The organism is Xanthomonas sp. NCPPB 2864 (genome assembly GCF_056675615.1).
Map to the genome: position 1 here is coordinate 288358 of NZ_JBWWVS010000003.1, position 112976 is coordinate 401333.

At 66.6% G+C, this 112976-nt stretch carries 103 protein-coding genes and 2 other RNA genes (2 of these 105 only partly in view); 35 read left to right on the forward strand and 70 right to left on the reverse strand.

The genetic code is table 11. The features are described 5' to 3' along the window. Positions 1 to 653, reverse strand: the 5' portion of a protein-coding gene (locus tag AC1KVE_RS09540; RefSeq protein ID WP_481092346.1) for a 2OG-Fe(II) oxygenase. 598 nt of this gene lie to the left of the window's left edge; the window shows 653 of its 1251 coding nt (coding positions 1-653); its start codon is at positions 651 to 653; its stop codon lies beyond the left edge, outside the window. Positions 654 to 835: 182 nt separating this feature from the next. Further along, the gene (locus tag AC1KVE_RS09545; protein WP_039520180.1) at positions 836 to 1363 is read right to left on the reverse strand and encodes a M48 family metallopeptidase; all 528 of its coding nucleotides are present in this window, start codon (positions 1361 to 1363) and stop codon (positions 836 to 838) included. A gap of 175 nt (positions 1364 to 1538) precedes the next feature. On the opposite strand from AC1KVE_RS09545, the gene AC1KVE_RS09550 reads away from it, so the two are divergent. Beyond that, a complete protein-coding gene (locus AC1KVE_RS09550) occupies positions 1539 to 1712 on the forward strand; it encodes a DUF1328 domain-containing protein (protein WP_003489471.1) in 174 nt (57 codons plus the stop codon). Between the two features lie 173 nt (positions 1713 to 1885). Here the strand turns inward: AC1KVE_RS09550 and AC1KVE_RS09555 are convergent, their stop codons facing one another. Beyond that, positions 1886 to 2140, reverse strand: coding sequence for a DUF2789 domain-containing protein (locus AC1KVE_RS09555; RefSeq protein WP_016904102.1), 255 nt, complete (start codon positions 2138 to 2140; stop codon positions 1886 to 1888). 131 nt (positions 2141 to 2271) lie between these two features. Here AC1KVE_RS09555 and AC1KVE_RS09560 point away from each other — a divergent pair, with 131 nt between their 5' ends. Continuing rightward, positions 2272 to 2538: a DksA/TraR family C4-type zinc finger protein gene (locus tag AC1KVE_RS09560; RefSeq protein WP_024938007.1), complete on the forward strand. Its 267-nt coding sequence runs from the start codon at positions 2272 to 2274 to the stop codon at positions 2536 to 2538. A gap of 157 nt (positions 2539 to 2695) precedes the next feature. Here AC1KVE_RS09560 and AC1KVE_RS09565 read toward each other — a convergent pair whose 3' ends face one another. From AC1KVE_RS09565 to AC1KVE_RS09575, 3 genes are all read right to left on the reverse strand, one after another. Beyond that, complete coding sequence (locus tag AC1KVE_RS09565; protein ID WP_054591675.1) at positions 2696 to 3289, reverse strand: mechanosensitive ion channel family protein; 594 nt, start codon at positions 3287 to 3289, stop codon at positions 2696 to 2698. A 233-nt stretch (positions 3290 to 3522) separates the two neighbouring features. Then, positions 3523 to 3771 carry a hypothetical protein gene (locus AC1KVE_RS09570; RefSeq protein ID WP_102581103.1) on the reverse strand — a complete coding sequence of 83 codons (249 nt, stop codon included), beginning with the start codon at positions 3769 to 3771 and terminating at the stop codon, positions 3523 to 3525. A 122-nt stretch (positions 3772 to 3893) separates the two neighbouring features. Then, positions 3894 to 3969, reverse strand: a non-coding RNA gene (locus tag AC1KVE_RS09575) — sX9 sRNA. 130 nt (positions 3970 to 4099) lie between these two features. On the opposite strand from AC1KVE_RS09575, the gene AC1KVE_RS09580 reads away from it, so the two are divergent. From AC1KVE_RS09580 to AC1KVE_RS09590, 3 genes are read left to right on the forward strand one after another with little or no spacing between them, the layout of a single operon-like run. Further along, positions 4100 to 4687: an RNA polymerase sigma factor gene (locus tag AC1KVE_RS09580; RefSeq protein ID WP_024938004.1), complete on the forward strand. Its 588-nt coding sequence runs from the start codon at positions 4100 to 4102 to the stop codon at positions 4685 to 4687. Then, on the forward strand, positions 4684 to 5217 hold the full coding sequence (locus tag AC1KVE_RS09585) for a hypothetical protein (protein WP_481092347.1): 534 nt from the start codon (positions 4684 to 4686) through the stop codon (positions 5215 to 5217). Before AC1KVE_RS09580 ends, AC1KVE_RS09585 begins: the two co-directional genes overlap by 4 nt. 11 nt (positions 5218 to 5228) lie before the next feature. Beyond that, a complete protein-coding gene (locus tag AC1KVE_RS09590; RefSeq protein WP_481092348.1) occupies positions 5229 to 6113 on the forward strand; it encodes a DUF4097 family beta strand repeat-containing protein in 885 nt (294 codons plus the stop codon). Positions 6114 to 6199: 86 nt separating this feature from the next. Here the strand turns inward: AC1KVE_RS09590 and AC1KVE_RS09595 are convergent, their stop codons facing one another. The 4 genes from AC1KVE_RS09595 to AC1KVE_RS09610 all read right to left on the reverse strand — a co-directional run bounded on the left by AC1KVE_RS09595 (position 6200) and on the right by AC1KVE_RS09610 (position 9857). Continuing rightward, positions 6200 to 6385 (reverse strand): hypothetical protein, encoded by a 186-nt coding sequence (locus AC1KVE_RS09595; protein WP_010366034.1) that lies wholly within the window; start codon positions 6383 to 6385, stop codon positions 6200 to 6202. Between the two features lie 189 nt (positions 6386 to 6574). Further along, complete coding sequence (locus AC1KVE_RS09600) at positions 6575 to 7951, reverse strand: Hsp70 family protein (RefSeq protein ID WP_481092349.1); 1377 nt, start codon at positions 7949 to 7951, stop codon at positions 6575 to 6577. Between the two features lie 124 nt (positions 7952 to 8075). After that, a complete protein-coding gene (locus AC1KVE_RS09605; RefSeq protein WP_024938000.1) occupies positions 8076 to 8549 on the reverse strand; it encodes an FKBP-type peptidyl-prolyl cis-trans isomerase in 474 nt (157 codons plus the stop codon). A gap of 273 nt (positions 8550 to 8822) precedes the next feature. Beyond that, on the reverse strand, positions 8823 to 9857 hold the full coding sequence (locus AC1KVE_RS09610; protein ID WP_374057847.1) for a cation diffusion facilitator family transporter: 1035 nt from the start codon (positions 9855 to 9857) through the stop codon (positions 8823 to 8825). A gap of 115 nt (positions 9858 to 9972) precedes the next feature. Here AC1KVE_RS09610 and AC1KVE_RS09615 point away from each other — a divergent pair, with 115 nt between their 5' ends. After that, a complete protein-coding gene (locus tag AC1KVE_RS09615) occupies positions 9973 to 10308 on the forward strand; it encodes a zinc ribbon domain-containing protein YjdM (RefSeq protein WP_039520205.1) in 336 nt (111 codons plus the stop codon). 117 nt (positions 10309 to 10425) lie between these two features. On the opposite strand, the gene AC1KVE_RS09620 is transcribed toward AC1KVE_RS09615, so the two are convergent. The 4 genes from AC1KVE_RS09620 to AC1KVE_RS09635 form a co-directional block, all read right to left on the reverse strand. Further along, the gene (locus AC1KVE_RS09620; protein ID WP_225874152.1) at positions 10426 to 11214 is read right to left on the reverse strand and encodes a hypothetical protein; all 789 of its coding nucleotides are present in this window, start codon (positions 11212 to 11214) and stop codon (positions 10426 to 10428) included. Positions 11215 to 11445: 231 nt separating this feature from the next. Then, on the reverse strand, positions 11446 to 12501 hold the full coding sequence (locus tag AC1KVE_RS09625) for a L,D-transpeptidase (RefSeq protein ID WP_104600832.1): 1056 nt from the start codon (positions 12499 to 12501) through the stop codon (positions 11446 to 11448). Positions 12502 to 12879: 378 nt separating this feature from the next. Next, positions 12880 to 12955: non-coding RNA, sX9 sRNA (locus tag AC1KVE_RS09630), on the reverse strand. Between the two features lie 61 nt (positions 12956 to 13016). Next, positions 13017 to 14111 (reverse strand): alkene reductase, encoded by a 1095-nt coding sequence (locus AC1KVE_RS09635; protein ID WP_481092350.1) that lies wholly within the window; start codon positions 14109 to 14111, stop codon positions 13017 to 13019. Between the two features lie 246 nt (positions 14112 to 14357). Here AC1KVE_RS09635 and AC1KVE_RS09640 point away from each other — a divergent pair, with 246 nt between their 5' ends. From AC1KVE_RS09640 to AC1KVE_RS09670, 7 genes are all read left to right on the forward strand, one after another. Next, positions 14358 to 15566 (forward strand): MFS transporter, encoded by a 1209-nt coding sequence (locus AC1KVE_RS09640; RefSeq protein WP_481092351.1) that lies wholly within the window; start codon positions 14358 to 14360, stop codon positions 15564 to 15566. A gap of 42 nt (positions 15567 to 15608) precedes the next feature. Beyond that, positions 15609 to 15908 (forward strand): hypothetical protein, encoded by a 300-nt coding sequence (locus tag AC1KVE_RS09645; RefSeq protein ID WP_226427157.1) that lies wholly within the window; start codon positions 15609 to 15611, stop codon positions 15906 to 15908. Between the two features lie 225 nt (positions 15909 to 16133). Beyond that, positions 16134 to 16589, forward strand: a complete 456-nt coding sequence (locus AC1KVE_RS09650; RefSeq protein ID WP_024937995.1) for a PA2169 family four-helix-bundle protein — start codon at positions 16134 to 16136, stop codon at positions 16587 to 16589. A 255-nt stretch (positions 16590 to 16844) separates the two neighbouring features. After that, complete coding sequence (locus tag AC1KVE_RS09655; RefSeq protein ID WP_184551576.1) at positions 16845 to 17447, forward strand: 2'-5' RNA ligase family protein; 603 nt, start codon at positions 16845 to 16847, stop codon at positions 17445 to 17447. A gap of 35 nt (positions 17448 to 17482) precedes the next feature. After that, positions 17483 to 18091, forward strand: coding sequence for an HD domain-containing protein (locus AC1KVE_RS09660; protein WP_024937993.1), 609 nt, complete (start codon positions 17483 to 17485; stop codon positions 18089 to 18091). A gap of 62 nt (positions 18092 to 18153) precedes the next feature. Continuing rightward, on the forward strand, positions 18154 to 18336 hold the full coding sequence (locus tag AC1KVE_RS09665; RefSeq protein WP_024937992.1) for an oxidoreductase-like domain-containing protein: 183 nt from the start codon (positions 18154 to 18156) through the stop codon (positions 18334 to 18336). Between the two features lie 69 nt (positions 18337 to 18405). Then, complete coding sequence (locus AC1KVE_RS09670; RefSeq protein WP_039511551.1) at positions 18406 to 19779, forward strand: virulence factor; 1374 nt, start codon at positions 18406 to 18408, stop codon at positions 19777 to 19779. Positions 19780 to 20314: 535 nt separating this feature from the next. On the opposite strand, the gene mprF is transcribed toward AC1KVE_RS09670, so the two are convergent. Continuing rightward, entirely contained in the window at positions 20315 to 22879 is a 2565-nt protein-coding gene (mprF, locus tag AC1KVE_RS09675; RefSeq protein ID WP_481092352.1) for a bifunctional lysylphosphatidylglycerol flippase/synthetase MprF, read from the reverse strand. 261 nt (positions 22880 to 23140) lie between these two features. Between mprF and AC1KVE_RS09680 the strand changes: the two genes are divergently transcribed. Together AC1KVE_RS09680 and AC1KVE_RS09685 are read left to right on the forward strand one after the other, a co-directional pair. Further along, positions 23141 to 23848 (forward strand): DUF998 domain-containing protein, encoded by a 708-nt coding sequence (locus AC1KVE_RS09680; RefSeq protein WP_481092353.1) that lies wholly within the window; start codon positions 23141 to 23143, stop codon positions 23846 to 23848. An 11-nt stretch (positions 23849 to 23859) separates the two neighbouring features. Continuing rightward, entirely contained in the window at positions 23860 to 24207 is a 348-nt protein-coding gene (locus AC1KVE_RS09685) for a RidA family protein (protein WP_024940520.1), read from the forward strand. Positions 24208 to 24442: 235 nt separating this feature from the next. Here the strand turns inward: AC1KVE_RS09685 and AC1KVE_RS09690 are convergent, their stop codons facing one another. From AC1KVE_RS09690 to gloA2, 18 genes are all read right to left on the reverse strand, one after another. After that, a complete protein-coding gene (locus tag AC1KVE_RS09690; protein ID WP_039511565.1) occupies positions 24443 to 25513 on the reverse strand; it encodes an SAM-dependent methyltransferase in 1071 nt (356 codons plus the stop codon). A 17-nt stretch (positions 25514 to 25530) separates the two neighbouring features. Then, positions 25531 to 26313 (reverse strand): DUF1295 domain-containing protein, encoded by a 783-nt coding sequence (locus AC1KVE_RS09695; RefSeq protein ID WP_024940522.1) that lies wholly within the window; start codon positions 26311 to 26313, stop codon positions 25531 to 25533. Continuing rightward, positions 26310 to 26855, reverse strand: a complete 546-nt coding sequence (locus tag AC1KVE_RS09700) for a DUF2878 domain-containing protein (protein ID WP_481092354.1) — start codon at positions 26853 to 26855, stop codon at positions 26310 to 26312. The genes AC1KVE_RS09695 and AC1KVE_RS09700 overlap by 4 nt, the downstream gene beginning before the upstream one ends. Then, positions 26852 to 28147 carry an SAM-dependent methyltransferase gene (locus AC1KVE_RS09705; RefSeq protein ID WP_039514269.1) on the reverse strand — a complete coding sequence of 432 codons (1296 nt, stop codon included), beginning with the start codon at positions 28145 to 28147 and terminating at the stop codon, positions 26852 to 26854. The genes AC1KVE_RS09700 and AC1KVE_RS09705 overlap by 4 nt, the downstream gene beginning before the upstream one ends. After that, the gene (locus AC1KVE_RS09710; protein ID WP_481092381.1) at positions 28144 to 29049 is read right to left on the reverse strand and encodes a DUF1365 domain-containing protein; all 906 of its coding nucleotides are present in this window, start codon (positions 29047 to 29049) and stop codon (positions 28144 to 28146) included. Before AC1KVE_RS09710 ends, AC1KVE_RS09705 begins: the two co-directional genes overlap by 4 nt. Further along, positions 29049 to 30299 carry an NAD(P)/FAD-dependent oxidoreductase gene (locus AC1KVE_RS09715; RefSeq protein ID WP_481092355.1) on the reverse strand — a complete coding sequence of 417 codons (1251 nt, stop codon included), beginning with the start codon at positions 30297 to 30299 and terminating at the stop codon, positions 29049 to 29051. Before AC1KVE_RS09715 ends, AC1KVE_RS09710 begins: the two co-directional genes overlap by 1 nt. Then, positions 30296 to 31294, reverse strand: coding sequence for an acyl-CoA desaturase (locus tag AC1KVE_RS09720; RefSeq protein WP_481092356.1), 999 nt, complete (start codon positions 31292 to 31294; stop codon positions 30296 to 30298). The genes AC1KVE_RS09715 and AC1KVE_RS09720 overlap by 4 nt, the downstream gene beginning before the upstream one ends. A gap of 226 nt (positions 31295 to 31520) precedes the next feature. Further along, entirely contained in the window at positions 31521 to 32363 is an 843-nt protein-coding gene (locus tag AC1KVE_RS09725; protein WP_181143123.1) for an anti-sigma factor, read from the reverse strand. Beyond that, positions 32360 to 32923, reverse strand: a complete 564-nt coding sequence (locus AC1KVE_RS09730; RefSeq protein ID WP_024940529.1) for a sigma-70 family RNA polymerase sigma factor — start codon at positions 32921 to 32923, stop codon at positions 32360 to 32362. Before AC1KVE_RS09730 ends, AC1KVE_RS09725 begins: the two co-directional genes overlap by 4 nt. Before the next feature lie 58 nt (positions 32924 to 32981). After that, positions 32982 to 33350, reverse strand: coding sequence for a DUF4345 family protein (locus AC1KVE_RS09735; protein ID WP_024940530.1), 369 nt, complete (start codon positions 33348 to 33350; stop codon positions 32982 to 32984). A gap of 85 nt (positions 33351 to 33435) precedes the next feature. Then, positions 33436 to 34224 carry a hypothetical protein gene (locus AC1KVE_RS09740; protein ID WP_481092357.1) on the reverse strand — a complete coding sequence of 263 codons (789 nt, stop codon included), beginning with the start codon at positions 34222 to 34224 and terminating at the stop codon, positions 33436 to 33438. Between the two features lie 195 nt (positions 34225 to 34419). Beyond that, a complete protein-coding gene (rnfB, locus tag AC1KVE_RS09745; RefSeq protein ID WP_049818222.1) occupies positions 34420 to 34851 on the reverse strand; it encodes an Rnf electron transport complex subunit RnfB in 432 nt (143 codons plus the stop codon). Position 34852: 1 nt separating this feature from the next. Continuing rightward, positions 34853 to 35443 (reverse strand): HAD family hydrolase, encoded by a 591-nt coding sequence (locus AC1KVE_RS09750; RefSeq protein WP_104552952.1) that lies wholly within the window; start codon positions 35441 to 35443, stop codon positions 34853 to 34855. Between the two features lie 199 nt (positions 35444 to 35642). Then, positions 35643 to 37730 carry a methionine--tRNA ligase gene (gene metG, locus AC1KVE_RS09755; RefSeq protein ID WP_481092358.1) on the reverse strand — a complete coding sequence of 696 codons (2088 nt, stop codon included), beginning with the start codon at positions 37728 to 37730 and terminating at the stop codon, positions 35643 to 35645. Positions 37731 to 37956: 226 nt separating this feature from the next. Next, positions 37957 to 38406, reverse strand: a complete 450-nt coding sequence (locus tag AC1KVE_RS09760) for a DUF2147 domain-containing protein (RefSeq protein WP_016904108.1) — start codon at positions 38404 to 38406, stop codon at positions 37957 to 37959. 105 nt (positions 38407 to 38511) lie between these two features. After that, entirely contained in the window at positions 38512 to 42102 is a 3591-nt protein-coding gene (locus AC1KVE_RS09765; protein ID WP_481092359.1) for an ABC transporter permease/M1 family aminopeptidase, read from the reverse strand. A 12-nt stretch (positions 42103 to 42114) separates the two neighbouring features. Next, complete coding sequence (locus AC1KVE_RS09770; RefSeq protein ID WP_481092360.1) at positions 42115 to 43008, reverse strand: ABC transporter ATP-binding protein; 894 nt, start codon at positions 43006 to 43008, stop codon at positions 42115 to 42117. 143 nt (positions 43009 to 43151) lie between these two features. Then, positions 43152 to 43541 (reverse strand): SMU1112c/YaeR family gloxylase I-like metalloprotein, encoded by a 390-nt coding sequence (gene gloA2 / locus AC1KVE_RS09775; RefSeq protein ID WP_481092361.1) that lies wholly within the window; start codon positions 43539 to 43541, stop codon positions 43152 to 43154. 305 nt (positions 43542 to 43846) lie between these two features. Here gloA2 and mmuP point away from each other — a divergent pair, with 305 nt between their 5' ends. Both mmuP and mmuM read left to right on the forward strand, forming a co-directional pair. After that, a complete protein-coding gene (gene mmuP, locus AC1KVE_RS09780; protein ID WP_481092362.1) occupies positions 43847 to 45244 on the forward strand; it encodes an S-methylmethionine permease in 1398 nt (465 codons plus the stop codon). Then, the gene (mmuM, locus tag AC1KVE_RS09785; protein WP_481092363.1) at positions 45241 to 46203 is read left to right on the forward strand and encodes a homocysteine S-methyltransferase; all 963 of its coding nucleotides are present in this window, start codon (positions 45241 to 45243) and stop codon (positions 46201 to 46203) included. Before mmuP ends, mmuM begins: the two co-directional genes overlap by 4 nt. A 6-nt stretch (positions 46204 to 46209) precedes the next feature. On the opposite strand, the gene AC1KVE_RS09790 is transcribed toward mmuM, so the two are convergent. Continuing rightward, entirely contained in the window at positions 46210 to 48150 is a 1941-nt protein-coding gene (locus AC1KVE_RS09790; RefSeq protein WP_481092364.1) for a DUF885 domain-containing protein, read from the reverse strand. Positions 48151 to 48340: 190 nt separating this feature from the next. Between AC1KVE_RS09790 and AC1KVE_RS09795 the strand changes: the two genes are divergently transcribed. Further along, on the forward strand, positions 48341 to 49174 hold the full coding sequence (locus AC1KVE_RS09795) for an AraC family transcriptional regulator (RefSeq protein ID WP_024940640.1): 834 nt from the start codon (positions 48341 to 48343) through the stop codon (positions 49172 to 49174). Here the strand turns inward: AC1KVE_RS09795 and AC1KVE_RS09800 are convergent. From AC1KVE_RS09800 to AC1KVE_RS09810, 3 genes are all read right to left on the reverse strand, one after another. Next, positions 49138 to 49740 carry a LysE family translocator gene (locus AC1KVE_RS09800; RefSeq protein WP_046342154.1) on the reverse strand — a complete coding sequence of 201 codons (603 nt, stop codon included), beginning with the start codon at positions 49738 to 49740 and terminating at the stop codon, positions 49138 to 49140. The two genes, AC1KVE_RS09795 and AC1KVE_RS09800, sit on opposite strands and share 37 nt — an antisense overlap. 213 nt (positions 49741 to 49953) lie before the next feature. Then, positions 49954 to 50730, reverse strand: coding sequence for a queuosine precursor transporter (locus tag AC1KVE_RS09805; protein ID WP_024940642.1), 777 nt, complete (start codon positions 50728 to 50730; stop codon positions 49954 to 49956). A gap of 4 nt (positions 50731 to 50734) precedes the next feature. Continuing rightward, complete coding sequence (locus AC1KVE_RS09810; protein ID WP_024940643.1) at positions 50735 to 51409, reverse strand: DUF502 domain-containing protein; 675 nt, start codon at positions 51407 to 51409, stop codon at positions 50735 to 50737. Positions 51410 to 51564: 155 nt separating this feature from the next. Between AC1KVE_RS09810 and AC1KVE_RS09815 the strand changes: the two genes are divergently transcribed. Continuing rightward, positions 51565 to 52923, forward strand: coding sequence for a hypothetical protein (locus tag AC1KVE_RS09815; RefSeq protein ID WP_481092365.1), 1359 nt, complete (start codon positions 51565 to 51567; stop codon positions 52921 to 52923). A gap of 128 nt (positions 52924 to 53051) precedes the next feature. Here AC1KVE_RS09815 and AC1KVE_RS09820 read toward each other — a convergent pair whose 3' ends face one another. After that, positions 53052 to 54611, reverse strand: coding sequence for an alginate export family protein (locus AC1KVE_RS09820; protein WP_481092366.1), 1560 nt, complete (start codon positions 54609 to 54611; stop codon positions 53052 to 53054). Between the two features lie 357 nt (positions 54612 to 54968). Here AC1KVE_RS09820 and AC1KVE_RS09825 point away from each other — a divergent pair, with 357 nt between their 5' ends. Continuing rightward, positions 54969 to 55331: a PadR family transcriptional regulator gene (locus tag AC1KVE_RS09825; RefSeq protein ID WP_016904272.1), complete on the forward strand. Its 363-nt coding sequence runs from the start codon at positions 54969 to 54971 to the stop codon at positions 55329 to 55331. After that, on the forward strand, positions 55328 to 56239 hold the full coding sequence (locus AC1KVE_RS09830) for a sensor domain-containing protein (protein ID WP_167762839.1): 912 nt from the start codon (positions 55328 to 55330) through the stop codon (positions 56237 to 56239). Before AC1KVE_RS09825 ends, AC1KVE_RS09830 begins: the two co-directional genes overlap by 4 nt. Positions 56240 to 57062: 823 nt before the next feature. Here AC1KVE_RS09830 and AC1KVE_RS09835 read toward each other — a convergent pair. Continuing rightward, positions 57063 to 58370 (reverse strand): polyhydroxyalkanoate depolymerase, encoded by a 1308-nt coding sequence (locus AC1KVE_RS09835; RefSeq protein ID WP_184631754.1) that lies wholly within the window; start codon positions 58368 to 58370, stop codon positions 57063 to 57065. A gap of 478 nt (positions 58371 to 58848) precedes the next feature. Beyond that, positions 58849 to 59451 carry a methyltransferase gene (locus AC1KVE_RS09840; RefSeq protein ID WP_167337499.1) on the reverse strand — a complete coding sequence of 201 codons (603 nt, stop codon included), beginning with the start codon at positions 59449 to 59451 and terminating at the stop codon, positions 58849 to 58851. 74 nt (positions 59452 to 59525) lie between these two features. Here AC1KVE_RS09840 and AC1KVE_RS09845 point away from each other — a divergent pair, with 74 nt between their 5' ends. Then, positions 59526 to 59972 (forward strand): CopD family protein, encoded by a 447-nt coding sequence (locus AC1KVE_RS09845; protein ID WP_016902407.1) that lies wholly within the window; start codon positions 59526 to 59528, stop codon positions 59970 to 59972. 285 nt (positions 59973 to 60257) lie between these two features. Here the strand turns inward: AC1KVE_RS09845 and AC1KVE_RS09850 are convergent, their stop codons facing one another. The 8 genes from AC1KVE_RS09850 to lpxD all read right to left on the reverse strand — a co-directional run bounded on the left by AC1KVE_RS09850 (position 60258) and on the right by lpxD (position 70416). Further along, on the reverse strand, positions 60258 to 61013 hold the full coding sequence (locus tag AC1KVE_RS09850; RefSeq protein WP_046342159.1) for a tetratricopeptide repeat protein: 756 nt from the start codon (positions 61011 to 61013) through the stop codon (positions 60258 to 60260). An 85-nt stretch (positions 61014 to 61098) separates the two neighbouring features. Beyond that, positions 61099 to 62058 carry an acetyl-CoA carboxylase carboxyltransferase subunit alpha gene (locus AC1KVE_RS09855; protein WP_016902405.1) on the reverse strand — a complete coding sequence of 320 codons (960 nt, stop codon included), beginning with the start codon at positions 62056 to 62058 and terminating at the stop codon, positions 61099 to 61101. 180 nt (positions 62059 to 62238) lie between these two features. Next, the gene (gene dnaE, locus AC1KVE_RS09860) at positions 62239 to 65823 is read right to left on the reverse strand and encodes a DNA polymerase III subunit alpha (protein WP_102256154.1); all 3585 of its coding nucleotides are present in this window, start codon (positions 65821 to 65823) and stop codon (positions 62239 to 62241) included. A 288-nt stretch (positions 65824 to 66111) separates the two neighbouring features. Next, entirely contained in the window at positions 66112 to 66834 is a 723-nt protein-coding gene (locus AC1KVE_RS09865; RefSeq protein ID WP_481092367.1) for a ribonuclease HII, read from the reverse strand. Continuing rightward, the gene (gene lpxB, locus AC1KVE_RS09870) at positions 66831 to 68102 is read right to left on the reverse strand and encodes a lipid-A-disaccharide synthase (protein WP_481092368.1); all 1272 of its coding nucleotides are present in this window, start codon (positions 68100 to 68102) and stop codon (positions 66831 to 66833) included. Before lpxB ends, AC1KVE_RS09865 begins: the two co-directional genes overlap by 4 nt. A 29-nt stretch (positions 68103 to 68131) precedes the next feature. Further along, positions 68132 to 68923, reverse strand: coding sequence for an acyl-ACP--UDP-N-acetylglucosamine O-acyltransferase (gene lpxA / locus AC1KVE_RS09875; RefSeq protein WP_024940381.1), 792 nt, complete (start codon positions 68921 to 68923; stop codon positions 68132 to 68134). Between the two features lie 21 nt (positions 68924 to 68944). Next, complete coding sequence (fabZ, locus tag AC1KVE_RS09880) at positions 68945 to 69406, reverse strand: 3-hydroxyacyl-ACP dehydratase FabZ (RefSeq protein WP_016902400.1); 462 nt, start codon at positions 69404 to 69406, stop codon at positions 68945 to 68947. Further along, positions 69403 to 70416, reverse strand: a complete 1014-nt coding sequence (gene lpxD, locus AC1KVE_RS09885; protein ID WP_481092369.1) for a UDP-3-O-(3-hydroxymyristoyl)glucosamine N-acyltransferase — start codon at positions 70414 to 70416, stop codon at positions 69403 to 69405. The genes fabZ and lpxD overlap by 4 nt, the downstream gene beginning before the upstream one ends. A gap of 128 nt (positions 70417 to 70544) precedes the next feature. Here lpxD and AC1KVE_RS09890 point away from each other — a divergent pair, with 128 nt between their 5' ends. Next, positions 70545 to 70739 (forward strand): hypothetical protein, encoded by a 195-nt coding sequence (locus AC1KVE_RS09890; protein ID WP_046342163.1) that lies wholly within the window; start codon positions 70545 to 70547, stop codon positions 70737 to 70739. 71 nt (positions 70740 to 70810) lie between these two features. Here the strand turns inward: AC1KVE_RS09890 and bamA are convergent, their stop codons facing one another. From bamA to AC1KVE_RS09970, 16 genes are all read right to left on the reverse strand, one after another. Further along, a complete protein-coding gene (bamA, locus tag AC1KVE_RS09895) occupies positions 70811 to 73216 on the reverse strand; it encodes an outer membrane protein assembly factor BamA (RefSeq protein WP_184455453.1) in 2406 nt (801 codons plus the stop codon). A gap of 83 nt (positions 73217 to 73299) precedes the next feature. Next, positions 73300 to 74646 carry an RIP metalloprotease RseP gene (gene rseP / locus AC1KVE_RS09900; RefSeq protein ID WP_481092370.1) on the reverse strand — a complete coding sequence of 449 codons (1347 nt, stop codon included), beginning with the start codon at positions 74644 to 74646 and terminating at the stop codon, positions 73300 to 73302. A 26-nt stretch (positions 74647 to 74672) separates the two neighbouring features. Beyond that, complete coding sequence (locus AC1KVE_RS09905) at positions 74673 to 75863, reverse strand: 1-deoxy-D-xylulose-5-phosphate reductoisomerase (protein WP_024940377.1); 1191 nt, start codon at positions 75861 to 75863, stop codon at positions 74673 to 74675. A 2-nt stretch (positions 75864 to 75865) separates the two neighbouring features. Beyond that, positions 75866 to 76693 (reverse strand): phosphatidate cytidylyltransferase, encoded by an 828-nt coding sequence (locus tag AC1KVE_RS09910; protein ID WP_054591612.1) that lies wholly within the window; start codon positions 76691 to 76693, stop codon positions 75866 to 75868. Further along, entirely contained in the window at positions 76690 to 77451 is a 762-nt protein-coding gene (uppS, locus tag AC1KVE_RS09915) for a polyprenyl diphosphate synthase (RefSeq protein ID WP_065050119.1), read from the reverse strand. The genes AC1KVE_RS09910 and uppS overlap by 4 nt, the downstream gene beginning before the upstream one ends. A 17-nt stretch (positions 77452 to 77468) precedes the next feature. Continuing rightward, positions 77469 to 78026, reverse strand: coding sequence for a ribosome recycling factor (gene frr / locus AC1KVE_RS09920; RefSeq protein ID WP_016902392.1), 558 nt, complete (start codon positions 78024 to 78026; stop codon positions 77469 to 77471). Positions 78027 to 78223: 197 nt separating this feature from the next. Continuing rightward, a complete protein-coding gene (gene pyrH, locus AC1KVE_RS09925) occupies positions 78224 to 78946 on the reverse strand; it encodes a UMP kinase (RefSeq protein WP_024940374.1) in 723 nt (240 codons plus the stop codon). A gap of 106 nt (positions 78947 to 79052) precedes the next feature. Continuing rightward, a complete protein-coding gene (locus AC1KVE_RS09930; RefSeq protein WP_024940373.1) occupies positions 79053 to 80576 on the reverse strand; it encodes a sensor domain-containing diguanylate cyclase in 1524 nt (507 codons plus the stop codon). A 283-nt stretch (positions 80577 to 80859) separates the two neighbouring features. After that, entirely contained in the window at positions 80860 to 81738 is an 879-nt protein-coding gene (gene tsf, locus AC1KVE_RS09935) for a translation elongation factor Ts (RefSeq protein WP_016902389.1), read from the reverse strand. A 170-nt stretch (positions 81739 to 81908) separates the two neighbouring features. After that, positions 81909 to 82730, reverse strand: coding sequence for a 30S ribosomal protein S2 (rpsB, locus tag AC1KVE_RS09940; protein ID WP_026064294.1), 822 nt, complete (start codon positions 82728 to 82730; stop codon positions 81909 to 81911). A gap of 443 nt (positions 82731 to 83173) precedes the next feature. Next, a complete protein-coding gene (locus AC1KVE_RS09945) occupies positions 83174 to 83881 on the reverse strand; it encodes a fimbrial biogenesis chaperone (protein WP_046342168.1) in 708 nt (235 codons plus the stop codon). Between the two features lie 2 nt (positions 83882 to 83883). Continuing rightward, positions 83884 to 84216 carry a hypothetical protein gene (locus tag AC1KVE_RS09950; protein ID WP_046342169.1) on the reverse strand — a complete coding sequence of 111 codons (333 nt, stop codon included), beginning with the start codon at positions 84214 to 84216 and terminating at the stop codon, positions 83884 to 83886. Positions 84217 to 84264: 48 nt separating this feature from the next. Next, the gene (locus AC1KVE_RS09955; protein ID WP_481092371.1) at positions 84265 to 85299 is read right to left on the reverse strand and encodes a Csu type fimbrial protein; all 1035 of its coding nucleotides are present in this window, start codon (positions 85297 to 85299) and stop codon (positions 84265 to 84267) included. After that, positions 85296 to 87647 carry a fimbria/pilus outer membrane usher protein gene (locus AC1KVE_RS09960; protein ID WP_481092372.1) on the reverse strand — a complete coding sequence of 784 codons (2352 nt, stop codon included), beginning with the start codon at positions 87645 to 87647 and terminating at the stop codon, positions 85296 to 85298. Before AC1KVE_RS09960 ends, AC1KVE_RS09955 begins: the two co-directional genes overlap by 4 nt. A 16-nt stretch (positions 87648 to 87663) precedes the next feature. Next, positions 87664 to 88434, reverse strand: a complete 771-nt coding sequence (locus AC1KVE_RS09965; RefSeq protein WP_126965532.1) for a fimbrial biogenesis chaperone — start codon at positions 88432 to 88434, stop codon at positions 87664 to 87666. A gap of 8 nt (positions 88435 to 88442) precedes the next feature. Continuing rightward, the gene (locus AC1KVE_RS09970) at positions 88443 to 88967 is read right to left on the reverse strand and encodes a Csu type fimbrial protein (RefSeq protein WP_039530071.1); all 525 of its coding nucleotides are present in this window, start codon (positions 88965 to 88967) and stop codon (positions 88443 to 88445) included. Between the two features lie 318 nt (positions 88968 to 89285). Here AC1KVE_RS09970 and map point away from each other — a divergent pair, with 318 nt between their 5' ends. The 7 genes from map to asnB all read left to right on the forward strand — a co-directional run bounded on the left by map (position 89286) and on the right by asnB (position 97913). After that, entirely contained in the window at positions 89286 to 90062 is a 777-nt protein-coding gene (map, locus tag AC1KVE_RS09975; protein ID WP_039520326.1) for a type I methionyl aminopeptidase, read from the forward strand. Further along, the gene (locus AC1KVE_RS09980; protein WP_102252322.1) at positions 90059 to 92668 is read left to right on the forward strand and encodes a [protein-PII] uridylyltransferase; all 2610 of its coding nucleotides are present in this window, start codon (positions 90059 to 90061) and stop codon (positions 92666 to 92668) included. Before map ends, AC1KVE_RS09980 begins: the two co-directional genes overlap by 4 nt. A 22-nt stretch (positions 92669 to 92690) precedes the next feature. Further along, a complete protein-coding gene (gene dapD, locus AC1KVE_RS09985; protein ID WP_104568722.1) occupies positions 92691 to 93857 on the forward strand; it encodes a 2,3,4,5-tetrahydropyridine-2,6-dicarboxylate N-succinyltransferase in 1167 nt (388 codons plus the stop codon). Continuing rightward, positions 93854 to 94327, forward strand: coding sequence for a hypothetical protein (locus AC1KVE_RS09990; protein ID WP_481092373.1), 474 nt, complete (start codon positions 93854 to 93856; stop codon positions 94325 to 94327). Before dapD ends, AC1KVE_RS09990 begins: the two co-directional genes overlap by 4 nt. Further along, entirely contained in the window at positions 94324 to 94680 is a 357-nt protein-coding gene (locus tag AC1KVE_RS09995) for an arsenate reductase (RefSeq protein ID WP_184455470.1), read from the forward strand. Before AC1KVE_RS09990 ends, AC1KVE_RS09995 begins: the two co-directional genes overlap by 4 nt. Before the next feature lie 111 nt (positions 94681 to 94791). After that, complete coding sequence (gene dapE, locus AC1KVE_RS10000) at positions 94792 to 95925, forward strand: succinyl-diaminopimelate desuccinylase (RefSeq protein WP_481092374.1); 1134 nt, start codon at positions 94792 to 94794, stop codon at positions 95923 to 95925. A gap of 293 nt (positions 95926 to 96218) precedes the next feature. Beyond that, positions 96219 to 97913 carry an asparagine synthase B gene (gene asnB / locus AC1KVE_RS10005; protein ID WP_184614162.1) on the forward strand — a complete coding sequence of 565 codons (1695 nt, stop codon included), beginning with the start codon at positions 96219 to 96221 and terminating at the stop codon, positions 97911 to 97913. Positions 97914 to 97981: 68 nt separating this feature from the next. Here the strand turns inward: asnB and hpaM are convergent, their stop codons facing one another. From hpaM to AC1KVE_RS10020, 3 genes are all read right to left on the reverse strand, one after another. Further along, on the reverse strand, positions 97982 to 99031 hold the full coding sequence (hpaM, locus tag AC1KVE_RS10010) for a type III secretion-associated outer membrane-bound protein HpaM (protein WP_481092375.1): 1050 nt from the start codon (positions 99029 to 99031) through the stop codon (positions 97982 to 97984). Positions 99032 to 99272: 241 nt separating this feature from the next. Next, a complete protein-coding gene (locus tag AC1KVE_RS10015; RefSeq protein WP_184231085.1) occupies positions 99273 to 101417 on the reverse strand; it encodes a TonB-dependent siderophore receptor in 2145 nt (714 codons plus the stop codon). 216 nt (positions 101418 to 101633) lie between these two features. Further along, positions 101634 to 104036, reverse strand: coding sequence for a penicillin acylase family protein (locus tag AC1KVE_RS10020; protein ID WP_481092376.1), 2403 nt, complete (start codon positions 104034 to 104036; stop codon positions 101634 to 101636). A 146-nt stretch (positions 104037 to 104182) separates the two neighbouring features. Between AC1KVE_RS10020 and bfr the strand changes: the two genes are divergently transcribed. After that, a complete protein-coding gene (bfr, locus tag AC1KVE_RS10025) occupies positions 104183 to 104668 on the forward strand; it encodes a bacterioferritin (RefSeq protein ID WP_039511630.1) in 486 nt (161 codons plus the stop codon). A gap of 281 nt (positions 104669 to 104949) precedes the next feature. Here bfr and AC1KVE_RS10030 read toward each other — a convergent pair whose 3' ends face one another. The 3 genes from AC1KVE_RS10030 to AC1KVE_RS10040 form a co-directional block, all read right to left on the reverse strand. After that, entirely contained in the window at positions 104950 to 105606 is a 657-nt protein-coding gene (locus AC1KVE_RS10030; protein ID WP_154831722.1) for a thiopurine S-methyltransferase, read from the reverse strand. A 596-nt stretch (positions 105607 to 106202) separates the two neighbouring features. After that, the gene (gene parC / locus AC1KVE_RS10035) at positions 106203 to 108446 is read right to left on the reverse strand and encodes a DNA topoisomerase IV subunit A (protein WP_481092377.1); all 2244 of its coding nucleotides are present in this window, start codon (positions 108444 to 108446) and stop codon (positions 106203 to 106205) included. Between the two features lie 60 nt (positions 108447 to 108506). After that, positions 108507 to 109358 (reverse strand): AraC family transcriptional regulator, encoded by an 852-nt coding sequence (locus AC1KVE_RS10040; RefSeq protein WP_167708698.1) that lies wholly within the window; start codon positions 109356 to 109358, stop codon positions 108507 to 108509. A 123-nt stretch (positions 109359 to 109481) separates the two neighbouring features. Between AC1KVE_RS10040 and AC1KVE_RS10045 the strand changes: the two genes are divergently transcribed. The 4 genes in view from AC1KVE_RS10045 to AC1KVE_RS10060 are tightly spaced (at most 23 nt apart) and all read left to right on the forward strand, a layout consistent with a single transcriptional unit that may run on beyond the window. Next, positions 109482 to 109922 (forward strand): MarR family winged helix-turn-helix transcriptional regulator, encoded by a 441-nt coding sequence (locus AC1KVE_RS10045; protein WP_016904051.1) that lies wholly within the window; start codon positions 109482 to 109484, stop codon positions 109920 to 109922. Between the two features lie 23 nt (positions 109923 to 109945). Beyond that, positions 109946 to 111433 carry an AdeC/AdeK/OprM family multidrug efflux complex outer membrane factor gene (locus AC1KVE_RS10050; protein ID WP_481092382.1) on the forward strand — a complete coding sequence of 496 codons (1488 nt, stop codon included), beginning with the start codon at positions 109946 to 109948 and terminating at the stop codon, positions 111431 to 111433. Positions 111434 to 111443: 10 nt separating this feature from the next. Continuing rightward, entirely contained in the window at positions 111444 to 112637 is a 1194-nt protein-coding gene (locus AC1KVE_RS10055) for an HlyD/EmrA/EmrK family protein (RefSeq protein WP_024938906.1), read from the forward strand. Positions 112638 to 112643: 6 nt separating this feature from the next. Next, a protein-coding gene (locus tag AC1KVE_RS10060; protein WP_024938907.1) for a DHA2 family efflux MFS transporter permease subunit crosses the window boundary here: on the forward strand, positions 112644 to 112976 show its 5' end (the start). The gene runs 1248 nt beyond the window's last position; 333 of the gene's 1581 nt are visible here — the first part of the coding sequence; its start codon is at positions 112644 to 112646; its stop codon lies off the right edge, out of view.

Sequence of the window (112976 nt, forward strand, 5' to 3'; positions counted from 1 at the left end):
ACATGTCGGGCAGCGAAACGGATGCGGAGGTCGTCGCCGAGCGGATCCGGCGGCGTGATCTGCACGGACGGCGCCGCGGCAATACCCAGCGGCTGCAATTGCCGCAGCAGCTGCGCCGCGGCGTCGGGTTGCGGCCGGACGCCTTCGCCACGCAGCAGGCGCTCGGCCAGTAGCGCGGCAGCCAGTGCGTCACCGGCTGCGGCGGCGCGCTCCAGCAAGGCAACGCAGCTGCGTTGCTGCGCGGGGTGATCGATCCGGCCGTGCTGGATGGCCAGCGCGCGCAGCGCAGGCGGGTAGTTGGCTGCGGCCGCTGCATGCAAGCGGGATTGCGCCTGCGTGTCGAGCATCAACGGGGCGTCGGTAATGGCCACGGTCGCCAACAGATAGCGCGCTGCCGCAACATCCTGGCGCTCGGCGTGTTGCCAGTGCTCCTGCGCACGGGCCAGGTCCACCTCGCTACCCACACCATAGGCCAGCATGCGGCCGGCTTCGATCTGCGCGCCGGCATCGCCTGCGGCCGCACTGCGCGTGTACCAGGCCAGCGCCTGCTCGGGCTGCCCGGTACGCACCAATGCATGTGCCAGCGCCGTCATTGCCGCGGGTTGGGCGGTCTGTGCGGCCTGGGTGAGCTGCTGGAGGGACGGTGCCTGCATGGAGGCATTCTAGGAGAGGCCGGCAACCCTGTCGTGCCTGATCCAGGCGGGCGCCGCTGTGGCCCGCGTAGGTCGATGGCGGTCTCGCCGGTATCAATGCAGGTCGTGCGTCCCCGGCGGGCGACCGGTGGCCATGGACCGGTGGTCGCAGCGATGGGCTGCCTCCTCTAGCCGGTGCGCGATCAGGCGTCCGTGGACAGCGCCAGGTGGGTCAGATACAGGCGCAGGTCGAACTCCAGTTGGTGGTAGTCCGGGCTCATGTGGTTGCACAGCTGGTAGAAGGCCTTGTTGTGATCGGCCTCCTTCAGATGCGCCAATTCGTGGGCGACGATCATCTGCAGGAACGGTTCGGGTGCATCGCGGAAGATCGAGGCGATGCGGATCTCGCGGCTGGCCTTGAGCCGGCTGCCGTGGACGCGCGAGATCGCCGTATGCGTGCCCAGCGCATGCTTCACCACCTGCAGATGGTTGTCGTAGAGCGCCTTGTGCAGCGTGGGCGAGGAGCGCATGTAGCGCTCCTTCATGGCCTTGACGTAGTCGTACAACTGCCGGTCGGTGCGGATGCTGTGGCGATCCGGGTAGCGGCGTGCCAGCACCAGGGCGAGCTTGTCCTGCGCGATCAGCTCGCGCACCTGATCCAGGACGGCGGGCGGGTAACCGGCGAGATAGCGAAGAGTGTCCATGCCAATCGATTGCTGCGAGCTGCGCATGATCGCCGATGCAGGCGCTGCTGGCGAATCTGCACCCGCGAATGTGGCGTCATGTGTCAGGCGTATTCACGAATGCGGCACATCCGGATGCGTAGCGTGCAGCGCATGTTTTGCGGCACGACTGCGCAAGCACACGACTGAACACGGCACCGTGCCGGATGAGGAGACAACAAACATGATCAAGTGGGCCATTATTTTCGCCATCATCGGACTGATTGCCGGTGCACTCGGGTTTGGCGGCATGGCGGGCGCTGCAATGGGGATTGCCAAGTTCCTGTTCTGGGCCGGCATCATCATCGCCATCGTGCTGTTCGTGCTCGGCATGACGATCGCCAAAAAGGTGACCTGACGCCCGAGGCGTGCATCGGTATGCGGTTCGCATGCCGGCTACATCGCCCGGAGTGCAAAGGAGCGGCCAGTGGCCGCTCCTTTTTTTATTCCTGCAAGCTAATCAACCAACAAAACGACAAGCCGGCCGCGAGCGAGGTCTAGCGCAGGACACTCGCCGCGCTCTTGCGCGGATCAGACGCCGGTGTCGTCGGCAGTGGTGTGCAGGGCGATGTTGAGTTGGTCGATGGTCACGATCCAGTCGGCATCGTCGAGGCGCTCTTCACGCAGCAGCTGCGCCTGCGCCGGTGTCCAGAAGGGCGCTTCCTCCAGGCGCATGTCGCCTGGCAGCGGAGAGTGTTCGTCGATGAAGCTGCGGATGCTGACCTCATCCGACGGCAGGCCCAACTGGGCGAATAATTCGGAGAACGGGTGGACGTGTTGTTCCATTGCGACTTCCTCGAAGAGTGCGAATGGGCGGATGCTAAAGCACCTGATTTGAGCGCGCTGTGCACGTCCGGCTTGGATTTGCCCGGGCTCATGCCCATATTTGAGTTCTGAGCAGACAAGCCGAGGCGAACATGGCGACCGGATGGGCAGGTGATGGGGCGGTGCAGGACCAGATCGATGCGACCGTCGAGGATGCGATCAAGCGCGCGCGGAGCCAGCTGCATCAGGGTCCGAGCCTGACTCACTGCGAGGAGTGCGATGCACCCATCCCCGAGGCGCGCCGCAAGGCAGTGCCGGGCGTGCACCTGTGCGTGAACTGTCAGCAGGCGCACGACCAGGAGCAGGCGGCGCAAGGCGGCTACAACCGTCGGGGCAGCAAGGACAGCCAGCTGCGTTGATTGCCACGTGTCTTCAGGGCAACCGGCAAACGACTCCGCTTGCCGTAAAGCGGCTGCGGCCATCGCTTTGATTTACATGCGACATTCGCACGTCGTGTCCTTGCGACGCGCCGACCGAGTCACCCGATAACGGCTGATGACGTCTTGTCCACCGCCCTCAGTTGGCGTTGAAGTGGCTGGTCTCGCGCCAACGGCGCGTGGTGCGCTGGAAGAACAGGCTGTTGGGAACCTGCAGTACGCTGCCGGCGTGGTCGCCGGTTTCTTCCAGGGTCGTGTAAATGACGTTGATGTCGATCACCCGGCCCTTCAGGCCGGGCTTGTCGCCGCCTTCCAGCAGCTCGATGTGGTCGTGCAGGCGGAACGGGCGCGTGGTGATGATCAGGAAGGTGCAGAAGATATTGGACAGCACGCTCCATGCCGCGAAGAACGCCACGGCACCGACCGCCGCGAATCCGGTGAACGCGGTCCACAAGGTGCCGCTGGATACGCCCAGCACGTTCAGTACCGTCAGCACCGCAGTGACGGAGATGACGAAGCTGCCCACGCGACGGATACCGATCATCATTTCCGCCGGCAGGCTGTAGCGCGTACACAGGCGGCGTAGCACTTGCCGCAGCAGTAACCGAACCAGCGCGGCAACGGCGAGGATCAGCACGATCTGGACCGTCAGCACTGCCACGGTCAGCCACTGCGGATTCCAGTGCGGCAGCAGGCTACGGATCATGGTGGGCAAAGCGTCGGACGCGGACATCGGATCGTGCAGGTTCACAGAGAACGCCCATTGTAACGGGGGCGTCATTGCGCAGCCGGTGCGCGGGGTGAACGCGCGCTCAGCGGTGGCGGCAGCGAGCTTGAGTCAAGGATGCTGCGATGGAGTGCCGCATCTCAGCTGTACGTGGCCGGGGCGTTCGCTGCCATGCGCATCGATGGAGGCCAACACGGCGATGCAGCAGCGACCGAACGCCACGATGACGCTGCAACCGGTCAACGCGTTGAACTGCCGCCATGCGCGGACAACGCGACAACGCGCCGCCACAGCTGCTCGGCGCCGCGCACCGGCAACCAGTGCGCCGGTGAACTCAGCTCGATGCATGACAGCCGCGTCGACGGCAGGTGCAGCAGGCAGGCCTGCAGGCGCGCAGGCGTCAACGTGAGCTGCACTGCATCCATCGGCAGCGGGGCTGGGCACTGGGTGGAGCACAGGCTCAGCAGGATTCCGAGAACATGCGGCATGGCAACGTCCGATCAGGGGGCTGCGCCTGGAGCGGCCAATGGCCGTGCTCCCGGCAAACGATGCGGCGCAGGATTGCGCCATCGCAGGCTTGGATGCGGCGAACGGCGAAAGGGTTTAGAACGGCAAAAAAGGAAGCGAGCAGTCGTCAGGTGGGTAAGGACGGCACGCTCTGAACCGAAGTGGCACGACGGGGCCATGCCGATTCCGACCACCGGCCGCGCCCGCCGGGCGGCGGCGCAGTAGGCTGGTCGGTCGCGACTGGAACCGTGCTCGAAAAAACCTGGGCGCGGTTTAAACCTTTGTGCTGCCCGGCGCATCGAAGTGGATATGCTCGACACCTCCATGCCCATCGATGCCTCAGCTTGTGACGGTCCGGCCGGACGCGATGACGCGGCGCTGGCGCGTGCCGCTGCAGGCGGCGATCGCACCGCCTACGAGGCCATCTACCGCCGTCATGCGCCGCGCCTGTATGCGGTGGTGTGGCGGCTTTGCGGGGGTAATGCGGCACGTGCCGACGATGTGCTGCAGGAGACCTTCATTGCCGCGTGGAAGGCCTTGCCGCAATTCCGCTTCCAGAGCGCGCTGGGCACCTGGCTGCACCGGCTGGCCGTCAATACGGCCCTGATGGAGCTGCGTGCGCGTTCGGCTGCGGGCGATCAGATGGTGGACGATGCCGATGGCGAGATCCTCGCTGCCATTCCAGGTGTCGCAGCCTGCCAGGCCACCCAGATGGATCTGGAGCGCGCGCTGGAGACGCTACCGCCGCGTGCACGCGCGGTACTGGTGTTGCACGACATCGAAGGCTGGAAACATCAGGAAATTGCCGACGAACTGCAGATGGCGGTCGGCAGTTCCAAGGCGCAACTGCATCGCGCGCGCGGCCTGCTGCGCGTGCGGCTGGGAGACATTGCATGAATCACGATCCGCTTGATCCGCACGCAACCGATGACGCCGCGTTGTCCGCGCGTCTGCGTGCGTTGCCGCAACAACGTCAGCCACCGGCACAGCTCTGGGAGCGCATCGCGCCCGCACTGACGCCGCACGCCAACGTGGTTGCGCTGCAGCCGCGCCGCCAGCGTGCCTGGGCCTGGCCCGCGTTCGGTGTGGCGCTTGCTGCTGCGCTGGCCGTGGTGGCAATCGTGCCAGGACTCGATCGCTCGACGCAGGCGCCAGCGCCAGCGTCGGCGCGCCCTGGCCTGGTGGCGCAGGCACAGGCAATGGCCGGGCAGTACCAGCAGGCCATCGATGCAGTGTCGGTGCAGCAGGTGCCGGCCGATCTGCGCCCGGCGCTGGCCGAGCTGGACCAGAGTGCACAGGCCATCCACCACGCCATCGCGCAGAGTCCACGCTCTGCATTCCTGTTATCGCAGCTGCAACGCACCTATGCCAAGCGCCTGCAACTGACCCGTCTTGCCGCGCAGGGCGAGACGTCCTTTCCAAGCTGAGGAGCATGCCCATGCGTTACGCCCATCTATCCGTGTTGCTGCTGCTTGCGTTTTGCGCACTGCCGGCGGCAGCGCAGACCACCGTGAAGCAGAGCCATCCGCTGACGCGCGGCGGGCGCGTGGAGCTGGACAACATCGCCGGGCAGATCCGCGTGCGCGGCTGGGACCGCGACGACGTGGCGCTGACCGGCACCCTGGGCGAAGGGCAGCGCCTGGAGGTGGATGAAAGCCCGGACCGGCTGCAGTTCGAGGTGATCTACCCGCGTAACAACCGCAACAGCAGGGGGGCCCAACTGGAGCTGCAGGTTCCGCGCGCGGCGCTGCTGGAGGTGGAGGCGGTGAGTGCCTCGGTGGATGTCGATCAGGTCGATCTGGCGAGGTTGCAGCTCAAGTCGGTCAGCGGCAACGTGGTCGCAGCCGGACGCGCCAGGGAAGCGCAACTGGAAACCGTCAGCGGCGCACTGCGCAGCACGGTGGCCAGCGCACGGCTGAGCCTGGGCACGGTCAGCGGGCAGATCGATGCGCCGGCCGGCGCCAGCGGCGTAGTGTCGGTCGAGTCCGTTTCCGGCCAGATCCGGGTCGGCGCGGGGCAGGTGTCGCAGCTGCGCGCCGAGAGCGTGTCCGGCGCGACGGCGCTGACGGTGACCGGTCTGGCGCCGGGCGGCAGCATCGCTGCGGAGAGCGTCAGTGGCACGATCAGCCTGGGTGTGCCGCGCAACGTGTCGGCAGCGCTGCAGGTGGAGGTGTTCAGCGGCGACATCCGTTCGGTGGCCGGGCAGGTGGAGCGGCCGGAGTACGGCCCGGGCAAGAGCCTGAGAACCCGGCTGGGGGCCGGCAATGGCGACATCAAACTCGAGTCGCATTCCGGCTCGGTGCGCATCGATTACGGCAACTGAGCGGCTGCGCCAACTGTGGCCGGAAACGAACGTGCCACCTTGCGGTGGCACGTCGGTACAACGCTTCGGCTTGCGGGGGGTGACGCTTAGGCGATCTTGTCGCCATCGTTACGCGCAGGGCCGAAGTTGGTGGTGAGCACTTCGATCCGGCCGCCGGTCTTGCGGAACGCGGCGATGTCGGCAGCGATACGCTCACGACTGAGCGGCTGCGACTTGCCTTCGCTGCGAGCGATGCTGGGCTGGGATTTCTGCTTGGTCGCGGGACGTGCCATGTGGCCTCCTGTAGCGGGGAAGTGCGATGACACCGCGTGCGGCTAGGGTGGCGCGCGCGGAAGCGGTGTCGAGAGGTGCGGTCGCGTTCGGTGCGCAATCGCGGCGGCACGGCAAGCGTGCCTTGCTGACAAGCCGGCTAAGCGGTATGCAGCAACCGTGCATTGTAACGGATGGGCGCCCGCGTTGCCTTAACCGTCCGACGGACGGGCCTGGCGGGCCGCCGCCCAGGCCAGGCCCTGCACCACGCCGAAGGATGGATCTCCCTGCACCAGGCGCGATTGCGGGAACGCGGCAGCCACCGTGTCGCGGATATAGCCGGCACGCGACATGCCGCCGGTGAGGAACAGCGTGGCCGGCGGCGCGTCCAGGTCGGTACGGACCTGTGCAAGCAAGCCTTCCAGTTCGCCCAGGTAGCTGGAAGCGGACGCAACCAGCGCGCTGGCCTGCACCTCTACTTCCAGCCCGCGTTCGATGAAGTCCAGCCCGGCCTGGTGCCGGTCGCGCTCGCTGAGCGCGATCTTGCAGGCTTCCACGCCGCGGTACAGGCGCGCGGTGTTGCCGGTGTCCTGCAGCGCCTGCAGGCGCTTGTCGAACGGGGCGGGGACGTCCTGGTACCTGTGCAGGCGGAATTCGCGCTGGCGGGTCATGTCCTGCACCATCGCCGCTTCCACGTAATGGTGGGTGGGCACGCGGGTGATGCCGCGGCCGAACAGCGGCATGTAGGCGGCCAGACTCAGCGCCAGATCGATATCGGTACCGCCGCGCGCGATGCCCCAGGCGCGGTGCACCTGCGGCGCGGCGCTGCCGCCGACGCTGGCATGGGCGATGTCGGTGGTGCCGCCGCCGATGTCCACCACCACGGTGTCGTGACGGCTGTCGTGGCTGACGTGGTAATGCATCGCGGCCGCTGCGGGTTCTTCGAGGAAATCCACGCTGTCGAAGCCGGCCGCGATGGCGGCGGTCTGCAGAATCTCCAGCGCCTGCGCGTTGCCGGCCTCGCCGATGGAACTGCGGAACTGCACTGGGCGGCCCAGCGTGGCGCTGCGGATATTGATGTCGAACTGGCGCGAGGCGGTGAGCCGGATGTGTTCCAGCACGTGCGTGGCGATGCCGGTGATGGTCTGGCGCGCACGCGGATGCAGGTTGTAGCCCAGCATCGATTTGGGGCTCTGCACCAGGCTGCCTTCGCCTTCCAGGAAATACGCATCCAGCGCGTCGTCGCCGTAGACCGCGTTCTGCAGCAGGGCGGCGGAACTGCGCGGCTCGCGCACCTGCTCCTCCATCCACTGGCGGCGCACGATGCGGATCGCATCGCGGCGCAGGCTGTCGGTGCTGGACGTGCGGCCGGCCGCGGCGGCGTCGCGACGGCCGGAGTCGATCAGCCGCTCGACCTCGTATTCCAGCGCCGGGGTCAGGCTGAAATCGTCCGGGTCGCGCATGGTCTCGGGGAAATACACCGTGGTGCGGAACTGCAGGGCCTCGCCGAAGCGCACCGGTACCACCTGGCCATCGACGATCGCCGCAGCGGCGGAGTTGCTGGTACCGAAGTCGATGCCGAGTTTCATGCAAGCGGGCCTGTGAGCGGGCCGCGCACTTTACTACTTCTGCTGCCGGCGACGCCCATCGCACTGCGTTCGGACGTCGCAGCAGCCGAACTGCCGCATGCCCGCGGGCACGCGGCGCACCCAATCAGGCCGCGACGCTGGCGACCTGGCCTTCGTTCAGTTCTTCGGTGGTGGCTTCGCGCACCTCGATGACTTCGACCGCGAAATGCAGGGTCTGCCCGGCCAGCGGATGGTTGCCGTCGACGGTGACCTGCTCCGGGCCCACCTCGGTGACGGTGACCAGCACCGGGCCCTGCTGGGTGCGCGCCTCGAACTGCACACCCGGCACGACCTCGACATCGGTCGGGAATGCCTCACGCGGCACCTGCTGGATCAACTGCTCGTGGCGCGGGCCATAGCCCTGTTCGGGCACGACATCGGCGGTTAGTGTCTCGCCGACGCGCTTGCCGTCCAGCGCGTGTTCCAGGCCGGGCACGATGTTGCCGGCGCCGTGCAGATAGCTCAATGGCGCGTCCGGCGTCGAACGGTCCAGGACTTGGCCGCTGTCGTCGGAGAGGGTGTAATGAATGGTCGCAACGCGACCCTGGCTGATTTCCATCGGAAACCTCCATGACTTGTGATCGAGTGGGATGCGTCGGCTGACTCACGACGCCAAGAGGTGGTGCCCGCCTACCGTAGGCAATCGACCCGGATGATGCAACCGCAGCCGGGGCTGCGGTTAGGGCGAGGATCAGCTTGGTGGTGACGATGTCACCGCTGAGATGCAACTGCTTCCTGCGCGATGCGTCGGTGCGAAGATGAGCCGATCGATGCGCGTCACGTGCGGCGTTTGGCCGCGTGGCGATGCACGCATTCCACGGCCTGCCGTGCGCTAATCCTTCTCGGCCCCACGTTCGATCTGGGCGCGGCGCGCGTGCCAGGTTTCCGGCGTCTGCGGCTTGATGAACAGCGCGGTGAGCTCGGGGTGCTGCCGCTTGGCGGCCGCTTCGATGCGCCCGACGCAGGCTTCGATCTGTGGCGTGGTGCGGCTGTCTTCGAACTCGGCGCTCAACGCGGCGACCACCTGGTTCGGGCCCATCTGCATGGTCAATACGCCGTTGGCGGCGCGCACATCCGCATCGCTGGCGGCAATGCGCAGCAGCGATTCGGTGACGTGCGCATGCGCGGGTTCGCCGATCAGCAGGCCCTTGGTTTCGCGCGCCAACAGGAATGCGGTGAAGGCCAGCACACAGGCGATACCGATCGAGGCGATGCCATCGAGTTCGGGCATGTCCAGCAGCTGCGCGCCGGCCAGGCCCAGTACCGCCATGAACAGGCCGATCAAGGCGGCGCTATCTTCGAGCAGCACGGTGAACGTGCTGGGATCCTTGCTCTGCCGGAATGCCTGGAAATAGCCCATGCGGCCCTTCTTGGCGCGGAATTCGCGCAGCGCCACCACCCAGGAAATGCCTTCGAACACGATCGACACACCGAGCACGATGTAAGCGAGCAGATGGCTCTTGGCCGGCTCGGGATTGCGCAGATGCACGATGCCCTCGTACAGCGACACGCCTGCGCCCATCGCGAAGACCAGCAGCGCGACGATGAAACTCCAGAAGTACAGCTCACGCCCGTAGCCGAACGGATGGGTCGGCGAGGGGGCCTGCGCGGCGCGGCGCAGGCCGTACAGCAGCAGCACTTCGTTGACGGTGTCCACCAGCGAGTGCACGCCTTCGCTGAGCATCGCCGAGCTGCCCGAAATGCCTGCGGCGATGAATTTTGCGATCGCGATGGCAAGGTTGCCGGCCAGCGCGACATAGACGACCAGATGCGAGCCGGTTTTCTTTGCCGCGCCCGGTTCGCCAGCCGTAGGCGCGGTGGATCCTGGCGCAGCGCCGGGGGCTTGGGGAAGCGATGGGTTGGACACGTGCGACCTGCAGGGCATTCGACAAGCGCCGCACTATCGCGCCGGCGCCGTGCCGGAGACGTGATCGCGCGGCCGGGGCGCTACAATCCACGCCCGTTTTGAACCTAGGAATCGCATGTCTTCCGTTCCCGCCTGCCCGCAATGTGGCCTGGACAATACCTATGCCGATGGCGCGTTGCTGATTTGCGCAGACTGCGGCTTCGAATGGAGCGCGGGCGAGTCCGCCGCGACTGCGACGGTGGTGCGCGACAGCAACGGCAACCTGCTGCAGGCCGGCGACACGGTGACGGTGATCAAGGACCTGAAGGTCAAGGGCTCGTCGATTCCGCTCAAGCAGGGCACGCTGATCCGCAACATCCGCTTGGTCGAAGACGATGCCGAGCACATCGAAGGCAATTCGGAAAAGATCAAGGGCCTGGTGCTGAAGACCTGTTTCCTGCGCAAGGCCTGAGGCTGTTGCGGAGCCAGCAGCACAGCCTGCAGCGCGTGTAGGAGCGCGTTTGCGCGCGATGAGGCATGCTCGCTAACGCCTCATCGCGTGCAAGCGCGCTCCTGCGTTGCGGGTCGCTCAATCGCGCGGATACACCGCCGCCACCGTGCAACTCTGGCGCATCCGCGCGGCCAGGCCGCCACGCGTGGTGCTGAGGTCGCCCTGCTGGCCGGATCCGGCAGCCACGCCGGCAAGCGCCATTTCGTCGAGCACATCGACCTTGTCGCCGGGATTGCCGCAGATCGCATTCAGGCCCATGCCGGAGACGAAGCGGATCGGCGGCGCGCCGCTGAGTTCTCGGCAGCTGTCCATCAGTTCGACACGGTAGTGGCGATGCGTGCCGGGGTGACGTGGCGAGACTTCCACCACCAGGCCCTGGCCGTCTTCCGACCACGAACGCAGCATGCTGGGATTGAAGCAGTAGCTGGACGAACCGGCGAAATTGCGCCGGCGCGCTTCGCGCACGCTGACCCCATCCAGGGTCGGGATGCCGCTGTCGCGTTGCCGTGCCGCACTGGCGTATTCGCGCGCATTCAACGTGGCGATCTGGCTGACCGCGCAGTGCTGCTGGCCCGAGCGCACGTATGCCGGCGCACCGTTGCAGACCCAGCCGTGCGCCGCCAGCAGGCTCGCATCGGCTTGTGCGGCCAGTTGCGGGCAGTCCTGCGCCAGGCTGATGCGGAACAGCCGCCCGCCCTGTTCGGCCACTGCCAGCGTGCGCGGATCGGCTTGATGCAGCTCCGTTACCTTGCGCGCATCCAGGCACTCGGCGTTCGGTGCGGCAGGGCGCAGCGGCTCGGCCGCTGCGGTGGAGGACGCGTAACCGAATAGCGTGCTGCCGAGCAGAACTGCAGTGAGTAAACGCATCACGCACATCCTTGGCAATGAGGGATGTCCGCATCATCTGCCAAGCAGGTCGCGCTGACAATCGCAGCAACGCGTGTCGGGTCGCGCGCTCAACAACGCCGGGCGGGCGGCCAGCGCTCGGCACCGCCAGCGCATACGAGTGCATGCCGATGCCGGGCTGCAAGCATGTGCGCGCACGACCTCACGCGCAGCTTGCAACTCGCCACTGCGTTGACGCGGCGCTGTTCGTGCTCAGGGTGCTTCGGGCGGGTCCGAATCCAGCACCTGCAGCTTGCCGCCGGTGGTTTCGGGAAGGATGCGTTGGTCGGTGGCCACCAGCACCACACCAGGTGTCAGCAGCGGCAGCAGGCCGGCCAGGAATGCCGGCGGCACCTGCAGCCGCGCGATGGTGTCGGCATCCAGGGCCTGTCCTGCCGCGGCGCTGCTGCCCGGGATGCCGATGCGCATCCAGTTGGGCATGCGTTGACCGGGCAAGCCGGGCACTTCGCCAGGCAGGAAGCCCTGGCCGACGATGAACGCCTGCGTGCCCAGCGGCGCGGCGCCGGTCTGCGCGCGCAATGCCACTTGCGCGCGTCCGATTTCCACGCCGTTGCGATACACCACCAGTTGCTGATCGCTGCTGCTGACCAGCATCGAGATCGGGCCGGTGGGTGCCAGCGCCGGCTGCCATGCAAAACTCTGGCCGTTGGGCAGCGGCAGCAATGCCCGCTGCGCACCGGTGGCCGGGTCGATCGGGCTGAGCGCACGGGGATGCACCACCGCGTCCGCATCCACGCCGGCCTGCGCGACCACCACCACCATGCCCATGTTGGAATTGTCGAACAGCAGTCGCGCGAATTCCGACGGCAGATGCACGCAGCCATGCGATTCCGGATAACCGGGCAGGCCGCCTGCGTGCAGGGCCACGCCGTCCCAGGTCAGGCGTTGCTGATACGGCATGGGCGCGGCGTTGTAGAGGTTGGAGCGGTGGTCCTTGTCCTTCTGCAGGATGGTGAACACACCGGTCGGTGTCTCATGCCCGGGCTTGCCGGAGCTGATAGTGGAAACGCCGATCAGGATGCCGTTGCGATACGCATACGCGCGTTGCTCGGTGAGGCTGACGATTACCGCCATCGGCCCCCAGCCCTTGCTGACGCCGCCCCAGATCCATTCGCCCGGCTTGAGGTCGGCCGGCGCCGTTTCGGCAGGGCTGGACTGGCGCGCGCCCCAGAACGGCACCGCAAGCGCTGGCCCGCAGACCAGCAGCGTGCAAAAAACAATGGCAGTGAGCAGGGGCCGCATCGGCATTCCAGAGAGCAGTGTCGGCACGATCCTAGCGGGGCAGGGTGTACGCGTCATGTGGTTGCTACCGGGATGGCTACGTTGCGAAGCTCCCGGCATTGCGAGGGACGTGCTGTGTATGCATTTGCGTATTTGCCGAGCCCAAGGCGCAACACACGCACAAGCGCCTGGCCTTGCGCGCCGGTTCAACGATTGTCTTGGTAGATGCAGGAGGGCCGCCGCATTGCGACGGCGATCGGGCAAGGGATGCGTATCGCGCTTGCACGAGACGCCAGGCCGGCGACGTGCTTAGGTCCAACGTGCGCGTGCGGGCCGGCCGATCCGATACGGCAGCTGCGCTCGCTTGATGCCGAGCGCAGCCGCTGTGTCGGCCCGACCTGGTGCGGCTGACAAAACGGAGCTGGCAGGCGTCAGGTGGGTGCGGACGGCGCGCAGGAACCGGAATGTACGCGTGGTACATCCCGATTCCGGACATCGGTCGCGCCCGCCTGGCGGTGAGCGCAGGCGTTTTGCAGCCGCGCTCAGTTCGGCAGGGCGGGGTAGTCGGTGTAGCCCTTGGCACCGCCGCCGTACAGGGTGGCCTGGTCGAGCTCGGCCAGCGGGGCGTTCTCGTGCAGGCGACGCACCAGATCCGGGTTGGCGATGAACGGCCGGCCGAAGGCGATCGCATCGGCGTAACCGCTGTTGATGGCGTGGTCGGACAGCGCCTTGTCGTAGCTGTTGTTGGCGATCCAGGCGCCGTCGAACTTTGCGCGCAGCGCGGCATAGTCGAAGGCGACGTTGTCACGCGCACCGCCGGTTGCGCCTTCGATCACGTGCACGAAGGCCAGCCCGCCGATCAGGTTGAGACGCTCCACCGCACGTTCGAACAGCGGCTGCGGATCGGAGTCGTGCATGCCGTACACCGGCGTGACCGGCGACAGCCGCACACCGGTGCGTTCGGCGCCGATCTCGTCGGCGATCGCCTGCACCACCTCGGTCAGCAGGCGGGTGCGATTTTCGATGTCGCCGCCGTACGCGTCGGTGCGCTGGTTGGAGCCGTCACGCAGGAACTGATCGAGCAGGTAGCCGTTGGCCGCATGCACTTCCACGCCGTCGAAGCCGGCATCGATGGCGTTGCGCGCGGCGATGCGGTAGTCCTCGATCAGGGCGGGGATTTCGTCCAGCGCCAGCGCGCGCGGCTCGGAGACATCTTGGAAGCCGTCCTTGGTGTAGGTCTTGCCTTCGGCGCGGATGGCGCTGGGCGCCACCGGCGATTCGCCCGGCGGCAGCACGCTGGTGTGCGAGACGCGGCCCACATGCCACAGCTGCAGCACGATCTTGCCGCCACGGCGATGCACTTCATCGGTGACCGCACGCCAGCCCTGGACCTGCTCGGCGGTATGGATGCCGGGCGTATCCAGGTAGCCCTGACCCAGCGGGCTGATCTGCGTGCCCTCGGCCACGATCAGGCCGGCACTGGCGCGTTGGCCGTAGTACTCGGCGGCGAGCGGCGAGGGCACTTGCCCGGCGGCGGCGCGATTGCGCGTCAGCGGCGCCATGATCACGCGGTTGGCAAGATCCAGTGCGCCCAGGCGCACGGCGGAAAACAACGGGGACTCGGTGGATTTGGACATCAGCAACCAATTGGGTGTGGATCACGCGCCAGGCGCGACACCGCGCCGATCGCGAGTGCCTCCTAGCGATGGTGGCGGAGCAGCGCCGATTCGAGCGATAGCGATAGGACACTGCGTCTCCTGGCGCGTCGAGAGCGGCCAGACTGTGACGTGCCGGGGCCTGGCGCTGAATCGCAGCAGGCGCCGCGCTTTCGTTGATTGCTGCGTTGCACAATAATACGCTGCCCCGTCATCCTGGAGTCGGGCATGTCCGATACCGATCTTTCAACGCCGCGCGTATCACGGCGCGACTACGTGCTGATCCTGTTTGCGTTGGCGATGGGCGGCTTTGCGATCGGCATCAGCGAATTCTCCACCATGGGCCTGATGACCCAGATCGCGCAGGGCCTGCAGATCAGCGAACCGCAGGTCGGCCACGTGATCAGCGCCTATGCGCTGGGTGTGGTGGTCGGTGCGCCGTTGCTGGCGATCATTGGCGCGCGCTGGCCGCGGCGCACCTTGTTGCTGCTGTTGATGGTGTTCTACGCGCTGGGCAATCTGGCCAGCGCCTTGGCGCCGAGCTATCACACGATGTTGCTGTGCCGTTTCATCGCCGGCTTGCCGCATGGCGCGTACTTCGGCGTCGCTTCACTGGTGGCCGCGTCGATCAGCCCGCCCAACCAACGTGCCACTGCGGTGGGCCGGGTGTTGCTGGGCCTGAGCATTGCCTTGCTGGTCGGCAATCCGTTGGCGACCTGGCTGGGCCAGATCGTGAGTTGGCGGTGGGCCTACGCGGCGGTGTCGGTGCTTGCGCTGTGCACGGTTGCGGCAGTGGCGGCGCGCCTGCCGCCCGCGCCGGACGAGCCGCGGCAACAGCCGCTGCGTGAGCTGCGCGCGTTCAATCAGCCGCAGGTATGGCTGGCCCTGGCGATCGGCGCGGTGGGCTTTTCCGGCATGTTCTGCGTCTTCAGTTATCTGGCGCCCACCCTGACCGCGGTGACCGGCGTGGAGCCGGCGCGGATCCCGCTGGCGATGGTGGCATTCGGGGTCGGCGGCGTGCTCGGCAGCATCCTGGGCGGCTGGCTGTTCGACCGCATGCAGTTCCGCGCGGTGCCGGTATTGCTGGTGTGGTCGGTGGTGGTGATGCTGACCTTTCCGTTGGCTGCGCAGTCGGGCCTGTGGGTCTTCGTGTCCATCGTGGCGGTCGGCACCATGGGCGCACTGGCACCTGCACTGCAGACGCGTCTGATGGATGTGGCCGCGGAGGCGCAGACCCTGGCAGCGGCATCCAACCATGCCGCATTCAATACCGCCAATGCGCTGGGCCCGTGGCTGGGCGGCATGGCGATCACCGCCGGGTGGGGCTGGACCTCGACCGGCTACGTGGGCGCGGCCACTGCGCTGGGCGGCTTGCTGGTGTATGCGCTAGCGGTCTGGCAGGAGCGCCGCCAGCGCGCGCCGCTGGCGAGCTGCTGAGGCGCTGCCGGCCTGCACTGCCTGCTGCAGTTGGAGTGATGAGTGGCAGAGCTGGCAGATGGCGTGCTGGCCGCGACGTTGGTCCGTGCAGGACGCAAGGCCATATCCACGGCCAACTCACGAGCGCACGTCGAGACTGCACGCTTCACTGCAAGCGGACCGTACAGCGCCATGACCGAACACATGCCACCGCCCTGGAAGCGCGGCAAGCCCAAGGGTAAATCCGCCTCCACGCCGCTGACCGCAAGCCAAAAAGCCGCTGCCAAGCAGCGCGCCGAGGAGGCCGGTCGCCCCTATCCCAACCTGGTTGACAATATGTGGGCGAGCCGGCAGCCAAGGTAGATTTGACCTGCTCTTGGCATCGATGAATCGCCATTCATTGCCTGCATGATCGCGTGAGGACAATCACCACATCACTCACATGTCGATTATGTGTGTCCCGCCAATCTAAGGCCGTACACAACGCCAAGGCATGCAATCAGCACATCGATTGCCTCATCCACGAAAGCCAGCGCAAACGCATCCACAACTTGCGCAGCGCTGGCCCATCGCAACCAGGAGCGACACATGAGCATTCAGAGCAAGACCGAGCATAGCCTCAACGACCTCATCGCCATTTCCCGTGACGGCAAGGACTTCTACGAAGAAGCGGCTGCCAAGGTGGGCGATGCGGAACTTGCAACGCTGTTCCGCCGCATCGCCGGTGTGAAGTCCGACATCGTCAGCAATCTGAGCAGTGTGGTTGCATCGGTCGGCGGCAAGCCGGAAACCAGCGGCACCATGGTCGGCAGCATGCAGCAGTTCTACGGCAAGGTGCGAGCCACGCTGGGCGATACCAAGTACGGCTACGTTGCCGAGCTGGAAGAGTCCGAAGATCGCCTGCTGAAGGCGTTCGACGAGACCATCGCCGACCAGGATACTCCGGCCGCCGCACGCGACGCCGCGCTGCGTCTGCTGCCGGAAGTGCGTGCATGTCACGACGTGATGCGTAACCGCAAGCATGCGATGAAGAACGCCGCATAAGCTGCGTGCGCGACCCAGGCGCATCCATGTGATGCAGCTTGCGGAGTGAACCGATAAAGGCGGAAACGGGCAGCGCAAGCTGCCCGTTTCTTTTTGTGTCGCGCATGGTCAGTGCTGCGCGGTTGTTGTTCCACGCATTGCACGCGTTCCACGTTTTTGCATTGGCGTTGAATGCGTGTCACGCATGCATCTGGTCTGCTAGTATCCGCCGCCCTTCTTCCGGCAGGTCCGCGTACGCGGTCGTGGAATCAGCCCATGCAACAGCAGTTCCTGTACCTGTCCTCGGCCGAGGCGCAGTTGTCGCTTGGCCTTGGTGAGGAGAAGACCACCGAGCGCCTGTTCTTTGCGGTGATGGCCGATGCGGCCACCGCCCAACGCGCTGCGGCGATCGCCGATGGGCTGCTGCACAATGGTCATGTCGATGGCAAGCCGCTGGCGCGCGAGCGCTTGCATGTGACCCTGCATCATCTGGGCGATTACGCGGGCGGCTTGCCGCCTTCGCTGGTGAGCCGCGCCAGTCATGCAGCCGAGCGTGTGGTGCTGGATGCGTTCGAGGTGGAGTTCGATCGGGTCGGCACCTTCGGCGGCCGGCGCTCGCAGCTGCCATGCGTGCTACGTGGCGAAGACAAGGTGCGCGGGCTGTACGAACTGCAGGGCGCGCTGGGCCGGCAGCTGGCGCATGCGGGCATTGCCGGCGACGCGCAGTACACGCCGCATATGACGCTGCTGTATTGCAACCAGTCATTGCCGCAACGGCGCTGCGATGCGCTGGCGTGGACGGTGCGCGAGTTCGCGCTGGTGCGCAGCTTTCTGGGCCAGTCGCGTTACCAGATCGAAGGGCAGTGGGCGCTGCGCTGATGTGCAGGCAGATGCGTACGCGGTAGCCTGCGTGCATGGATGCCACCACCACACCACTGCCACTGCAGCCCGAGCACCTGGCCGCGCTCGAACAGGCCTATGCCACGCCACCGCGCGCCTATCACCACTTCGGCCATGTGCGTGCGCTGCTGCAGCACTACGCCGAGGTCGCCGCCGGGCCGGGTTGGCAGCAGCCGGTCGAGGTCTGGCTGGCGGTACTGTTTCACGATGCGGTGTATCAGCCCGGGCGCAGCGACAACGAGGCGGAATCCGCCAACTGGGCGGTGGACTGCATCCCGCGCTGGTGGCCGCAGGCATCGGTGGATCTGCAGCGCGTGCAGCGCCTGATTCTGCTCACCGCACGCCACGGACAACTGCAGCCAGCGGATGTGGACGCCGAGGCGGCGTTGTTCCTGGACTGCGACATGGCGATCCTGGCCGCACCGGCAGCGGTGTTCGATGCGTATGACGAGGGCATTGCCGCCGAGTACCGCGGGCATGTCCCCAGCCTGCTGTTCCGGCTCAACCGCAGGCGCTTTCTGGCCGGCCTGCTCGAGCGTCCGCGCATCTTCCTGAGCGACTACTTCCATGCGCGCTGCGACGCCGCGGCGCGGGCCAATCTGCGCCGGCGACTGGGGCGCTGACCTGACACGCTGCGCGCCGTGGTTCATCCAGGCGCAGCCACGGCGCACGCTACAATGCGCGCATGCACGACCGCGCAGCTTCCGATCACGATCCACGCCCGCAGCCACCCGAGCCGCCTGCGCCCAACGAGTGCTGCGAAAGCGGTTGCCCGCTGTGCGTGCACGATCTGTACGCGGACGACCTGGCGCGCTACCGGCAGGCCTTGGCCGCCTGGGAAGATCGCCAGCGAGCACATGCGCGATAAGCGAAGCGCCGCGCTTCGCGTGGCCGCCTGGAGCGATTATCTTTGAACCACTTTTCCCGATGGTGCGACATGCGACGACTTGAGATGTGGAGCGCGCTCTGCGGCGCGGCGGTGTTGACGCTATCGGGCATGGCGGCTGCGCAGACCACGCAGCCAGTGAGCCACGGCCGCTTCGAGCAGGTGCCGGTGCTGATGCCCAAGGGCGAGCCGCAGCGCGTGGTGATCTGGCTGACCGGCACCGGCAACAACGTCAAGCGCCAGACCCAGGCAGAAAGCCTGCGCGCCGATGGCGCGATGGTGGCGATGGTCGATACCGCGCATCTTTATGCGGTGCTGCGCAAGGCCGGCGGTACCTGCGCGTTCTCGGTCGGCGATGTGGAAAATTTCTCGCGCTACGTGCAGGCCTTCTACCACATCCCCACCTACCGCCTGCCGCTGCTGGTCGGCGACGGCGAGGGGGCTGCGCTGGCCTATGCGATCGCGGCGCAAGCCAAGCCGCACGTGCTGGCCGGCGTGCTGACCGACGGGCTCTGCCCGGCGACGGTGTCCGATCAGGCGATCTGCCAGCCGGGGGTGCGCCCGGGCAGCAACACCCTGCTGCCGGTGCCGTTGCAGATTCCCTGGGTGCTTGCCGGCAGCCAGGACAAGCGTTGCCCGGCCGCGGCCGAAGACGGCTTCCTCAAGCAGGTGCCGCAGGCGCGCACGTTCACGCGTTCGGCGCAGGGCGACATCCTGCCGGGCCTGCGCGCGGCGGCACGTTCGCTGGGCGAGCAGAAGGGCGTGGCGCTGCCTCCACCGCCGGGCGGGCTGGAAGACCTGCCGGTGGTGGAGCTGCCGGCCAAGCCCGATGGCGACAGCGACGACGACACCTTCGTGATCTTCGTCTCTGGCGACGGTGGCTGGGCAGGTCTGGACGAAGAGGTTGCCGATGCCCTGGCCGCGCAGGGCATTCCGGTGGTCGGCCTGGATTCGCTGCGTTACTTCTGGACCGAGCGCACACCGCAGGGCTTTGCCACCGATCTGGATCGCATCGCGCGTTTCTATGCGCAGCGTTGGCAACGTCAGCGGGTGGTGCTGATCGGCTTCTCGCAGGGCGCGGACGTGTTGCCGGCCGCGATCAACAAGCTGCCGGCGCAGACCAAGCAGAACCTGCGCATGACCGCGCTGTTGTCGGTGGGCAAGCTGGCCGATTACGAATTCCACGTCAGCAACTGGCTGGGCTCGGACGACGAAGGCCTGCCGATCGCGCCGGAAGTGCAGCGTCTGCCCGCCGGCACCACCGTGTGCATCTACGGCCAGGACGACCAGGACGCGCTCTGCCCGAGCCTGCCGGCACAGGCCGCCAAGCGGGTCGCGCTGCCGGGTGATCACCACTTCAAGGGCGATTACGCGACCCTGGCCAAGGTGATCATGGAGCAGCTGCACGCGCTGTCGAAGCCGTAAGCGAGCGCGGCATGTCTGACCTGGTTCGGTCCAACTCCAGGCCGAACCAGGTCAACAACCCGGTCGTCACCGTTCGGTTTGGCCCCCCTGCAGCCCAGCAGGCCCCTGCATTTCTTTCCGTAACCGACAGCAACCGGTGGTGCTTGCGCGGGTGGCGGTGTGGGACCTTGAGCGGCATGGATGCCGCGCCAGAGCCTACATGGACATACTTGCGGCGTGTCCCACGCCGGTACGCGTGCAAGCGCCCGCAGCAGGCCGAAGCATTCGCGTGGAAACGCCAGATGTCGTGCGCAAGAGTGATCGGTGTGCGGAGTCGGTCGGCGGCGCGGCGCCGCATCCGGTGTCGGGACACGCCGTAAATCCATCCCTGGAGGCTCGGTGGCGACATCCATGTCGCCACACGGTCCCGCCTCCGGACGCGGCACCACGCTCCCAGCGTTGCCACTGCTGATCGGCGAGCAATGCCTTCAGGCACACGTGCAAGCGCCCGCAGCAGAGCGGGGCATTCGCGTAAAACCGCAGGTATCGAGCGGCCTTACTCCTGCCGGCCCGGATCCGCCGAGATCAATCGGGTGACATCCAGCAGCGCCGCCGGCAGATGCATGCCACCGGGCGCGACCAGATAACGCGGGCGCCAGGTCGGGGCGAACTTTGACTTGAAGCGGCGCAGGCCGCTGAAGCCATAGAAGCGCTCGCCGTGACGTGCGACCAGGCTGGCGAAGCGATTCCAGCGGCCGGCCAGGCGATGCTCGGCCAGGCCCGACAACGGCGCCATGCCCAGCGAGAAGCGCGTATAGCCGTTGGCTTGCCCCCACAGGAACAGCTCGATGAACAGGAAATCCATCGTGCCCTTGGGTGCCTGCGCGCTGTGCCGCATCAGGTCCACCGACAGCTCGCCGCCGGCCGGCGCCCACCACACGTTGGCGAACGCCACGATTTCGCCCTCCGCCTCGGCCACTGCCACCGGGAAGCGGCGCAGGTAGTCCGCTTCGAAGCTGCCCAGCGAGAAGCCCTTCTCTTCGCCTGATTTTTCTTCCAGCCATTGCTCGGACACTTCGGACAGACGCGGCAGTACTGCGTCCACCTGCTCGGGCTGCAGCATGCGGAATGTCAGGCCGCCGCGCTTGCCGCGGTTCCAGGCCTGGCGCAGATCGGCGCGGTCGCGGCCTTCCAGGGTGAAGCCTTCCAGCGGCACGATCGCCTCTTCGCCGAGTTTGACCAGGGTCAGGCCCATGTCGAGATATGTCTGCCAGTATTTTTCGCCGACCTGGTAGAACACCGGGCGCAGGCCCATATGGTCGGCCTCCTCGCGGAAGCGCCAGATCAGGGCGCGCGCGACCTCCGGCGGGCCGACCGGGTCGCCCATCGAGATCAGCGAGCCGCCGTAACGCTGCATCATCACGAACCCGCGGCGCTGCTCGTCGAGCAGGAACGCCTTGTCGCCGGTCAGCGCCAGGCAGGCCTGGGTGTCGGTACTGATGGCCAGGATCGGCGCCAGCGTCTGTAGGGTCTGCGCATCGGCGGACGGCATCGGGCGGCGGCCGCCACGCAGCAGGCGCGCCATGCCGAACACGATCACGCCCACGCACAGGATCAGTGCCGCGCGCAGCGCGCGTGGCGCGTTGGCCGAGGTGGCGAATTCCCACCACAGGTCGTTGCTGTATTCGACGTGGCTGTAGACGAAGAACAGCAGCCAGAACGTGGCCACCAGCACCAGGCCGAGGTTGCTCAGCCATCGCCACGACCAGGCTTCGTCCAGCAGCGCGCCCTGGCGGTAGAACTCGCGGCGTGCCGCCCACAGCGCCACCGCGGCCAGCGCCGCCGACAACGACACCGAGATATGGCTGCCGCGCAACAGCGACAGCGGTGGCAGCAGGATGCACACGCCCAGCGCCAGCACCCAGGCCGCATGGCTGCGGCGTTGCAGGCCCTGGCCGATCAGCAGCAGCACCATGCCGCCCAGGCTGACCAGCAGGTGCGAGGTTTCGATCAGCGGCAGCGGCGCCACTTCCTGGCGCGCGCGCGGAGTGGGCAAGGTGCCGTCGATGACCAGCGCGGCACCCACTGCAAACACCGCCAACGCCAGGATCTGCGGCAACCACGGGCGCAAGGCCTTCCATACCGTGCGTGCGGTGCTGGCGCTGGCACGCACCGGTGCGCCCAGGCCGGAGGCTGCCGCCATCGCCACCGAGATCAGCAGCGGCACGATGTAGTAGGTGACCCGGTAGGCCAGCGCGGCGGCCAGCACCGCGGCGGGGGTGACATGCGGCAGCAGCTTGAGCAGGCTCCACTCGAACACGCCCAGGCCGGCCGGCACCGTGGAGATCAGCCCGGCGACCACCGCCACCAGCCAGATGCCGATAAACCCGAAGTAGCCGGTGCCCGGGTCCGGCGGCAGCAGCACGTAGAACGCGGCGGCGGCCAGGCCCAGCTCGACCACGCTCAGCGCGGTCACGCCCAGGACCGTGGTGCGGTCGGGCAGCCAGAAGCGATGACTGCGGATCCCGAATTCGCGGCCCTGTCTGCCGACCAGCCCCAGCATCGCGACGTAGCCGACCAGCAAGGCGATGCCGGCAATGCGGATGCCTTCTGCGGTGATCGGCAAGGCACGTGCAGCCGCTTCCGGTTCCAGCAGCAGCGCCAGGCCAAGCAACACCCAGGCGCCGAAGACGAAGCCCAGCGTGCTCATCAGCACCACCTGGCCGATCTCGGCCAGGGTCAGCCCGACGCTGCCATAGCCGCGCAGGCGGACCGCGCCGCCGGTCAGTGCGGCAAAGCCCAGCGTCTGCCCCACCGCATGCGCCATGAAGGCGGTGATGCCCACGCGCGCCGGATGCAGCCGCTTGCCGGTGCGCTTGAGCCCGACCCAGTCAAAGCCCACCAGGCAGGCGTAGCTGCTCAAGCCCAGCAACAGGGTGAGCGCGATCTGGCCGGCACCCAGGGCGCGGAAGGCCTGGCGGATCTGCCGATAGCCATGGTCGGTGAATTGCCCCGACAGCGCGTGCAGCGCCATTGCCAGGATTGCCAGGCTGATGATCACCGGCAAGGCGCGGCGCCACCCGCTGGCCGGCGCTTGGGAAGACACGGAGGTATCCGTCATGAGGGAAACGGGATCTGCTGAAGGGGAAGAAGGGCACATGCACGGTGCGTGCCGCGCGGGCGGTTACTCTGCATGGGACGGTCGGTGTCAAGGTACATGCAGGGTGATCGTACGGATGCCGAATGAGGTGAACGCAGGGTTCGGTCGCGCCGACAGGTGTCGGCTCAGGACGGCCGCGCGCATCATAGGGCATCGCCGCGCCCGCGTGCCGCAGGAGACCGACATGGACACGATGACCGTTGCAACACAGACAGGCTGCTGATGGAAGATCAACACACCAGCGGCACTGTGATGCCACCCGGGTCGGCCTGCCCGCCACGCTGGGCCGGGCAGGCCGGCGCAGTCGCCGCCTACATGGGCCTGGCCTTCATCGCCTTGATCCTGCTGCTGCAATCGCTGCGCGGCGATCTGGACTGGATCGACGCACAGCTGAGCGCGTATCTGCACGGTGCCTACGGCCTGCTGCTGCGCACGGCCTATTGCGTGCTGGCTGCGGCGATGGCGTGGATGGCGCTGGGCCTGCATGCGGCACTTGCACCGCCCGCGCGCAGCCGCGCCGTGGTGGGGCTGTTCTGGGCGGCGGCGGTGGGCCTGTGCATGGTGTCGATCGGCGATAGCTGGATGCCGGAGCTGGCGCCCGACGCGGCCATGCCGGTGCACCTGCTCTCGGCCGACATGACGTTTCTGTGCGTGATCGCGGCGGTATTGCTGCAGTCCTGGTACTTCCGCCGCGACCGGATGTGGCAACGCCACTTCGCCGCCGCGTTCGGCCTGGGGCTGTGCGCATTTGCGGTGTTGCTGTTCCACGTCACGGTCACCGGCGCGCCGTTGGGCATCAGCCAGAAGAGCGCCATCGTGTTGATCGTGGCCTGGATGGTGCGGGTCGGGGCGTGGTTGGCGCAGCACGTGCGCGCCGGGGCTGCACGTTTGCCGCATTCGCGGGACAATGCCCGGGTCAATCAACCGTAGGAAGTCTGAAAATGCTGCAGCGATTCGATGCGGGTCCGCGGATGTCGGAAATGACCGTCCATGGCGGCGTGTGCTACCTGGCAGGCCAGATTGCCGAAGACACCAGCCAAGACATCACCGGGCAGACCCGCCAGGTGCTGGGCGAAATCGACCGGCTGCTCGCGCAGGCGGCCAGCGACAAGACCAAGATCCTGCGTGCGGAAATCTTCCTGGCCGACATCGCCGATTTCGACGGCATGAACAAGGCCTGGGACGAATGGGTGCCGCACGGCTTCACCCCGGCGCGGGCCACGGTCGAAGCCAGACTGGCGCGGCCGGAATGGAAGGTGGAAATCGTGATCACCGCTGCGGCGAGCTGATCGCAGCGCGGCGCGCGGAGCGCGGCTCGATCGCGCGCCGACGCCGCGTCATCTGCGCGCATGCGCTCGGACATGCAGCGCAGCGTTGGTGGACGACAGCGGCGAAGAACCGCTCACACGTTTGCTTGGCAGGACCGCCAGCGCGCTTGTCGGCGCACCCCATGAGTGGAACGCCGACATGTCGCGCTTCACTCACGCGGGCCGCCTCGTCGTTTCGATGCGCGCGCGTGCGTAATCAGCGTTTGACGAAGCGGTAATGCGCCACGCCCCATTCGCGGCCCTGGTCGTAACCGAACAGCTCGGCGCAGGCCAGCCAGAACATCCGCCAGCGCTGCCACCAGCGCTGCGCATCGTCGCCATAGGTCTGCCGCAGTAGCGGCATGATCTGCTCGCGGTGGCGGTCCTGGTTTTCCAGCCAGGCGTTGGCGGTTTTTTCGTAATGCTCGCCCGATAGCACCCAGCGCTGTTCGATGACCACGTCCTGCTGGAAATGCAGCAGGGTATCGGCCGCCGGCATCAGCCCGCCGGTGAAGAAATGCCGTCCCATCCAGTTGTCTTCGCCGGCCACTTCGAACGGGTAGGCCAGGTCGCGGTGGCAGAAGATATGCACGAACAGCTTGCCACCTGGCGCCAGCCAGCTGCCGACGCGCGCCAGCAGCTCGCGGTAGTTGCGCATGTGCTCGAACATCTCCACCGACACCACGCGGTCGAAGTTGCCCGGCGGCAGCGCCAGCGCGTTGACGTCGGCGGTGATGACCTGCACGTTGCTCAATCCGCGCACCCGGCACTGCTCCAGGATGTGCGCGCGCTGCGGACGCGAGTTGGACACCGCGGTGATGGTGGCGCCGGGATAGCGCTCGGCCATCCACAAGGTCAGCGAGCCCCAACCGCAGCCCAGCTCCAGGATGCGTTGGCCATCGGCCAGTTCGGCGCGCTCGCCGTACAGCGCCAGCATGCGTTCTTCGGCCGCATCCAGATCCGGCGTGGTGGCGTCCCAGTAGCAGCTGCTGTACTTGAGCCGGCGGCCCAGGCACAGGGTGAAGAACTGCGGCGGCAATTCGTAGTGCTGGCGATTGGCGGCATCGGTTTCGATCGCGATGGCGCTGGCACGCAGGCTGTCGATGAAGGCGCGTTGGCGCTCGCCGCTGGCGTCGGCACCGCCGGTACGCTCATCGCGCAGACGTTGCGCACACAGCCGGCGGATGCCGTAACGCAGTGCGGCGTCGGGGAGCACGCCGGATTCGGCCAGCCGGGTGGCAAAGGATTCTTCGGGCAGCGAGGAGGGCGGGATGGTGACAGTGGACATACGACTCTCCAGGCGACTCAGGACGAAGGGGGAAGTGGGAAAAATGCGCTGGTGCTGCGCTGGTATTGCGCGTAGTCCTCACCACGCGAGCGCAGCGCCTGCTGCTCGGTGTAGGGAATGCCGGTAAAGCGATACAGGAATACGAACATCACCACCGGCCCGAGCGCAGCCAGGGCAAGCGGCCACGGCCCGGCACCGACGGCCAGCGCCAGATAGGCGAACCAGTGCACGAACTCGAAGAAGTAATTGGGATGGCGCGAATACCGCCACAATCCGCTACGGCAGGTGACGCCGCGATTGGCCGGGTTGGCCTTGTGCGCAGACAGCTGGCGGTCGGCCAGGGCTTCGCCACCGACCGCGATCAACCACACCGCAATCGCCAGCGTGCTCCATACGCTCCAGGCCGGAGTCGGGTTGCTGGCAGCGGCCAGAAACGGCACACAAAACAGCACCACGACCACTGCCTGCGCCAGGAAGAAGCCCAGGAATTTGCGTTGGTCGCCATTCCAGTGTTCGCGCAGGGCACGATAACGGCCATCTTCGTGCGGGTCGCCGAACACGCGCACGCCCAGATGCAACGCCAGGCGCGCGCCCCAGACACCGCCGAGCACCCCGACCAGCACGCGCGGCAGCAGCGCGCCATCGGACATCCACGCGCAATACGGCGCCGCCACCGCCAGGCACGCGGCCCACAGCACGTCGACCGGGCCGGCATTGCCGCTGCGGCGTTGCCACAGCCAGCCGATCACCATCACCACGCTCGCAAACACGCCCACATGCAGCAGCGGCCAGGCATTCATTGCAGTTCTCCCCTCAGGTGTTCAGGCGATGGTCGCGCGAGGCGGCGTGCATAAAGCGACAACAGACCGCAGGCCACGCCCCAGCCGATGCCGACCGCGACCGCCGCATGCAGCTGCGGCGGCTGGAAGTGCACTGCCTGCCAGCTGCGTTGCGCCAACCAGTACGAAAACGGCCCGAAGATCGCGCCCAGCAGCACCGCCAGCCACGGCCGCTGCATCACCGACGCCAGCGAATGATTGAGCGTGAGTGCAAAGCCCAGCCACAACGCCAGGATCCAGGCCGGCGCCAGCAGGGTGCCCGGCCACGGTGCGGCATAACGCACCCAGCCTGCGGCGGCCAGCGTGGTGTCCAGCAGCAAGCCCAGCGACAGCGCGGCGACCAGCAATTGCAGATCGCCCGGCGCACGCCGCGACGGCCATAGCTGATACAGCGCGAACAGCGCCAGCACCAGCAAGGTGGGCCAGATACGCGCCTGCGCAGCGGCGCTGACGGCCACCAGCCACAGCACCTGCAGGCCCAGATAGTTGCCGAGCTGCTTCATGCGTCAACGGGAAGGCCGGGCACGAACTGCGGCGGGCGTGCGCCCGGCTTGCTCAGCCATAGATGCACATCGCCAATCGAGCGTTCCAGGAAACCGGCTTCGCAATAGGCCAGATAGAACTCCCACATGCGGATGAAGCGTTCGTCGTAGCCGAGCGCGCGCACCTGCGGCAGCTGCGCCATGAAGCGCTGCCGCCAGGCGCGCAGCGTCAACGCGTAGCTCGGCCCGATGTCTTCCAGGTTGAACAGGCGCAGGTCGCTGGCGCGTGCGATCGCGCCGGTCATCGCCGCCACCGACGGAATGAAGCTGCCGGGGAAGATGTGCCGCTTGATGAAGTCCACCGAGCGCAACGCCTGCGCATAGCGATGGTCTTCGATGGTGATGGCCTGGATCAGCGCCTCGCCATCGTCGGCCAGCAGGCTGCCGACCTTGGCGAAATAGGTGTCCAGATACTGATGGCCGATCGCCTCGATCATCTCGATCGACACCACCCGGTCGTAGCGCCCGTCCAGATCGCGATAGTCGCGCAGCAACACGCTGACCCGGTCGCTCAGGCCGGCCGCGGCGATGCGCTGGGTCGCCAGCTCGAACTGCTCGCGCGAGATGGTGGTGGTGGTGACGCGGCAGCCATGCTCGCGTGCGGCGTGCAGCGCAAAGCCGCCCCAGCCGGTGCCGATTTCCACCACATGGTGTTGCGGGCCGAGCCGCAGCTTCTGGCAGATGCGTTCGAGCTTGCGTGTGGCTGCGCGCTCCAGTGCGGCCTCGCCCTGGGCTTCTTCGCCCTCGACGAAGATCGCCGAGGAATACATCAGGTTCTCGTCCAGGAACAGGCGGAACAACGGGTTGCCCAGATCGTAGTGCGCGGCGATGTTGCGCCGGCTGCCGCTGCGGGTATTGCGTGCGAATGCATGCAGGCTGCGCATCGCCCAGCCGCCCAGTCGCGCGGTACCGGTCTCCATCGCATCCAGGCGCTCGCGATTGCGCAGCAGCAGGCGCATCAATGCGACCAGATCGTCGCATTGCCATTGCCCGTCCATGTACGACTCGCCGGCACCGACGCTGCCGTTGAGCGCGGCCTGGCGATAGAAGCCGGGGTCGATGACGCGCAACTGCATCTGCAGCGCATCCGCACCACTGGCGTTGCCGAGGGTGGTGACGCCATCGGCTTCGTGCAGCTGCAACTGTCCATCGCGCAGCTCGCCGAGCGTGGCCAGCAGGCGCTTGCGCAATAGGCGGTCCGTCCAGGAAGCCGCGCGCGGCGCAGCGGTGTCGGGCAGGGACGTGGCGTTCATCGGGGTTCTCGCACAGGCGGATGAGGGTGATCGTGGACGGGGTTGCCGCGTAGCCACAGGCGCAGGGCCTGCCAGTGGATGGCCAGCACCACCTGCACGGTCATCAAGGGATAGGCCAGCAGCGTGCGCGCCAGGGTGCGTGCGTTGAGCGGCTGGCGTTGCAGGACCAGGGTGGCATCGAAGCGGGGCGTGCCGCGCTCGCTGCCTGCGCCATCGGCGTCAGGATGAGCGGCCGGCGCGTCGCCGCCTGGTGCATCCAGCACCTGCATATGCACGCGCAATTGCGCATCCGGCACACTGAAACGCCAGTCGTACTGGTGCTGCATGCCCATGAAGGGCGAGACATGGAAGCGCTTGTCGAAGCGCCAGGCATGCACGTCGCGATGCGTGCGCGCCTGCGCGACCGGCAGCACGTAGGTGTGGCGCTGCTGCCAGGGCGTATTGGTGATTTCCGCAACGATCCAGCGCAGGCCACCGTGGCGATCGAAGCAGTAGTAGAAGCTGACCGGATTGAACACATGGCCGAAGTAGCGCAGATGCGTGAGCAGGCGGATCGCGCCATCGGGGCGCTCGCCGGTCTGGGCCTGCACGCAATCGCGCACGGCCTGGTCCAGCGGAACCTGTGGGTCGCCGAGATAATCGCTGCGCCGGAACTGCGCCAGGTTGGCGCGCCCCACCGACCACAGCCAACGGCGGGCAAACACCGCATCGAGCTCGGACAGATCCAGGTACATCAGGAACAGCCGGTAGCGGAACGCCAGCGCTCTGGGCGCAAACCGACGGTGCCGCACCCAGCCGGTGTAGATCGCGCTGCGCAGTGTGCCCGCCACGCTGCCGGCACCGCTGTCCTCGCCCGGAGGCAGCGGTACCGCATCGGGGCTGGCTTCGCGCAGCAGCTGCATCACCAGTCCACTCCCAGGCCACGGGCCACTTCCACGCCGCTGCGCAGGCCGTCCTCATGGAAGCCGAAGCCCCATGCCGCGCCGGCAAACCAGGTGTGCTGCAGGCCCTGGATCTCGGCCTTGCGCGTCTGCGCGGCGAGCGCGGCGGCGTTCTGTACCGGGTGGCGGTAGCGCATGCGCCGCAGCACCTTGTCCGGCGCGATGTCGTGGTCGCGATTGAGACTGACGATGAACGGCTGCGGCGCTTTGATCGACTGCAGCGCGTTCATCCAGTAACTGACCGTGCACGGCGCCTGCGGGTCGGCCGGCACATGCGCATTCCACGCTGCCCAGGCGCGGCGGTCGCGCGGCAGCACGCTGGCGTCGGTGTGCAGGACGGTGTCGTTGTCCTGGTAGGTGATGCCGCCCAGGATCTGCTGCTCGGCCGCTGTGGCATCGCTGAGCAAGGCGAGGGCATCGTCGGCATGGCACGCCAGCACCACGTTGTCGAAGTGCTCCTCGCCACGCAGGGAGCTGAGCACCACGCCGTTGGGCGCGCGCCGGATCGCATGCACCGGCGTGGACAGGCGCTCGAGCACCTGCCAGCGCCGACGCAGCGCGCGCACGTAGCTGTTGGAGCCGCCGCGCACCACCTGCCATTGCGGACGCCCGCTGAGCTGCAGCATGTGGTGATTGGCCATGAAGCCGATCAGCTGGCCCATCGGGAATTCGAGGATGCGTTGCGAGGGCGATGACCACAACGCCGAGGCCATCGGCACCAGATGCTGGTCGCGAAACGCGTCCGAGTACCCATGCCGCTGCAGATACGCGCCCAGCGTGCTGAAGCGCTCCTCGCTGTGCAGCACCGCCGGTGCCTGCCGGTAGAAGCGGCGCAGGTCGGCCAACGTGCCCCAGAAGCGCGGGCTGAACAGGTTGCTGCGCTGGCAGAACAGCCCGCCCAGGCTGCCGGCGTTGTATTCGAGCCCGCTGCGCGCATCGTGCACCGAGAAGCTCATGGTGGTCGGCTGCGCGGCCACGTCCAGCTCGGCGAACATGCGCGTGAGCAGCGGATAGTGCTGCGGGTTGAACACGATGAAGCCGCTGTCCACCGCATAGCGCTGGCCGTCCAGCTGGATGTCGTGTGTATGCGTATGCCCGCCCAGATAATCGGCAGCCTCGAACAAGGTGACCTCGTAGCGGCGCGACAACAGCCACGCTGCGCCCAGGCCGGCGATTCCGCTGCCGACCACGGCAATCCTGCCCTCGCTCATCGGCTCACCCGCTCGGCACGTTGGGTGAGCGATTTCGGCATCGGCTTGAGGTCCCACACCAGGCCCACCCACGACATCGCGGTGAGCCCGTACCAGGTGACGTCGTACTCCCACCAGCGCAGACCCTGGCGCGCGGAGCCGGGAAAGAAGTGGTGGTTGTTGTGCCAGCCTTCGCCGAAGGTGAGCAATGCCAGCAGCCAGTTGTTGCGGCTGTCGTCGCGGGTGTCGAAGCGCCGGCTGCCGAAGCGGTGCGCCAGCGAATTGATGGTGAAGGTGGCATGGAACAAGGCCACGGTGGAGATCACAAAGCCCCACACCAGCAGCTGCGCACCGTTGGTCTTCAACGCAGGCGCGGCAACCGCCAGCCAGTCGCCGAGCAGGTACAGCCCGATCGCCAGCAGCACCGGCATCACGATGTCGAAGCGGTCCAGGAAGCGCAGCTCGGCAAAGCGACGCAGGTCGGGGATGACCTCCCAATCGGTACGGAAGTTGCGCGGGGTCAGGAACCAGCCGGTGTGGCTCCACCAGAAGCCGTGCTGCGCCGGCGAATGCGGGTCGCGGCCGGTGTCGGTATGGCGGTGATGGTTGCGATGATGCGCGGCCCACCACAGCGGCCCGCGCTGCACGCAGGTGGCGCCGATGGCCGCGAACAGGAACTGCAGCACGCGCGAGGTCTTGAACGCGCGGTGCGAGAAATAACGGTGATAGAACCCGGTCAGCGCGAACATGCGTAGCGCGTACAAGGCCACCGCCGTGCCGACTGCGAACCAGGACGCACCGACCCAGAACACCGCCAGGCAGGCCAGGTGCAGCGCGATGAAGGGCAGGGCGCGCAGCCAGTCGATGCGGTCTGCGCGTGCCTCGTCCAGCGGCTCGTCGGTTTGCGAATCCACCCAACGACGCAGGCTGCCGGTGCGTGCCGCAAGCCACCCGAGACGGCAGGTGTCGGCAGGCTGCGGCGGCGCGGCATGTGGGTCAAAGCCAGTACTCGGCACGCGTGGTTCTCCGTGTGTAGTCGTGACCCTTTACGGACGCCGCCGGCAAACAGATGCACCAGCCCGTTTGATCGTCGCATGCGTGCGCGCACTTGGCGTACCGGTGCGAACGAATCGCGCAATTGCGCACACATTCAACGGCGCACGCCAGGGTTGAGGCGGATGAGGCTGTTGCCTGAAAGCCGCCGCCTGCGACGTGGTCGCAGGCGGCGTCAGGCGCGCCGGATCAGGGTGCCATTGCCAGTGTGCTGATGCCGCCCTTGGCCACCACGGTCCCGGTGGCAATGCCGCCCGGTGCGCCGCCTGGCGGCTCCAGCGTGACGGCCAGGATGGCCTCGTTGCTGAGCATGGGCATCAGCTGATCGGGAATCTGCGCGCGGCGTGCCCGCTGGTCGTCGAAGGTACCCATCGAATGCGCCTTGCCGTCCGGCGTGATCAGCCACAGCTCGGGCACCTTGTCGGCGGTGGCGGTGCGATCCAGCGGCGTCACCGTGATGGTGTGCTTGTCGGCATCCATCAAGGCGACATAGCCCGGGCGGCCGTCTTCGGTGGCCAGCGTGGAGGTCATCGCGATGCCGGTCGCCGGCGCGGTGGTGGTTGCAGGCGGCGTCACCGGTGTCTGTACCACCGGGCCGGTGCCCGGCGGCGGCTGCACCGCTGCCGGTGGCGTGCGCAGGTTCAGCAGCGCCAGCACGCAGACCGCGGCAGTGGCCAGGCCAGCGGCGCTTGCCCAGCGCCAGAACCGCACGCTGTTCCACACCGCTGGCTTTGGCGTGCCTATCGGCGGCGCTGCCGATGGCGCGGAGGCCACCGCATGCAACGGCGTATCGAAGCCCAGCGTCTGGCGGATGCGTGCCCAGACCTGGCCGGGCGGCGTCACTGCGGCGATCTCGTCCAGCAACGGCGCCAGATGTTCCTGCCACTGCGTCACCGCCTGGGCGAACTGACCGTCGGTGGCGACGCGTTGTTCGGCAGCCAGGCGCTGGTCGGCACTGAGCAGGCCCAGCACGTATTCGCCGGCCAGCACGTCGCGCGGCGGTTCCTGGTCAATGGGAAAGGGCGTGCTCATCGTTCCAGACATGCCTTGAGTTTGGCCAGGCCGCGGCGGATCCAGCTCTTGACCGTGCCGATCGGTGTGTCGGTGCGCGCGGCGAGCTCTTCATAGGTAATGCCATCGAAGAACGCGGTGCGGATCAATTCGCTGCGCGGCGGCTCCAGCTCGGCCAGGCAATGGTCGATGCGGCGACGCGTGCTGGCGCGCTCGGTGCGCTCCAGCGGCGAGGCATCGCCGGCGCGCAGTTCGCCGGCATCGTCCAGCGCCACGTTGCGGCGTTGCGGTGCATTGGCGCGCAGATGATCGATGGCCTTGTTGCGCGCGATCATCGCCAGCCAGGTGAGCCCGCGTGCACGGGCGGGATCGAACTGCCCGGCCTTGTGCCAGATCAGCGTGAACACGTCCTGCAGCACCTCTTCGGCTTCGGCACGTTGCGGGATCATGCGCAGGCAGACCCCGAACAGTTTCGGCGAGGTCTGCCGGTACAGCGCTTCGAAGGCATGCCGGTCGCCGCCCGCGGTTGCGGTCAGCAGTCGTCCGGTTTCATCGTCGTCGTGGCCAGGGATGGCACTCATGCGGTCGGGCGTTGTCTGAGGTGGGAGCGATGCTACCGGACTGTGCTGACGCTGTCCTTCACTTGCGCTGAAACCACAGCAGCACTGCCGCGAGCAGCAGCAGGATCTCGACGCCTGCCAATGCCACCGTGGGTGCGGAGACCGGCCACAGGCGCGCCAGCGAGACGCTGCGGAACAGCACGATCGGCACGTAGAACGCGAGTGCGACCAGCAGGCCGGTGCGCGGTTGATCGATCCAGGCGAAGTAGCCGAACAGGAACGCCATGCCCAGCTGCAAGCCGCCATAGATGACCAGGTATTCCGATTGCCCGGCCGGCGAGAGCTGGGTGTAACCCACGGCATTGGCGGTCTTGGCCGGCGAGAGCGTGCACCAGATTGCCAGGACGACGTAGAGCACTGCGTTGATCCAGAGGTAGGCCTTGGCCATGGCGATGATCCTGTATGGGGAAGAAGTGACCGGGCCGTTGTACGCAACCGCGTGTGGTCGAACGTGAAGATGGCAGGTGTCTGGTTCACGGGGCGCTGCAGCTCTTGGCCAGCGGCTGCTCGCGCGCCTGGCGCAGTTCATCGGCGCCGACGGCACGCGCAGCGGTGTCCGGAAAAACGATGCGTACGTGCGGATAGCGGCCACGCGCGTCGCGCAGGTTGCCCACGCCACGGAACTGCAGCAGGCGCTTGTCGGCGATGGCATAACGCACTTCGAGCGAGGGCACCGCCGCGCCGTACCAGGCATCCAGGCTCAAGCGAAACCGCCGCTCGCCGCCGGTATCGCCGATACGCTCGACACGAAACGCCAACTGGCGTTGCAGGCTGGGCAGCACGAAGTCCACGCGTTGCGGCGCGCTGGCGAGCGCCTCCCAGTTGTTGCGCAGGTAGGCATCGAAGCCGGCATCGATCACGCGCGGGCCGTCGTCGGCCGGCAATGGCGTGCGCTGCTCGGCCTTGCCGGGCTCCTGCTGGAACATCTCGCGCACGCCGTTGCGTTGCCGCACGCCCTGGCGATAGCCGTCGCGGCCGTCGATCAGGCTGAAGTCGGGCGAGCTGCCGCCGCCATCGACCTGCTTGCGCGCGAACGGGCGCCCATCCGGGCAGCGATACAGCACCACGCGTCCGCCATCGTCGAGCAGCCAGTGCGACTCGCGATAGCGCAACGCGCCGCTGTCGCCATCGAAGGCATCGCCATCTACGCGGGTGACCGCAGCCGCACTCAGCGGCAGGCCGCCCAGCACCAGCAGCAGCAACGGCGGAATCGGCCGGCAGACGGTGGCGAGCGCGGCAAGGGCGGCGGCGAATGGGCGCATCGGCGGATTCCTCGATGGGAGTGCCTACCAATACGAGCGCATCCGCAACACGGATGCGCCGGACGCGTCAGGACGTTCCTGACAAACAGGGCGTCGTTGGCGGCCGGTGCCGTTGGTCAGGGATCGCGTCGCGGTGAGATGCGCGCAACGCTGGCAGGCGTTGCGTTTGACGCGGCATGCCGCCTCGCCAGCCGCTCAGCTGCCTGGGTGCAGCGCGATGCAGTCCACCGGGCAGGCCGGCAGGCACAGCTCGCAACCGGTGCACAGCGCGGCGATCACCGTATGCATGTGCTTGGCGCCGCCGACGATGGCGTCCACCGGGCAGGCCTGGATGCATTTGGTGCAGCCGATGCAGTCGGCCTCCACGATCCAGGCCACCTGCGGCGGCGTGTGGCTGCCACGGCTGCGGTCGTACGGGCGTGCAGGACGCTGCAGCACGTGCGCCAACGCGCGTGCCCCGGCGTCGCCGCCGGGCGGGCAGTGATCGACATCGGCCTGGCCGTTGGCCATGGCGTGCGCATACGGGCGACAGCCGTCGTAGCCGCACTGGCCGCACTGGGTCTGCGGCAGCAGGCGGTCGAGGCGTTCGACCAGATCGGGCGATGAGGCGGGCGTTGCGATGTGCATGTCAGTGCAGCAGGTTGCCGCGATACCAGCGCTGCTGCGCCAGCGCCAGCATCGGCTTGTCCTCGCGGCTGTCGCCGTAGGCATGCACGCATGCGTAGTGCGACAGGTCGTAGCGCAGGCGGATCTGCGCAGCCTTGTGCGGGCCGCAATCGCCGTCTGCATAGCGCCCGCTCAGCACGCCGGCGTGGTGTTCCAGCTTGTTGCAGATCAACGACAGGCCATGCTGGGCGCACCACGGCTGCAGATACAGGTCCAGCGATGCCGACACCAGCACGACTTCATGCCCCTGTGCCTGGTGCCAGTCGATGCGTCGCATCATCTCGGCGCGCAACATCCCGGGCAATGCGTTGCGTGCATGGTCAGCCCCATGGGCGGCCATCTCGTCCAGCGAGCGACCACTGAAGACCAGGCGCGTGACGCGCGCACGCAAGGCGTGTGCGGAGACCAGCCCGATCCGATAGCCGAACACCCAGGGACCGGCCTGCCATTTCGCCGTCGCCAGCTGCGCAGGCGTCGCCACCTTGCGCAGGAAGCGCGCATAGCTGTCGCAGGTGGTGATGGTGTGGTCGAAGTCGAACAGGGCCAGGTGCATGGGGGCGGGGATTGGGGAGTCGGGAGTGGGGATTGGTTGGAGGCGCAGTGTCTGTTCCTCCTCCCACCGGGAGAAGGTGCCCCGCAGGGGGTGGATGAGGGGTCGGGCCAGGCACGCGTGTCAGGTCTCCCTCAACAATCAGCTCCGGCTTTTACAAATCCCGATTCCCGATTCTCCAATCCCGCCCCCCAATCCCGCCTCACCGCACCGGCATCCCCGGCTGCGCACCACCATCGGCGTCCAGCAGTGCCAGCGCGCCGCCGTCGAAGCCGGCCGACAGGATCATGCCTTCGCTGATGCCGAAGCGCATCTTGCGCGGGGCCAGGTTGGCGATGAACACCACGCTGCGGCCGACCAGCGCTTCCGGTTCGCCATAGCTGGCGCGGATGCCCGAGAAGATCTGGCGCTTGCCCAGTTCGCCGGCATCCAGTTCGAAGCGCAGCAGCTTGTCCGAGCCTTCCACGAATTCGCACACCAGCACCTTGCCGATGCGCAGGTCGAGCTTGGCGAAATCGTCGATGCCGATGAGGCTGGGAGTGGCGGTTGGGGATTGGGGATTGGCAGCGGCCGCCGGCGTCGTCTCGGCCTTGGACGGGGCAGGCTTGGCGGTAGTGACAGCGGGTGCCGCAGGTGCGGCCATGGTGTCTTTTGAAGCGTCGGTCATGGCGTCGATCAGTTTGGGGTCGATACGGGTGAACAGGGCGGTGTAGGGCTGGATCACGTGCGCGGTCAGCGGGCGGGCGACGTCTTCCCAACTGGTCATCGGTGCCGACAGGAAGGCTTCGGCCTCGGCACAGGTGCGCGGCAGGATCGGCTTGAGCGCGGCCACCAGGATCCGGAACAGGTTCAGGCCCTGCGTGCACACCGATTGCAGTTGTGCATCGGCGCCGTCCTGCTTGGCGATCACCCACGGCTTGGTGTCGTCGATGTACTTGTTGGCCTCGTCGGCCAGCGCCATGGTCTGGCGGATCGCGCTGGCCGCGTCGTTGCGCTCGTAGGCCTCGCGGATCGGCGCCAGCGCGGCGACGAAGCGGTCGTATTGCGCCGGGTCGGGCAGGGCGTCGGCCAGCTTGCCGTCGAAGCGCTTGCCGATGAAGCCGGCGCAGCGGCTGGCCAGGTTGACGAACTTGCCGACCAGATCCGCATTGACCCGCGCGATGAAATCGCCCAGGTTGAGGTCCAGGTCGTCCACGCCGCCGGACGACTTGGCCGCGAAGTAGTAGCGCAGCGCCTCCGGTTCCAGGCCCACGTCCAGGAAGGTCCGCGCCATCACGAAGGTGCCGCGCGACTTGGACATCTTGGCGCCGTCCACGGTGAGGTAGCCGTTGACGTGCAGCCGGGTCGGCGCGCGATGGCCGGTGCCGTGCAGCACCGCCGGCCAGAACAGGCCGTGGAAATTGACGATGTCCTTGCCGATGAAGTGATGCAGCTCGGTCTGCGTGCTGGCCACCAGATGCGCATCGAAGTCTTCGCCCATCTGCGCGCACAGCGTCTTGAAGCTGCACAGGTAGCCGATCGGCGCGTCCAGCCACACGTAGAAATACTTGCCCGGCTGGCCGGGAATCTGGAAGCCGAAATACGGCGCATCGCGCGAGATGTCCCAGGCGCGCAGGCCGCCTTCGGTGTCCAGCCATTCCTTGAGCTTGGCCTTGACCCCGGGCAGCGCTACATCGCCGGCCAGCCACTCGCGCAAAAATCCGTCGAAATGGCCCACTTCGAAGAAGAAATGCTCCGAGTCGCGCAGCTCCGGCGTGGCGCCGGAGATCACTGACCTGGGCTCCTTCAGCTCGGTCGGCGCATAGGTGGCGCCGCAGACCTCGCAGTTGTCGCCGTACTGGTCGGCGCTGCCGCAGTTGGGGCAGATGCCCTTGATGTAGCGATCCGGCAGGAACATGCCCTTGGCCGGGTCGTAGAACTGCGCCACCGAGCGACGGCTGATGTGGCCGGCGGCCTCCAGCTTTGTGTAGAACGCCTCGGTGAGCGCGCGATTGACCGGCGAATTGGTCGAATCGTAATGATCGAAGGTCACCCCGAATGCGGCGAAATCGCGCTCATGGCTGGCCTGAATGTTGGCGATGAAGGCTTCCGGGGTGACCCCGGCCTTTTCGGCGGCGAGCATGATCGGCGTGCCGTGGGTGTCGTCGGCGCAGACGAACCAGGTCTTGTCGCCGCGCAGCCGGCGCGCGCGCACCCAGATGTCGGCCTGGATATAGCCGACCAGATGGCCAAGATGCAGCGGCCCGTTGGCGTAGGGCAGGGCGGTGGTGACGAGTGCGGTGCGGGTCATGGCAGGCGTAATGCGGGGGACAGCCGATTATCGCATTAGTCGAGAGCAGGGATTGGGGCTGGGAATCGGGAATCGGGATTGGGGAATCGGTCAAAGCAGGGTCATGCGGCCGTGTTGTCAAGGCGCGCAGGTGTTTGGCCGCGCATGTAGCGTCAGGATGGAAGCGCACAAAAAAGGCGCCCTCACGGGCGCCTGCTCTTACCGATTCTCCAATCCCGATTCCCGGCTATTCGCGAATCCAGGTCTGGGTCCGGCCCAACGCTTCGATGCCGACATAGCCGCGCATCTGCAGCTTCTTGCCGCCATCGGTCAGGGTGACCTTGGCCTTGTAGGTCTTGCCCTTGGCCGGGTCGAGCACCGAGCCGCCGCTCCACACCGCGGTGCCGTCCGGCTTGAGGCCCCACAGGATGGTCATGCCCTTGATCGGCTTGCCCTTGAGCGCGCCATCGCACTTGTCGCAGGTCGGGTTGGGCCCGTGGTTGGACTGCAGGATGTCGACCACCTTGCCGCTCAGCGTGCCGTTGCCGAGCTGTTCGATCTGCACCACCGACTTGGGCTTGCCGGTCTCGTCGTCGATGGTCTTCCAGCGGCCCACCGGCGAATCGGCGGCCTGGGCCAGCAGCGAGGCAGCGGCCAGCGGCAGGGCCAGCATCAGGGTCTTGAAGGTCTTGCGCATGTGTCCCCTCCCAGGGATTGCTATGGCCGCCGTCGACGGCCTGACCGGAATGTATACCGTGGAGTATGGTGGCGGAAAGACGCGCTGCGGAATGCGTTCATTCGGCTACTGCAGCGTCACCTGCCTGCGGTTGTCCGCCGGCACGCGGTCGATCAGCTTGTTGTCCGGATCGAAGCCGGCTTCGACCGGCAGGCGGTCCACGGTCATGCTGAAACTGGGCGCGGCGCTGGTGACGTGCTGCCGTTGCAAGGCCAGCACCGGCGCCTGCGCATCCTTGCCGGCCGGAGCGCCGTAGATCGCCACTTCGATCCAGTCGTCCAGCGGCACTGCATGCTCCTTGCCCTTGCCATCGGCCTGCAGCTTGGCCGCCTGCGCTTGCACGGTCACCTCGAAGCGGCCATCGGGGCGTTTGCGTGCCTGCGCGCTGACCACGCGGTTGTCGTAGAAGGTGATCTTCTCGAACAGGTCGGTGATCAGGCCTTGCTGGTCCGGGCGTGCTTCGGCGCGAATGGCCTGCAGCAACTCGGCCGAGGTGGTGTAGGGCGGTTGTTGAAACGCCTTGGCCGCCAGAAAGCGCTGCAATGCGCGATTGAGCGCCTGCTCACCGATGTCCTCGCGTAGCCGATAGAACGCCAGCGACCCCTTGCGGTAGTGGATGTATTGCTGATCCTCCACCCGATACAGCGGCAACTCCTCGATGGTTTCGCCACCACGGCCTTCCAGGTAGCGATCCAGCTCGTAGCGGAGGAAACGGCGCATATGCGCGCGTCCGTACTCGCGCTCCATCACCATCAACGCCGAATACTGCGCCAGCGATTCGGACAGCAGGGTGGCGCCCTGCACGTTCGCACCGATCACCTGGTGCGCCCACCACTGGTGCGCCACTTCGTGCGCGGTGACATAGAACACGTAGTCGATGTCGTTCTTGTCGCGCAGGTCGGCGATGAAGCCGATCGACTCGGAGTAGGGAATGGTATTGGCGAACGACTGCGCAAACCGCGCGTAGCCGGGGAACTCGATGATGCGCACCTGATGATGCTGATACGGGCTGAAGTTGGCTTCGTAATAGGCCAGCGATTTCTGCACGCTCTCGATCATGCGCTGCACGTTGTACGGATGCTTGGGGTCGTAATAGATCTCGATCGGGATGTTCTTGTAACGCGCCTTGCGCACTTCCCAGCGTGCCGACAGGTAGGCATAGAAATTGAGCATGGGGCGGTCCATCACGTAGCGGAAGCAGCGCCTGCCATTGCGTTGGAATTCCTGCTGCAGATAGCCGGGCGCCAGCGCGATCTGGTCCGGCGCGGTGCAGACGGTGCTGGCGAAAGCGAGCCAGTCGGCATCGTTGCTGACGTAGGTGTTGGCGCGCGCGGCCTGGTCTTCAAGCTTGGGCATGCGGGTGGGTTCGCCCAGGCCGCGCTTGCGGCGCTCGTTGCGGTCGCTGATCTCGGCCTGCGTGTTGTAGCCGAACCAGGGCAGCCGGGTGGTGTTGAAGAAGCTGCCGTTGGCGACCAGTTCGGTTTGCGCCTGCTCGGCGGTGAGGCCGTGCGGATGCTGGTCCACGCGGAAGCGGAACACGCGCTCCTGCCCGGGTTGCAGCGGTGTCTGCAGGCGGTAGATGCGATAGCCGGCCGGGATATCGTGCGTGGTCAGCGTCTGCCCGCCCAGATCCACCTTGACCAGGCTGCGGTCGCCAGTGCGGCCCTGCATGCCGATGTGCACTTCGCTGATCGGTGTGGGGTGGGTGTTGCGCACCGTCCAGGTGGCATCGACCACGACCGACTGGGTTTCCGGATGCAGGTCGACGTGGTTGTCGACGGCGACGATGCGCGGCTGCGGAAGATCCTTGTACTTGCGGTAATCGCGCTCGTAGCGTGCCTGCAGGTCCAGCTGTTGTTCCGGCGACAGGAAGCTGTTGTAGACGTTGGTGTTCCAGTACAGCCAGCCGCCGATCGCCGCGAAGCCGAGCAGGGTGATCGCCAGGGCCGCACCGGTCGGGCTGCGCAGGCGCCGTAACGCCAGCCGCACGCGCTGGCGCAGGCCATGGCCCACGCCGCGCGGCCAGAACGCCGAGGACAGCAGGAGCAGCGCCAGCAGGCACACGCCCCAATAGCCCTGGAACCACAACTGGCCGGGCAGGAAGTGCCCGTAGCCGTTCATGTCCGAATACGGCGCGTTGGGCCAACCGCCGAAGGTGTAGAGGTTCTGGGTGTAGTCGAGCATCGACAGCACCGATTGCCCAATCAACACCAGCATCAGCAGCGCATAGCCGACGAACTTGTTGTTGCTCAGCACCTGCAGCGCTAGCGCCATGCCGCCCATCAGCACGTACAGCACCGAGCCCAGCGCCAGCGTCTTGAGATACAGCAGCGGCTCGATGCTGGTATAGCCACGGCCCAGCTGCAGCGCGATCGAGGTCAACGCACCGGCGGCCTGGAAGCTGGCGATCACCGCCAGCAAGGCGACGAACTTGCCGAGCAGCGGCACCCAATCGGGGACCGGCATCGCGTCGGTGATGCCGTCGATGCGGTTGCTGCGCTCCTTCCACACCAGCTCGCCGGCATAGAACAGCACCACGATGATCAGCAGAAAGCTGTAGCTGTTCTGCAGCGCCTCCAGCATCAACGAGGTCACCGGCAGCACGGCAGTGCCGTAATAGCGCGCTTTGAACAGCGCGGTCGGAATGAAGTTGGCCAGGCCCAGCATCAGCAGCACCACGAACGGCGCGCTGCGCAGCACGCCCAGCGTGTCGAAGCGGATCTGGCGCAGCAGTTGCCGCCATGCAGTGGCCGCGCCGAAGCGCGGGGTGACCGTCAGGCGTGTCGTGCCGACGCGCGCGCTGGCGGGAGGTGCATCAGCGGGCGTAACCGACGCCACACCACGGCGCCGCCGCGTCCCGCTGCGCTCGGTACGGAACAGCGCGAAGGTGGCGGCAAACAACACACCGCTCATGCCCAGCCACACCGCGCGATTGGCGAGCAGGTAGCCGGTCAGCGGCGGTAGCTGGTGGTTGCGCTGCTCCACCGACCAGTAGCGCAGCGTCTGCGATAGCGCGCGAATGCCGAGCGGGTCGGCCAGCGTGGCAATCCACACATTGTCCAGGTCGGCCATCAGCGCACGGCTCACGCCGTACAGCACGAAGAACACGATCACGCCGATGTAGACCCACAGGATGCTGCGCGTGGTCACCGCCAGCACCGACAGCAGCGCGGTGGTGAACAGCAGGTTGGGCAGCACCAGCACCAGCAGCGACCACAGATAGGGCAGCACCGCGACCGGCCCGAGCCGCGCCTGATCGATCCACGGCATGAACTGCGCGGCGAACATGCCCAGCGCGATCACCACATACATCAGCATGCCGGCGATCAGTGCAGCACCGATGCGGCCGAGCAGGTAGTCGCGCCGCCGTATCGGTGTGGAAAACACCAGCTCGGCAGTGCCCAGGTCAAAGTCGCGCAGCAGGGCATTGCTGACGAACAGGTTGATCACCAGCAGGCCAAGCAGGCTGAAAAGCCCCAGCAGCGTGGCGATCACCGTAGGCGCATTGCGCAGCACGTTGCCGATGCCGCCGCCGATCTGCACCGCATCGCTGGACAGCGCGGCAAACGCCAGCAACGCGTACAGCGCGGCCAGCAGCCATAGCAAGGGCGAGCGCAGTTGTTCGCGCAGCTCGAAGCGCAGGAACGCCATGATCATCGCCGCGCTCCGTCAGGCGGCCAGCGCTTGCTTGCGCAGGCGCTGGAAATAGACATCCTCAAGATCGGGAGCGACCTGTTCGAACCCCGGCTCCGGGCAGTCGGCACTGAACACGTGGATCACCGGGTGGCCGGCAATCAGGCGCGTGGACAGCACGGTGAAGCGCGCCTCGTAGTCGGGCAATGCCTGCTTGCTGACCTGTTTGCGCCAAACCTGCTGATGCAGCATGCCGATCGCATCGGCGGGCCGCCCGCTCAGCAGCACCTGGCCCTTGTTCATGATGGCCATCGTCGGGCACAGGTCGGTGACGTCTTCGACGATGTGGGTGGACAGGATCACCACCACGTTCTCGCCGATTTCGGCCAGCAGATTGAGAAAACGATTGCGCTCTTCCGGATCCAGCCCGGCGGTGGGCTCGTCGACGATGACCAGTTGCGGATTGCCCAGCAGCGCCTGCGCGATGCCGAAGCGCTGCCGCATGCCGCCGGAATAGGTGCCGAGCTTGCGCTTGCGCGCGTCCCACAGGTTGACCTGCTGCAACAGTCGCTCGACCACCTCCTTGCGTTGGCCGCGATCGGTGAGCCCCTTGAGCACGGCGAAGTGATCGAGCATGTCCAGCGCGCTCACTTTCGGGTACACGCCGAAATCCTGCGGCAGATAGCCCAGCCGGCGCCGCAATGCGTCCTTGTCGGCGAGTACGTCGATGCTGCTGCCATCGGCGTCGGTCAGGCTGACGCTACCCGAGTCGGGCTCCTGCAGCGTGGCCAGCGTGCGCATCAGCGACGACTTGCCGGCGCCGTTTGGCCCCAGCAAGCCGAACATGCCGCGCGGGATGTCGAGCGTGACGCCTTGCAGCGCATGCACGCCGTTGGCGTAGGTCTTGGACAGCGCACGGATCTGCAGCATGGACGGTTCCTGTGTCCTGGGTGGCCTGATCTTCACGGCGTGACCGCAGTGCCGCATGCGCCGAAAGTCACAGAGACGATCGACTACGCCTGCTCGACATGACCGTGCGGCGGATGTGACCGAACCCGCAGGGCATGCTGCGCTCAACCCACTTCGTACAGCTCCAGCGGCAGGTCATCCGGGTCGGCGAAGAAGGTGAAGCGGCGGCCGGTGTACTCGTCGATGCGGATGTCTTCGGTGGCCACGCCGTGCGCAGTGAGATGCGCCACGGCCGCGTCCAGATCCTCGACGCTGAAGGCGAGATGGCGCAGGCCGCGTGCTTCCGGGCGGCTGGGGCGCAGCGGTGCGGTGGGAAACGAGAACAGCTCGATCTGGCCACCATCGGGCAGTGCCAGGTCCAGCTTCCAGGAATCGCGCGCCTGCCGGTAATGCTCATCGAGCACCCGCAGGCCCAGGATGTCGCAGTAGAACCGTTTGGACATCGCGTAGTCGCCGGCGATGATGGCTACATGGTGGATGCCGGCAAGCTTCATGCGGCACCTCGCAAGCGCCGCGCGATCGGCTGCGACGCGCCCAGACTGTCGGCGAGCGCTGGTGCGTTGCGCGCAGCGGCTGTGTCACGTGGTGCGCATGCGGGCACCACCGCGCTGGTCGAGCGAGACGTCTTCGCATGCATGGGTGGTTGCAGGGCGTGCGGCATGGCGACCTTCCAGGTGAACAGTACGCAAGCATACCCGCGGGCCGTTGCACGCTGGTGCACCGTCACAGCTTGCCATCGCATGGCTGTGCTCGCCTGGCCGCGCATGGCAGGATGCGTTGCCACCGATCAGACACGCCGATGCCCGAGCCGCCGTCCACCGCCGCACTGCAATTCCAGCGCAGCATGCAGGTGCGCCACCTGGTGATGTTGTCGCTGGGTGGGGTCATCGGCACCGGCCTGTTCTTCAATACCGGCTACATCATCGCCAGCACCGGCGCGCTCGGCACGGTGATCGCCTATCTGATCGGCGCGCTGGTGGTGTATCTGGTGATGCAGTGCCTGGGCGAGCTGGCGGTGGCGATGCCGCAGACCGGCGCCTTTCATGTGTATGCCGCGCGTTATCTCGGCCCGGCCACCGGGTACGTGGTGGCGTGGTTGTACTGGCTGACCTGGACGGTGGCGCTGGGCTCGAGCCTGACTGCGGCGGCGTTCTGCATGCAGTACTGGTTCCCGCACACACCGGCATGGCCGTGGTGCCTGCTGTTCTGCGCGCTGATCTTCGGCCTGAACACGGTGTCGGCGCGCTGGTTTGCCGAAGGCGAATTCTGGTTCTCGCTGATCAAGGTGATCACGATCGCGCTGTTCATCGTGCTTGGCGGCGCGGCGGTGATCGGCGTGCTGCCGTTGGCCGATGGGTCGCCGGCACCCGGATTGCGCCACCTGCGCGCCGACGGCTGGTTTGCGCAAGGCACGCTGCCGATCCTGATGACGATGGTGGCGGTGAACTTCGCCTTTTCCGGCACCGAGTTGATCGGCGTGGCCGCTGGCGAAACCGCGCAGCCGGCGCGTGCGATTCCGCTGGCGATCCGTACCACGCTGGTGCGGCTGGTGGTGTTGTTCGTCGGCACCGTGCTGGTGCTGGCCGCGTTGCTGCCGGCCGGGCAGGCGGCCGTGGACACCAGCCCGTTCGTGCGCGCGTTCGAGTTGCTGGGCATCCCGTATGCGGCCGATGTATTGAATGCGGTGATCCTGACGGCGATCCTGTCGGCGGCCAATTCCGGTCTGTATGCGGCCGCGCGCATGCTGTGGTCGCTGGCCAACGAGGGCACGCTGCCGGCGCGGCTCGCAGGCCTGACCCGGCGCGGCATCCCGTTGCCGGCCCTGATACTGAGCATGTTGGGCGGCCTGTTGGCGCTGCTCACCGGCGTCTATGCGGCCGATACCGTGTTCGTGGCGATTTCGGCGGTGTCCGGCTTTGCGGTGGTGGTGGTGTGGCTGAGCATCTGCGCCTCGCACTACCGGTTCCGGCGCCAGTTGCTGCGCGATGGCGTCGCGCCGGAGAGCCTGGCCTATCGCGCACCGTGGTATCCGTGGACGCCGCTGCTGGGCTTTGCACTCTGTCTGCTGGCCTGCATCGGCCTGGCATTCGATCCGCAGCAGCGCATTGCGCTGTGGTGCGGCATCCCGTTCGTGGCGCTGTGCTATGGCGCCTATGCACTCACCCAATGGCTTGCGAGCAGGAGGCAACCCACATGACGATTCTTCCGCGCCAGCCGCGTGACGGTGCGCCGTTCAGCCAGGCGCTGCAGCAGGACGGCTACGTGCTGCTGGATGGCGCGCTCGCCACCGAACTGGAGCAGCGCGGCTGCGATCTCAACGATGCGCTGTGGTCGGCGCGCGTGCTGATGGAGCAGCCGGAGCTGATCTATCAGGTGCATCGCGACTATTTCGCTGCCGGCGCGCAATGCGCCATCACCGCCAGCTACCAGGCCACGCCGCTGGGCTTTGCCGCGCGCGGGCTGGACCTGGCGCAATCGCAGGCGTTGATCGCACGCAGCGTAGACCTGGCCGCACAGGCGCGTGCCGATCATCTGCAGGCGCAACCGCAGCACGCGCCGTTATGGGTGGCCGGGTCGGTCGGGCCGTATGGCGCCTACCTGGCCGATGGCTCGGAATACCGCGGGGACTACGCCCTGCCGCTGGCGCAACTGATGGACTTCCATCGCCCGCGCATCGCCGCGTTGGCCGAGGCGGGGGTGGATGTGCTGGCTTGCGAGACGCTGCCGTCGGCCAACGAGATCGTCGCGCTGCGCCTGCTGCTGGAGGAGTTCCCGCAGCTGCACGCGTGGTTCTCGTTCACCCTGTGCGATGCGGCACATTTGAGCGATGGCACCGCGCTGGCGCAGGTCATCCCCGCGCTGGATGCGTGTGCGCAGGTGATCGCGGTGGGCATCAACTGCATTGCGCTGGAGCAGGTCACCGCCGCGTTGCAGACATTGTCCGCGCTGACGGCGCTGCCGCTGGTGGTGTACCCCAATTCCGGCGAGCACTACGATGCCGGCGCAAAACAGTGGCATGCCGGCAGCACGACCGCATGCACCCTGGCCGACCAGCATGCGCAGTGGCTGGCGGCCGGTGCGCGGCTGATCGGCGGTTGCTGCCGCACCACACCGCGCGACATCGCCGCGCTGGCGCGTGCGCGGGTGGCGGGCTGAGCTGCCTCAGCCCTTCTGCGTGGCGATCCAGCGCTGGATCTTGTCCTGCAGGATATCCAGCGGCACCGAGCCGTCCTTGAGCACTTCGGTGTGGAAGGCGCGCACATCGAAGCGCGGGCCCAGTTCGCGTTGCGCCTGCTCGCGCAACTGCGCGATCTTCATCTCGCCGACCTTGTAGGACAGCGCCTGGCCGGGGATGGCCATGTAGCGGTCCACCTCGGCCTCGGCATCGGTCCGGGGCATGGCCGAGTTGTTGAGCATGTAGTCGATCGCCTGGGTGCGGGTCCAGCCCTTGCTGTGCAGGCCGGTGTCGGTGACCAGGCGAATCGCACGCCACAACGCATTCTGCAGATAGCCGTAGTAGTTGTACGGGTCCTGATACAGGCCCAGTTCGCGGCCCAGCGATTCGGCATACAGCCCCCAGCCCTCGATATAGGCGGTCTCGCCGCCCAGGCGGCGGAACTTGGGCAGGTCGGTCAGCTGCTGCTGCAGCCCGAGCTGGAAATGGTGGCCGGGGATGGCCTCGTGCAGATACAGGCTCTCGGTCTCCCAGGTCCGGCGGGTGTCCAGGTCGGAGGTGTTGACGTAGAACACGCCCGGTGTGCTGCCGTCGCCGCTGGGACGCATGTACGAGCCGCTGGCGGCCGACTGCGCACGCTGCGGTTCCACCACGCGCACTTCCAGCGCCGGCATGCCCTGCACATTGAACAGGCGCGGCACCGCGGCCTGTACGCGTCCCTGCAGGCCGCGGTAATAGCCCAGCAGTTCGGTCTCGCTGCGGAACGCAAAGCGCCTGTCGGTCTGCATGAACTTGTAGAACTTGGGCAGGTTGCCGCGGAACCTGACCTGCTTGGCCAGCGTGGCGATCTCTGCCTGCAGGCGCGCGACCTCGTCCAGCCCGATCTGATGGATCTGCTCCGGGGTCAGCTCGGAGGTGGTGCTCTGGCGCACATCGTAGGCGTACCAGGCCGCGCCATTGGGCAGCGCGGCCAGGCCGTCGGTGTCGCGGCAGGCCGGCAGGTACTCGGTGGCGATGAAGCCGCGCAGTGCCCGGTACGCCGGCATGATCCGCACTTCGATCAGCCGCTTGTACTCGGCGGTGATGCGCTGCTTGTCGGCCTCGGGCATGTCTGCCGGCAGGTTGCGCACCGGACCCCAGAACAGGCTGTCTTCGGCATTGCGCGCGATGATCGCGTCCAGCTGCGGCAGCACCTTCTGCATCAATACCTTCGGCTGCACCACGCCGGCCTGCATGCCGGCCCGCATGTTGGTGATGGCCTGGTCGAACAGCTCCGGGATGCCCACCGCGCGCCGCGACCAGTTGTCATAGTCCTTGACCGTCTTGAACGGCTGCGCGCCGGTGCCCGAGCCCAGCACCACCGCGATGCTGGCGATGTTGTAGAACTGATTGATCGGCAGCATCCAGCTGGGGAACTGCTCGGCCGCCAGTGCGCTGCGCGCATCGCGCACGAAGATCTGGTAGCTCAGCAGGTCCTGCCCGCTCAGCCCGTCTGGCCCCAGCGCCTCGGCCTTGCCCAGCCACAGCACGGTGAAGTCGTGCGACTGCTGCCGGAACGCCGGCGACAGGAAGTTGGGCAACTGGTCGTTGTAGCGGGTCTCGCCCTGGAAGGTGGCCTGCAGCGGGTTGAGCTTGAGCGAGGCATCCCAGTACTGGTCGTAGAGCAAATTGAGCTGCTGCGCCTTGGTCAGCACCACCGGTGCGGCCACGGCACGCGGCCTGGGCTTGGCGGCTTTGCCACCCCTGGCGGCCTTGGTGGTCTTGGCCGCCGGCTTGACGGTCTTCTTGCCCTTGCTCGCCTTGGCGCGGGTTTGCGTGGTCTGTGCCTTGCCGGTTTTCTTCTTGGCCGCGTCGGCGGGCGCTGCCACTGACAGGCTTAGCACGGCGGCCAGGGCCAGGGACAGCAGGCGGGAAAAGCTGAGGGGCATTACCGGCTCCGGGAACAAGCGAGCGGGGAGCTTGCCCGATCCGCACCGTTCCGGCCACCCATGCGGCACACGGGGGGCGCCTGGAATTCATGAAGCCCGCTGCGCACGCCTGCAGCACGCAGGCATGTTGCAGTGCGATAGGCTTGTGCACATGCCAAGGGATGAATCGACATGCGGGACGCAGCTGCCCGTGCAGGGCGGGCAGGGCTTCTGGCGCGATCCGGCATTGCCCTTCGTCGAACTGCGCCAGGTGATCAACAGCCGCAGCCTGTGTTATGCCGCGCATACGCATGAGCAATGGTCGGTGGGCGCGATCGATCGCGGGCTGGCGCGCTATCGCAATGGACGCATGCAAGCGCAGGTGGGTGCGCGGTCGCTGACCCTGATCAACCCTGGCGATGTGCATGCCTGCAATCCGGATCAGCAGCAGGACTGGTCGTTCCGCATGCTGTATCTGGACGTGGCGTGGCTGCGCGAACAACAACGCGCACTCGGCCTGGCCGCCAATGCGGATGTGCACATGCTGGCAGCGCCGCTGTGCCAGACCCCGGCTGCCTATGCCGCGTTCGAGCGCATGCATGCCGTGTTGACCGATGGCAACGCCGATGCGCTGGCACGCGAGAGTGCGTTGATCGCGTTCGTGGCGCGGCTGCATCTGCATGTGGAGCCGATCAGTCGTGCGCTTGCGGTCGATACCGGGCCGATGCAGCGGGTGGCCGAGTATCTGCAGACCCATCATGCACGTGCGGTCTCGCTGCGCGAGCTGTGCACGCTGGCGGGGATGCCGGCGCCGCGCTTGATTCGCGGCTTCCGTCAGGCGCACGGGCTGACCCCGCATGCGTATCTGCTGGATTGCCGTTTCCAGCGTGCGCGCGAGGCCTTGCGGCGCGGCGGTGACATTGCCGAGGTCGCCTACGCGCATGGCTACGCCGACCAGGCGCATCTGCAGCGCAGCTTCAAACGTGCCTGGGCGGTGACGCCGGGGCGTTACCGCAATGCCGTGCCCCATTCCAGCAACAGATAGACCGCGCTCAGCACCAGCAGCGCCGCCAGCACCCGGTTCAACCGCCGCAGCTGCCTTGGTACCTGCACATGCCGCCGCAGCACGGCGCCGGCCAGCAACCAGCACCCCAGCGAGGGATAGCAGATCAGCGCATACAACGCCGCAAAACCCGCCAGCTGCGTGGTGCCTGCGGTCGCATACAGGGCAACGCCGGAGGTCGCCGCCAACCAGGCCTTGGGGTTGAGCCATTGCATCGCCGCACCGGTCCAGAACGAGGCCGCCGGGCGCGTCCCGGTGGTCTGGATGACGCCATCGTCGCGCAGCAGGCGCCAGGCCATGTAGAGCAGAAACGCCACCCCGGCCAGATGCAATGCACGGCCGAGCAGCGGCCAGCGCAGCAGCACCTGCTGCAGTCCCATGCCCACCAGTAACAGCAGCGCGACGAAGCCGACGGTGGCGCCGATCACATGGCCGTGCCCGGCACGCGCGCCGGCGCTGGCGCCGGTGCTCAGCGCGACCAGGTTGACCGGCCCGGGCGAAATCGAGCACACCAGCGCGAAGCTGGCCATTGCGACAAGATGGTCCATGGCGCGGAATCCATAGCGGGGCGCAACAGCATGGCCAGCGAGCGCGGCGACGGATTGAACAAAATTTCGATGGGCGGTCGCTGCGGGCGTTGCATGATCGGTAAACGCAGCCAGCGGTCGTCAGGCAGCGACACGCATGACCGACGAGGCCGGGTGCAAGCCGCAGGCGCCAGCCGTCGCCTGGCAGTGCTGCGGTCGGCAGGTCTTGCGTTGTCAGCCGGCGGCGGCTTCTTCGCGCAGTTGCTCGGCGCGCTCGGCGCCCAGGTATGCGCCGATGGCGCGGCGCGCCAGATACAGCAGCGGGATCAGTGCGATCGCAAAGCCCATCTTGTACACGTAGTTGAGCGTGCTCACCGCCAGGAACTGGTCGGTGGACCAATGCTGCGGGCCGAGCACGAAGGCGATGTAGATCACCACGAAGCTGTCCACCAACTGCGATACCGCCGTGGAGCCGGTGGCGCGCAGCCACACGTGCTTTTCGCCGGTGGCGCGGCGGATGCGATGGAACACCGACACATCGATCAACTGGCCGAACAGGAAGGCCACCAGCGAGCCGCCGATCGTCCACAGCCCCTGGCCGAAGACCGCTGCAAAGGCGGCCTGGTAGTCGGGCACGCCCTGGCTCTGCGCCGCCGTGACCCACCAAGCTGCCGGCGCCAGTGCGATGGCGGCGAACGCGAACACGAAGCCGTAGCCGATCAGCGCCACCGCCACCCACGAGATGAAACGCACCCCGCGGCTGCCGAAGAACTCGTTGATGGTGTCGGTCATGATGAACACCACCGGCCACAGCAAGGTGCCGGCGGTGAAGCTGAGCGAGCCGGTCTGGCCGAACAGGTTCCAGTTCAACGGCGCGATGCCGAGGGTGTCTTCCAGCGCGAAGATCTTGACCCCAATGAACTCGGCCAATGCCGCGTTGACGCAGAAGAACGCCGCCAGCGCAATGAACAGGCGAACCGCACGATCGTCGAGGGTGCGCACCTGTGTCATGGCGTTAGCGATCCGCGGTACGGGTAAAGGGAACGGATTCGGGCGCCACTGCGCCGCCGGAGATGATGAAGCTCATCGCCTGGTCCACGCTCCAGTCGGTGGGCGTGAGCAGCTCCACCGGCACGATCTCCAGATAGCCGGAGGTCGGGTTGGGCGTGGTCGGCACGTACACCGCTGCCAGCTCGCGGCCGGTGCCCTGTTCCTTGATCACCCGCGTAACCAGACCGACCGATTTCATGTCCCGGTGCGGGAAGTCGATTAGCACCACGCGCTGGGTGCTGCCGGGCTGGGTCTGCAGGATGTCGAGCAATTTGCGCGCGCTGTCGTACACCACGCTGGCCAGCGGGATGCGCCGCATGATCGCCTCGAACCAGCGCAGCAGGCGCTGGCCGATCACCCGCCGGCTCAGGATGCCGACAAACAGGATCGCGCCCACGGTGGCGATCAGCGCGATGGTGTTCTGCACCCACAGTGCCTTGATCCAGCCCAGATAGTCGGGGAACGAGGCAGCGATGCGTTCGGACAACGGCACCACCCACGGGCTGCTGATGCCCGACAACAGCGAGAACACAAACTTCACCACCACCCAGGTCAGCCAGACCGGCAGCAAAGTGAGCAAACCGGTCAGAAAGACGCGTTGCAGGGAAGGGCGGGTGGGCGGAGTGGGGGATTCGGACATACGCGCATTGTAGGCATTCGGCCGCGTCCGGTGCAGGCGCGCGGCGCGCCTTGTTCGCCGGGGAGACGGCAAGTGCGCATCGGCGCCATGCCACTCGCGGCTCTGTCCGGGCCGCTCTAAGATGACACAGCTCATCCACGGACGGTTGCCCCCGCATGCTCGCCAAATTCCTCAAGTCGGCCCTGCTGGGGCTATGCATCCTGGTCGCCCTGCTGGTGGCCCTGTACGCGATCTCCGCGCGCTGGCCGATTCCTGACGCGCAGCGCCAGGCGTTGGCGCAGATCGATCAACCACCAGCCGCACCGCCGGCAGGCTCGAATCTATTTGCTGCACTCTGGTTGCTGCCGTATGCCGTGCCGGCTACCGAACAGGACGTCGTGATGGCACGCGATCTGCAGCGGTTTGCGAACGCCAGGACTGCGGCCAGTTTTGTCAGCGACGCAGCGCGCTATCCGCGCACGCCGCCGTGGCCAGTCGCCGCACCACCCAAGTGCAACTGGTCCACTCCAGACTGCCTGGACAAGGTGCGCGCTCAGCCCCAGGCCTATGCCGATGCGCTGATGTCACAGGCACCGCTGTTGCAGCGCGCCGCCACGCTGGCATCGCGTGACTATTACCGCAATCTGTTTCCGACCCGTGCCGACACACCGCTGCCGGAGTTGCAGGGGTTGAGTGTGCCGATGACCCAGCACGCGCTGGACTTCGTCCAGGGCCACCAGCAGGCTGCGTTGTCTGGCGTGTGTGCGGACGCACAGGTGGCGCGCGTGCTGTTGCGCGGTCAGGACACACTGATCGCGACGATGATCGGGGCAGCCATGTTGCGCGGTAACGCCGAGCTGTTCACCGACATGCTGAGCGAACTGCCGTCCGCCCAGCCGTTACCTGCGCATTGCCAAGCGGCATTTGCGCCGTTGACGATGGATGAGACCAGCCTGTGTGGAGGTCTACGCGGCGAAGCACGCTTGGTCAGCGCCAATTACCGCGCGGTCGTCGAAGCCGGCGGCGAGCAGCGGCGCTGGTACGACAGGCTGGTACCGCCGCTGCTGGACGTTGAACGAACCCGTGCACTGACCGCGCCGTATTACACCTGGGCCTGCCACACCGACGTGCGCACGCAGCTGGAGCAGGACCGCAAGGTGGCGACCAGTGCCATACCCGCCGCGCCAACAGTGACCTTCGCCTGTATCGCTAACGCAATCGGCTGCCTGTTCGCCGACGTGGAGCATATGGATAGCGCGCAGTATCAATGGCAGTTGCAGGATCTGGCCGCGACAACGCGGCTGACCTCGGCAGTGCTGTGGCTACGTGCGCATCCTGCCGAGCAACAGACGCTGGCGCAGCGCCTGGATCAACTGCCCGCCACGCTGATCCGACCAGGGCGCGACATCACCGCTGTAAAAGATGGAAAGACGCTAGAACTGCCGCGTTACGCGCGCAGCGATCACGCCAACCTGCAGATGCCATTGGCGGCAAGCAAGGTGGCACAGGCAGCAGCGATGCAGGGCAAGCCGTGACACTTGCGGCTGCAGAAGGCGACACCAGGGCAGGCAAGCACGCGTCGCTGATTGCATAACGGGCAACGCCACCCAGGAACGGATCCCGGGTGGCGTTGTCAGGCACTACATCAGCGTGATGCCCCTACTTAGAACCGGAAGTTCAACCAGCCCATCACGAAGGTCGAATCGCCGTAACCGGCCTTTTCGAGCGCGGGCCCGGCCATCAGGTGTTCGGCGCGGAAGGTCACCGACCAGTTCGGGTCGATGTTCCAGGTGGCGTTGATGCGCGGCATGGTGCCGATGCGGCGCTCGCCGGTGTTCTGCGTGCGGGCGTAGGCGCGCGCCTGGTTGTTGTAGATCGCATCGCTGGTGGTTTGCCGCCACAGGGTTTCCCATTCCAGGTTCACGGTGATCTTGGATGTGGGTGAGAAGGTGAACGTAGGCGCGGCAGTGACCAGGTTGACCGGGCCGAAGAACGTCGCCCAGCTGAAGTAGATCGTATTGCCATAGAGGAAGTTGTTGTTGCGCAGCGTGCCGGTGCCGGAGGAGCCACCGCCGCCGGAAGCGATTTCGCTATGGAAGCCCAGCCGCGGTTTCCAGCCTGATTCGCTCAGCGTCCAGGCATTGGAGGTGCTGGCCATGTAGGCACGCAGATCGCGCCCGCCGTAGCTGCCGCGCTGCACGGTCACGAACGAGTCGGTGCGCAGCTTGCCCACATTGCCCCACAGGCGCAGGCCGTAATAGTTGCGGTTTTCTTCGGCGGTCTGCCGGCCCCAGATCTGATTGTCGTTGCGGAACTGGTAGAAGAACGGCTCCAGGTACATCGGCTTGGCGGTCGGCATGCGATAGCCGCCGACCACGCCGCGGAAATGCCGCGAGCGGTCGATGCGATCATCGCCCAGGCCTTCGGTGCCATCGAGGTTGAAGTTGAAATCGAACAGGTCCACGCGGGTCTTTTCGCCGATCGCCCAGGCGCGCACACCGTTGAAGGTCACGAAGATATCGGTGTTGTCGCGCAATGCCATCAGCGTGGTGGGACCATCGACAAACACCTGACGACCGACTCGCAGGCCGAGGTCGGCATCTTTGACGCGTCCTTTCACATCGAAGAACACCTGCTGCAGGATCGCGTTGTTTTCCTGCGTGCCGGTCTTGGTACCTTCGTTGCGTCCATCCAGGCTGCCGTGCGCCAGTTCCGTATACAGACGGAAATGCTCGCCGACATGGAAGTCGGCACCGAAGAACGCGCGCAACAGATACTGCTGCTGCGAATGGCTGCCGGGAATCAAACCGGGATTGGTGATGGTGTTGCTGCGCACGCGCAATTCATTGCTGAGCGAGACATACACATCGCCCGATTCATTGAACGGGATGTATTTGAGCGGATCGAACGGACTCTTGCGCTTGGACGGATCCTTCAGATACGACCAGTCTTCGGCCCAACGCACCTGCCACATGTTGCCGCCCTGCTTGGCGCCCCAACCCTGCGCTTCCAGCGGATAACCCTTCGCGGCAGCGGGCGCTGCCGGAGCGGCGGGCGCAGCCTTTGCAGGCTCCGGCTGGGTCTGCTCGGCGTTGACCGGCGCGGTCTGCGCCTGCGCAAACCCCAGTCCCGGCAGTGACAACCCGATCGCCAAGCACAGGCGCCGGGTGGCACCAAAGGAAGTTTCAGCCATGGCCGGCTGTGCCAAGCGTGCTAGTCGCATCGTGTCGCCCTATCGAAAAAAGTGAGTCGTCTGAGCGAGTGGTATCGGCTCAGTGGGCACTGACTGTAGTGGAGCGCTGCCGCAAAGGGAGTAACCCAATGGTTCTAAGCACATGAGCGGGGATTGGGGAGTCGTGATTGGGGATTTGCAAAAGCAGGCGTGCAAGTGATGCGTCAGTTCTTCTTCAGTCCGCTTGAGTCAACGCAAGGAAATTCTCGGCCGGAATGCTCTGCGAATCCCCAATCCCCAATCCCCAATCCCCAATCCCCAATCCCCAATCCCCGCCTCATGACTACCGGCACATCCACTATACCCAACTTCGCAATAGCATTGCCTTCGACCTAGCGGAGATGGCCGATGAGCGAACCCGATGCCTACCTGCGGAAATTTCAGAAAGAGCTGAGTGCCGGCACGGTGTCGCTGGCCTTGCTGGCGGTGCTGGCGCAGGCCGAGGAGCCGCTGTACGGCTATCTGATCGCCAAGCGCATGGAGCGGCTGGACGGCGTGCTGAGCGGCAAGCAGAGCGCGTTGTATCCGGTGCTGCGCAATCTGGAGGGGGCAGGGTTGCTGCAAAGCCATGTCGAGCCGTCGGCGTCCGGCCCACCGCGGCGCTATTACCGCATCACCCAAACCGGGCGTGATTGCCTGCGCGACTGGACCGCCGCCTGGCGCGCCACCCGCGATTCCGTTGACTCAGTGCTGGAGGGGACCCACTCATGACGACCATTGCGCAGGCACGCCCGTTGCCGACCACCATTCCCGATTACCTGGCACAGCTGCGCCAGGCCCTGGCCGGCGCGGATCCGGCGATGATCCAGGACGCGCTCTACGACGCCGAAGAGTACTTACGCGCCGAACTGGCCGAGCAGGCCGGCAAGAGCGAAGCGGAAGTAATCGCCGGCGTGGCAGGCAGCTATGGGGCGCCGGATGAAGTGGCCGAGATCTATCGCGAAACCGAAGTGACGGTGACACGTGCACTGCGCGCGCCGCTGCCGCGCAGACGCAGCACATGGTTCGGCAGGTTCTTCGGCGTGGCTGCCGATCCACGCAGCTACGGCGCGCTGTTCTACATGTTGTTGTCGTTGGTCACCGGCGTGTTCTATTTCACCTGGGTGATCACCGGCGCGAGTCTGTCGGCCGGCTTGATGATCCTGATCATCGGCGTGCCGTTGCTGGTGCTGTTCTTCGGATCGGTGCGGGTGCTGTCGCTGGTGGAAGGCCGCGTGGTGGAAACGCTGCTGGGCGTGCGCATGCCGCGTCGTCCCGCCCATCCGGGGCCGCAAGGTGGCTGGCTGCAACGCATCGGCGCGATGTTCACCGATGCGCGTACCTGGAGCACGATGCTGTACTTCCTGCTGATGCTGCCGCTGGGCATCGTCTACTTCAGCGTGTTCACCACCTTGTTGTCGTTGGCGCTGGGCCTGGCCGCTTCACCGCTGGTGCTGCTGTTCGACAACACGGCGGTGCTGACCTGGGATGGTGTGGATGTCACCAGCGCTTGGCTGACGCTGCCGTTGTTCGTCGTGGGCGTGCTGCTGCTGTTCGTCACGCTGCATCTGGCACGCGCCTTCGGCAAGCTGCACGGCATGTTCGCCAAGCACTTGCTGGTGAAGAGCGGTGAAGGCTGAGTGCAGCGTGTGATTGCGGGTTGTATGGCACGCGGCTGCGATCGCTGCAGTGTTACGTGGTCTGTAGTGAAAGGTCTGAAAGACGCAACGACTTGAAGTCCCGTAGTTGTGTAGGTGGTTGGACAGTGCGGATGGAGCAATTGCAGGGCGGCCGCTCTGTGGCTTGGCAGCAGGGCCCTTGCCCGCCCACCCTCGCAGGACACGCCGCAAGTACGTCCTTGTAGGCTCTTACGCGGCATTCATGCCGCGTAAGGTCCCGCGACGGTGAGCGGGCAAGGACCAGTGGAGATGGTCGGTGCGCAGGGTTTTAAACAAACAATCGACCAACTCTCTGGTGCGGTGTCCTCGCCGGTTGCGGGACCCTCAGCGGCATGGATGCCGCTGAGGAGCCTCCAGGGACGGATTCACGGCGTGTCCCGCGAGCGGCGAGGGCACCGCACGCTCGACGACCCGAGGTGTTTGACTGCACTTAACTGACGCTGCTGCGCGAAGGCCTGGTGTTAGCTGCGTAGCGTTTGATCTGCAGCTTGGCTGCAGGGCCCTTGCTCGCCCACCCTCGCAGGACACGCCGCAAGTACGTCCGTGTAGGCTCTTACGCGGCATCCATGCCGCATAAGGTCCCGCGACGGTGAGCAGGCAAGGACCATCGAAGATGGTCGGTGTGTGTGGTGGCAAGCAGTTTTAATAAAGCGACCGGCAAACTGTCTTGTGCGGGCGCCACGCACGTTGCCACGCAGTGCGCTGTCTTTACGCGAACCAAAAATCCGCGCATAAAAAAACGCCCCTTGATCGGTCTCGATCAAGGGGCGTTTTTGTCGGCCGATCAGGCGCGCTTGCCGCGCTTGCGGATCGGGGTGACGGTGGCGGGGTCGCGGCTGCCGACCGGGTCGGCATCGTAGCGAGCGATGAATTCGCGCACCTGCGGATACACCACTTCGCGCCAGCGACGGCCGCTGAAGATGCCGTAGTGACCGGCACCTTCCACCACCAGATGACGACGATGCGCCGCGTCAATCCCGGTGCACAGATCGTGCACCGCTTCGGTCTGACCAAGGCCGGCGATATCGTCCAGTTCGCCCTCGATGCTGAGCAGTGCGGTATTGCGGATCGCCGACGGCTTGACCAGCTGGCCATCCACTTTCCACTTGCCCTGCGGCAGCAGGAAGTCCTGGAACACCACGCGGATGGTGTCCAGGTAATACTCGGCCGGCATGTCGAGCACGGCGTTGTATTCGTCGTAGAACTGCCGGTGCGCCTGCGCGTCCTGCAGGTCACCCTTGACCAGATCGGTGTAGAAATCCCAATGCGACATCACATGCCGGTTGGGGTTCATCGACAGGAAGCCGGCATGCTGCAGGAAGCCCGGATACACCTGCCGGCCGTGGCCCGGATACGGGAACGGCACGGTGTGGATCAGGTTGTTCTGGAACCACTCGATGCCATTTTCGGTGGCCAGGTTGTTGACCTGGGTCGGGCTGCGGCGCGCATCGATCGGCCCGCCCATCATCACCAGCGAGCGCGGCGTGGATTCGTCGTTGGTGGCCATCAGCGACACCGCCGCGAGCACCGGCACGGTGGGCTGACACACGCTCACCACATGCAGGCGCTCGGCGCCGATGTGACGGATGAACTCCTGGATGTAGCTGATGTAGTCCTCGAGCCGGAAGGCGCCGGCTTCCAGCGGCACCATGCGCGCATCGACCCAGTCGGTGACATAGACCTTGTGGTTGCGCAGCAGGGTGCGCACGGTGTCGCGCAACAGGGTGGCGTGGTGGCCGGACAAGGGCGCCACCACCAGCACGGCCGGCTGCTGCTTCATCGTGCCGATCAGCTCGACATGGTCGCTGAAACGCTTGAAGCGCAGCAGACGGCAGAACGGCTTGCTCAGCACCTCGCGTTCGATGATCGGCAACGAATGGCCGTCGACCTCGACATCGTCGAGCGCCCAGGCCGGCTTTTCGTATTCCTTGCCCAAGCGATGGAACAGCTCATTGCTGGCCGCCATGCGTTCGGCGCCCGGGAGCGAGGCCCACAGACTGTCGGGGTCGGAGAACATCTTGGCGTTCGCCTGGGCCTGGTGCACCCAAGGGGCTAGCAGATTGCGGGTCAGCTCGTGCAGTTGATAAAGCATTCCACCCATCCGTGCGGCTCTTTGCTGCCGCGCAGCATACCCCCTTTGGCGCATTTGCACCTTAATGGGGCTGCGGACGGTAGAGGCTGTCATACGACTTATGGCAGGCGTCAGCGCGTTGATTGGCCGCGATTTGGTTTGCCGCGGTTGGTGATTCTTCGGATGGCTGCGCGAGCCGAAAGCGCGCGTTCGTCGCAGAACCCTATGGCTGCTGGACGCGTCCTCTTTCCTGCAGGGCAGGGATGGGTGAGGTGCGCGGCAAAGCCCAGTGCACTCAACCCTTATCAGCGCTCGATCTCCACCAGGCTTCGCACGTACCCTCATCCGCCCCTGCGGGGCACCCTCTCCCGGCGGGAGAAGGGAATGAAGCCGCTCAGCCTGCGCAGAGGGATGCGTGAACTAAAGCCCCTCAGGGGGTGGGGTGAGGGGACGCGGCGAAGCCACTCGCCATGCGTGCCTCAACCGGCCAACGTCCTGCTCAGCCGCGCTCCAGCGCAGACGCGTCATCGGCCAACTGCGGCGACAACCAGCAGTGCGAGCCGAGTGCAGCAAACCCCACGCTGGCGAAGCGCCGCCGATACCAGCGCGCTGGCCGCGCCTGAAACCCATCGTGGTCGCCTTCGAAGGCATCCTCTTCGGCGAAGGTTTCCAGAAACGCCACGCCCGCGCACATCTCGGCCAACCCAGGCAGGCCCTGGTTGAACTCGCGCGTAGGTACGTAATGCAGCACGTCCGAGCAGATCAGCAGATCCACTGGCGCGCACGGGCGCAGCCAGGCGAAATCGCCGAAGCGGGCAGGGTGGATCTGCCGGCTGCGTCCGTAACGCTGCACCGCGTAGGCGCTGCTGTCGAAGCCCAGGTAGCTCAGCTTGGGGCGTAACGCCAGCAATGGCGCGCGCCAGGCCGCCTCGCCGCAGCCGATATCCAGCACGCTGCGGATCGGGCGCTCCAGGTAGTACTCGGCTTGGCTCACCGCCAGTGCGACCTTGCGTCGCAGACGCGCAGGGTCGGCCAGCCCGGCATCCCGGTACCAGCGGCGGAAATAGTGGGCGTCGTACTGCTTGTCGTCGGGTTCGGACATGGACGTCAGGTGCTTTCGCGTCAGCGGATAGGTGAAAATGCGGGCCATCCTACGCCAGCCAGCGAAGCCAGCACATGACCCTGTACCTGTGGATCAAGACCTTCCATCTGTTGTTCGTCACTGCGTGGATGGCGGCGGTGTTCTACCTGCCACGCATCCTGGTCAATATCGCCGAAGCCGGTGCCGAGCCTGCGGTACGTACGCGCCTGGTGCTGATGGGGCGCCGTCTCTACAAATTCGGCCACAGCATGCTGGGGCTGGCGCTGCTGCTGGGCGCCGTGCTGTGGCAGGGCTATCGGGTGATTCCGGATTTCCCGACGATGGTGGCCGGTGGCTGGCTGCACGCAAAACTGTTTGCGGTGGCCTTGATCCTGGCGCATTACATCGTGGCCGGGCGCTGGCTGAAGGGCGTGGATCAGGGCCGCAGCCTGCCCAGCGGCCGCGCATTGCGGCTGTTCAATGAAGTGCCGGTGGTGTTGCTGGTCGGGGTGATCTGGCTGGTGCTGGCCAAGCCGTTCTGACACAACGCCCGGGCGGTGCATGCGCTCGCCGGATGCATTGGTCGTCGCTGGCGTGTTCGCGCAGCACGGCGGTGATGTGGCGCGGATGGTCGAGGGATTCCGCCAGGGCGCGATTGCGAAACGGCTGCGTCGACGATGCAGCAGGTGATCGATCCGGGCCTTCAGGCTTGCCGCCATCCCAGGCTTTCTGGGCATCGCGGCACTCTATCGTTGCGTACCAGTCTTCTGGGAACACGGTGCTCTCACCATCCGTGTTTCGCCGCTTGAGTATCGCGTCAGGCGCGATCACGCCTGGGCGCCGAGCTCGCTCAGCCCCTTGCGCGCCAGGTCGATCCAGGCGCGCTGCTCGCGCTGGTAATGCTTGGGGGAGGCGGCTGCGTGGCGCAGCACCTGCTCGAAGACGGCCCTGGCGTCTTGCGGGCGCGCTGCACGCAACAACAGCTGCGCATAACGCACGCGTGCCTCTTCGCCCGGATAGCCTTGCGCAAGCGTCTCGTATTCGTGCAGTGCCTCGTCGATGCTGCCGCTGTCTTCGACTGCGCGCGCGTACAGCAGGTGCCCGTCGTGCGAACGGAAATTCGGATTGGCCGCGATCAACGCGTCCAGCGTCTTGCGTGTGTCTGCGGCCTGGCCCAGCCCGTACTGGGCCTTGGCCAGGCCCAGCATCAGGTCCGGATCGTCCTGGTAGATGCCGCGCAGCGCGCCCTGATACAGCTCGGCGGCACGCGCGTAGTCGCCCTGTTCCAGCAGCGTCTGCGCGAGGCGACGGCGATTCTCGGGGGTGTCGGCCACATCCAGCTGGCGCGATGCGTCGCGTTGTTCGCGTTGCGGATCGATGCGCTGACGCACCTTGCGCAGGCCACGGCGCGCCGTCGGGTCGTTGCGCAGGTCCGGGATCACCGCCACGCACACGTAGACCAGGACTGCCAGCAACGAAAACGCCAGCAGGATGAAGATCCAGTACAGCGGGCGGCCGCTGCGCACCACGTGCACGCAGCAGGCAGCCTGCAATACCAGCGACAGCAGAAGTAGCGGGCTCATATCCGAACAGGTCCTTCCATGGTGGGCAATCGTCTTGTTGGCTGGCGAGGGTGCGCGCAGCACCATCGCCCCGGCTTGCCGCCGATCAGTTGCCTTCGTAGGCGCCGTAGCTGCGCAGGCGCTCGTAACGACGCTGCAGCAGGCCCTCGACCGGCAGCTTTTCCAGCGCTTCCAGCTCGTTGAGCAGCACCGCCTTGAGGCGCTTGCCCATCTGCTCGGGATTACGATGCGCGCCGCCGGTGGGTTCGCGGATCACCTTGTCGACCAGGCCCAGGCCTTTCAGGCGCTTGGCGGTCAAGCCGAGCTGCTCGGCCGCGTCCTTGGCCTTGGCCGCGTCCTTCCACAGGATCGAGGCGCAGCCTTCGGGCGAAATCACCGAATAGGTGCCGTATTCCAGCATCAAGGTGCGGTCGCCCACGCCGATCGCCAGCGCGCCGCCGGAGCCGCCTTCGCCGATCACGGTGCAGATCACCGGGATCTTCAGTTCGGCCATCTCCAGCAGGTTACGCGCGATCGCTTCGGACTGGCCGCGCTCTTCGGCGCCGATGCCCGGGTAGGCGCCCGGGGTGTCGATGAAGGTCAGCAGCGGCAGGCGGAAACGCTCGGCCAGCTTCATCAGGCGCAGCGCCTTGCGGTAGCCCTCCGGGCGCGGCATGCCGAAATTGCGGGCAACCTTGCTCTTGGTGTCGCGGCCCTTCTGGTGGCCGATGATCACCACCGCGCGGCCATCGATGCGGCCCAGACCACCGACGATCGCCTTGTCGTCGGCATAGGCGCGGTCGCCGGCCAGTTCCTGGAATTCGTCGCAGATGGTGTTGATGTAGTCCAGCGTGTACGGGCGCTGCGGATGGCGCGCCAGCTGCGAGACCTGCCAGGCCGACAGGTCGCGGAAGATCTGTGCGGTACGCACTCGCAGCTTGTCGCGCAGCGCACGCACCTCGGTGTCCACGTTGACTGCAGGACCGGTGCTGGCCTTGCGCAGTTCCTGGATCTTTGCTTCCAGATCGGCGATGGGTTGCTCGAAGTCGAGGTAGTTAGGATTCATGCAGTGGTGTCGTCGACGTAAGGCGGGGAGTGTAGCTGAAGCGCTGCCTTCGACCCGTACGGGGCCGTTCGGATGCACGGCAGGGATTCGGGAGTGGGGATTCGGGATTGGCAACAGCGGCGCTGCTGCGTCCGGGCTGCTGTTGCCAACCCCGAATCCCGAATGTCCAATCCCCGCCCCTCAAGCCCACGGAGGGCTGTACTTGATCTTCAAGGTCCGCACTGCGGGGTCGGCGCGCAGGCTGTCCATCAGCTGCTGGTCGATCCGCACCGAGTGGCTGCCGTTGAGGTCGAGCATGCCGGCCACGCCGCCGGTCGGGGCGCGCAGCAGCAGGTCCAGGCGCAGGGGGGTCTTGCCGGGGCGGTGCTTGGCCAGCAGCGCGTCGATGCGCTTCCAGGCCTGTTTCTCGCGCAGGTCCAGGCGCAGCGACAGGCGTTGTGCGTGGTCGGCGCAGATCTGCTCGTAGTCCCAGCATTGGCGGATGCGCAGGCTGTAGCCGCCGTTGAATTCGTCCTCGCGCAGGCCGCCCTTGACGATCAGGATGCGGTCGCGGGTGAGCAGATGCCCGAACTCGGCCATCGCATCGGAGAACGCGCTGCATTCGACCCGGCCACGGCCGTCTTCGAGCTGCACGAACACCTGGCTGTCGCCCTTGCGCCGCACGCCGATCACCTGGCCGGCCAGGATTGCGCTGACTTCCGGGCGCCAGGCGCGTTTTTCGCCATCGCCGCCACCGCCGCCGCGTTGTTGCGAGGCGAGGATCTTCTCCAGCGCGCCCAGGTCGCAGCCGACCAGTTCGCGCACTTCGTCGCGGTGCGGGTCGAACGGGTGACCGCTGAGATAGAAGCCCAGCGTTTCGCGCTCGCCGGTGAGCAACTGGCCCAGCGGCCATTCCTTGCTTTCGGGCAGGTCCAGACGCAGCGCCGGCGCGCTCGGGTCCGGCCCGCCGAACAGCGAGTTCTGGCCCGAGGCGCGTTCGCGCGCCAACTGCTCGGTGGCCTTGACCACTTCCGGCAGCTGCAGCATCAGCGAGGCGCGGTTCTTGCCCAGCCCGTCCATCGCGCCAGCGTTGATCATCGCTTCCAGCGTGCGCCGGTTGAGCTTGGCGGTGCCCACGCGCGTGCAGAAATCCAGCAAGGTGGTGTAGGGGCCGCCGCGCTGGCGTTCTTCGACGATCGCCTCGCAGGCGCCCTGGCCGACGCCCTTGATCGCGCCTAGGCCGTACTGGATGGTGTCCGGGCTGGCGGCCTCGAACATGTAGGCCGACTCGTTGACGCGCGGCGGCTTGACGGTCAGGCCGAGGTTGCGCACCTCATCGAGAAAGCCCACCACCTTGTCGGTGTTGTCCATGTCCGAGGACAGCGTCGCGGCCATGAATTCGGCCGGGTAATGCCGTTTCAGCCAGGCGGTCTGGTAGCTGACCAGCGCGTAGGCGGCGGCGTGCGACTTGTTGAAGCCGTAGCCGGCGAACTTCTCCATCAGGTCGAAGATTTCGTCGGCCTTGGCCGCGCTCACTCCGCCCTTGGCCGCGCCTTCGCGGAAGATCTCGCGGTGCTTGGCCATTTCGGCCGGCACCTTCTTGCCCATCGCGCGGCGCAGCAGGTCTGCGCCGCCCAGCGAATAATCGCCGACGATCTGCGCCATCTGCATCACCTGCTCCTGGTACACCATGATGCCGTAGGTGTCCTTGAGGATGACTTCGGTGCGCGGATCCGGGTAGACGATCTCCTGCTGGCCGTGCTTGCGCGCGTTGAAGTCCGGGATCAGGTCCATCGGGCCGGGGCGGTACAGCGACACCAGCGCGATCAGGTCTTCGAAACGGTCCGGGCGCGCGTCCTTGAGCAGGCGGCGCATGCCCGAGGATTCGAACTGGAACACCGCGCCGGTATTGCCCGAGGCGAATACGCCCTTGTAGGTGGGGGCATCGTCGAGCGGAATGGCGCTGATGTCGACCGGGTCGATGCCGGCGCGTGCGTGGCGCACGTTGATCGCCTTGACCGCCCAATCGATGATGGTCAGCGTGCGCAGGCCGAGGAAGTCGAACTTGACCAGGCCGACCGCTTCGACGTCGTCCTTGTCGAACTGGGTGACCTGGTTCTTGCCGCGTCCGTCCTGGTCGTGTTCGGCGAACAGCGGGCAGAACTCGGAGAGCGGCTCGGGCGCGATCACCACGCCGCCGGCGTGCTTGCCGGCGTTGCGGGTGAGGTCCTCGAGCTGACGGGCCAGATCCATCAGATCGCGCACGTCGTCCTCGACCTGATAGCGCTGGATCAGGTCCGGCGAGGCCATCTCCGAGTCCTTGCCTTCGCCCATCGCATCCTTGAGCGTGATGCCCAGGATGTTGGGGATCAGCTTGGCGACGCTGTCGACCAGACCGTAGCTGAAGCCGAGCACGCGCCCGGCGTCGCGCACCACCGCCTTGGCCGCCATGGTGCCGTAGGTGATGATCTGGCTGACCCGGTCGCGGCCGTACTTGCGCGCCACGTAGTCGATCACCTCGTCGCGGCGATCCATGCAGAAGTCGATGTCGAAGTCGGGCATCGACACGCGTTCCGGGTTGAGGAAGCGCTCGAACAGCAGGTTGTACGGGAGCGGATCCAGATCGGTGATCTGCAGCGCCCAGGCCACCAGCGAGCCGGCACCGGAACCGCGGCCCGGGCCGATCGGAATGCCCTGGTTCTTGCCCCACTGGATGAAGTCGGCCACGATCAGGAAATAGCCGGGAAAGCCCATCTTGATGATGGTGTCCAGCTCGAATTCCAGCCGGTCGACATAGTCCTGGCGGGTCTTGCCGGGCGCGATCGGGTTCTTTTCCAGGCGTGCGGCCAGGCCCGCGCGCGACTGGCTGCGGATCCAGCTGTCCAGCGTCTCGTCTTCCGGCACCGGGTAGGCGGGCAGGAAGTAGGTGCCCAGGCGCATCTCGATGTTGCAGCGCTGCGCCAGCGCCAGTGTGTTGTCGATTGCATCGGGCACGTCGGCGAACAGCGCGGCCATTTCGTCGCCGGACTTCAGGTACTGCTGGTCGCTGTACTCGCGCGGACGTTTGGGATCGTCGAGCACGCGGCCGGAGGAAATGCACACCCGCGCCTCGTGGGCATTGAAGTCGCTGGCGTACAGGAAGCGCACATCGTTGCTGGCCACCACCGGCAGGCCGCGCACACCGGCCGCATGCAGCGCGAACTGGTTGAAGCGTTCCTCGCCCTCGCGCCCGGTGCGGGTCAGTTCCAGGTGCAGGCCATCGCCGAACACGCGCTGCCAGTCGGCCAGTTGCTGCTCGGCCAGGTCGGCGCGGCCCTCGCCGAACAGGCGCCCGGCTAGGCTGTCGCGCCCGGCCAGGGCGAACAGGTTGGCGTGGCCGCTCTGCAGCCACTCCGGGTGGATCGCCACGCCGCCTTCGGGGCGGTGGCCTTCCATCCAGGCGCGGGTCAGCAGGCGCGACAGGCTCAGGTAGCCTTCGCGGTCCCGGCACAGCAGGGTCATGCGCCAGGGCGTCATGTCCGGGGTGGCGATCATCACGTCGGCGCCGGCGATCGGCTTGATGCCCACGCCTTCGGCGGCCTTGTAGAACTTGACCAGCGCGAACAGGTTGTTGAGGTCGGTGACCGCCAGCGCGGGCATGTCGAGTTCGACCGCGCGGCTCAGCAGGTTGGCCTGCTTGGCCTTTTTCGGGTCAGCCTGATCCGGTTTCTCGGGCACACGGATGGTGGAATCCGCCAGCGAGAATTCGGTGTGGACGTGCAGATGGACGAAGCGGGAAGTGGACATGCGAGACCGGAATAATGCGTGGTCAGGGTAGCGAGCGTGGTCGGGTCGAACAAGGCTTGACAGCGCCGGCGCAGGGCCGCGGCCAGCTGCCACGGGGGCTGGGCGGTGCGGCCGATTCAGGCTTTGGCTAGCTGCGCGCAGCGCGACGGTGGCGATTGCGCGGATCGGCAGGCGTGCGGGGCTGCGTGTGCGGGACGCGACGCTCCAGGCCATGGCCGCAGCGGCGGCATGCACGCCAAGCGAAGGAGGACGCCATTACCGTTCCAGGTTCGCCCGGAGGGCGGTGGATCAGTCGGCCAGCAGCCGGTCATCGGCCGGGGCCGCGCAGGGCACGTCCCACGGCGACTGCGTCGCCTCGATGCCCAACGCACGCCGCACCGGGGCGAAGCTGCGGCGGTGCTGCGGGCAGGGTCCGTGGCTGCGCAGCGCGGCCAGATGCACCGGCGTGGCGTAGCCCTTGTGCTGGTCGAAGCGGTATTCCGGATGCTGGGCGTGCAGGGCGTGCATCAGACGGTCGCGGGTGACCTTGGCCACGATCGAGGCCGCCATGATGGCGCGATCGAGCGCATCGCCGCCGATCAAGGCCTCGGCCGGGCAGGGCAGGCCCTTGGGCACCCGGTTGCCGTCGATGCGCGCAAACCCGGCCACGTGCGCCACGCCCTCCACCGCACGCCGCATGCCCAGCATGGTCGCCTGGTAGATGTTGATGCGGTCGATCTCCTCGCTGTCGATCAGCACCACCGACCACGCCAGCGCCCGCTCGACGATGCGCGCATACAACTGCTCGCGCCGCTGCGCGCTCAGCTGCTTGGAATCGTCCAGCCCGTTAATGCGCGGCTTGCTCGGGTCGAACACCACCGCCGCCACCGCCACCGGCCCGGCAAGCGGGCCGCGGCCCGCTTCGTCGACACCGGCAATCAAACGCCGGGATTCGGCATTCGGGATTTGGGATTGGCCGAACAAGGGCGACTGGCGCGCCTCGGCTTGAGCGCCCGCAGCGATGATCTTCACGCTTTTGCTCCTGCCGAATCCCCACTCCCCACTCCCGAATCCCGGCCCTCCAGCAGCCCAGCCACCGCATCGGCCGCGCGTGCCGATGCGTCGCGGCGCAGTTCGGCGTGCAGGGCGAGATAGCGCGGTTGCAGGGCGGCGACTTTTTCCGGGTGCTTGAACCAGTCCAGCAGGGCCACGCACAGCCGTTCCGGGGTGCAGTCGTCCTGCATCAGCTCGGGGGCGAGATCGTCGTTGGCCAGGATGTTGGGCAGCGCGTAGCGGTTGACTTTGAGCAGGCCCAGCGTCTTGACGATGCGGTAGGTGAGCGGGGCGACCTTGTAGCCGACCACCATCGGGCGCTTGACCAGCATCGCCTCCAGCGTGGCGGTGCCCGACGCCAGCAGCACCACGTCGGCGGCCAGCATCGCGGTGCGCGCCTGGCCATCGAGCAGGTGCGAACGCAGCACCGGCAGCGACGACCGCGACAATTGTTCGGCCAGCAGCTGCTTGCAGCCGGGGTTGGCCGCGGGAACCAGCACGTGCAGGTTGGGCAGGTGCTCGGACACCAGCCAGGCGGCCTGGAAGAAGGTATCGCCGAGTTTGCTGATTTCGCCATGCCGGCTGCCGGGCAACACCGCCAGCACCGTGCTGGACGCGGACAGGCCCAGCTTGGCGCGCGCGGCTGCGCGATCGGCCTGGTAGGCGATGTCGTCGGCCATCGGGTGGCCGACAAAGCGCGCATCGATGCCGTGCCTGGCATAGATCGGCGGTTCCATCGGAAACAGGCACAGCACCAGGTCGGCGCTGGCGCCGATCTTTTCCGCACGCTTCTCGCGCCAGGCCCAGACCGACGGGCTGACGTAATGCACGGTGCGCACGCCGCGCTGCTTGAGCCAGCGCTCGACCGACAGATTGAAATCGGGTGCGTCGATGCCGATGAACACGTCTGGCTTCCACGCCAGCACCCGCTCGCGGAAGGCGCGGCGCAGCTTCAACAGCCGCGGCAGATGCTGCAGCACTTCGGTCAGCCCCATCACCGCCAGTTCGCTGGCATCGAACCAGGTCTGGCAGCCGGCACCACGCATCGCATCGCCACCGATGCCGACGAATTCAGCGCCCGGATAGCGGCGCCGCAGCTGTTCGATCAGGCCCGCACCCAGGATGTCGCCGGAGGCTTCGCCGGCGATCAGCGCGATGCGCGGGGCGCGGAGATTGGGGATTGGGGATTGGGGATTGGCCAGCGCGTCGTGCACGACTTCGCCCGGTGCGGTGTGGACGCTTTGCATCCCCAATCCCGAATCCCGAATCCCGGCCTTCATCGCAACAACGGCCTTTCCGCCGCCTCGATGAACTCGAGTAGTCCGCGCACGTCTTCGCTGCTCTTGGCCTGTTCGGCCAGCTGCAGCTTGGCTTCGGCCAGCGGCAGGCCGGCGACGTATAGCGTGCGGTAGGCGCGCTTGATCGCAGTGATGCGCTCGGCATCGAAGCCGCGCCGCTTGAGCCCTTCGCTGTTGATGCCGCGCGGGCGGCCCAGCGATTCGCTGCCGACCATGGTGAACGGCGGCACGTCGCCGTTGGTCAGCGCGCCCATGCCCAGGAAGGCGTGCGCGCCGATCCGGCAGAACTGATGCGCGCCGGCAAAGCCGCTGATGATCACGTAGTCGCCCACGGTGACATGGCCGGCCAGTGTGGTGTTGTTGGAGAACACGCAGTGGTTGCCGACATGGCAGTCGTGCGCCACGTGGGTGTAGGCCAGCATCCAGTTGTCGTCGCCAACCACGGTGATGCCGCCACCGCCGCCAGTGCCGCGATTGATGGTGACGAACTCGCGGATCACGTTGCCGTCGCCGATCACCAGCTCGGTGCGCTCGCCGGCGTACTTCTTGTCCTGCGGTTCGCCGCCGATCGCGGCGTGGCCGATGAAGCGATTGTTGCGGCCGATCCGGGTCGGGCCGTGGATCGAGCAATGCGGCCCCACCTCGGTGCCCGCATCGATCTGCACATCGGCGCCGATCAGCGAAAACGCACCCACGCGCACATCGCTGGCCAGTTGCGCCGACGGATCGATGACGGCGGTGGGATGAATCAAGGGTGCTTGATCACGCATCGTGTCTCACCTCCAAAACGGTTATTCCTTGGCGCCGGCGCACATGACTTCGGCACTGGCCACGACTTCGCCGTTGACCTTGGCCTCGCCGTAATAGCATCCCATGTTGCGGATCAGGCGCTTCATCTGCACTTCCAGCATCAGCACGTCGCCCGGCACCACCTGCTTGTTGAAGCGGGCGTTGTCGACCTTGACCATGTAGAACAGCTTGGACAGCGCGTCGCGTCCCAGGCCGAGCTGGGTCATCACGCCACCGGCCTGCGCCAGTGCCTCGATGATCAGCACGCCGGGCATCACCGGGCGGGTGGGGAAATGGCCCTGGAAAAATGGCTCGTTGATGCTGACGTTCTTCTGCCCGACGATGCGCTTGGCATCCAGGTCGAGCTCGATGACCCGGTCGATCAGCAGGAACGGATAGCGGTGCGGGATCAGCGTCTGGATCTGGTTGACGTCGATCGGCAGCTCGTAAGTGGGGTGACTCATTCTTTCTCCTTGCCCACAGCCAGGATGCGCCTTGCCAGCACATCGAGTTGTTTGAAGCGCGCGGCATTCTTGCGCCACGTGCGATTGTCGGTGAGAGGGGTGCCGGACGAATACTCGCCCGGCTCATGGATGGAATTGCGCACCACCGACTTGCCGGTGATCACCACCTTGTCGCAGATCTCCAGATGCCCGACCACGCCGACATGCCCGCCGAGCAGGCAGTAACGACCGATCTTGGCGCTGCCGGCGATCCCGGTACAGCCGGCGATGGCGCTATGCGCGCCGATGTGGCAGTTGTGCGCGATCTGCACCAGGTTATCCACGCGCACATCTTCTTCCAGCACGGTGTCTTCCAGTGCACCGCGGTCGATGCAGGTGTTGGCGCCGATCTCGCAGTCGTCGCCGATCACCACGCCGCCCAGTTGCGGGACCTTGATCCAGTGCCCGGCATCCATCGCCAGGCCGAAGCCGTCGGCACCGATCACCGCACCGGGATGGATACGCACGCGCTTGCCCAGGCGCACCCGGGTGACCAGGGTGACGCGGGCGAGCAGCTCGCTGCCGTCCTCGACCACGCAGTCTTCGCCGATGATGCTGCCGGTGCCGATCACGCAGCCATCGCCCACGCGGCTGCGCGCACCGATGCTGACGAACGGGCCGACGTGGGCGTTCGGCGAAACCTGTGCGCTGGGATCGATCACCGCGGAAGGGTGGATCCCCGGTTCGCGCACCGGCGCCACGTCGAACAAGGCCGCGATCTTGGCAAAGGCGGTATAGGGATCCTTGGCGACCAGCGCGGTGCCGCGTGCATCCGCCGCATCGTCGGCGCGCAGGACCACCACGGCCGCCTGGCTCTGGCCCAGTTGCGGCCGGTAGCGCGGATTGGACAAAAAGCTCAGTTGCCCGGCGCCGGCATGCGCCAGGGTGGCGACGCCACTGACTTCGACGGCGCCATCGCCAACGACGATCAACCCAAATTGTTCGGCAATTGCACTGGCGGTCAAGCGCATCGGGGTGAACCTCTTGTAAATGTGGGAGCGCCGCTTTAACGGGGAAAAAACACCATTAAACAGTTCCCAACAAAGCCTGCGTATCTAGGGTCCTGTCGCAATCAAGCGGCGAATCCAGGAGCAAGCATATGAAAACCGTTCTTTCCATCCTTGGTGGTCTGGTCATGATGGGCGCGGTCGCGAGTGCATCGGCCCAATCCTTCGATATCGAGCAGGGCAAGGCGATCGGTGAGCAGCAGCTGCAGTGTCTCAGCCTGCCTGCCGGCGACATCGCCAGCTGCCTGTCCAACACCGTGTCCACCTGGTTCGACAGCTGGTTCTGACCGGCCGACACCCCACCTGCGATACACAGGCGGCCCGCACGCGCGGGCCGCCTTTTTGTTGCCGTTGGCTGTTAGAACTGGCCGCCGAAGGTGAACTGCAGACGTTCGATCTCGTCGTTGTCCTCCTTCTTCAGCGGGAACGCGTAGCTGATCGAGATGGGGCCGACCGGTGCGCGCCACAACAGCGCCACGCCGGTGGACGCACGCAGCTCGTTGGCCTTGAAGTTGTCCACGCCGTCGTAGACGTTACCGAAGTCGAAGAAGGCCGACACGCGTGCCGACGGGCTGTCGAACAGCTTGGGGAAATACATTTCCACCGAACCGACGGTCTTGAACGAACCACCCAGCGGCTGGCCGCGTGTGTAACTCGCCGTGCGTTCCGAACGTGGACCCAGCGTGTTGTCTTCGAAGCCGCGTACCGAATTGGTACCGCCGGCGTAGAAGTTCTCGTAGAACGGCAGGCCGGTGGCGGTGATGGTGCGAAGCCGGTTGTTACCGTCGCAAGCCTGTTCCGTGTAAGCGTTATTGGCAACGACGCCACACACGTCGCGTGAGCTGTCGTTGCCATAGCTGTCGCCGTAGCCCAGCTCGAAGCGGGTGTTCAACACGATCGCCGGGATGATCGGCCAGTAATTGGAGATCTGGTAGTTGAACTTGTAGTACTCGATCGTGGAGCCGGGCAGGGTGGTCTCCAGGCCGACGCGCTGGTACATGCCGCGGGTCGGCATGAAGAAGTCGTTGCGAGTGTCGCGTGCCCAGCCCAGCTCGGTGCGCCAGGCATGGAAGGTGCGCGTGCCGACCGCGTCGATGTAGTCGATGATCGCCTGCGGGGTTTGGGTCGGGAACGTGTTGATCTGGTTGCTGTCGACGCCGACCATCGCGGAGATGGTGTCGTTCTCGGTGATCGGCACGCCGAACACCACCTGCGCCGAGCCATTCTTGCTGTTGTACTGCGCGGTGTTGAAGTCCGAGTAGTCCAGCGAGCGCCACGACAGGTTGTAGCCCAGCGACACGCCGTCGTCGGTAAAGAACGGGTTGGTATAGGAGAACGCGTAGCGCTGCTGGTAGCTGCTGCGCGAGGCTTCCACCGCCACCCGGTTGCCGCCGCCCAGGAAGTTGTTCTGCGACAACTGCACCGAGGTGGTCACACCGAAGCTCTGCGAGTAGCCCAGGCCGAACACGAAGCTGCCGGAGGTGGTTTCCTTGACGTTGTAGACCACGTCGACCTGGTCGTTGCTGCCCGGCACCGCCGGCGTTTCCACGTCCACGCTCTCGAAGTAGCCCAGGCGCTGCAGGCGGATCTTGGAACGGTCGATCGCCGCCTGTGAGTACCAGGTATTTTCGAACTGGCGCATTTCGCGGCGCAACACCTCATCGGAGGTGCGGCTATTGCCCTTGTACAGGATGCGGCGCACGGTCACGCGCGGGCCCGGCACCACCTGCAGGTTCACCGCAACGGTGCGGTCCTCGCGGTTCGGAGTCGGGATCGGGTTGACCTTGGCGAACGCGTAACCGACGTTGCTCAGCGTGTTGGTGATCGCATCGGAGGTGTACTCCAGCAGCGCACGCGAGAAGATGTCGCCGGCCTTGGGGATGACCAGACGCTCGATGTCCGCCTGCGGCAGCACGGTGTCGCCGGTGACCTTGATCTCGGAAATCTTGTACTGCTCGCCCTCGGTGACGCCGGCGCTGACGAACATGTCGCGCTTGTCGGGGCTGATCGACACCTGGGTGGAGTCGATGCTGAAGTCCACGTAGCCGCGGTCCAGGTACCAGGAGTTGAGCTTCTCCAGGTCGCCGGACATCTTTTCCTTGGAGTACTGGTCGTCGCGGCGGTACCACGAGGCCCAGTTGTGCTCCTTGGATTCCCAGTTTTCCAGGATGTCCTCGTTGGCGAACTTCTCGGTGCCGATCAGGTTGACGTGGCGGATCTTGGCCGCCTTGCCTTCCTTGATCGCGATCGCCACATCCACGCGGTTACGGTCCAGCGGGCTCACCGTCGGGGTGATCTCGACGTTGTACTTGCCGCGGTTGTTGTACTGGCGGGTCAGTTCCTGGGTCACGCGGTCCAGGCTCAGGCGATCGAAGGTGCCGCCTTCGGTCAGGCCGATGTCGCCCAGGCCCTTGAGCAGTTCCTCAGACTTGATGTCCTTGTTGCCGGTCACGGTGAGCTTGTTGATCGCCGGACGCTCCTTCACGGTGATCACCAGGATGTTGCCCTGGCGATCCAGCTGCACGTCCTCGAAGAAGCCGGTGCGGTACAGCGCACGGATCGAGTCGGCAACCTTGGCATCGTCCACGGTGTCGCCGCGGTTCACTGGCAGATAGGTGAACACGGTGCCGGAGGCGATGCGCTGCAGGCCGTCGACGCGGATGTCGCTGGCAACGAACGGCTCTGCGGCCAGGGCAACGACTGGCAGGCTGAGGCCGGCGGCAAGAGCGAGGGCAAGCAGGCGGCGAGTGGGAAGACGCGTCATGTCACATCCGGTTGGAGTCGATTTCGGGTGTTGCTGGATGCCGACGTATGACGACGACAACAGGCGGAAAGAGTGGAGCAGCTTCATCGTGGAACCAGGCCGAGGATGTCGTTGTAGAACGCCAGTCCCATCAGCCCGGCCAGGACCGCCAGGCCGACATATTGCCCGGCAATCATGGCCCGTTCGCTGATCGGGCTGCCCTTGACCAACTCGATAAGGTAATACAGCAGATGCCCACCGTCCAAGATCGGGATCGGCATCAGGTTGATGATCGCCAGGCTGAGCGACAGCAATCCGAGGAAATACAGGAACCAGTCGAGCCCGCGTTCGGCCGAGGCGTTGGCCGCGCGCGCGATCGTGACCGGTCCGGAGATGTTCTTGACCGAGGCCTGGCCGGTCAGCATGCGCTTCATCATGCCCAGCGAATCGGCGGTCATCCGGCCGGTTTCACGGATCGCCGCCGGCACCGCGGCGAACACGCCGTACTGCTGGCGGCTGTCGTAGGCCGGCGCCTGCGCTGCCGCAAATCCCACGCCCAGCAGCCACTGACCCTTCGGCGACCGGCGCGGGGCGATTTCCAGCGCCAGCCGGTCTTCGCCGCGCGCGACCTCGACCATGCCGGTACCGCCCTGCGCGCCCAGTGCCTGCAGCTGGGCCGGAATCTCGTCGGCTGAGCGAATCGGCTGGCCGTCGATGGCGACAATGCGGTCGCCCGGCTGCAGCAGCCCCTGCGCCGCGGAGCCGGCGACCACCTGGCCCACCACCGGCGGCTGCAGCATGAACTGCCAGCCGATGCCGGCCAGCGAGGCCACGCGGCGCTCGTCAAAGCCGGCCGGCAGCTGCGACAGCCGCAGCGTGTGCTCGCGGTTGCCGGCGCCGTCGGTGGCTGTCAGTACGCGGATATCGCGCTTGTCCATGGCCGCGGTGGTGAGCTGCATGCTGGCATCGCTCCAACTGCTGACATCGCGTCCATCGATGCGCACGATGCGCTCGCCCGGGGTCAGGCCGGCTTCGGCGGCCAGGCCATCGGCACGGCCGACGGTGGCCGAGTAATCCTGTTTGCCGACCACGAACATCGCCCACAGCATCGCCATGCACAGCAGCAGATTGGCGATCGGGCCGGCGGCTACGATGGCGATGCGCTGCCACACCGTCTTGCGATTGAAGGCCTGGTCCTGCTCGGCCGGATGCACGTCGCCTTCGCGCTCGTCGAGCATCCTGACGTAGCCGCCCAGCGGGATGGCCGCCACCACGAACTCGGTGCCGTGACGGTCGCGCCGCATCCACAACGGTTTGCCGAAGCCCACCGAAAAGCGCAGCACCTTGACGCCGCAGCGGCGCGCAACCCAGAAGTGGCCGAATTCGTGAAAGGTCACCAACACGCCCAGGCTGACGATCATCCACCAGACCGAACCGATGAAATCACCCATGGATGCAACTCGTCTGCGTAAATCGATCAGGCATGAAGGCGGTGATGGGCGAGGGCGCGTTCGGTGATCTGCCGCGCTTGCGCATCGGCAGAAAGCAGGGTGTCGAGGGAGTCGGCATTGTGCCGTGGGAGCGTTGTCAGTGTGTGTTCGACCAACGCGGGAATCGCTAGGAAACCCACCTGGCCCTGAAGAAACGCTGAAACAGCCACTTCATTGGCCGCGTTCAGGATCGCAGGCGCGGTTCCACCGGCCTCCAGCGCCTCCCAGGCCAGGCGCAGGCATGGGAATGCGGCGGTGTCCGGCGCCTCGAAATCCAGCCGCCCCTGGGTCAGCAGGTCCAGCCCGGCAACCCCGGACTCGACCCGTTCCGGCCATGCCAGGCCGACCGCCAGCGTGGTGCGCATGTCCGGCAGGCCCAGCTGGGCCAGGGTGGAACCGTCGACGAATTCCACCAGCGAGTGCACCAGGCTCTGCGGGTGCACCAGCACGTCGATCTGCGCACCGGGCAGGCCGAACAGGTGATGCGCTTCGATCACTTCCAGGCCCTTGTTCATCAGCGTCGCCGAATCCACCGAGATCTTCGGCCCCATCGACCATTTGGGATGGGCGACCGCCTGCGCGGGGGTGACAGCGTTCAGCGCGGCGCGGTCCCAGCCGCGGAACGGCCCGCCGGACGCGGTCAGGATCACCCGGCGCACGCCGCGACTGGCGTCGCAGGAACGCAGGCACTGGAAGATCGCGCTGTGTTCGCTGTCGATCGGGATGATCTCGGCGCCAGCCGCCGCCGCGGTGCGGGTCAGCAGTTCGCCGGCCAGTACCAGCGATTCCTTGTTGGCCAGCAGCAGGCGCTTGCCGGCGCGGGCTGCGGCCAGCGTGGAGGGCAGGCCGGCCGCTCCAACGATCGCCGCGACCACGGTGTCGCAGGCATCGCTGGCAGCCAGCGCGTCCAGGGCGTCGGAGCCGGCGTGCGCCTGGGTGGCCAATCCGGCCGCGCGCAGACCGTCGCGCAGTGCCGGATACAGGGATGGGTCGGCGATCACCGCGTGCGCAGGGCGATGGGTGACGCAGAGCGCCAGCAGCTCGTCGACCTTGCTGCCGGCCGACAGCACGCTGGCGCGCAGCCGCTGCGGATGACGGGCGATCACATCCAGTGCCGACGCACCGATCGAGCCGGTGGCGCCGAACACGGCGACCTGACGGAGAGGGGAGCCAGCCATGCCTAGAATCCGAGAATTTCCTTGCCGAGTGCGAACACCGGCAGGGCGGCGAGCACGCCGTCGATACGATCCAGCACGCCGCCATGGCCCGGAATCACCGCACCCGAGTCCTTGGCGCCGGCGTGGCGCTTGAGCAGGCTCTCGAATAGATCGCCCAGCACCGAGGCCAGCACCGCCACCGCCGAGACCAGCACCAGCTGCGGCACATGCGCCAGGGTCAGCCCGGCCAGCCAGCCGAATGCGCAGGCGACCACGATGCCGGCGACCATGCCGCCGAGCAGGCCTTCGATGGTCTTGTTAGGGCTGACCCGCGGCGCCAGCTTGTGCTTGCCGAACGCGCGGCCGGCGAAATAGGCGCCCGAATCGGCTGCCCACACCATGGTCAGCGCGGTCAGCAGCCACAGGTTGCCCTTGTCCGGGTTGGCGTGCAGCAGCACCAGCGCGGCCCAGGCCGGCAGGACCGCCAGGGTGCCGGCGGCGAGCTTGAGCGCGCGCGCCTGGCCGTTGCCGTGATCGGCACCGAAGGTGAAAAAGCGCAGCCATAGCAGCGCCAGCAGCCACCAGGCCACCCCCACCAGGGCGGCGATCTGGAACAGCACCATGGAGCCGGCCGAGGCCCACACCATCAGCACCATCAGCAGCAGATTGAGCATCAGCAGCACGGTACGCGGCAGGCTGTCGTCGATGCCGGAGAGCTTGAGCCACTCCCACAGGCCGGTCAGGAACAGGATCGCCGCCAGCGCCGCCAGCCATTGCGTGGGCAGCAGCACGATCGCGCAGATGGCGAGCGGCGCCATGATCAGCGCGGCAATCACGCGGGTCTTGGTCATGCGGAGGAGCTCTCCGTCGCCTTGTCGGCGATCTGGGCGCTGGTCAGGCCGAAGCGACGTTCGCGCCCGGCATAGTCATCCAGTGCCTGCTGCAGTACGCCGGCATCGAACTCCGGCCACAGGGTTTCGGTGAACCACAGTTCGGTATAAGCCAGCTGCCACAGCAGGAAATTGCTGATGCGGGTGTCGCCGCCGGTGCGGATGAACAGGTCCGGTGCCGGCAGATCGGCCAGCGCGACGCGGCTGGCCAGCAGCGCCTCGTCGATCTGCTGCGGCTGCAGACGGCCGGCGGCCACTTCTTCGGCCAATGCCCGCGCGGCCAGTGCAATGTCCTGGCGGCCGCCATAGCTGGCGGCGATGCTCAGCACCAGCCGCGCATTGGCGGCGGTGACGCGCTCGGCGGCGGCCATGCGCTCGCGCAATGGCGCCGCGAAACGGCTGCGATCGCCGATGAAGCGCACCTGCACGCCGCGCCGCTGCAGTTCGTCGACCTCGCGATCGAGCGCATGCAGGAACAGCTTCATCAGTGCATCGACTTCCTCCTGCGGGCGGCCCCAGTTTTCACTGGAAAACGCGAACAGGGTGAGCGCCGAGACGCCTTTTTCCAGGCAGAAATCGATGGTGCGATTGACCGCACGCGCGCCGGCGCGATGACCGATCATGCGCGGACGCCGCCGACGCTGTGCCCAACGCCCGTTGCCATCCATGATGATGGCAATGTGGCGCGGCACGGCGGCAGCGGAAGGTGCTGGATGCATGGCAGGCGATGCCACGATCAGACCGTCATCAGTTCCTGTTCCTTGGCCTTGACGACCTCATCCACATCCTTGATGGCCTTGTCGGTGAGCTTCTGGATGTCGTCTTCGGCGCTGCGCGCCTCGTCTTCGGTGACCGCCTTGTCCTTGAGCAGATCCTTGACCTGCTGGTTGGCATCGCGACGGATGTTGCGGATGGCCACCTTGCTGTCTTCGCCCTCGCCATGCACGGCCTTGCTGAGCTCCTTGCGGCGCTCCTCGGTCAGCGGCGGCAGGTTCAGACGGATCACGGTGCCGACCACGGTCGGGGTCAGGCCCAGATCCGAGGCGTAAATCGCCTTTTCCACGTCCTTGATCATGCCCTTGTCGAACAGGCTGATGACCAGCGAGCGGCCTTCGGAGACGCTGATGCTGGCGACCTGGTTGAGGGGGGTGTCGGTGCCGTAGGCCTTGACCTTGATGCCGTCCAGCAGCGCCGGAGAGGCGCGGCCGGTGCGCACGGTGGTCAGGGAATGGCGCAGAGCATCGATGCTCTTGGTCATGCGCGTCTGCGCGTCTTGTTTGATCTGGTTGAGCATCGCCGGAATCCGTGTGGAGCTGAATCCGGAGATTATAGCCGGGACTGCGTTTTGAGACTTGCCGGCCGGCAGAGTCCTGCGCAGCCGGTTCACCTGGGGTGCCACTCCACGCCCGGCATCGCCATCGGTCAGGCGTCAGCGCAGTCTCCGGGACCGCGCCTTTGCGATTCCCGAATCCCGATTCCCCACTCCCGGCCTCAACTCCGACCCTGCACCAACGTGCCGATCTGCTCGCCATGCAGGATGCGCAGCAGCACCCCGGGCTCGCTCATGCCGAAGATGCGCAGCGGCAGGTCGCTGTCGCGCGCCAGCGCGAAGGCGGCGGTGTCCATCACTTCCAGGCCCTGCAGGATGACCTGGTCGTAGGTCAGGCTGTCGTAACGCACTGCGTCAGAATGCTTCTTCGGGTCCTTGTCGTACACGCCGTCGACCTTGGTTGCCTTGAGCAGCAGGTCGGCGCCGATCTCGATCGCGCGCAGTGCCGCGCCCGAGTCGGTGGTGAAGAACGGGTTGCCGGTGCCGGCGGCGAAGATCGCGATGCGGCCCTTTTCCAGATGGCGGATCGCGCGGCGGCGGATGAAGTCCTCGCAGACATCGTTGATCTTGATCGCGCTCATCACGCGCACCTTGGCGCCGAGCTTTTCCAGCGCGTCCTGCATCGCCAGCGCGTTGATCACGGTGGCCAGCATGCCCATGTGGTCGCCGGTGACGCGGTCCATGCCGCTGGCGGCCAGGCCGGCGCCGCGGAAGATGTTGCCGCCGCCGATCACCAGCGCGACCTGCGCGCCGGCCTGCTGGGCTTCGATCACTTCATGGGCGAGGCGGTTGATGACCTTGGGATCGATGCCGTAATCCCCGTCCCCCATCAGCGCCTCCCCGGAAAGTTTGAGAAGAATGCGGCGATAGGCAAGTTCAGACATGGGGGAGACCTCGGTGTGGGGGATCGGCAAACGCCGGCAAGTCTAGCGGAAGCCTGTCACCGGGCGTGGTAAAAATTCGGTAGTTGGCGATGCCGTGATGCGTTGCTCAGTGCGCGCGCGGAGGTTGCGGCGTCGGCATGTCGGTCGCATCGTAGGCGGTGACGCGGTTGCGGCCGCGATGTTTGGAGCGATACAGCGTGCTGTCGGCGGCCTGCAGCAGATGCTCGATGCTCTCGAACTGCCGGTCGCCACCGCCGTGGGTGGCCAGTCCCGCCGAGAAGGTGATGTGCAGCGGGCCGCCCTGCAGTTGCGCCATCGGCGTGCGTGCGGTCTCGGCCAGGATGCGCTCGACCACCATCAACGCCGCCTCGGCCGCGGTGTTGGGCAGGATCACCAGGAATTCCTCGCCGCCATAGCGGGCGACCAGGTCGCTGGTGCGCACCATGCGCTGCAGCGTCTGCGCGAAGTTGCGCAGCACCTCGTCGCCGACCAGATGGCCATGCGCATCGTTGACGCGCTTGAAGTCGTCCAGATCGATGAAGGCGATCGACAGCGGCCAGTTCTGGCGCGATGCCAGCTCGAACTCGTGCGCGAGCGCGGTGCCGAGCTGGTGGCGATTGAACACGCCGGTCAATGCATCGCGGCTGGCCTGTTCGGCCAGATGGCGCATGCGGTTTTCCGATTCGTCGGCATGCCGGCGCGCTTCGGCCACGTCCTGCAGCTCGCGCAGGCTGCGCAGCATCGCCAGCTCGCGGGCCTGCTCGAAGATCATCTGGATGTGCTCGGGCTGCGGCACGCGGATGTCGAACAGGGCTTCCAGTTCGGGCAGCGACTCGGCGATGCGTTCGATCACCTTTTCGAAGCGTTCGGCATCCAGTTCCAGCACGTCTTGCGCCTGGCGCTGCGCGTGTTCGGTGGCGGCCACGGCACTGGCCGACAGCCAGATGTCCGCCAGGCGTCCGGACAGCGCGACACAGGCCATGAACGGCTCCAGGCTGGCGGGCTCTTCCTCGCTCTGCGCGATGGCGTTCTGCAGGTACGGCGGCAGTTGCCATTGATGCGCGAGCCAGGCGCCGACTTCGGCATGGGTGGCGCCCAGATGCGCGCGTTCGGCCTCGATCAGCGCGGCGTTGTCGGGCGCCTGTTCCAGCAGTGGTGCATACAGCTCGGGCGCGCCCTGCAGCAGGGCGAGCTTGCCGATGTCCTGCAACAGGCCGGCCAGCATGAGTTCTTCGGGTTTGCGGATGCCGTAGGCCTGGCCGAGGATGCGACTGGCCAGCGCACACAGGCCGGCGCGGCGCCAGATGCGCTCATGCAGCGGATGCGCGGTAAAGGTGCTGCGCACGCCATGCACCATCGAAAACCCCAGCGCCAGGCTCAGGGTCGCGTTGAGGCCGAGCATGGTCAGCGCCTGGCCGAGGTTGTCGATGCGGCGGCGGCTGGCGTACAGCGGCGAATTGGCAACCCGCAGCATGCGCGCGCTCAGGGCCATGTCCATGCCGATGACGTTGGCGGTGGTGGTCATGTCCACGTCGGGGTCCTGCGCCAGCTCGATGACGCGCAGCGCAACGCCCGGGGGCGATGGCAGGTTGCGGCAGTAGTGCAGGGCGGCCTGTAGATCTGGTTGCATGGGTCATCGCCGACGGTGGGCGCAAGCATACCGCTGCGCTCGTTAATGGGGCACGCCATGCTCCGCCGTCGCCGCGCGGCAACGCGTGCGCGATGGGGGCGGAAAAGCCTGGTCGGCATCCAGTTGTAGCGGCAACCGCCACGACATCTGTAGAGTTGAGGCCGGTTGCATGCCCGGCGGATGCGTTCGCTTCAGCTTCGCGCTTTCATGGGCCTGCGCGACAGTGTCGGGCCCAAAAAAAAAGCCGCGGCAGGCCGCGGCTTTCTCTACGCAGTGGCGAGGATCAGGCCAGGCCGGCCTGCTTCATCACTTCGGCGGCGTAGTCTTCCACCACCTTCTCGATGCCCTCGCCAACGGCCAGGCGCTGGAAGCCGACCACTTCGGCACCGGCAGCCTTGACGGCCTGCTCGACGGTCTGGTCGGTGTTCAGCACGTACGGCTGGCCGTACAGGGTCACTTCGTTGACGATCTTGCTGATCTTGCCGCTGATGATCTTTTCCAGGATCTCGGCCGGCTTGGCCTTGTCCTTCTCGGACATCTTGGCCAGTTCGATTTCCTTTTCCTTGGCCACGAACTCGGCCGGAACATCGGAGGCCTTGACGTGCGGCGGGTTCATCGCGGCGATGTGCATGGCGATGCCGCGTGCCAGCTCGATGTCGCCACCCTTCAGCTCGACCAGCACGCCGATGCGGCCGCCGTGCACGTAGGCCGCGACGTTGTTGGCGCTGTCGATGCGGACCAGGCGACGCACCTGCAGGTTCTCGCCGACCTTGGCGATGACTGCGGCGCGACGCTCTTCGATGGTCTCGCCGCTGTCGAGCTTGACGCTCTTGAGCGCTTCGGCATCGGCGGCATCCGAGTTCAGCGCGGCGGTGGCCACGGTCTCGGTGAAGGCCAGGAAGTTCTCGTCCTTGGCGACGAAGTCGGTTTCGGAGTTGACTTCGACCAGCACGGCCTTGCCGCCGGCCTGTGCGGTGGCGATGCGGCCTTCGGCGGCAACGCGGTCAGCCTTCTTGTCGGCCTTGGCCAGACCCGACTTGCGCAGCCATTCGGCAGCGGCGTCGATGTCGCCTGCGTTTTCGACGAGTGCCTTCTTGCACTCCATCATGCCGGCGCCGGTGCGCTCGCGCAGTTCCTTGACCAGGGAAGCAGTGATTTCCATGGAATTACCTCATATGGACGAATGCGTGCGGCGGAGGGTTCCGCCAGTAGGGGACGGCGCAGCCAGGCCGGCCGCCCCCCGTAGAAATGTTCAGTGGCCTCGGCGACGGGCCGCGCTGGACCCGTCGGGGCTGCGGCCGCACAGCATGGTGCGGCCGCATTGCAGGCCGATTACTCGGCAGCCGGAGCGGCAGCGTCGGCCGGTGCGTCAGCCTTCTTGTCGCCCTTCTTGGCCGGAGCGCGACGGCCCTTGCCTTCGTCGGCGGATTCGGCCGAGAACTCTTCTTCGCGGACCGAAGCGGAGTTCGGCGCAGCAGCCTTGCCTTCCAGCACGGCGTCGGCAGCGGCGCGTGCATACAGCTGCACGGCACGGATGGCGTCGTCGTTGCCCGGGATGGCGTAGTCGACCAGGGCCGGGTCGTAGTTGGTGTCGACCACTGCGATCACCGGGATGCCGAGCTTCTTGGCTTCCTTGATGGCGATGTCTTCATGGCCGATGTCGATCACGAAGATTGCGTCGGGCAGACGGTTCATTTCCTTGATGCCGCCCAGCGAGGCGTCCAGCTTCTCGCGCTCGCGACGCAGGCCCAGCACTTCGTGCTTGACCAGCTTGTCGAAGGTGCCGTCGGTCTCGGCCGACTCCAGTTCCTTCAGGCGGGCAACCGACTGCTTGACGGTACGGAAGTTGGTCAGCGTGCCGCCCAGCCAGCGCTGGGTCATGAACGGCATGCCGCAACGCTCGGCTTCTTCCTTGATGGACTCGCGCGCGCTGCGCTTGGTGCCCAGGAACAGCACGGTGCCGCGCTTCTGCGCGATCGAGGAGAGGAAGTTCATCGCGTCATTGAAGAGCGGAACGGTCTTCTCGAGGTTGATGATGTGGATCTTGCCGCGCGCGCCGAAGATGTACGGCGCCATCTTGGGGTTCCAGTAGCGGGTCTGGTGACCGAAATGGACGCCGGCTTCCAGCATCTGACGCATGGTGACTTGGGGCATTGAAGTAACTCCTGATAGCGGAATCTATGTGCGCGGACTGGACTTTGAAGAGTCCGCGCATGGATGTGCGGGCCCTTGCGAAAGGATGCGCACAAACGATTCCGGGGTTGGGCTTCCCTGTCGCCTCCGTGACGAACCCCTTGCGAGGCACCCCGGCACGGATGGCGGCGGCAGGTGTGAATTCGTCGGTGACGTCCGACGTGAACGACGCAATGCGCAAGAGACGCAAAACAGCCGGCGGAGTATAGCCGGCTGAGCGGGCGGGCGCAATTGGCGAGTCGGGATTGGGGAGTGGGGAGTGGGGAGTGGGGAATCGGGAATCGGGAATCGGGAATCGGGCAAGCTTAGCTCCGTGCGCGTCCACACGCCCACGAAGGATCAGCTACCGCGATGCGCTGTACCGAATCCCCAACCCCCAATCCCGAATTCCCAATCCCCAGAGCTCACGGCTCCAGCGCCAGCGTCGTCTCGATATCGCTGTTGATCCGCGCCACGAAGCGGCCATTGCCGGCGGCCACGTTGGCGGGCAGCGACCATTGGCGGGTCTGGCCGGGAAGCACATAGCCGGCAAGGTCGTCGCGGATGCTGCGGCGGGTGCCGCCGGCATCGATGTAGGCCAGGTCGGCCAGCCGGGCATGGCCGAGCCCGGCGTTATGGACCTTCAGCGCGCGGCCGCTGCCCTGGCCGGACAGGCTGGCCTGCAGCAGCGGGCGCAGGTCGCCGGGCTGGCTTGGCAGGGCGAACACCGGCGTGGAATAACGCAGCAGTGCGGTGTCGCTACCGGAGGCATGCTGGGTCACTACCAGGCGGTAGCTGTCTTCGCTCTGCACCGGGCTGGGGCCCAGGCGGATCACCCGCAGCAATTGCCGGCCTTGCGGAGGAATTTCGAATTGCGCCGGGCTGACGGTGGCGGCGGTGGCCGGTTCAAGCAGTTCGCGGTCGCCGTCCTGGCGCCAGCGGTAGAGTTTGGCTTCGGCGCGCCATGGCAGGGCCGCCTGGTTGTAGAGCCAGACGGTGGTCTGGTCGCTGTCGGCGGGAATGCGGGCGGTGGTCGGGGCGATGGCGATCTCGGCGGCAACGGCGCTGCCACCGATGGCAAGGCCGGCGAGTGTCAGTGCCAGCAGGCCGCGACAGGAGCGGGACGCGGCCATGGTCAGAACGCGATCGTGGTGATGGGCGCGTTGCCGGCAGGCGTTGGCCCGGCGAGTGCGCTGGCATCCTGCCCGGTGCTGGCGGCGGTTGGGGTGTCGGCGCTGCCGGCCGGCGGGGCGATCGCCATCGGCGTGCCCCTGGAGCAGCTGGCGCGCGGCGGCGCAGTGCGCAGTTCGCAGCCGCTGAGCAGACGCAGGCCGATGTGCAGGGTGAAGTTTTCCGGGCCCGGAGCGGTGGCCGCGTTGGCCGCGGTAGAGCTCGCGCTGCAGACGAGGGCGACCAGCGTCAGGCGCTTCAACAAAGTGACCAGCGTCATGAAGGCAATCGTTTGCATTGGAGACGTAACAAATAGCGACGCCCCCAATGCGAACTTTATTAACTGTCAGTAAGTGATCGAGACGGTCACCGTGTCGTTGTAGGCACCCGCGATGGGCTGTTGCGGTGCCGGCGCGCGGCCATAGACGGTCACCGTCTGCGCGACTCCGTTGCCGGTGCCGCTGAGCGTATCGACGCCGATACTGGTGCCCCAGCGGTTGCCGCGGCCGGCGTCCCGATACAGTTCATAGGCGATGTAGTTGGCACTGCTGGCGTGGCGCATGCGCCGGACGTTGCCGGTGGCATTGATGCCATCGCCCAGCCCGATATTCCAGGCAGTGCGGTTGGTGCATGACAGGCTGATGGTGGAGGTGCGGTCGATGGCGGTATCGATGGTGCCGGCGATGCTGCCGAAATCCAGGTCGGTGGTGACGTAGGTACTACAGCGTGCCGGCACGTTGGCTGAGGCCGTGAACGGAAAGGCGTTGCTGGCGGTCTTGGCACCGCTGCCGCCGGCCGTGCAACTGCTCGGCGCCGGCGGCATACCGATGACGCTTTCGTTGTAGGAGTAGCGCAGCACGGTGTCGGCACCGCCGAAGCTGCTGGTGTGGTTGCCGACCGACAGCGTCTGGTTGGCCGGAATGCGCCCGTACAGGGTAATGCTGGCCGTCTGCGAGCCGCCGGTGACCACCGGAACGCCGTAGGACAGTGTCACCAGGCGCGGCGAGGGCGTCGTCGACCCGGTGGCGCCCCAGACCTGGGTCCGCGTGGCCTCGCTGTAGATCTGGAAGTCCAGGCTGTCGCTGGTGGGGTTGAGCATGCGGCGTGGCGCGTACAGCCCGTTGCTGGCGCTGCCCGGCCCGAGGTCCAGGCACAGACTCACCTGGGCATAGCCGAGCACGCTGAGCGCTGCGGTCGCGCAGGAGACGTTGAGCGTTGCCACCGCATCGGTGGTGCCGTTGGCCGCCACGTTGCCGAACGCCAGCGGGGTACCGAGGGTGACGCTGCAGGTGGTGTCCGCGTGCGCGCCCTGGCAGGGGGCAAGCCACAACGTGGCGATCGCCAGCGCAACGACCAGGCGCCACAGTGCGGGCAGGCTCATGGGGTTTGCTGCTCGAGAACGCAGGGCAGCGGGCCGACCCGCGGAATGCCGCCGGGGTTGGTCGGGTAGGTGAAGCGCGCGCTGCAGCGGCCATCCGGCAGCTCCACCAGGATGCGGTTGTCGATCTGCAGATTGTCCAGATAGGTTTCGCCGTCGTAGCCGACCACCACGCGTTCGGCGTTGCCCTCGCGTTGCACCACGCTGCCGACCGGCAACGGCACGCCCTGGGCGTCGTGCAGCACGATCATGGCCGCGCGCACCTGGGTGATGCCGAAGCGCACCGCCACCCCGGACTGCTGGCGCGGTGTCACCGCGGTATCGACGCGGTCCACGCGCAGGTCCGCCGGCAGGTTCAGGGTGTCGATGGACAACTGGTTGCGCTGCCAAGACTGCAGCGGGGTGACCAGCAGCATCCCGCGCGCATCGGTGACGCCGATCAGGCGATTCTCCAGCCGCACCGGAATGCCGGGCTGGCCGTCGGTGGAGACCACCGCAAAGGCATCCTGGATATCGCGCGCGGCAAAGCCGCGGCCATTCATCCACACCAGGCTGCCGCTGGCGCTGGCATAGCCGAAGTTGGCGCCATCCTGGTTGGCGACGCCGAGGTTGTAGCGGCCGATGCGGTTCAACCACCCCAGCTCGGCCAGGCCGCCGTTGGCATCGTCGCCGGCACGCCCCTGCAGGCGCCAGCCGATCCCGCCCAGGTCGCCGTCGCCGGGCAGCGGCTGGCTCAGATCGGCCACGAATCCGGTGCGGTTGCCGTTGCGTTGCATCGAGGCGCTGGCCTGGCGCAGCTCGCCGAACGTGGTCGACAGCGACAGATACAGGCTGCGGTCGCTGCGCACATCCAGGTTCTGGTTGCCGGACAGATTGGCCGCCCAGTTGCGCCCGAAACTGCGCGACCAGAACAGGCTCGCATACCGCGAGGTGTCGCCTTGCGGGTAGCTCAGCCGCACATAGCTGGTGCCCAGCGAGCCGATCGGATTGACGTTGACGCCGAACACCGCGCGGTCGCTGATGCGCGCCGGCAACGCGCCCTGCAGTGCGCCCAGGTCGCGATAGTCGCCGTGGGTGCGCTGGGTGCCGGCAGTGAAGTTGAAACGACGGTTGTTCCAGGCATACCCCAGCACGTACTGGCCGCCGCGCAGCGCATCCATCCGGCTATGTGCATAGGCGGCGTTGACCACGCCGCCTGCGCCGAGCAGCCACACGCCGCCGGCACCGGCATTGACCACGCCGCCGCCGGCCTCGGTATGCGCTTCGATGGTGAAGTCATCGCGCAGGCCCTTGCGCAGCGTGGCACTGGCGACCGTGCGCGACTCGTAGGAAAACGAGCGTACGCCGTAGTCCTGGCGCAGATGGCCGATGCCGGCCGACCACTCGGAAATGCCGCGCGCCAGCAGTTGCGGCGTGCCATAGAAGGCGAAGTCCAGTCGGCGCACCTGGCCGAACGCATCCGTCACCACGATCTGCGCCTGCCCGGTGCCGCTGATGCCGGGTTGCGCGGCCAGCTGGAACGGGCCGGCCGGCACCTGGCCGCTGTACTGGCGCAGCCCGTCGACGTAGAGCTCCACCGTCGACGGCACCACCGCCTCGCCCAGGAAGCTTGGTGTGGGGGTGAGCACGCGGTACGGCTGCAGGGCGTAATTGCGGCCGATCTGTATCCCGCCCAGGCGGATCGAGCGGCTCCAGTCGACAAAGCCGCTGTAGAAGTCGCCGACCGTCAGGCTGGTGGCGCTGTCGGGGAAATCCATCTGCCAGGCGCTGTCCAGGCGCACCGCTTCGCTGCGCCAGCGCTGGTCCTGCGGGCGGTCGTAGGCCAGGAACACCGCGGTGGTGTCGACCATGCCGCGGCCGATGCCGAAGCCGCGCACTTCGGTGGCCAGCGACACGCTGCTGGCCCCGGCATTGCGCGTGGCATAGAGGTCGTAATTGAGCAGCATGCCCGGCGAGGCGGTGGCGCTGGGCGGTGCGACCTGTTCGGCCTTCAGTACCGTAGTGGAGAGCGACAGCTGCGCCAGCGGCACCTGCAACGCAAGCCGTTGCAGCGCAGCGTCGTAGCGCACCTCCACGTCGGGCAGGCGATCCAGATCGACCAGCTCGCTGGCGGGGCGGTCGGCCAGGAGGAAGCCCAGCTTGCGCAGCGTGTCGACGGAGCCGCGCAGGTGGCCGTTCACCAGTTCGAACGGTGCCAGGCCGCGCTCGGCCTGGTTGAGGCTGACATCCAGGTACAGCGTCTGCGGCAGGGCCGCCACGTTCTGCGGCGCCTGATCGGACAGTGGCGCCATGTCGGCCAGATCGCCGGAGGCGGCATGTGCCAGGCAGGTGGCGGTCGCAAGCAGCGTCATCGCCAGCCGGCCCGCATCACGGCGCTGCTGGCGCGGCCAACAAGGTGCGTTCGTCCGCCTCACCATTGATCCTTGCGATGATGGTGCCGCGGCCGAACTGGGCCAGCGGTGCCCCCAGCGACCAGCGCATGGTCTGGCCGGGCAGGACATAACCCACCAGCCCGTTCAATGCCGTCCTGGTCGTGCCATCGACCCGGTGCTGCAGGTCGGCGACCTGGGCGTGCCCATTGCCGGTGTTGCTGATCTGGATCTGCGCATTGCCGTCGCTGCCGGCAATCACCTGCGTGCTCAAGGTCGGCGTGGATTCGGTCTTGCCCGGCGGCAGCAGGAAGATCGGCACCGAGTAGCGCAACACGAACTGCATGCCCTTGCGATCCGCATCGGCGTTGGGCAATTCGTCGACGATGATGCGGTAGCAGGCTTCCTCGCCGGTCGGCGCGGGCCCGGCGCGAATCACCCGAATCAGCTGGCGCTCGCCGGCGGCCAGCGTGCGCATCGGCGGGCTGACCAGCAGTTCCTGGGTGGGGTCGAGTTGATCCTTGCCGTCACGCTGGGTCCAGCGATAGGCGCGGGTCTGCACCTGCACCGGCGCGCTGCCGCTGTTGCTCAGCCAGAGCCCGTCGGCGGACTGCTGTGCGCTCAGCGTCAGCGAGGTCGGCGCCAGCTGCAGGCTGGCCGCATGGGCCGGCTGCAGCGGCACGCCGCTGCCAAGCGCCAGCGTCAGGCTCAATCCGGCCGTGACCAGCCAGGCCGGCATCCGGTACGACAGGCGGTGGTGCAGTGGCATGCGCGCGCTCAGTAGACGATCGTGGCGGTGATGGTGTCTTGGTAGGTACCGGTCGCGGGATTGTTGGCCGACGGGTTGGTCACGCGGCCGTAGACCGGATAGACCTGGTTGATGCCGGTGGCGGTGCGGCTCAGCGTATTGGTGCCGGTGGTGCTGCCCCATACCGTGCTGCGGCCCAGATCCTGGTACAGCTGGTAGGCGATGAAGTTGTTGGTGGTGACCAGCGCATCGGTGTTCTTCATGCGGCGGGTGGTGACGTCGTTGGCGGTGCCGGCATTGCTGCCCGCGCTCAACGCGATGTTGTACGGGGTCAGCGCGGTGCACTGCGCGGTCACGCTGCCGTTGGCGTCGGCATTGGCGGTGGAGGTGGACAACACCGAGCCGAAGTCGACGTCCGTCGCCGAGGCAGCGGTGATGGTGCAGGCCTTGGTGACGGCGATCTTGACGTTAAATGTGGTGGTATCTGCTGCAGTGGCAACGCCAATGGTCGAGAGCAGGCCAAGGGATAGCAGGACAGGGCGGACAGTACGCATGGACATTTCCTTGACCGGTCTGGTCATTGGTGACGCGACGACTCGTCGCCCTGCCTCCAATGCATCAGCTGTGCCAAAGATTACCCTGAATGGTTTGGCTATCTCGCTGTTTATCCTCAGAGTTTTCCCGAAATTGCGATGTCTCTCGGATGACCCCGTTTATTGAGTTTTTGACGCGCGCGGTAGTGCGTCACACATGAATGCGCGGTGCCGCCAGATTCCTGCTGCCCGGTCCGTCTGGGCGCTTGATCGGCTGCGGCATGAAAAACAACCGCGCGGGTCGTTCAGATTCAGCCCGAATCGGCGATAATCGCTGCCATGAGCGTCAATCTGAAAACCAAAGAAGAAATCGAACTGATGCGCGTCGCCGGCCGTCTGGCCGCCGAGGTGCTCGATGTCGTGGCGCCGTACGTGCAGGCGGGCGTGACCACGGCCGAGCTGGACCGCATCTGCCACGACCACATCGTCAACGTGCAGGGCACCATTCCTGCCAACGTCGGCTACCGCGGCTTTCCCAAGAGCGTGTGCACCTCGGTCAACAACGTGATCTGTCACGGCATCCCGAGCGCGGCCAAGGTCCTGAAGGACGGCGACATCGTCAATATCGATGTCACCGTCATCAAGGACGGCTGGCATGGCGACACCAGCCGCATGTATTACGTCGGCACGCCGTCGGTGATGGCCAAGCGGCTGGTGGAAACCACCTACGAGGCGATGTGGCGCGGCATCCGTGCGGTCAAGCCGGGCGCAACGCTGGGCGATGTCGGCCACGCGATCCAGAAATTTGCCGAAGCCGAGCGCTTCAGCGTGGTGCGCGACTACTGCGGCCATGGCATCGGCAAGGTCTACCACGACGAGCCGCAGGTGATGCATTACGGCCGCCCCGGCGAAGGCCTGGTGCTCAAGCCCGGCATGACCTTCACCATCGAACCGATGATCAACGAAGGCACCTACCACCATAAGACCTTGCCGGACGGCTGGACCGTGGTGACCAAGGACCGCAAGTTGTCCGCGCAGTGGGAACACATGGTCGCGGTGACCGAAGACGGCGTGGATGTGCTGACGCTGTCGCCGAACGCTCCCGCTCCGGTATGACGGCCACGCCGGCGGACCGACCCGACCCGGGTGTCGCCGGCGATGCCGAGTGGGCCGCGCAAGCGCGCCCGCTGCTGGTGCATGCCGACATGCGGCTGTGCAAGCGCTTCGACCAGGGCGAGCCGATCGAGCGCCTGGTGGCCTTGCGCGCCCGCGCGGTCGATCAATTGATGCGCAATGCGTGGACGCGTTGCATTCCGGCCGATGCCGGGCTGTCGCTGCATGCCGTGGGTGGCTATGGGCGCGGCGAACTGTTCCCGCGCTCGGACGTGGATGTGCTGGTACTGGGCGAGACCGGCGTGCAGCAACAGCACGAGCAGGCCCTGGCGCGGCTGTTCGCCTTGCTGTGGGATGTGGGCCTGCCGATCAGCCACGCGGTGCGCTCGCCGGCGCAGTGCACCGCCGCGGCGGCCGATCAGACGGTGCTGACCGCCTTGATCGAGTCGCGCCCGCTGGTGGCCGGCAGCCAGGCGCGCGCCGCGCTGGCGGCAGCGATCTCGCCGCAACAGGTGTGGCCGGCGCGCGAATTCTTTCAGGCCAAGCGCGAAGAGCTGCTGGCGCGGCATCAGCGCTTCGGCGATACCGCCGACAATCTGGAGCCGGACATCAAGGACGGCCCCGGCGGCCTGCGCGATCTGCAGACGCTGGGCTGGATGGCGCTGCGCGCGTTCGGGGTCAAGGATCTGGAGGCCCTGGTCGGGCTGGGCCATGTCGGTTTCGACGAGGCCGTAGCGCTGCGACGCGAGCGCGAGGAGCTGGCGCGCTTGCGCTTCGGCCTGCACCTGGTCGCCAACCGGGCGGAAGAGCGGTTGGGGTTCGATTACCAGAAGACGCTTGCCGAGCGGCTGGGCTTTGCCGACGACCCAGAAAGCCTGGGCGTGGAAAAGATGATGCAGCGCTTCTACCGCAGCGCTGCATTGATCCGCCGCATCAGCGACCGCCTGCTGCAGCGTTTCGAAGAACAGTTCGACGGCGAGGCGGTGCCGGAGCCGCTCGGGGAGGGCTTCAGTCTGCGCCGCGGCTATCTGGCTGCGGATGCAGAGGACTGGCCGGCCGGCGACGTGCTGCAGGTCTTTGCGCTGTTTGCGCAGTGGGCGGCGCATCGCGAGGTACGCGGGCTGCATTCGCTGACCGCGCGCGCGCTGGCCGAGGTGCTGCGCGATTTGCCCGCCTACGACGTCGCCGATGCGACCGCGCGCGACCGCTTCATGGCGCTGCTGCGCGGCCCGCGGGCGGTGGAGTCGCTCAACCGCATGGCGCGTTTGGGCGTGCTGGGCCAGTGGATTCCGGCGTTCGCCAGCGTGTCCGGGCGCATGCAGTTCGACCTGTTCCATGTCTACACGGTGGACCAGCACACCTTGATGGTGCTGCGGAACATTTCGCTGTTTGCCGCCGGTCGCGCCGACGAGCGTTTTTCGATCACCCATGAAGTCTGGCCGCGCCTGCGCAAGCCGGAATTGCTGCTGCTGGCCGGCCTGTTTCACGACATCGCCAAGGGCCGCGGCGGCGATCATTCCGAGCTGGGCGCGGTGGATGCGCGCGCGTTCTGCCAGGCGCACCGGCTCAGCGAAGGCGATACCGCGCTGGTGGCCTGGCTGGTCGAACAGCATCTGCGCATGTCGGTGACCGCGCAGAAGCAGGACATCTCCGACCCGGAGGTGATCCACCGTTTCGCCACCCTGGTCGGCACGCGCGAGCGCCTGGATTACCTGTACCTGCTGACCTGCGCCGATATCGCCGGCACCAGCCCCAAGCTGTGGAACGCGTGGAAGGACCGGCTGCTGGCCGACCTGTATTTCGCCGCGCGGCGCGCACTGCGCGAGGGCCTGGAGCATCCGCCGCCGCGCGAAGAGCGCCTGCGCGAAGCGCGCGAGTCCGCCCGCGCGCTGATGCAGGCGCAAGGCCACGACGATGCCACCATCGACCGCCAGTTCGCCGGCATGCCGGATGAAAACTTCCTGCGCTTCCGTCCCGAGCAACTGGCCTGGCAGGCGGTGTCGCTGATCGAGGTGCAGATCGGCCAGACCTTGGTCAAGGCGCGGCGCGCGGTACCGGACAACGACGCGCTGGAAGTGTTCGTGTATTCGCCCGATCGCGATGGTTTGTTCTCCGCGATCGTCGCCACGCTGGATCGCAAGGGGTATGGCATCCATCGCGCCCGCGTGCTGGATGCGCCGCACGATGCGATCTTCGACGTGTTCGAGGTGCTGCCGCAGGACAGTTCCGCCGATGGCGACCCGCAGCGCCTGGCCGCGGCCTTGCGCCAAGTGCTGGCCGGCGACCTGCACAAGGTGCGTCCCTCGCGGCGTGCGGTGCCGCGCCAGCTGCGCCACTTCCGCTTTGCGCCGCGCGTGGAATTCAGCGAAAGCGCCGGTGGTCGCCGCACCCGCATCAGTCTGGTCGCGCCCGATCGCCCCGGCTTGCTGGCCGATGTGGCCAATGTGCTGCGCCTGCAACACCTGCGTGTGCACGATGCGCGCATCGCCACCTTCGGCGAGCGCGCCGAAGACCAGTTCCAGATCACCGACGAGCACGACCGCCCGTTGCCCGAATCCGCCCGGCAGGCGCTGCGCGATGCGCTGTGCGCCTGCCTCGATCCCACCTGAGTAGTCCGTTCGGAGACCCCCCATGGCCACCAGCAAGAAGACCGCGCGCAAGCAGGGCGCGACCCCCACCGGCGCAGCGCCCAAACGCGCGCCGAGCAAGAGCGGCAAGGCGCCCCAGGCGCCGGCCGTCGACAAGCGCAAGGCCACCGCGGCGGCTGCTAAGCCTGTGGCCGCCAGCAAAAGCGTTACCAAGCAGGTCACCAGGAAAAGCGCCACCAAGCCGGCGACCAGTGCGGCCCCGCGCGTGGCCAAGCAGCCGACCAGCGTGGTGTCCGCCCCGGCTGCCAAGAAGGCTGCAGCTGCGAAGAAACTGCCGATCGCCGAAAAGACCGTGCGCGGCGCTGCAACGCCGGTGGGCAGTGACGAGCTCAAGTTCGGCATCGAAAGCGCCTTCGAGCGCCGCGCCAGCCTGACCGTCGACGAGATCGATGGCTCCACCCGTGCCATCGTCACCCGCGTCATCGACGGCCTGGAAAGCGGCGAGTTCCGCGTCGCCGAGCCGGACGGGCAGGGCGGCTGGAGCGTCAACGAGTGGTTGAAGAAAGCCGTACTGCTGTATTTCCGCGTCAACGAGATGGCCGTGATCGACGCGCAGCCGGCACCGTTCTGGGACAAGGTGGAGTCGCGGTTTGCCGGCTTCGGCGAAGCCGAGTTCCGCAAGGCCGGCGTGCGCGTGGTGCCGGGTGCGGTGGCGCGGCGCGGCAGCTATTTCGGCAAGGACGTGGTGCTGATGCCGAGCTTCACCAATATCGGCGCGTATGTGGGCGAAGGCACCATGGTCGATACCTGGGCCACGGTGGGGTCGTGTGCGCAGATCGGCGCGCACTGCCATCTGTCCGGCGGCGCCGGCATCGGCGGCGTGCTCGAACCGCTGCAGGCCAGCCCGACCATCATCGAGGATCATTGCTTCATCGGTGCGCGGTCGGAAGTGGTCGAAGGCGTGGTCATCGGGCACCACAGCGTAATCGGCATGGGCGTGTTCATCGGCCAGAGCACACGCATCTACAACCGCGCCACCGGCGAGATTTCCTACGGCTACGTGCCGCCTTACAGCGTGGTGGTGTCCGGCCAGCTGCCGTCGAAAGATGGCTCGCACTCGCTGTATTGCGCGGTGATCGTCAAGCAGGTGGATGCCAAGACGCGCAGCAAGACCAGCGTCAACGAGTTGCTGCGCGGCCTGGCCGATTGAGCACTGCGCAGCCTGCACGCGGCACCATGCTGTCGCGGCCGCTCAGTGGCTGGGTGCGTTGGGGCATCCCGGCCCTGTGGTTGGGATGGGTGGCGCTCTACGTGGCCGGCTCGCTGGTGCGCGATGGCGTGCCGCAGCAGCTGGAGGTCCTGCGTTGGCTGGCGCCTGCGCTGGTGGTGCTGACGACCCTGCGTCTGGCGTGGTCATCCAGCCGCTGGGCGCAGGTCCGCGATGCGGGCGATGCGCTGGAGATCGTGCAGCAAGGACGGTCGCAGCGTGTGGACCTGGCCGAGTTGCGCTCGGTCGATGCGGCATGGCTGATTCCGCCGCGGCGGATGGCGCTGAAATTCCACGGCACACGCGCCGATGTGGTGTTCCTGCCCGCACACGGGCAGGAACACGATCAACTGGTAACCACCCTGTTGGCGCGTGCAAACGCGCGCCGCGGAGTCGAAAAGGCGACGACATGACCACGCTCTATGGATTGAAGAACTGCGACACCTGCAAGAAGGCGACCAAGTGGCTGGACCGCTTCGGCGTGGCCTACAGCTTCGTCGATTACCGCGAGCACACGCCCGCGCCGGAGACATTGGTGGATTGGGCCAGCAAGGCCGGCGGATTCGAGGCCTTGATCAACAAGTCCTCGACCACCTGGCGCCAGTTGCCCGACAACAAGAAGACGCCGGGTTCGGACGCCGAATGGAAGCTGCTGCTGCGCGAATACCCGCAATTGATCCGCCGCCCGGTGGTGGTGAGCGACGATGGCGCGCTCAGCCAGGGCTTCTCCGACAACGGGTTCAAGGCACGCTTCAACATCGCTTGATGGTGCCACCGCGTCATTGGTTCGCGCAGGCCTGTGCGGGGCGGGCGCGTGGACGGCAGGCGACCTGCTGATGCCCGCGGCCCAGCTGCATCTTTTATAGGAAGGACGAGCATGACCAGCGACGTACTGCAACTGACCTGCGAGCTGATCGCACGTGCCTCGGTCACACCGGACGACGCCGGCTGCCAGGTGCTGCTTGCGCAACGCCTGGAGGCTGCCGGATTCGCTTGCGAGCATCTGCGCCTGGGCCAGGTCGACAATCTGTGGGCCACCCACGGCAGCGGTGCGCCGGTGCTGGTGCTGCTTGGCCACACCGATGTGGTGCCGCCGGGTCCGCGCGAGGCCTGGACCAGCGATCCGTTCGATCCGCAGATCCGCGATGGTGTGCTGTACGGGCGCGGCACGGCCGACATGAAGGGCAGCGTGGCCGCCTTCGCGATCGCTGCCGAACAGTTCGTCGCCGCCCATCCGCAGCATGCCGGCACGCTGGCGGTGTTGCTGACCTCCGATGAAGAAGGCGATGCCATCGACGGCGTGCGGCGCGTGGCCGAGCTGTTCCGTGCGTGTGGGCAGGCGATCGACTGGTGCATCACCGGCGAGCCGTCGTCCACCGAACGGCTGGGCGACCTGCTGCGCGTGGGCCGTCGCGGCAGTCTGTCCGGCACGCTGACGGTGAAAGGCGTGCAGGGGCATGTGGCGTATCCGCAGAAGGCGCGCAATCCGATCCATCTGGCCGCGCCGGCACTGGCCGAGCTGGTGGCGCGGCAGTGGGACGAGGGCTTCGAGAGTTTTCCGCCGACCAGCCTGCAGGTGTCGAACATCCATGCGGGCACCGGCGCCAATAACGTGATTCCAGGCGAGCTGCAGGTGGCCTTCAATCTGCGCTACACCCCGCTGTGGGATGCGCCGCGGCTGGAAGCGGAAATCACCGCATTGCTGGATCGCCACGGGCTGGACTATGCGTTGCGCTGGCATCGCAGCGGCGAGCCGTTCTACACCCCGGAAGGCCGTCTGCGCAGCGTCGCACGCGAGGTGCTGGGCCAGTTCGCCGGCGCACCGCCGGAAGAAAGCACCGGCGGCGGCACCTCCGATGCCCGCTTCATCGCGCCGCTGGGCGCGCAATGCATCGAGGTCGGCCCGGTCAACGCCAGCATCCATCAGGTCGACGAGCATGTGCGCGTGGCCGATCTGGAAGCGCTGCCGGCGTTGTATCGCACGCTGATCGAGCGGCTGCTGGTCGATTGACGGAGCAGTTGCCGCCGTCGTTGCCGCTGAAACAGTTGCGCCATCGAAAACGAACGGTTAGCGTCGGTCACATGGTCTTCCAGCTCGCCAACCTCAATAACGCCAACCGCAACAATCTGCGCGCGAACAATCGTGCGCGGCCGATGCGGGTCTGCGACTAGGCGAAGTAAAACCAAACGCCCAGGAATCAGAGAACCCGCATCGGCCGATGCGGGTTTTTTTATGGGTGTCATTCTCGTGCAGCACGCTTGCCACCGGCCGCCAACCCCGCAGTTTCATCCAGGAGTGTTTCCATGTGTTCTATCTTCGGTATTTTCGGTCTGCAACCCGGTGACGATCTGCAGGCATTGCGCCGGCAGGCGCTGGAATGTTCGCAGCGGCAACGTCACCGTGGCCCGGACTGGAGCGGCGTGTATGTCGACACCGGTGCGATCCTGGTGCACGAGCGGCTGGCCATCGTCGACCCGGCCGGCGGCTCGCAGCCCTTGTTGTCCGAAGATGGCGCGCTTGCGCTCGCGGTGAATGGCGAGATCTACAACCATCGCGAGCTCAAGCAGGAGCTGGTGCAGGCATACGCCTTCCAGACCGGCTCCGATTGCGAGGTGATCAATGCGCTGTACCGCGAGGATGCGCCGGCCTCCTACCTCAACCGCCTCAACGGCATCTTTGCATTCGCGCTATGGGACAAGGCGGCCGGGCGGGTGCTCATCGCGCGCGACCCGATCGGCGTGGTGCCGCTGTACTGGGGCCATGACCGCGAAGGCCGGCTGCGGGTGGCCTCGGAACTGAAGTCGCTGGTGGACGATTGCGCCGATGCGGCGCAGTTTCCGCCCGGCCACTGGTACGACAGCGCCACCGGTGCGCTGAGTCGCTATTACGAGCGCTCCTGGCGCGAATACGCCGAGGTGGAAGGCGTGCAGGTGCAGTTGCAGGAGTTGCGCGAGGCCTTCGAGCGCGCAGTGCACCGTCAGTTGATGACCGATGTGCCGTACGGCGTGCTGCTGTCCGGCGGGCTGGATTCGTCGCTGGTCGCGGCGGTGGCGGCACGCTATGCACGCCATCGCATCGAGGAGAACGACACCACCGAAGCCTGGTGGCCACGCCTGCATTCGTTCGCGATCGGCTTGAAAGGCTCGCCGGACCTGGCCGCGGCCGAAGTCGCCGCCGCCGCACTGGGAACCGTGCATCACGGCTTCGAGTACAGCTTCGAGGAGGGCCTGGATGCGCTGCCCGAGGTCATCCGCCACATCGAGACCTATGACGTCACCACCATTCGCGCCTCCACGCCGATGTTCCTGCTGGCACGACGCATCAAGGCGATGGGCGTGAAGATGGTGCTGTCGGGCGAAGGTAGCGACGAAATCTTCGGTGGCTACCTGTATTTCCACAAGGCACCCAACGCACGCGAATTCCACGAGGAACTGGTACGCAAACTGGATGCACTCAACAACTACGATTGCCTGCGCGCCAACAAGTCGATGATGGCCTGGGGCGTGGAGCCACGCGTGCCGTTCCTGGATCGCGAGTTCCTGGACGTGGCCATGCGCATGGACGCCAGCTTCAAGATGATCGACAAGACCAGCAGCGGCGCTGCGCGAATGGAAAAGGGCGTGTTGCGCGAAGCGTTTGCCGGCTATCTGCCCGAATCGATCCTGTGGCGGCAGAAGGAGCAGTTCAGCGATGGCGTGGGCTATGGCTGGATCGATGGACTCAAGGCGCACGCCGCCGCGCATGTCAGCGACCGCGAGCTGGCTGCCGCCTCCAAACGCTTTCCGGTCAACCCGCCGCAGACCAAGGAAGCCTATTTCTATCGCACGCTGTTCGAGCAGTTCTTTCCCAGCCAGGCGGCTGCGGAGACGGTGCCGGGAGGCAAGTCGATCGCGTGTTCGTCGCCGACCGCGATCGCCTGGGATGCCAGTTTCGCCGCGATGGCCGACCCGTCCGGCCGTGCGATTGCCGGCGTGCATGAACAGGCCTTGGCGTCGTAACGCTGCTGCATCGAAGTTGAAACTCCAGCGGCCGGCATGCGCTCACGCGCTGCCGGCCGCTGCTGCGATCACTCGTGGCGCACGCAGTATCCGTAGCGCTGCGGCTCGATATCCACGCCTGCCACGTCGGCCTGGTTGTTGCGCCACAGGTTCGGCTTGAAGTCGGCCGCCGTGCAGTTGGCAGCGCGGTCCACACCGATGGTGTAGGTGAACGGCGTATTGGAGAAGCTGTTGTTCTCGAACACGTTGTCCTGGCTCATGCTGTTGTCCCAGCACAGGATTTCCGGCGTGCGATAGCGGATGGCGCAGGCCAGGAACACGCCGGCGACCTTGTTGCCGTCGAACTGATTGTTGCTGAAGCGGTTGCGGCGCGCGTCGGACAGATAGATGCCCTGGCTGCCGTTGCGCTCGAAGCGGTTGTTGCGGATCTCGCTGTCTTCCAGATGCTCGGTGGTCAGGCCTGCAGCCACGTTGTCGTGGATGTAGTTGTTGACCATGGTGACCTTGGCGGTGCGATTGAACGACACGCCGTCCCAGATCGCGCCGGACACATCGTTGTTTTCGATGGTGATCTCGCGCGTGTCGTACTCGCTCAGCAGGCAGGCGCTGCGGCACTTGTTGACTTGCAGCCCGGCCAGCCGGATGCCCTGGCCGGAACGCACCACCACCGCGCTATTGCTCAGGTACGGACGCTCGGGCATGAATTCCTTGTCGCCGGTGCTGGCGACGATCTGCATGTCTTCGATGCTGACGTTGCGGATCACGCCGGTCGGCTGCTGGTTTTCGTAGTCGCCGACCACCAGCGCCGGTTGCTGCACGCCATCAGCCATGCGCAGCACCGTGGTCGGGCCCTTGCCGCGCAAGACGAGATTGCCGCGGTGGATCGAGACCAGGCCATTGAGCGGAAATTCGCCTTTTTCCAGGCACAACACCGCAGGCGCATCGCCTTGCGGAAGCTTGTCGATGGCTTTCTGCAGATCCTGCCCGGGGCGCACCTTGGCAGTACAGGCGGCGACCGGCGCATCCGGCGGGCCGGATTTGGCGGGCGGCGCTGCCGAGCAGGCAGTGGCAACGAGCAGGGGCAACAGGGCGGAAACGGAGCGGGCAAGCTGAGGCATGCGGATTCCGGTCAGTGGGGGGAGGAGGGCGATCGTGCGCAAATACGCTGCAGATCGCGACGGCCTCTAGTGTGTCCCACCGGACGTTAAAGTCTGGCTGATTCCGGCCTGCCTGATTCGGCGCAGGTTCATTGCACTGCCTTGGTCAGGGCCGCAACTGTGCGTGCAGTGGCCGCTTTGGCCGACCAGCGTCACAGTTGCAGCATCGCCCAAGGCCTGGGCAGGCGCCCGTTCGCCCCGCTTAAAAACTGTAGGCCAGCTGCGCGTAGATACGGCGCGGTTCGCCAGGAAAGTGCCCGGTGCGTTCGGTGAACCCGCTGGCGGCGTAGACCTTGTCGAACAGGTTCTTGACGTTGACCTGCAGTTTCCAGGCATCCCACTGCGTCTGCCAGCTGATGTCGAAGATGGCGTAAGGTTTGACGCGCTGGCCTTCCAGGCTGACCCGCTCGCCCACGTAGTCGGCACCGAAGGCAATTGCCGAATTCCAGGCCGGCAGGTCGTAGCGCGTCCACAGACCGAAGGTGTTGCGCGGTGCATTGGCGAAGCGGTCGCCGGACGCATTGGTGATGCCGTTGGTGCCGGCATCGAGCACGCGTGCATCGTTGTAGGCGTACGTCAGGTTGAGCACCCAGCGTTCGGTGAGGTCGGCCAGCAGATCCACTTCCAGGCCCTCGCTGCGCACCAGGCCGAGCGCGGAGAGCTGATTGACACCATCGACGATACTGCCGTTGGCCTGCACGATATTGCTGCGTTCGATGCGATACAGCGCGGTGTTGAGCGTCAGCCCGCCATCGTTGAGCGCGGTCTTCAGGCCCACTTCCCACTGCGTGCTGCGCTCGGGATCGAACGGCCCGCCGACGCTGCTGTCCTGATTGGCCGCGTCCTGCGGCAGGAAGCCGCTGGCATAACTCGCGTACGCGTTGATGCCATCGCGCAGCACGAAGGTGCTGCCCACACGCCAGCTGAGATCGTTGCCGGTGACGCGCGAGCCGTCCAGACGGTTGTCGTCCTTGAAGCCGTCCCAACGCAGTCCGGCCATCGCAAACCAGCGCGGCGTCAGCGTGAGTTCGTCCTGCAGATACGCTCCATAGCGCTGGCTGCGGGTGCTGGTGGCGCGCCAGGGCAGGCTGTCCAGGCCGTAGTCGTAGAAGCCGCTGCGGCCATACACCGGGTTGAACAGGTCGATGCCCGGCACCGGCCCACGCACGCGGCCGGTGTCTGCGGTGTTGGCGGTCTGCGCGCGGAAATCCGCATCCAGCCGATAGTAGTCCGCGCCCATCAGCAGCTTGTGCTCGATCGCGCCGATGCGGGTGCGGAACACCGCGTTGACGTTGCTGGAGATCGCATCGTTGTCGCGGAACTGGTTGCGCAGCTGCCGCGTCATCCATTCGGCGGTGCCGTCGCCATCGCGGTCGATCAGGCCCATCGGCTCGTGATAGATCTGATGCTCGTCGTTCTTGAACCAGCGCATCGCCATGTCCACATCCCACGCATCCGACGGCGCAAAACGATATTGCGCGAACGCCACCTTGGCGCGCATGTCGAGGAAATCGGTGGGCTCGTTGTGGTTCCAGCGACGGTCGGTGAGGAAGTTGCCGTCGTCATCCACCGGCACGCCGCGCAGGCGATTGCCGCCCAGGTTCTGGGTGATGTCGGTGTACTGCAGCGTGAGCTCGCCGGTCTGGCCGATGTCGAACGCCACCGACGCATCGCCGATCTGGCTCTGGCTATCGGTGTTGCGGCGAAAGCCATCCTCGCCATCGGCATAGGCGCCAACGCGGTAGCGAATGCGCCCGTCTTCGCGTGCCGGCCCGGTGGCCTCGAACGAGGCCGCCCCGAAGGATTGATTGCCCACCTGCAGCTCCACCCGACGCGCGGCCTGATGGCCGGGCTTGCGGGTGACGTAATTGATGACGCCACCGGGTTCGCCGCCGCCGTACAACGCACCGGCCGGGCCCTTGAGCACTTCCACGCGTTCGATATTGAACAGCTGCGGCACCGAGAAGCCGGCATACGGATCGCCACGCAATCCGTCGTAGAGCACGTTTTCCTGGCGGAATCCGCGCAGGGTGACGCCGGCATAGCTGAAGAAACTGATGCCGCTGATGCTGCGATACAGATCGGTGATCTGGCGCGCGGCCTGGTCGTCGATCAGTTCGCGCGGCAGCACCTGCACCGACTGCGGCACCAGCGACAACGGCGTATCGGTGCGTGTGGCCACCGCGGCATCGTCGGATTTGTACAACGTCTGCGCACGGCCGACGACGTCGACGCCATCGAGGTCGGTGACGGCTGCCGAGGTGCTGGTGTGTTGTTGGGCGAAGGCGCGGGGCGAGGGTAACGCCAAGACAGCGGCGAGCGCGGTGACAAGGAGCGTGGGGCGCATTGGTCACTAATGGGAATGGTTATCAAATGCATCTTAGCATGTTGTGCTCGCTTGATTGGGCAGATCGGTGGGCGGGCGTGGTTGCGGATACTTGGGTATCCAGATGTGCAAGGTGCGGGGTGCGATCTGCAGAACGCAGACACCGATTTTGCGTTCGTCCAGCCCCCCAACGACGGTCGAAACCTGTGCCGACACTCGAGACAGCAATGACCACGCCTACTTCGGCTGCAATTGCAACGTATAGCGGGTCGCGGTCGGCAGGAATGGGGTTGGCCGGCCGTGTACCCAATCGTCGTGGCCTGCGCCCCAGAACGGCGACAAGGGGTGTCCGCTCTGGCCGCCCGGCATGTGCACGATGCCGTCCTGTTCGTGGCCGGGCGACACCACCATGCGTTCGGAGGCGCCGAAGGCCGGGCCTTGCACGCGCGGCATGTCGCGATCGCCTGGCAGTTGGTCGGGTGGCATGCACAGCCAGCGCTTGGCAAGCGCAGGCAATGCCCGCGCGATCGGGTGACAGATGGCGGCGGTGTTGCGTTCGCCCCAGGTGCGTTCGCTCAAGGCGCCGTCCTGCGCAGCGAGATCGGTCTGCGCCTTGCGTGCAGCCTCGGCAAGCAGCTGATCCCAGTTTGCATAGGCGGGCGGCAGCAGATGCGCCGGGCGCTGCTGCAGCAACGGCCAGACGATGCCTTCCAGCTGCGCGCGACGCGGCGGCAGGAAGTCCTTGCCAAGCGCGGCTTTTGCCGGCGCCAGCAGGCCGGCTTCCACTGCGTCGATGGTCATGCCGCGAAAGCCGCGCACGATGCGATAGCTGGCCGAGCGGGTGGATGCGTGCCCGTCCCACTGCCGGGTGGCGGCTTCGATCTGCTGCAAGGCCGGGTCCTTGCTGTGCTCGACCACGCTGCGCAACAACTGCCACCACCGCGTGAGCAGCACGGCGCGATCGTCGAGCTGGATGGCGAGCAGGTCCAGCTCGTTGAAGCGCTGCCTGGCGAACAAGTCGTCGCGGATCTGCTGCGCACGCGCGCCCAGGTCGTAGCCGGCATTGCCGAGCGTGGCCAACTGCTGCGCATCGACGACGCGGCTGTTGGCGGTCCACAGCCGGTGCGAGGGAGGATCGATCAGGGCGGGGGCAGCGTCGCTGCGCACCGGCCAGGGCAGGCAGCCGCCCTGCGCCGATGCCGCCGTTGCCGCAACCGAAGGCGATGCCGCGTCCGCACCCTGCGCCGAGCTTGCCAGTTCGGCGATGCCGCTCGGGCCACAGCCGGCATTGCGTACCGGGCGCGCACCGATCAAGCGCCAGGCGATGCGCCCGCTGCGATCGGCCAGCAACAGATTCTGTGCCGGAATGCCCGAGCGATCGGCCACTGCAAAGGCGGCCTGCATGTCGGCCGCCGTACTCATCTGCGCAAAGTCCAGCCGGATCGCGCCGGGCAGCTGCGCGGCCCAGCGCAGCGCGAGCAGGCTGCCATCGGCGTTGTCGTGCAGGACCGGGCCCCACGCGCTCTCGCGCACCGCAAAGCGCACCGGCGCGGCGCCGGCCACGCGAATGGTCTCGACATGGGTGGTGAGCGCTTGCGGATGACCCGGCGTGGACGGCGCAATCCGCGCAAAGTCGGCGGTGTCGATGTAGCTGTTGGTAAAGGCCCAGGCCACATGCCCGTTGCTGCCGACCACCACCGCCGGCAAGCCGGGCAGGGTGAAACCGGTGACGTCCACCTTGCCGTCGGGCGCACTGGTGTCCGGGTAACGCAGGCGTGCGCGGAACCAGATGTTGGGCGCGCGCAGGCCCAGGTGCATGTCGTCAGCGACGATGGCGCGGCCGTCGCTGGTGAGGCTGCCGTCCACGGCGAAGTTGTTGCTGCCCGGCGTCGGCGACTCGGCGCCTGCGGTGGCGGCTGCATGCGGCAGGCGGCGCAGATCCAGGGCGGCGGCGTCGGGCAGCACGGCATCGCCTTGCGCGGGGCCGAACAGCGGCGCATCCCAGCTGGAGCCTTGATGGTCGAGCAATGCTGCCAGCGCCGCCGGCACCACCGCACGGATGCGGGCGGCAGCCAGTTCGGTCTGGTTGTCGTTGTCCTGCAGGTCGGCATACATCGCCATGCCGGTGAGGATGGAGTCGTCCAGCGTCCACGCGCGCGGTGTCTGCCGCAGCAACAGGTACGGCCAAGGGCGCACGCGCAGTGCAGCCAGCCCGGCATTGACGCCCTCGGTATAGGCCAGCAGCGCGGCGCGCTGGCTGCCGGCGGCGACATCCAGGCTGGCATGCACGCGGGCGCGCAGCCGGTGCACGCGATTGCGTTTGTCCAGGTCCAGCGCCGCGACGCCGAACAGCTCGGACAACTCGCCGGCCGGCGCGCGGCGCATCAGGTCCATCTCGAAGTAGCGCTCCTGCGCGTGCACATAGCCGAGTGCGCGCATGGCATCGACCTGGCTGGCCGCATCGATGGTGACCACGCCACGCCGGTCGCGTTGCACGCTGACCGGTGCCGCCAGTCCCTGCAGTGCGCTGTTGCCATCCAGCTGCGGCAGGCTGCCACGCATCAGCAGATACACGGCCAGCACGGCCGCCACGATCAACACCACGATTGCCAGCAGCAGCCGGCCCAGCCATTTGCGCATTGTCGAGTCCTTGAGTTCGGTCACAGTGTGGCGGCCGCTCATGACCATGGCGGGTCTGGCCGCAAGCGCAACTGAAAGTGATTCCGATTAGATCATTGCGCTGCGGCTTAGGGCACCATGCGCGCATTGCGTCGCTGGAGCACATCATGAAAGGCCATCCCGAAGTCGTCGACTACCTCAAGCAGCTGCTGCGCGGCGAACTGGCGGCACGCGACCAGTATTTTCTGCACTCGCGCCGTTACGAGGACCAGGGCCTGATGGCGCTGTACGAGCGCATCAACCACGAAATGGAAGAGGAGACCGAGCACGCCGATGCGCTGCTGCGGCGCATCCTGTTCCTGGAAGGCGACCCGGACATGCGGCCGGCCGAGTTTGCGCCAGGCAAGACCGTGGTGGAGATGCTCGAGCGCGATCTGGTGGTGGAATACGAAGTGCGCGCGAATCTCGCCGCTGGCATGAAGCTGTGCGAAGAGCACGGCGATTACGTCAGCCGCGACATCCTGCTCAAGCAGCTGCAGGACACCGAAGAAGACCACGCCTGGTGGCTGGAGCAGCAGCTTGGCCTGATCAAGCGGATCGGCCTGGAGCTGTATCAGACCTCGAAGATCGACAAGGGCCACGTCGCCGGCTGAGCCCGGTGACTGGGCACTGCGCAGGCGCCGAGCAGGCGCAGTGCAGGGTTGCAATCGGCAGGTGCCGCCCGGTGCGTTGCCGTTGCCTTGCTGCGTGGTCTGCGTCAGCTGCCGGCGGTCTGCGGCGCTGTTGCTCGGCGGCTTGCGCTGTTGTGCGAGCCATCGCGTGGCGCAACGCCGCGCGGTCCTGATCGGCGCGCGCTGCGCTGCCTGTGCAACATCTGCGGCGCCCGACTGGGGCGTCGGCAGCGCTCGCCGATGACAAAGTTCGCCCGTGACCTTCAGTTGCGTTGCAGACGATAGACGCCGGTCGACAGGGCGGTGACGCCATCGGCACGGAAGCGCGGCTCCTGATCGAGGATGTCGCGGCGTTCCAGTGGCTGCACCCGCCATTGCGTGTCGAACAGTGCGTGCACCGCGTCAGCGTCCACCGAAAACGGCGGCCCGGCCTTTTCGGCCTGCGGGTATTCCAGGGTGATCAACAGCCCGCGGCATCCCGCAGGCAGGCGCGCGTACGTGGTGTGCAGATACTGCTGGCGCAAGCCGGCCGGCAGGGCGATCAATGCGGCGCGGTCGTAGACGGCGCTGCAATCGGCCAGCACGCTTGGCTCCAGTGCAAACGCGTCGCCGCAGATGATTTCGATCGGGCCGGCGATAAAGTGCTCGCCCGCGCGGCTGCTGTGGCGCTGCGGTTGCAGGCCGGCATCAGCGAAGAATTGCGTCACCGCCAGCGGCGATATCTCCACGCCCAGCACGCGATGGCCTTGTGCGGCCAACCAGTGCAGGTCCAGCGTCTTGCCGCATAACGGCACCAGCACGCGGGCAGCCTGCGGCAGCTGCAACGCCGGCCAGTGCTTTTGCAGCAACGGCATCACCTGGTCCTGATGGAAGCCGGTCTGACCGTTCTGCCAACGCTGCAGCCAGAAATCTGTGTCCATGATGTTGTCTTGTTGGTTTGCGTTGACGAGTGCCGTGATGCAGCCAATGGCACTGACACTGCAGATCGAAAGGAGGCGATCACACCGCACCGCCGCGCGACATGCACTGCGCACAACCACGCACGCCGCGCTCACAACCACCCATACCGACCATCTCGACCGGTCCTTGTCCGCCCACCGTCGCGGGACCTTACGCGGCATGGATGCCGCGTAAGAGCCTACAGGGATGTACTTGCCGCGTGTCCTGCGATGGTGGGCGGACAAGGGCCCTGCAGCAAGGCCGCAGTCTCTCGCTCTACAGCCGACGCATCCGCACCGTTCGATTACCTCTCAAGGCAATGCAGAGCTTGAGCCTCAGCGTGACCTCGCCGTTGCAAGCCAACCTGGCCGAGGGCACGATGCCGTAACGCCGGCAGCGTCCAGCTGGCGGTAGTTTTGTGGGTCGCTCAAGACCGCACGGCCAGCGCGCCATCGCGCGGCGCGTCAGCGAATCACCGTTACTGCACTCCAGCCCGTCGACCTTCTGCCGCGCCTCAGTAAATCGAGGCAGCGGCAGCGTCGAACGCGCCGCTGCGCGCCACGTCGGTGAACAGCCGTTACTGCACTTCCAGCCCGTCCACCTTTTGCCACCCTCGCGGCAGCAATGCGCCGCGACTCGCACGCGCGCCCACATAGCTATCCAGATCCTTGAACGACAGACTCATGGTGCGTGCGCCGCTGCGCACCAGCAGCGTGTTGCCCGGAGCCACCGCCACCACCGCGACCACGCGCTCGGTGCCGAGCTTGGCCTTGGGGATGTCGATGATCTTGTTGCCTTTGCCCTTGTCCAGCTCGGGCACATCGCTGGCGGTCACCGCCAGCAGATTGCCGGCACTGGTGACAGCGACGATGCGGTCGCTCTGCGGATTGGTCACCTGCGCAGGCGTCAGCACATGCGCGCCGGTGGTCAGGTTGAGCATCGCCTTGCCGGCCTTGTTGCGGCCGGTGAGGTTTTCGAAGCGGGTGACGAAGCCATAGCCGTGCGATGACGCCAGCACGAAGCGGGTGGCGTTGTCGGCGCTGGCCATGACCTGGAACGCCGCGCCCGAGGCCGGCGAGAAACGTCCGGTCAACGGTTCGCCGTTGCCGCGTGCCGAGGGCAGGGTATGCACGGCGGTCGAATAGGCGCGGCCTTCCGAATCCAGGAACGCCACCTGATGGGTGCTGCGGCTGCGCACCGCCGCCAGCAGGCTGTCGCCTTCGCGGTAGGACATGCCGGCCGGGTCGACCTCGTGGCCCTTGGCCGCGCGTACCCAGCCCTTTTCCGACAGCACCACGGTCATCGGTTCGCTGGCGACCATCTCGGTTTCGTCGATCGCCTGCGCGGCGCCACGCTGCACCAGCGGCGAGCGACGTGCGTCGCCAAACTTCTTGGCGTCGGCGGTCAGCTCGTCCTTGATCAACTTCTTCAGCTTGGTCTTGCTTTCCAGGATGGCCAGGATCTGCGCGCGTTCCTTGGCCAGCGCTTCCTGCTCGCCGCGGATCTTCATTTCTTCCAGGCGCGCCAGCTGGCGCAGCTTGGTTTCCAGGATGTATTCGGCCTGTTCCTCGCTGAGCGCGAAGCGCGCGATCAACACCGGCTTGGGTTCGTCCTCGCTGCGGACGATGCGGATCACTTCGTCCAGGTTGAGGAAGGCGATCAACAACCCTTCCAACAGGTGCAGGCGGCGCTCGACCTTCTGCAGGCGATGGTTGAGGCGGCGGGTGACGGTGTCGCTGCGGAAGCTCAGCCACTCGCTCAGCAAATGCCTGAGGTTCTTGACCTGCGGGCGACCATCCAGGCCGATCACGTTGAGATTGACGCGGTAGCTGCGCTCAAGGTCGGTAGTGACGAACAGGTGCCCCATCAGCTGCTCGGCATCGACACGGTTGGAGCGCGGCACCAGCACCACCCGCACCGGGCTGGTGTGGTCGGACTCGTCGCGGATGTCTTCCAGCCATGGCAGCTTCTTGGCGCGCATCTGCTGGGCGATCTGTTCGATCACCTTGGACGGCGAGACCTGGTACGGCAACGCATCGATGACGATGTTGGCGTGTTCTTTCTTGTAGGTGGCGCGTGCGCGCACGCTGCCGTGGCCGGTCTCGTAGATTGCGCGCAGATCGGCCACCGGGGTGATGATCTCGGCGGTGGTCGGGTAGTCCGGGCCGAGCACGTGTTCGCACAGCTCGGCGACCGTGGCATCGGGGTTGTCGAGCAGGCGCAGCAGCGCGCTGACGATCTCGTTGAGGTTATGCGGCGGCACGTCGGTGGCCATGCCCACCGCGATGCCGGTGGTGCCGTTGAGCAGCAGGTGCGGCAGGCGCGCCGGCAGCCAGGTCGGCTCTTCCAGGGTGCCGTCGAAGTTGGGCGCCCAATCGGTGGTGCCCTGGCCGATTTCGCCTAGCAGTACTTCGGCGATCGGGGTCAGCTTGGATTCGGTGTAGCGCATCGCCGCGAACGACTTGGGGTCGTCGGTGGAGCCGAAGTTGCCCTGGCCCTCGATCAGCGGGTAGCGATAGGAGAACGGCTGCGCCATCAGCACCAGCGCTTCGTAGCAGGCGCTGTCGCCGTGCGGATGGTACTTACCGATCACATCACCCACGGTGCGCGCGGATTTCTTCGGCTTGGCAGCGGCATTCAGGCCCAGCTCGCTCATCGCGAAGATGATGCGCCGCTGCACCGGCTTCAGGCCGTCACCCAGGAACGGCAGGGCGCGGTCGAGCACCACGTACATCGAATAGTCGAGATAGGCGCGTTCGGCGTACTCGCGCAGCGGCAGCTGCTCGAAGCCGTGGAAGGTGGGGCGGGTCAGATCGGTCATGTAAAGCCAGGTCCTACGAAAGAGGAGCCCGCGCCGTGGCGCGAGCTCGAAGAGCGCCGATTATCCGGATGCGGCGGGGGATGCCAAGCTGCGCGCATGCGTGCCGGCCAGATAACGCGTGGGTGGAGCGCCGAAATGGCGGTGGAACACACTGACGAAGGCGCTGGGGCTGCTGTATCCGAGCTGGTCGGCGACCTGGGCGACCGGGCTGCCCTGGCTGAGCCGCCGCAGCGCCTCTGCCAGCCGGGCCTGCTGCCGCCACTGCGCGAAACTCAGCCCGGTCTCGCTGCGGAAATGCCGGCTCAGGCTGCGCGCCGACAGCCCGCCCCAGTCGGCCCAGGCGTCCAGCGGGCGCGGGTCGGCCGGGGTATCGAGCAACTGCCGGGCGATGCGCAGCAGCCGCCGGTCGGCCGGCATCGGCAGGTGCAGGTGGTCGATCTGCACCTGGTGCAGTTCGTCCAGCAGCACCGCGGCCAGGCGTTGCCGGGCGGGGTCGAGCGGCTGGCCCAGCGGCCAGTCGGCCGCACGCATGATCACCTCGCGGGCGAGCCCGGTCAGGCGGATCACCCCGCCTTGCGCGGGCAACGCCGCACAGGCGTCCGGCCGGACCACCACGCCCCAGCCGCGCAGCGGCCCGGCCAGTTCCACGGTGTGCTGCTGGCCGGGCGGCATCCAGCCGGCGCAGCCCGGCGGTAGCGACAGGGTTCCCTGCTCGGTGTGCACCGTCAGCACGCCGTGCTCCACATACATCAGCTGCCCGCGGACATGCGCATGCCGCACCGTCTCCGGCGCCCATACCGCGCGCAGGTCGGCCAGGAACGCGATCACCTCCGGTCCATCGGCCCATTCGAAGCTGTCGCGCACGCCGGGCGGCAGGGCATCGCGTGTGGTTGGCGGATTTTCGACAGTCATTGGCGCAATTGTATTACCAGGCCAGCGCCACAGGCGCGTAAGGTGACGATCCTTGCTGGCGGTTTAATCCCGTTAGAAATATTTGCGTTGACAAATATATTTTTCGGAAGAAAATAGCCCGCCATGAATGACCTCTCCACCGCCTCGCCGTCGTTCGGCCTGCTGTTGCGCCAGGTGCGCGATGCGCTGATGCGTCAGCTCGATGCCGAAATGAAGGGCGAGCTGCCGGACTTCGGCTTCAGCCACTACGTCGGCCTGAAGATCCTGGCGGTGCGCTCGCCCTGCACGGCCAACGAACTGGCGCTGGCGCTGGACCAGACCCCGAGCGCGGTCACCCGCCTGCTCGACAAGCTCGAAGCGCTCGGTGCGGTGCGACGCGAGCCACACGCGCAGGACCGGCGCGCGCTGCAGATCGTCATGACCGAACAGGGCGTGGCGCTGTGGGAGCGCCTGAAGCTGCGCGGCGAGCGCGCCATCGAGCATGGCTTGCGCGATCTGGCCCCGCCCGAGCGCGAGCAACTCACCTCTCTTCTCATCCGTGTCCGCGATGCACTCAACTCATGAACGCTGCTAGTTCCCCGATCCAGATACTGCGCCTGCGGTCCACGCAGCTTGCGCGGCCGCTCGTCCTCACTGCGCTGACGCTGGCGCTGGCCGCCTGCGCCAGCAGCCGCGGGCTTGCCCCGCAGGGCACCATGCTGGAGCCGGGCGCGCTGCATGCCGAGCGCACCCTCGCGCAGGCCAACCTGAGCCCGGCCGCATGGCCGGCCAGCGATTGGTGGCGCACCCTGGGCGATGCGCAATTGAACGCGCTGATCGCCGAAGGCCTGCAGCACAGTCCCAGCCTGGCGGCGGCCGATGCGCGCCTGCGTCAGGCGCAGGCGCGCATCGGTAGCGCGCAGGCCGATCGCGGCCCCAGCCTGTCGGTGTCCGGCGGCTATGCGGGCGTGCAGTTGCCCGAATCGATGGTGGGCGAGGAGCGCGGCGGCAAGTTCGGCGGCAATGGCCAACTGGTGCTGGACTTCCGCTATGGCGTGGACCTGTGGGGCGGCAAGCGCGCCACCTGGGAAGCGGCGGTGGACCAGGCGCATGCGGCCGAGGTGGACGCACAGGCGGCACGCCTGAACCTGTCGGCGGCGATCGCCGAAGCCTATGCGCAGCTCGACTACGCATGGCGCCTGCACGACGTGGCCAACGATGAGTTGACCCGCGTGCAGAAGACCCTGGAGCTCACCCGGCAACGCCGCGGCGCCGGCATCGACAGCGATCTGCAGGTGCGCCAGGCGCAGGCCCGCGTACCGTCGGCGCAGCAGCAACTGCAGTCCGCGCAGCAGCAGATCGACGAGGCGCGCAACGCACTGGCCGCGCTGGCCGGGCAGGGCCCGGATCGCGGGCTGGAGATCGCGCGCCCGACGCTGGGGGCGGCCATCGCCACGCAGCTGCCGAGCAACCTGCCTGCCGACCTGTTGGGCCGCCGCCCCGACGTGGTCGCCGCGCGCTGGCGCGTGGAGGCCGCCGATCAGGATATCGCCGCCGCAAGGACCCGTTTCTACCCCAGTTTCAACATCACGGCGCTGGGCGGTGTGGTGAATCGCGATGTCGGCCAGTTGCTGGAAAGCGCCTCGGTGTTCGGCGTGGTTGCGCCGGCGCTGAGCTTGCCGATCTTCGATGGCGGCAAGCTGCGCGCCAATCTGGCCGGCAGCGATGCGCAATACGACCTGGCGGTGGCCGATTACAACCAGAAAGTGATCGACGCCCTGCGCGAGGTAGCCGGCCAGGTCAACGCCGTGCGTTCGCTGGAGCAGCGTGCGCGCGCGCAGGACGACGCGGTGCAGACCGTGACCGCCGCCTTCGAACTGGCGCAGCAGCGCTACCGCGCCGGCATCGGCAGCTACCTGGAAGTGCTCAGCGTGCAGGAGCAATTGCTGCTCGCACGCCAGCGCATGGCCAGCCTGCAATCGCAACAACTGTTGGCCTCGGTGAGGTTGCAGCGTGCCCTGGGCGGCGGATTCACGCCGGAACCTGCGCGCGATACCGCACACGCCGCGACCACTTCCGCACAACCGAATTCCTGAGACAGCGACGATGAGCCAGACGACTCCAACTTCTTCCCAACCTGCGCCGGCCGCGCCCAGCAAGCGCCGTGCGGCGCTGCGCATCGTGGCCATTGTGGTGATCCTGGCGATCATCGGTCTTGTGGTGTGGTACTTCCTGGTCGGCCGCTGGCACGAGGACACCGACGACGCCTACGTGCAGGGCAATCAGGTGCAGATCACCCCGATGGTCGGCGGCACCGTGGTCAGCATCGGCGCCGAAGATGGCATGCGCGTGGAGCGTGGCCAGTTGCTGGTGCAGCTGGACCCGGCCGACACCGCAGTCGCGTTGCAGCAGGCCGAGGCCAATCTGGCCAAGACCGTGCGCCAGGTGCGTGGTCTGTACCGCAGCGTGGAAGGCGCGCAGGCCGAACTGTCCTCGCGCGAGGTGAGCCTGCGCAGCGCACGTGCCGACTTCGCACGCCGCAAGGATCTGGCCGCCAGCGGCGCGATCTCCAACGAAGAACTGGCGCATGCCCGCGAGGAACTGGCCGCTGCCGAAGCGGCGGTGAGCGGTTCGCGCGAGAGCTTCGAACGCAACCGCGCGCTGGTGGACGACAGTGCGGTGGCCAACCAGCCGGACGTGCAGACTGCCGCCGCGCAGCTGCGTCAGGCCTATCTCAACCATGCGCGCACCGGTGTCATCGCGCCGGTGTCCGGCTACGTGGCGCGTCGCTCGGCGCAGCTGGGCCAGCGTGTGCAGCCCGGCAGTGTGCTGATGGCAGTGGTGCCGCTGGAGCAGGTGTGGGTGGAAGCCAACTTCAAGGAAACCCAGCTCAAGCACATGCGCCTGGGCCAGGAAGTGGAGCTGCATTCGGATCTGTACGGCGGCGGCGTGGACTACACCGGCCGCATCGAAAGCCTGGGCCTGGGCACCGGCAGCGCGTTCTCGCTGTTGCCGGCGCAAAACGCCAGCGGCAACTGGATCAAGATCGTGCAGCGCGTGCCGGTGCGCATCGCGGTCGATGCCAAGCAACTGGCCGGTAATCCGCTGCGCATCGGTTTGTCGATGAAGGTCGACGTCAACCTGCACGACCAGCAGGGCAGCGTGCTGCCGACCAAGTTCGCCAATGGCGCGGTGTTCTCCACCGACGTGTATGCGCAGCAGTTGCAGGCCGCCGACGCGGACATCCAACGCATCATCCAGGACAACCTGCCTGCGCAGGCTGCGTCCAAGGCGGGCTAAGCCAGCATGTCTTCGCAAGCTCCCACCGCGCCAGGCGGTCCCTCGGCACCTGCACCCGCCGCCGGCTTTCGCCCGGCGAGCGTGGCGCTGTGCACCGTGGGCCTGGCGATGGCCTCGTTCATGCAGGTGCTGGACACCACCATCGCCAACGTCTCGTTGCCGACCATCGCCGGCAATCTCGGCGCCAGCTCGCAGCAGGCCACCTGGGTCATCACCTCGTTCGCGGTCAGCACCGCGATCGCCCTGCCGCTGACCGGCTGGCTGAGCCGCCGCTTCGGCGAGACCAAGTTGTTCGTGTGGTCGACGCTGGCCTTTACCGTGGCCTCGTTGCTGTGCGGC

Coding starts and splice junctions, on each gene's coding strand:
- AC1KVE_RS10040 (WP_167708698.1), bottom strand. CDS start 109,358: ATGACTGTCGAAAATCCGCCAACCACACGCGATGCCCTGCCGCCCGGC.
- AC1KVE_RS10045 (WP_016904051.1), top strand. CDS start 109,482: ATGAATGACCTCTCCACCGCCTCGCCGTCGTTCGGCCTGCTGTTGCGC.
- AC1KVE_RS09855 (WP_016902405.1), bottom strand. CDS start 62,058: ATGAATCCTAACTACCTCGACTTCGAGCAACCCATCGCCGATCTGGAA.
- AC1KVE_RS09710 (WP_481092381.1), bottom strand. CDS start 29,049: ATGCAGCTGCTGCGCGAAGCCAGCCCCGATGCGGTACCGCTGCCTCCG.
- AC1KVE_RS09655 (WP_184551576.1), top strand. CDS start 16,845: ATGCAACAGCAGTTCCTGTACCTGTCCTCGGCCGAGGCGCAGTTGTCG.
- AC1KVE_RS09950 (WP_046342169.1), bottom strand. CDS start 84,216: ATGCAAACGATTGCCTTCATGACGCTGGTCACTTTGTTGAAGCGCCTG.
- AC1KVE_RS10055 (WP_024938906.1), top strand. CDS start 111,444: ATGAGCCAGACGACTCCAACTTCTTCCCAACCTGCGCCGGCCGCGCCC.
- lpxB (WP_481092368.1), bottom strand. CDS start 68,102: ATGCAAAGCGTCCACACCGCACCGGGCGAAGTCGTGCACGACGCGCTG.
- AC1KVE_RS10030 (WP_154831722.1), bottom strand. CDS start 105,606: ATGGACACAGATTTCTGGCTGCAGCGTTGGCAGAACGGTCAGACCGGC.
- AC1KVE_RS09815 (WP_481092365.1), top strand. CDS start 51,565: ATGCTCGCCAAATTCCTCAAGTCGGCCCTGCTGGGGCTATGCATCCTG.
- AC1KVE_RS09800 (WP_046342154.1), bottom strand. CDS start 49,740: ATGGACCATCTTGTCGCAATGGCCAGCTTCGCGCTGGTGTGCTCGATT.
- AC1KVE_RS10015 (WP_184231085.1), bottom strand. CDS start 101,417: ATGCGCCCCACGCTCCTTGTCACCGCGCTCGCCGCTGTCTTGGCGTTA.
- AC1KVE_RS09945 (WP_046342168.1), bottom strand. CDS start 83,881: ATGGCCGCGTCCCGCTCCTGTCGCGGCCTGCTGGCACTGACACTCGCC.
- AC1KVE_RS10020 (WP_481092376.1), bottom strand. CDS start 104,036: ATGCGCAAATGGCTGGGCCGGCTGCTGCTGGCAATCGTGGTGTTGATC.
- AC1KVE_RS09635 (WP_481092350.1), bottom strand. CDS start 14,111: ATGTCCAAATCCACCGAGTCCCCGTTGTTTTCCGCCGTGCGCCTGGGC.
- hpaM (WP_481092375.1), bottom strand. CDS start 99,031: ATGCCTCAGCTTGCCCGCTCCGTTTCCGCCCTGTTGCCCCTGCTCGTT.
- uppS (WP_065050119.1), bottom strand. CDS start 77,451: ATGCATCCAGCACCTTCCGCTGCCGCCGTGCCGCGCCACATTGCCATC.
- gloA2 (WP_481092361.1), bottom strand. CDS start 43,541: ATGAAGCTTGCCGGCATCCACCATGTAGCCATCATCGCCGGCGACTAC.
- pyrH (WP_024940374.1), bottom strand. CDS start 78,946: ATGTCTGAACTTGCCTATCGCCGCATTCTTCTCAAACTTTCCGGGGAG.
- AC1KVE_RS09830 (WP_167762839.1), top strand. CDS start 55,328: ATGACGACCATTGCGCAGGCACGCCCGTTGCCGACCACCATTCCCGAT.
- AC1KVE_RS09595 (WP_010366034.1), bottom strand. CDS start 6,385: ATGGCACGTCCCGCGACCAAGCAGAAATCCCAGCCCAGCATCGCTCGC.
- bamA (WP_184455453.1), bottom strand. CDS start 73,216: ATGACGCGTCTTCCCACTCGCCGCCTGCTTGCCCTCGCTCTTGCCGCC.
- AC1KVE_RS09930 (WP_024940373.1), bottom strand. CDS start 80,576: ATGCAACCAGATCTACAGGCCGCCCTGCACTACTGCCGCAACCTGCCA.
- dapE (WP_481092374.1), top strand. CDS start 94,792: ATGACCAGCGACGTACTGCAACTGACCTGCGAGCTGATCGCACGTGCC.
- map (WP_039520326.1), top strand. CDS start 89,286: ATGAGCGTCAATCTGAAAACCAAAGAAGAAATCGAACTGATGCGCGTC.
- AC1KVE_RS09660 (WP_024937993.1), top strand. CDS start 17,483: ATGGATGCCACCACCACACCACTGCCACTGCAGCCCGAGCACCTGGCC.
- AC1KVE_RS09850 (WP_046342159.1), bottom strand. CDS start 61,013: ATGAGCCCGCTACTTCTGCTGTCGCTGGTATTGCAGGCTGCCTGCTGC.
- mmuM (WP_481092363.1), top strand. CDS start 45,241: ATGACGATTCTTCCGCGCCAGCCGCGTGACGGTGCGCCGTTCAGCCAG.
- rnfB (WP_049818222.1), bottom strand. CDS start 34,851: ATGCACATCGCAACGCCCGCCTCATCGCCCGATCTGGTCGAACGCCTC.
- AC1KVE_RS09820 (WP_481092366.1), bottom strand. CDS start 54,611: ATGCGACTAGCACGCTTGGCACAGCCGGCCATGGCTGAAACTTCCTTT.
- AC1KVE_RS09570 (WP_102581103.1), bottom strand. CDS start 3,771: ATGCCGCATGTTCTCGGAATCCTGCTGAGCCTGTGCTCCACCCAGTGC.
- lpxA (WP_024940381.1), bottom strand. CDS start 68,923: ATGCGTGATCAAGCACCCTTGATTCATCCCACCGCCGTCATCGATCCG.
- fabZ (WP_016902400.1), bottom strand. CDS start 69,406: ATGAGTCACCCCACTTACGAGCTGCCGATCGACGTCAACCAGATCCAG.
- AC1KVE_RS09580 (WP_024938004.1), top strand. CDS start 4,100: ATGCTCGACACCTCCATGCCCATCGATGCCTCAGCTTGTGACGGTCCG.
- AC1KVE_RS09835 (WP_184631754.1), bottom strand. CDS start 58,370: ATGCTTTATCAACTGCACGAGCTGACCCGCAATCTGCTAGCCCCTTGG.
- metG (WP_481092358.1), bottom strand. CDS start 37,730: ATGACCCGCACCGCACTCGTCACCACCGCCCTGCCCTACGCCAACGGG.
- AC1KVE_RS09730 (WP_024940529.1), bottom strand. CDS start 32,923: ATGAGTGCCATCCCTGGCCACGACGACGATGAAACCGGACGACTGCTG.
- AC1KVE_RS09615 (WP_039520205.1), top strand. CDS start 9,973: ATGTCTTCCGTTCCCGCCTGCCCGCAATGTGGCCTGGACAATACCTAT.
- AC1KVE_RS09980 (WP_102252322.1), top strand. CDS start 90,059: ATGACGGCCACGCCGGCGGACCGACCCGACCCGGGTGTCGCCGGCGAT.
- AC1KVE_RS09550 (WP_003489471.1), top strand. CDS start 1,539: ATGATCAAGTGGGCCATTATTTTCGCCATCATCGGACTGATTGCCGGT.
- AC1KVE_RS09620 (WP_225874152.1), bottom strand. CDS start 11,214: ATGCGTTTACTCACTGCAGTTCTGCTCGGCAGCACGCTATTCGGTTAC.
- AC1KVE_RS09685 (WP_024940520.1), top strand. CDS start 23,860: ATGCTGCAGCGATTCGATGCGGGTCCGCGGATGTCGGAAATGACCGTC.
- AC1KVE_RS09605 (WP_024938000.1), bottom strand. CDS start 8,549: ATGGAAATCAGCCAGGGTCGCGTTGCGACCATTCATTACACCCTCTCC.
- AC1KVE_RS09625 (WP_104600832.1), bottom strand. CDS start 12,501: ATGCCGATGCGGCCCCTGCTCACTGCCATTGTTTTTTGCACGCTGCTG.
- AC1KVE_RS09995 (WP_184455470.1), top strand. CDS start 94,324: ATGACCACGCTCTATGGATTGAAGAACTGCGACACCTGCAAGAAGGCG.
- AC1KVE_RS09825 (WP_016904272.1), top strand. CDS start 54,969: ATGAGCGAACCCGATGCCTACCTGCGGAAATTTCAGAAAGAGCTGAGT.
- tsf (WP_016902389.1), bottom strand. CDS start 81,738: ATGGAAATCACTGCTTCCCTGGTCAAGGAACTGCGCGAGCGCACCGGC.
- AC1KVE_RS09770 (WP_481092360.1), bottom strand. CDS start 43,008: ATGCTGCAGATCCGTGCGCTGTCCAAGACCTACGCCAACGGCGTGCAT.
- AC1KVE_RS09760 (WP_016904108.1), bottom strand. CDS start 38,406: ATGCGCAAGACCTTCAAGACCCTGATGCTGGCCCTGCCGCTGGCCGCT.
- AC1KVE_RS09560 (WP_024938007.1), top strand. CDS start 2,272: ATGGCGACCGGATGGGCAGGTGATGGGGCGGTGCAGGACCAGATCGAT.
- AC1KVE_RS09545 (WP_039520180.1), bottom strand. CDS start 1,363: ATGCGCAGCTCGCAGCAATCGATTGGCATGGACACTCTTCGCTATCTC.
- AC1KVE_RS09910 (WP_054591612.1), bottom strand. CDS start 76,693: ATGACCAAGACCCGCGTGATTGCCGCGCTGATCATGGCGCCGCTCGCC.
- mmuP (WP_481092362.1), top strand. CDS start 43,847: ATGCCCGAGCCGCCGTCCACCGCCGCACTGCAATTCCAGCGCAGCATG.
- dnaE (WP_102256154.1), bottom strand. CDS start 65,823: ATGTCCACTTCCCGCTTCGTCCATCTGCACGTCCACACCGAATTCTCG.
- AC1KVE_RS09640 (WP_481092351.1), top strand. CDS start 14,358: ATGTCCGATACCGATCTTTCAACGCCGCGCGTATCACGGCGCGACTAC.
- AC1KVE_RS09840 (WP_167337499.1), bottom strand. CDS start 59,451: ATGTCCGAACCCGACGACAAGCAGTACGACGCCCACTATTTCCGCCGC.
- AC1KVE_RS09955 (WP_481092371.1), bottom strand. CDS start 85,299: ATGAGCCTGCCCGCACTGTGGCGCCTGGTCGTTGCGCTGGCGATCGCC.
- AC1KVE_RS09650 (WP_024937995.1), top strand. CDS start 16,134: ATGAGCATTCAGAGCAAGACCGAGCATAGCCTCAACGACCTCATCGCC.
- AC1KVE_RS09970 (WP_039530071.1), bottom strand. CDS start 88,967: ATGCGTACTGTCCGCCCTGTCCTGCTATCCCTTGGCCTGCTCTCGACC.
- AC1KVE_RS09565 (WP_054591675.1), bottom strand. CDS start 3,289: ATGTCCGCGTCCGACGCTTTGCCCACCATGATCCGTAGCCTGCTGCCG.
- AC1KVE_RS09965 (WP_126965532.1), bottom strand. CDS start 88,434: ATGCCACTGCACCACCGCCTGTCGTACCGGATGCCGGCCTGGCTGGTC.
- AC1KVE_RS09810 (WP_024940643.1), bottom strand. CDS start 51,409: ATGTCCGAATCCCCCACTCCGCCCACCCGCCCTTCCCTGCAACGCGTC.
- AC1KVE_RS09555 (WP_016904102.1), bottom strand. CDS start 2,140: ATGGAACAACACGTCCACCCGTTCTCCGAATTATTCGCCCAGTTGGGC.
- AC1KVE_RS09585 (WP_481092347.1), top strand. CDS start 4,684: ATGAATCACGATCCGCTTGATCCGCACGCAACCGATGACGCCGCGTTG.
- AC1KVE_RS09750 (WP_104552952.1), bottom strand. CDS start 35,443: ATGCACCTGGCCCTGTTCGACTTCGACCACACCATCACCACCTGCGAC.
- AC1KVE_RS09700 (WP_481092354.1), bottom strand. CDS start 26,855: ATGAAGCAGCTCGGCAACTATCTGGGCCTGCAGGTGCTGTGGCTGGTG.
- AC1KVE_RS09790 (WP_481092364.1), bottom strand. CDS start 48,150: ATGCCCCTCAGCTTTTCCCGCCTGCTGTCCCTGGCCCTGGCCGCCGTG.
- AC1KVE_RS09805 (WP_024940642.1), bottom strand. CDS start 50,730: ATGACACAGGTGCGCACCCTCGACGATCGTGCGGTTCGCCTGTTCATT.
- AC1KVE_RS09890 (WP_046342163.1), top strand. CDS start 70,545: ATGAAAACCGTTCTTTCCATCCTTGGTGGTCTGGTCATGATGGGCGCG.
- frr (WP_016902392.1), bottom strand. CDS start 78,026: ATGCTCAACCAGATCAAACAAGACGCGCAGACGCGCATGACCAAGAGC.
- AC1KVE_RS09905 (WP_024940377.1), bottom strand. CDS start 75,863: ATGGCTGGCTCCCCTCTCCGTCAGGTCGCCGTGTTCGGCGCCACCGGC.
- AC1KVE_RS09690 (WP_039511565.1), bottom strand. CDS start 25,513: ATGTCCACTGTCACCATCCCGCCCTCCTCGCTGCCCGAAGAATCCTTT.
- asnB (WP_184614162.1), top strand. CDS start 96,219: ATGTGTTCTATCTTCGGTATTTTCGGTCTGCAACCCGGTGACGATCTG.
- AC1KVE_RS09740 (WP_481092357.1), bottom strand. CDS start 34,224: ATGCGCCCATTCGCCGCCGCCCTTGCCGCGCTCGCCACCGTCTGCCGG.
- AC1KVE_RS09600 (WP_481092349.1), bottom strand. CDS start 7,951: ATGAAACTCGGCATCGACTTCGGTACCAGCAACTCCGCCGCTGCGGCG.
- bfr (WP_039511630.1), top strand. CDS start 104,183: ATGAAAGGCCATCCCGAAGTCGTCGACTACCTCAAGCAGCTGCTGCGC.
- AC1KVE_RS09680 (WP_481092353.1), top strand. CDS start 23,141: ATGGAAGATCAACACACCAGCGGCACTGTGATGCCACCCGGGTCGGCC.
- AC1KVE_RS09960 (WP_481092372.1), bottom strand. CDS start 87,647: ATGACGCTGCTTGCGACCGCCACCTGCCTGGCACATGCCGCCTCCGGC.
- rpsB (WP_026064294.1), bottom strand. CDS start 82,730: ATGCCCCAAGTCACCATGCGTCAGATGCTGGAAGCCGGCGTCCATTTC.
- AC1KVE_RS09695 (WP_024940522.1), bottom strand. CDS start 26,313: ATGAATGCCTGGCCGCTGCTGCATGTGGGCGTGTTTGCGAGCGTGGTG.
- AC1KVE_RS09845 (WP_016902407.1), top strand. CDS start 59,526: ATGACCCTGTACCTGTGGATCAAGACCTTCCATCTGTTGTTCGTCACT.
- AC1KVE_RS09765 (WP_481092359.1), bottom strand. CDS start 42,102: ATGATCATGGCGTTCCTGCGCTTCGAGCTGCGCGAACAACTGCGCTCG.
- dapD (WP_104568722.1), top strand. CDS start 92,691: ATGGCCACCAGCAAGAAGACCGCGCGCAAGCAGGGCGCGACCCCCACC.
- AC1KVE_RS09590 (WP_481092348.1), top strand. CDS start 5,229: ATGCGTTACGCCCATCTATCCGTGTTGCTGCTGCTTGCGTTTTGCGCA.
- AC1KVE_RS09725 (WP_181143123.1), bottom strand. CDS start 32,363: ATGAGCACGCCCTTTCCCATTGACCAGGAACCGCCGCGCGACGTGCTG.
- AC1KVE_RS09735 (WP_024940530.1), bottom strand. CDS start 33,350: ATGGCCAAGGCCTACCTCTGGATCAACGCAGTGCTCTACGTCGTCCTG.
- AC1KVE_RS09705 (WP_039514269.1), bottom strand. CDS start 28,147: ATGAACGCCACGTCCCTGCCCGACACCGCTGCGCCGCGCGCGGCTTCC.
- parC (WP_481092377.1), bottom strand. CDS start 108,446: ATGACCGATCTGACCCGCCCCACCTTCCACGGCTTCGAGCAGCTGCCG.
- lpxD (WP_481092369.1), bottom strand. CDS start 70,416: ATGCGCTTGACCGCCAGTGCAATTGCCGAACAATTTGGGTTGATCGTC.
- AC1KVE_RS09665 (WP_024937992.1), top strand. CDS start 18,154: ATGCACGACCGCGCAGCTTCCGATCACGATCCACGCCCGCAGCCACCC.
- rseP (WP_481092370.1), bottom strand. CDS start 74,646: ATGGGTGATTTCATCGGTTCGGTCTGGTGGATGATCGTCAGCCTGGGC.
- AC1KVE_RS09715 (WP_481092355.1), bottom strand. CDS start 30,299: ATGAGCGAGGGCAGGATTGCCGTGGTCGGCAGCGGAATCGCCGGCCTG.
- AC1KVE_RS09670 (WP_039511551.1), top strand. CDS start 18,406: ATGCGACGACTTGAGATGTGGAGCGCGCTCTGCGGCGCGGCGGTGTTG.
- mprF (WP_481092352.1), bottom strand. CDS start 22,879: ATGACGGATACCTCCGTGTCTTCCCAAGCGCCGGCCAGCGGGTGGCGC.